The 80,971-nt window shown below is 72.2% G+C and carries 59 protein-coding genes (1 of these 59 running past the window's edge); 39 read left to right on the top strand and 20 right to left on the bottom strand.

Annotated elements, in window-relative coordinates:
• Positions 1 to 291 precede the first annotated feature (291 nt).
• The gene (locus V1L54_RS17500; protein ID WP_330118951.1) at positions 292 to 684 is read left to right on the top strand and encodes a DUF2267 domain-containing protein; all 393 of its coding nucleotides are present in this window, start codon (positions 292 to 294) and stop codon (positions 682 to 684) included.
• Positions 685 to 1,004: 320 nt separating this feature from the next.
• Here V1L54_RS17500 and V1L54_RS17495 read toward each other — a convergent pair whose 3' ends face one another.
• Positions 1,005 to 2,039, bottom strand: a complete 1,035-nt coding sequence (locus V1L54_RS17495) for a sodium:calcium antiporter (RefSeq protein WP_330118950.1) — start codon at positions 2,037 to 2,039, stop codon at positions 1,005 to 1,007.
• Between the two features lie 357 nt (positions 2,040 to 2,396).
• Here V1L54_RS17495 and V1L54_RS17490 point away from each other — a divergent pair, with 357 nt between their 5' ends.
• The 15 genes from V1L54_RS17490 (at position 2,397) to V1L54_RS17420 (ending at position 18,973) form a co-directional block, all read left to right on the top strand.
• A complete protein-coding gene (locus V1L54_RS17490; RefSeq protein WP_330118949.1) occupies positions 2,397 to 3,035 on the top strand; it encodes a hypothetical protein in 639 nt (212 codons plus the stop codon).
• Between the two features lie 234 nt (positions 3,036 to 3,269).
• On the top strand, positions 3,270 to 3,695 hold the full coding sequence (locus V1L54_RS17485) for a hypothetical protein (protein ID WP_330118948.1): 426 nt from the start codon (positions 3,270 to 3,272) through the stop codon (positions 3,693 to 3,695).
• Positions 3,696 to 3,744: 49 nt separating this feature from the next.
• Complete coding sequence (locus V1L54_RS17480) at positions 3,745 to 4,242, top strand: nucleotide pyrophosphohydrolase (RefSeq protein ID WP_443076668.1); 498 nt, start codon at positions 3,745 to 3,747, stop codon at positions 4,240 to 4,242.
• Between the two features lie 106 nt (positions 4,243 to 4,348).
• Positions 4,349 to 4,840, top strand: a complete 492-nt coding sequence (locus tag V1L54_RS17475) for a DUF6099 family protein (protein ID WP_330118947.1) — start codon at positions 4,349 to 4,351, stop codon at positions 4,838 to 4,840.
• A gap of 82 nt (positions 4,841 to 4,922) precedes the next feature.
• Entirely contained in the window at positions 4,923 to 5,846 is a 924-nt protein-coding gene (locus tag V1L54_RS17470) for an LLM class F420-dependent oxidoreductase (protein ID WP_330118946.1), read from the top strand.
• Positions 5,843 to 6,802: a homocysteine S-methyltransferase gene (gene mmuM / locus V1L54_RS17465; protein WP_330118945.1), complete on the top strand. Its 960-nt coding sequence runs from the start codon at positions 5,843 to 5,845 to the stop codon at positions 6,800 to 6,802. The genes V1L54_RS17470 and mmuM overlap by 4 nt, the downstream gene beginning before the upstream one ends.
• A gap of 101 nt (positions 6,803 to 6,903) precedes the next feature.
• The gene (locus V1L54_RS17460) at positions 6,904 to 8,409 is read left to right on the top strand and encodes a 3' terminal RNA ribose 2'-O-methyltransferase Hen1 (RefSeq protein ID WP_330118944.1); all 1,506 of its coding nucleotides are present in this window, start codon (positions 6,904 to 6,906) and stop codon (positions 8,407 to 8,409) included.
• Positions 8,406 to 11,036: a polynucleotide kinase-phosphatase gene (locus tag V1L54_RS17455; protein WP_330118943.1), complete on the top strand. Its 2,631-nt coding sequence runs from the start codon at positions 8,406 to 8,408 to the stop codon at positions 11,034 to 11,036. Before V1L54_RS17460 ends, V1L54_RS17455 begins: the two co-directional genes overlap by 4 nt.
• Positions 11,037 to 11,204: 168 nt before the next feature.
• Positions 11,205 to 12,479 (top strand): arginine deiminase, encoded by a 1,275-nt coding sequence (locus tag V1L54_RS17450; protein ID WP_330118942.1) that lies wholly within the window; start codon positions 11,205 to 11,207, stop codon positions 12,477 to 12,479.
• Positions 12,480 to 12,620: 141 nt separating this feature from the next.
• The gene (gene argF / locus V1L54_RS17445) at positions 12,621 to 13,625 is read left to right on the top strand and encodes an ornithine carbamoyltransferase (protein WP_330118941.1); all 1,005 of its coding nucleotides are present in this window, start codon (positions 12,621 to 12,623) and stop codon (positions 13,623 to 13,625) included.
• A gap of 219 nt (positions 13,626 to 13,844) precedes the next feature.
• Positions 13,845 to 14,504: a pentapeptide repeat-containing protein gene (locus tag V1L54_RS17440; RefSeq protein WP_330118940.1), complete on the top strand. Its 660-nt coding sequence runs from the start codon at positions 13,845 to 13,847 to the stop codon at positions 14,502 to 14,504.
• Between the two features lie 65 nt (positions 14,505 to 14,569).
• The gene (locus tag V1L54_RS17435) at positions 14,570 to 16,102 is read left to right on the top strand and encodes an HD domain-containing phosphohydrolase (RefSeq protein ID WP_330118939.1); all 1,533 of its coding nucleotides are present in this window, start codon (positions 14,570 to 14,572) and stop codon (positions 16,100 to 16,102) included.
• Between the two features lie 223 nt (positions 16,103 to 16,325).
• Complete coding sequence (locus V1L54_RS17430) at positions 16,326 to 16,769, top strand: nuclear transport factor 2 family protein (protein WP_330118938.1); 444 nt, start codon at positions 16,326 to 16,328, stop codon at positions 16,767 to 16,769.
• A 273-nt stretch (positions 16,770 to 17,042) separates the two neighbouring features.
• Entirely contained in the window at positions 17,043 to 18,122 is a 1,080-nt protein-coding gene (locus tag V1L54_RS17425) for an ATP-binding cassette domain-containing protein (protein ID WP_330118937.1), read from the top strand.
• Positions 18,119 to 18,973 (top strand): ABC transporter permease, encoded by an 855-nt coding sequence (locus V1L54_RS17420; RefSeq protein ID WP_330118936.1) that lies wholly within the window; start codon positions 18,119 to 18,121, stop codon positions 18,971 to 18,973. The genes V1L54_RS17425 and V1L54_RS17420 overlap by 4 nt, the downstream gene beginning before the upstream one ends.
• A gap of 48 nt (positions 18,974 to 19,021) precedes the next feature.
• On the opposite strand, the gene V1L54_RS17415 is transcribed toward V1L54_RS17420, so the two are convergent.
• The 4 genes from V1L54_RS17415 to V1L54_RS17400 all read right to left on the bottom strand — a co-directional run bounded on the left by V1L54_RS17415 (position 19,022) and on the right by V1L54_RS17400 (position 24,800).
• Positions 19,022 to 22,402: an AAA family ATPase gene (locus V1L54_RS17415; protein WP_330118935.1), complete on the bottom strand. Its 3,381-nt coding sequence runs from the start codon at positions 22,400 to 22,402 to the stop codon at positions 19,022 to 19,024.
• Positions 22,403 to 22,513: 111 nt separating this feature from the next.
• On the bottom strand, positions 22,514 to 23,302 hold the full coding sequence (locus tag V1L54_RS17410; protein ID WP_330118934.1) for an isocitrate lyase/phosphoenolpyruvate mutase family protein: 789 nt from the start codon (positions 23,300 to 23,302) through the stop codon (positions 22,514 to 22,516).
• 43 nt (positions 23,303 to 23,345) lie between these two features.
• Entirely contained in the window at positions 23,346 to 23,903 is a 558-nt protein-coding gene (locus V1L54_RS17405) for a Uma2 family endonuclease (RefSeq protein WP_330118933.1), read from the bottom strand.
• A gap of 123 nt (positions 23,904 to 24,026) precedes the next feature.
• Complete coding sequence (locus V1L54_RS17400) at positions 24,027 to 24,800, bottom strand: ArsR/SmtB family transcription factor (RefSeq protein WP_330118932.1); 774 nt, start codon at positions 24,798 to 24,800, stop codon at positions 24,027 to 24,029.
• 229 nt (positions 24,801 to 25,029) lie between these two features.
• Between V1L54_RS17400 and V1L54_RS17395 the strand changes: the two genes are divergently transcribed.
• From V1L54_RS17395 to V1L54_RS17370, 6 genes are all read left to right on the top strand, one after another.
• Positions 25,030 to 25,848 carry a hypothetical protein gene (locus tag V1L54_RS17395; RefSeq protein ID WP_330118931.1) on the top strand — a complete coding sequence of 273 codons (819 nt, stop codon included), beginning with the start codon at positions 25,030 to 25,032 and terminating at the stop codon, positions 25,846 to 25,848.
• Positions 25,849 to 26,017: 169 nt separating this feature from the next.
• Positions 26,018 to 26,767, top strand: a complete 750-nt coding sequence (locus V1L54_RS17390) for a DUF4328 domain-containing protein (protein ID WP_330118930.1) — start codon at positions 26,018 to 26,020, stop codon at positions 26,765 to 26,767.
• Between the two features lie 274 nt (positions 26,768 to 27,041).
• Complete coding sequence (locus tag V1L54_RS17385) at positions 27,042 to 30,638, top strand: laminin G domain-containing protein (protein WP_330118929.1); 3,597 nt, start codon at positions 27,042 to 27,044, stop codon at positions 30,636 to 30,638.
• 115 nt (positions 30,639 to 30,753) lie between these two features.
• Positions 30,754 to 37,617, top strand: coding sequence for a polymorphic toxin-type HINT domain-containing protein (locus V1L54_RS17380; RefSeq protein ID WP_330118928.1), 6,864 nt, complete (start codon positions 30,754 to 30,756; stop codon positions 37,615 to 37,617).
• Positions 37,618 to 37,626: 9 nt separating this feature from the next.
• A complete protein-coding gene (locus V1L54_RS17375; RefSeq protein ID WP_330118927.1) occupies positions 37,627 to 37,986 on the top strand; it encodes a hypothetical protein in 360 nt (119 codons plus the stop codon).
• A gap of 452 nt (positions 37,987 to 38,438) precedes the next feature.
• Positions 38,439 to 39,023 (top strand): hypothetical protein, encoded by a 585-nt coding sequence (locus V1L54_RS17370; RefSeq protein ID WP_330118926.1) that lies wholly within the window; start codon positions 38,439 to 38,441, stop codon positions 39,021 to 39,023.
• A 127-nt stretch (positions 39,024 to 39,150) separates the two neighbouring features.
• Here V1L54_RS17370 and V1L54_RS17365 read toward each other — a convergent pair whose 3' ends face one another.
• From V1L54_RS17365 to V1L54_RS17355, 3 genes are all read right to left on the bottom strand, one after another.
• Positions 39,151 to 39,495 carry a DUF3140 domain-containing protein gene (locus V1L54_RS17365; protein ID WP_330118925.1) on the bottom strand — a complete coding sequence of 115 codons (345 nt, stop codon included), beginning with the start codon at positions 39,493 to 39,495 and terminating at the stop codon, positions 39,151 to 39,153.
• Complete coding sequence (locus V1L54_RS17360; protein ID WP_330118924.1) at positions 39,488 to 39,721, bottom strand: hypervirulence associated TUDOR domain-containing protein; 234 nt, start codon at positions 39,719 to 39,721, stop codon at positions 39,488 to 39,490. The genes V1L54_RS17365 and V1L54_RS17360 overlap by 8 nt, the downstream gene beginning before the upstream one ends.
• Before the next feature lie 213 nt (positions 39,722 to 39,934).
• On the bottom strand, positions 39,935 to 41,464 hold the full coding sequence (locus V1L54_RS17355) for a helix-turn-helix domain-containing protein (protein ID WP_330118923.1): 1,530 nt from the start codon (positions 41,462 to 41,464) through the stop codon (positions 39,935 to 39,937).
• 380 nt (positions 41,465 to 41,844) lie between these two features.
• Here V1L54_RS17355 and V1L54_RS17350 point away from each other — a divergent pair, with 380 nt between their 5' ends.
• From V1L54_RS17350 to dxs, 9 genes are all read left to right on the top strand, one after another.
• Positions 41,845 to 44,703 (top strand): aconitate hydratase, encoded by a 2,859-nt coding sequence (locus tag V1L54_RS17350; protein ID WP_443076667.1) that lies wholly within the window; start codon positions 41,845 to 41,847, stop codon positions 44,701 to 44,703.
• Positions 44,704 to 45,082: 379 nt separating this feature from the next.
• Positions 45,083 to 46,507, top strand: coding sequence for an N-acetylglucosamine/diacetylchitobiose ABC transporter substrate-binding protein (gene ngcE, locus V1L54_RS17345; protein WP_330118921.1), 1,425 nt, complete (start codon positions 45,083 to 45,085; stop codon positions 46,505 to 46,507).
• 55 nt (positions 46,508 to 46,562) lie between these two features.
• A complete protein-coding gene (locus V1L54_RS17340; RefSeq protein ID WP_330118920.1) occupies positions 46,563 to 47,600 on the top strand; it encodes a carbohydrate ABC transporter permease in 1,038 nt (345 codons plus the stop codon).
• A gap of 26 nt (positions 47,601 to 47,626) precedes the next feature.
• On the top strand, positions 47,627 to 48,628 hold the full coding sequence (locus tag V1L54_RS17335; RefSeq protein WP_330118919.1) for a carbohydrate ABC transporter permease: 1,002 nt from the start codon (positions 47,627 to 47,629) through the stop codon (positions 48,626 to 48,628).
• 317 nt (positions 48,629 to 48,945) lie between these two features.
• Positions 48,946 to 50,166, top strand: coding sequence for an ROK family transcriptional regulator (locus tag V1L54_RS17330; RefSeq protein ID WP_330118918.1), 1,221 nt, complete (start codon positions 48,946 to 48,948; stop codon positions 50,164 to 50,166).
• Between the two features lie 312 nt (positions 50,167 to 50,478).
• Positions 50,479 to 51,585 (top strand): ABC transporter substrate-binding protein, encoded by a 1,107-nt coding sequence (locus V1L54_RS17325; protein WP_330118917.1) that lies wholly within the window; start codon positions 50,479 to 50,481, stop codon positions 51,583 to 51,585.
• Between the two features lie 98 nt (positions 51,586 to 51,683).
• A complete protein-coding gene (locus V1L54_RS17320; protein WP_330118916.1) occupies positions 51,684 to 52,472 on the top strand; it encodes an ATP-binding cassette domain-containing protein in 789 nt (262 codons plus the stop codon).
• The gene (locus V1L54_RS17315; protein ID WP_330118915.1) at positions 52,469 to 53,806 is read left to right on the top strand and encodes a sugar ABC transporter permease; all 1,338 of its coding nucleotides are present in this window, start codon (positions 52,469 to 52,471) and stop codon (positions 53,804 to 53,806) included. The genes V1L54_RS17320 and V1L54_RS17315 overlap by 4 nt, the downstream gene beginning before the upstream one ends.
• A gap of 240 nt (positions 53,807 to 54,046) precedes the next feature.
• Positions 54,047 to 55,984 carry a 1-deoxy-D-xylulose-5-phosphate synthase gene (gene dxs, locus V1L54_RS17310; protein WP_330118914.1) on the top strand — a complete coding sequence of 646 codons (1,938 nt, stop codon included), beginning with the start codon at positions 54,047 to 54,049 and terminating at the stop codon, positions 55,982 to 55,984.
• Positions 55,985 to 56,559: 575 nt separating this feature from the next.
• On the opposite strand, the gene V1L54_RS17305 is transcribed toward dxs, so the two are convergent.
• The 6 genes from V1L54_RS17305 to V1L54_RS17280 form a co-directional block, all read right to left on the bottom strand.
• Positions 56,560 to 56,916: an NYN domain-containing protein gene (locus tag V1L54_RS17305; RefSeq protein WP_330118913.1), complete on the bottom strand. Its 357-nt coding sequence runs from the start codon at positions 56,914 to 56,916 to the stop codon at positions 56,560 to 56,562.
• A 129-nt stretch (positions 56,917 to 57,045) separates the two neighbouring features.
• Positions 57,046 to 59,178 carry a 3-hydroxyacyl-CoA dehydrogenase NAD-binding domain-containing protein gene (locus tag V1L54_RS17300; RefSeq protein WP_330118912.1) on the bottom strand — a complete coding sequence of 711 codons (2,133 nt, stop codon included), beginning with the start codon at positions 59,176 to 59,178 and terminating at the stop codon, positions 57,046 to 57,048.
• On the bottom strand, positions 59,175 to 60,395 hold the full coding sequence (locus V1L54_RS17295; protein WP_330118911.1) for a thiolase family protein: 1,221 nt from the start codon (positions 60,393 to 60,395) through the stop codon (positions 59,175 to 59,177). Before V1L54_RS17295 ends, V1L54_RS17300 begins: the two co-directional genes overlap by 4 nt.
• A 254-nt stretch (positions 60,396 to 60,649) precedes the next feature.
• Positions 60,650 to 61,927 (bottom strand): HRDC domain-containing protein, encoded by a 1,278-nt coding sequence (locus V1L54_RS17290; RefSeq protein ID WP_330118910.1) that lies wholly within the window; start codon positions 61,925 to 61,927, stop codon positions 60,650 to 60,652.
• 232 nt (positions 61,928 to 62,159) lie between these two features.
• Entirely contained in the window at positions 62,160 to 62,852 is a 693-nt protein-coding gene (locus V1L54_RS17285) for a LuxR C-terminal-related transcriptional regulator (RefSeq protein ID WP_330118909.1), read from the bottom strand.
• A 176-nt stretch (positions 62,853 to 63,028) separates the two neighbouring features.
• The gene (locus V1L54_RS17280; protein ID WP_330118908.1) at positions 63,029 to 63,709 is read right to left on the bottom strand and encodes a DUF3000 domain-containing protein; all 681 of its coding nucleotides are present in this window, start codon (positions 63,707 to 63,709) and stop codon (positions 63,029 to 63,031) included.
• Positions 63,710 to 63,772: 63 nt separating this feature from the next.
• Between V1L54_RS17280 and hemE the strand changes: the two genes are divergently transcribed.
• A complete protein-coding gene (gene hemE, locus V1L54_RS17275) occupies positions 63,773 to 64,849 on the top strand; it encodes a uroporphyrinogen decarboxylase (RefSeq protein ID WP_330118907.1) in 1,077 nt (358 codons plus the stop codon).
• Positions 64,850 to 65,143: 294 nt separating this feature from the next.
• On the opposite strand, the gene V1L54_RS17270 is transcribed toward hemE, so the two are convergent.
• Positions 65,144 to 66,085: a DUF4349 domain-containing protein gene (locus tag V1L54_RS17270; RefSeq protein WP_330118906.1), complete on the bottom strand. Its 942-nt coding sequence runs from the start codon at positions 66,083 to 66,085 to the stop codon at positions 65,144 to 65,146.
• Between the two features lie 182 nt (positions 66,086 to 66,267).
• Here V1L54_RS17270 and hemG point away from each other — a divergent pair, with 182 nt between their 5' ends.
• From hemG to V1L54_RS17250, 4 genes are all read left to right on the top strand, one after another.
• Positions 66,268 to 67,671 (top strand): protoporphyrinogen oxidase, encoded by a 1,404-nt coding sequence (gene hemG / locus V1L54_RS17265; protein ID WP_330118905.1) that lies wholly within the window; start codon positions 66,268 to 66,270, stop codon positions 67,669 to 67,671.
• Between the two features lie 4 nt (positions 67,672 to 67,675).
• Positions 67,676 to 68,392, top strand: coding sequence for a hydrogen peroxide-dependent heme synthase (hemQ, locus tag V1L54_RS17260; RefSeq protein WP_330118904.1), 717 nt, complete (start codon positions 67,676 to 67,678; stop codon positions 68,390 to 68,392).
• A gap of 113 nt (positions 68,393 to 68,505) precedes the next feature.
• A complete protein-coding gene (locus tag V1L54_RS17255; protein ID WP_330118903.1) occupies positions 68,506 to 68,931 on the top strand; it encodes a helix-turn-helix domain-containing protein in 426 nt (141 codons plus the stop codon).
• 5 nt (positions 68,932 to 68,936) lie between these two features.
• Positions 68,937 to 69,353 (top strand): VOC family protein, encoded by a 417-nt coding sequence (locus V1L54_RS17250; RefSeq protein ID WP_330118902.1) that lies wholly within the window; start codon positions 68,937 to 68,939, stop codon positions 69,351 to 69,353.
• A gap of 80 nt (positions 69,354 to 69,433) precedes the next feature.
• On the opposite strand, the gene V1L54_RS17245 is transcribed toward V1L54_RS17250, so the two are convergent.
• A complete protein-coding gene (locus tag V1L54_RS17245) occupies positions 69,434 to 69,859 on the bottom strand; it encodes a hypothetical protein (protein WP_330118901.1) in 426 nt (141 codons plus the stop codon).
• Positions 69,860 to 70,250: 391 nt separating this feature from the next.
• On the opposite strand from V1L54_RS17245, the gene V1L54_RS17240 reads away from it, so the two are divergent.
• The 3 genes from V1L54_RS17240 to V1L54_RS17230 all read left to right on the top strand — a co-directional run bounded on the left by V1L54_RS17240 (position 70,251) and on the right by V1L54_RS17230 (position 75,319).
• On the top strand, positions 70,251 to 70,418 hold the full coding sequence (locus V1L54_RS17240) for a hypothetical protein (RefSeq protein WP_330118900.1): 168 nt from the start codon (positions 70,251 to 70,253) through the stop codon (positions 70,416 to 70,418).
• A 118-nt stretch (positions 70,419 to 70,536) separates the two neighbouring features.
• A complete protein-coding gene (locus tag V1L54_RS17235) occupies positions 70,537 to 73,083 on the top strand; it encodes a GmrSD restriction endonuclease domain-containing protein (protein WP_330118899.1) in 2,547 nt (848 codons plus the stop codon).
• 163 nt (positions 73,084 to 73,246) lie between these two features.
• Positions 73,247 to 75,319 (top strand): serine/threonine protein kinase, encoded by a 2,073-nt coding sequence (locus V1L54_RS17230; protein WP_330118898.1) that lies wholly within the window; start codon positions 73,247 to 73,249, stop codon positions 75,317 to 75,319.
• A 42-nt stretch (positions 75,320 to 75,361) separates the two neighbouring features.
• On the opposite strand, the gene V1L54_RS17225 is transcribed toward V1L54_RS17230, so the two are convergent.
• From V1L54_RS17225 to V1L54_RS17210, 4 genes are all read right to left on the bottom strand, one after another.
• Positions 75,362 to 75,529 carry a hypothetical protein gene (locus V1L54_RS17225; RefSeq protein WP_330118897.1) on the bottom strand — a complete coding sequence of 56 codons (168 nt, stop codon included), beginning with the start codon at positions 75,527 to 75,529 and terminating at the stop codon, positions 75,362 to 75,364.
• Between the two features lie 98 nt (positions 75,530 to 75,627).
• Positions 75,628 to 76,119: a hypothetical protein gene (locus tag V1L54_RS17220; protein WP_330118896.1), complete on the bottom strand. Its 492-nt coding sequence runs from the start codon at positions 76,117 to 76,119 to the stop codon at positions 75,628 to 75,630.
• A gap of 337 nt (positions 76,120 to 76,456) precedes the next feature.
• On the bottom strand, positions 76,457 to 76,951 hold the full coding sequence (locus tag V1L54_RS17215; RefSeq protein WP_330118895.1) for a hypothetical protein: 495 nt from the start codon (positions 76,949 to 76,951) through the stop codon (positions 76,457 to 76,459).
• Positions 76,951 to 80,971, bottom strand: the 3' portion of a protein-coding gene (locus V1L54_RS17210) for a putative T7SS-secreted protein (protein ID WP_330118894.1). 620 nt of this gene lie beyond the right edge of the window; the window shows 4,021 of its 4,641 coding nt (coding positions 621–4,641); the start codon falls outside the window, past its right edge; it ends in the stop codon at positions 76,951 to 76,953. The genes V1L54_RS17215 and V1L54_RS17210 overlap by 1 nt, the downstream gene beginning before the upstream one ends.

Here is an 80,971-nt window from a genome sequence, read left to right as displayed (position 1 = left end):
GGGCCCAGCAGCAGCCCGCGGGCGGCGCGCAGTCCGGCGGTGGTGCGCAGGCCGGCGGCGCCGAGGACGACGTGGTCGACGCGGAGATCGTCGACGAGGACAGGGGGAGCGGCGGGAAGGCCGCCTGAGCACACCCGCCCGGGCCCGCCGACCGGAGTGGAGGCGGCATCCGGACACTTTGTACGGCGGTTCGGGGGCATTTTCACCGGTTGTCCGGGAACTCAGGAAGGGCTGTGCCGGACAGCGGGCCGAAAAGAGGCCGGTCGGTCAGCCGGGAAGGAGATGTCGGCGATGAGGTATGACGAGTTCCTCGCCCGGGTCCGTGAGCTCGGCGAGTACAAGAGCAGTCAGGAGGCCGAGCAGATCACCACCTCGGTGCTGGAAGTGCTCGCCACCCGGATCACCCCCGACGAGAGCGAGGACCTGGCCGCCCAGCTGCCGGGTCCGCTGGGCGACTTCCTCCTGGAGAGCCGCCCGGAGCGGCCCGAGACCTATGGGACGCAGGAGTTCCTCCGCCGGGTCGCCGACCGCACCGGCGCCCGCCCCAGGACCGCGGAGTGGGACGCCAGCGCCGTGCTCGCCACCCTGGCCGGATCGGTCTCCGGCGGAGAGCTCAACCAGGTGCTGAGCCAGCTGCCCTCCGGGTACGCGGTGCTGTTCGGCAAGCCCGAGCTGAGCGGCTGACGGGCGGGCCGGCGGCCGGACGCACCGGGGGCCGGAGCGGAGACGCGCCGAACCGCGCGGACCCGTACAGACCCGTACGGCGCGGTGCCGGATCCGTACGACAACTGTGTTTCGGTGCGTCACCGCTTGTCACGCTGCGCGACTGCCGTCATTGTTGGAGGTGCGACGCAGCCGTCGCCCAGGCCCCGCCCCGGTCACGAACAGTTGCGCCCGTCTGTGCTCCGCACGGCTCCGGCAGACCGTTCCTCCCACCCCTGTGACCGGGGCGGGGCCCACGGACGTTCCGGGCGCCTCCCGGCGCGGGCGGCGTGCCGCGGGACTCAGAAAGCCAGCACCGCCACGCTGCACAGGTAGACGGTCGTCAGCAGCACCCCGTCGAATCCCAGCTTCCACCAGCCCCGCTTCTGCCGCACCAGCAGCCCGCCGAGCAGCACGGTGGTCATCACCAGGGCCGTGCTGGTGAGGAAGAGCTCGCTGGTGCCGGCCGCGTGGAAGAGGGAGCCCCCGCGGAAGACCAGGTCGCCGACCGCGAGGTTGAGGACGTCCAGGCAGTTTCCGCCGATGATCGCCGCGATGGCCAGGGTCAGTGCGCCGCGCCGTACGGCCGCGACGGCCGCCACCGTCTCGGGCAGGGCGTTGACGACGCCCATCAGGACGGCCCCCACGAACCCCGCGTTCATCCCGGTCAGGTCCAACAGGTGCTCCGCCGCCCGGGCCACCGCCCAGCCGCCCGCCGTGACCAGGGCGGCTATCAGTGCGAACTCGGTCCACAGCGCGCCGGTCCCGCGCCCGGTGGAGGGCTGCTCGTCGGGTACGTCCGGCAGCGTCTCCCGGGTGCGGACCGCGCGCCACATCGGCTCGCCGTGCTCCCGGATGAGCCGGACGCCGCCCCAGTACAGGGCGATCAGCACGACCGAGGCCGGATGCACACCCAGCAGGGTCGCCTCGGGGCTGAAGGAGGCCATCAGGCTGACCCCCAGCAACCCGGTGAGGAGGCAGCCGAACAGCAGGTTCGAGGGGGAGGCGGCGGCGTGCTCCAGATTGACCCGCCGGTGGAAGGCGTCCGCGACCACCACGGCCAGGGACTGCGCCGCGATGCCGCCCACCGCGTTGCTGTACGCGAGGGTGGGCCGGTCGGCCGCCGCGCTGACCGCCGTCATGACGATGCCCGACAGGGAGGTGATCAGACCGAAGAACACCGCGCCGAACAGCGCCTCGCCCCAGCCCGTGCGGTCGGCGAGGATGTCGCCGAGGGTGGCGAGCCGGACGCTGCACACCACCGTGACGGCGGCGGCCACGAGGAAGACCCCCGTGCTCCACTCCAGGCTCCACGCTCCGGTCAGTGGTGAGAGCACCTGTCCGTTCCTCCTGTGTGGCTGTGTGGCTGTGCGGGTCGAGCGCCGTACGGCACGCCGCACGGGGCCGGGGTGCGGCCGGGAGCCCGCATACCCGGTCGGGCGGAGGTCAGACGGAGGGAAAATCCGACGGGGTGTGCAGGAGGGCGGAGGGAGGCGGCGGCGGGCGGCGCCCGCCTTACCCCGTGGAGATGAATGGCAAAGGTGCTCCGGACGTCCTCTCCGGTTGTGCCACCCGCGTCCGGAAGCCCGCAACGGCGCATGGTGCACACGGAGCCACCCGGAGTGCGTACAGGAACCCTGTTGGCTGTGTGTAACCACTTGTAACGGAGAGCGACGGGCGTCACTGTGGAGGACGTGACGAACGACCTCGATACCGCATCCGGCCCCGATCGTCTCCCCGGCCCCGCCCCCCACCTCCTCCCGCGGCCCGGCGCGCACCTGCCCGTGCCGTACCCGGCGCGGCCGGTGTGCCGTTCGGCCCGCAGGGGCGCGCGGGCCCACGCCTACCGGGCCGAGGTGACCGCCGAAGGGCCGGTGAACGGCGCGACGGTCGCGGTGCTGCTCGGCAGCCGGACACTGCCCAACCGCCGCCTCGCGCTGCGCTGGCTGTGCGGGCAGGCCCGCCGTGTCGCCGACGGCCTCGACCCCGACCCGGCGGTGTCCGCCTGGGCCGCGGACGGTGTGCTCGCCTCCGTACCGGACCAGTGGACCGACGCCCCCACGGAGTTGCGGCTGTGGTGCGGGAGCGAGGCGCGGCAGGAGGAGGCCGCCGACCGGCTCGCCGAGGGGCTGCCGTTCCAGCTCACCGTCGCCGACCACACCGGGGCGTACACGCTGCGGGCCTGGCCCGCCCGCGTCGTCGCCCCCCGTGCAGGCACGCTGCCGCCCGTGCAGTTGCGGTGGGCCCACGGGCACCCGTCCTGGTCCTCGGAGCACCATCCCGCTCCGGCCGCCCCGCACCGGGCGCCGGGCCCGCCGGCCCGCCTGAGGTGACCGGGGCGGGCCCGGCCCGCACTCTGCCGCCAAGGGTGCGGGCCGCCGTCGCTGCGTGGGGCCGCCGGGGGACCGGAGTGCCGGCGAGGAGGCAGCCGCCGCGACGTCCGCAACGCCCCGGGGAGTGGTGCCGGTCCGGGCCGGACGCCGCGCGGCTCCCGTCCCGCCGCTCGCCCGGAGGCGCCGACGGCACCGATACGGTGGTCCGGAAGGCGCGGCGACCAGTGTTTCGGGGTGAGAAGCGAAGTGGGGCGGGCGTTACGGAGGTTCGCGGTGGCGGCGGCCTGTGCGGTGGGGGCCGCGGGCTGGGTGGCCACGGAGGTGCTGGAGAGCGGCACCCGGTACGACGGCCCGGCGGAGTGGGTGCCGGCCGGTGAGCCCGGGCACCCCGGGCCGGGCGGTGACCCGGGCGCCGAGCCGCAGTCCGTCCGGGAGACCGCCTGGGGGGACGGGGCGGTCGAGGTGTGCGAGCGGGAACCTGGCCCGGCGCCGAGTCCGGTCCCGGTTCCGACCCTGGATCCGGGGCCGTCCCCGGCTCCGGATCCGCTCGGCACCGCGGTGGTGGACACGGCGGTGCTGTGCGTCGTGGCGGCGGAGGAATCCACCGACTACCGGAAGTGGGGGCTGGTGGCGCCACCGCCTAGGACGCCGGACCGGTGAGCGGGACGCGCGGCGTCGGCGGCCGGGCCCGGCTGGTAGACCTGGACACATGAACCGCACAGGGCACGGCGCGCGGCACGGCGCAGGCGAGGACGGACGGCACGGTGTGCTGGGCGGCGCACCGGGGGAGCGCCGCCCGGCGGGGCGGGCCGGGGAGCTCCAGGCCAGGCTGGCCCGTTTCGCCGCCGAGCGGGACTGGGGGCCGTACCACACCCCGAAGAACCTGGCGGCGGCGCTGAGCGTGGAGGCCGGTGAGCTGCTGGAGATCTTCCAGTGGCTGACGCCGGAGCAGTCGGCGCGGGTGATGGACGATCCGGTCACGGCGCACCGGGTGACCGACGAGGTCGCCGACGTGCTGGCCTATCTGCTCCAGTTCTGCGAGGTGCTGGGCGTCGACGTCCTGGAGGCGCTGGCCGCGAAGATCGACCGGAACGAGCTGCGCTTCCCGGCGCCGGAGCGCGCCCCTTGCACGGAGAGTGACGGACGGGGTGAGACGGACGGCTTCGAGAATGGCGGTAAACAGACCAATCGTCACTCTTCGGAGTGACATCATTCCCCACAGTGTCGATATTGTCCACAGTTTCCCCAGAAGCTCTAGCCGACAAGAGGGGCGGGTATCACGCTGAGTAGCGATTACTCAGCGGAGGGAAAAGGTGGATGCGTTATCACTCATCAAGGACACGCGCGACGCCCTGGCGCACAGTACGGAAGCGCCTGACGTCGTCACCGAAGCGTGGCAGGCGCAGGCGCTCGCCGAGGCGGTCGGGGAACACCTGGTCGTGACGGGCCCGCCGGAGGTACGGGTCCAGGCCGGCCGGCTGTGCGAGGCCGGCGGCCGTGCCTGCGGATCGCTGCGCGCCCCCGGGCAGCGATCCGACGGGGCGCGCGCCGCCCGGCTGACGGAGATCCGCGACCCGCTCTCCGCCCTGCACTGCCTGGGCGGACTGCTGGACGCGTCGGGCGGCGCGCTGGTGCGGGCCGCGGTCGAGGCGGAGGAGGAAGGGCTCTACTGGCGGTGCATCGAGGGCATCGACGCCGCCGACGAGTGCGGGGACCGGGTGGTGGCGATCCTCCGGCGGTTCGACCGGCGGAGGGCCTCCCTGGCCCGGGACGACCCGGCACGCGGCGATCCGGTGCGCGGCTGACCGCCGTCCGGCGGGCCGGGCGGGCCGGGGAAACGGACGGGCCGGACGCGGAGAGGCGCGGTGACCGTGCAGGATGGAAGGCATGGACCTGCGCATCTTCACCGAGCCCCAGCAGGGTGCCGACTACGACACCCTGCTCACCGTCGCCAAGGCCGCCGAGGAGCTGGACTTCGACGCCTTCTTCCGCTCCGACCACTACCTGAGGATGGGAGACGGCGACGGGCTGCCCGGCCCGACGGACGCCTGGATCACCCTGGCCGGGCTCGCCCGGGAGACCAGCCGCATCCGGCTCGGCACCCTGATGACCGCGGCCACCTTCCGGCTGCCGGGCGTCCTGGCGATCCAGGTGGCTCAGGTCGACGCCATGTCGGGCGGCCGGGTCGAGCTCGGTCTGGGCGCGGGCTGGTTCGAGGCCGAGCACACCGCCTACGGCATCCCCTTCCCGAAGGAGAAGTTCGCCCGGCTGGAGGAGCAGCTGGAGATCGTCACCGGGCTGTGGGCCACCGAGCCCGGCAGGACGTTCTCCTACGAGGGCGCCCACTACCGGCTGACCGACTCGCCCGCCCTGCCCAAGCCCGTCCAGGCGAAGGTGCCGGTGCTCATCGGCGGCATGGGCGCCAAGCGCACCCCGGCCCTGGCCGCGCGCTTCGCCGACGAGTTCAACATCCCCTTCGCCTCCGTCGAGGACAGCGAGCGGCAGTTCGGCCGGGTGCGGGCCGCCGCCGAGGAGCACGGCCGCGCGCCCGGCGACCTGGTCTGCTCCAACGCTCTGGTCGCCTGTGTGGGCCGCGACGACGCCGAGGTGGCGCGCCGCGCCGCGGCCATCGGCCGCGAGGTGGACGAGCTGAAGGAGAACGGGCTGGCCGGCTCCCCGGCCGAGGTGGTCGACAAGATCGGCCGCTACGCCGAGACCGGCTCCACCCGGATCTACCTGCAGATCCTCGACCTGCACGACCTGGACCACCTGGAGCTGATCGCCTCCGAGGTGCAGAGCCGGCTGCCGTGAGCGCACAGCCCCCGCCCGTATCCCCGCCCGTACCGCCGCTCCCGCTCGCCGACGCCCTGGCCTGCGGCCCGCTCGTCCTCGACGGCGGGCTGTCCAACCAGCTCGCCGCGCAGGGCTGCGACCTGTCCGGCGAGCTGTGGTCGGCCCGGCTGCTCGCCGACGACCCGGCGCAGATCGAGGCGGCCCACGCCGCGTACGCGCGGGCGGGGGCGCGGGTCCTCATCACCGGCAGCTACCAGGCCTCCCGCGCCGGCTTCGCCCGGCGCGGGCTCGGTCCGGCCGGGGCCGACGCCCTGCTGTGCCGCAGCGTGGCGCTGGCCCGCGCGGCGGCGGCCCGCGCGACGGAAGGAGCGGCGGACCGGCCCGTGTGGGTGGCCGCCTCGGTCGGCCCGTACGGCGCGGTGCTGGCGGACGGCGGCGAGTACCGCGGCCGGTACGGGCTGACCACCGCCGAGCTGGAGCGCTTCCACCGCCCCCGGATCGAGGCGCTGGCGGCGGCCGGGCCGGACGTCCTGGCGCTGGAGACCGTGCCCGACACCGCCGAGGCCGAGGCGCTGCTGCGGGCGGCGAAGGGCTGCGGCGTCCCGGTGTGGCTGTCGTACACCGTCGCCGGCGGCCGCACCCGTGCCGGGCAGCCCCTGGCGGACGCCTTCGCCCTGGCCGCCGACGACGACCAGGTGATCGCGGCCGGCGTCAACTGCTGCGACCCGCGCGAGGCCGGGCTGGCGGTACGGCTGGCGGCGCGGACCACCGGCAAGCCGGTGGTCGCCTACCCCAACAGCGGCGAGGGCTGGGACGCGGCACACGGCACCTGGACGGGCGAGGCCGCCTTCGACCCGGCCGCCGCACGCGCGTGGGTGGGGGACGGCGCCCGGCTGGTGGGCGGCTGCTGCCGGGTGGGCCCGGCGGAGATCGCCCGGCTGGCGCGGGTGCTGGAAGGGGAACGGGGGACGTAGGCCGGGGGGCGCAGGACCGGCGGGGGACCGCGCGGACCGGAGGGCCGGACCGCGGGAAAACCGCTGGGCCCGGCCGTGCCCAGCGGGCCATACTCGCTCGGGTGTTCCTGACGACGACCACCACCGGCAGCGCCGCGCACCCCGCCACCGACCTGGGCTTCCTGCTGCACAAGCACCCCGACCGGGCGCAGGGGTTCACCACCTCCCACGGCACCGCGCACGTCTTCTACCCCGAGGCCACCGAGGAGCGGTGCACGGCGGCACTGCTGCTGGAGGTCGATCCGGTGGCGCTGGTCCGCCGCGGCCGCGGCAAGGGGCGCGGCGGCGCGCCCGACGCGGCGCTGGCGCAGTACGTCAACGACCGCCCGTACGCCGCCTCCTCGCTGCTGGCGGTGGCGCTGGGCGCGGTGTTCTCCAGCGCGCTCAAGGGCCAGTGCCGGGCCCGGCCCGACCTGCCCGGCCGTGTGCTGCCGCTGCGGATCGAGGTGCCCGCACTGCCCGCCCGCGGCGGCCCCGAGCTGGTGCGGAGCCTGTTCGCCCCGCTGGGCTGGGAGGTGTCGGCCGAGCCGGTGCCGCTGGACGCCCGCTTCCCCGGCTGGGGCGACTCCCGCTACGTGCGCCTGGTCCTGACCGGCGAGGCGCGGCTGGCCGAGGCGCTGCGCCACCTGTACGTGCTGCTGCCGGTGCTGGACGACGCCAAGCACTACTGGGTCGCCCCCGACGAGGTGGACAAGCTGCTGCGCGCCGGCGAGGGCTGGCTGGAGCACCACCCCGAGCAGCAGCTCATCGCCGGCCGCTACCTCGCCCGCCGCCGGCGGCTCACCCGCGAGGCACTGGAGCGGCTGGAGCTCGCCCGGCTCGCCGAGGCCGACGGCAGCGAGGCCGAGGAACTGGACAACGCCGTGGACGAGGACGCCGACACCGAGGAGCGGCCCGCCCCGCTGGCCGTCCTGCGCCGCGAGGCGATCCTCGCCGCGCTGCGCGAGACCGGCGCCGCCCGGATCCTGGACCTGGGCTGCGGTCAGGGGCAGCTGGTGCAGGCACTGCTGAAGGACGCCCGCTTCACCGAGGTGGTGGGCATGGACGTGTCGGTGCGGGCGCTGCACGCGGCCCGGCGCAGGCTGCGGATCGAGCGGATGCCCGAGCGGCAGGCGGCGCGCGTCACCCTCACCCAGGGCTCCCTGGCGTACACCGACCCCCGGCTGGGCGGCTACGACGCGGCGGTGCTCAGCGAGGTGATCGAGCACATCGATCCGCCCCGGCTGCCGGCTGCCGAGTACGCCGTCTTCGGCGCGGCCCGGCCGAAAGCGGTGGTCGTCACCACCCCCAACGCCGAGTACAACGTGCGCTGGGAGACCCTGCCCGCGGGCGAGGTGCGCCACCACGACCACCGCTTCGAGTGGACGCGGCGGGAGTTCCGCGCCTGGGCCGGAGCCGTGGCCGAACGGCACGGCTACACCGTGGAGTTCCGGCCCGTGGGGGAGGACGACCCCGAGGTCGGCCCGCCCACCCAGCTCGCCCTGTTCCGCGTCACCGACCGGACCGGCCCGTCCGGCCGGTCCGCGGCGAACACATCCGCGACGAGTACGGAGGAGGCGGTCGCATGACGGACCGCACGACGGCGCCCACGGCAGGGTCCGCGACGGCGCCCGCGACGGTGCTCGGCGTGCCCGACCTGTCCCTCGTCGTCCTGGTCGGCACCACCGGTGCGGGCAAGACCACCTTCGCCCGGCGCCACTTCGGAGCCACCGAGGTCGTCTCCTCCGACTTCTGCCGCGGCCTGGTCGCCGACGACGAGAACGACCAGAGCGCCAGCGCCGACGCCTTCGACGTGCTGCACTACATCACCGGCAAGCGGCTGGCCGCCGGGCGGCTGACCGTCGTCGACGCCACCAACGTGCAGACCGAGGCCCGCCGGCAGCTCGTGAGGCTGGCCCGCGAGCACGACGTGCTGCCCGTGGCGATCGTCCTCGACGTGCCCGAGAGCGTCTGCGCCGAGCGCAACGCCGCCCGCCCCGACCGCGCGGACATGCCCGCCCACGTCATCCCGCGCCAGCGGCGCGAGCTGCGCCGCTCGCTGCGCTCGCTGGAGCGCGAGGGCTTCCGCAAGGTGCACGTCCTGCGCGGAACGGAGCAGGTGGACGCCGCCCGCGTCGTGCGGGAGCGGCGCTACAACGACCTGCGGCACCTGACCGGCCCGTTCGACATCGTCGGCGACGTCCACGGCTGCCGCGCCGAACTGGAGGCCCTGCTGGGGAGGCTGGGCTACGCCCTCGTACGGGACGCGGCCGGCCGCGCGGTGGACGCCCGCCACCCCGACGGCCGCACGGCCGTCTTCGTCGGCGACCTCGTCGACCGCGGTCCGGACAGCCCCGGGGTGCTGCGGCTGGTGATGGGCATGGTCTCCGCCGGGCACGCCCTGTGCGTCCCGGGCAACCACGAGAACAAGCTCGGCCGGTACCTCGGGAGGCGCGACGTCCGGCACACCCACGGGCTGGCCGAGACGGTCGAACAGCTGAAGAAGGAGGCCGAGGCCGACCCGGACTTCGCCGCCCGGGTGGGGGAGTTCATCTCCTCCCTGGTCAGCCACTACGTGCTCGACGGCGGCGCGCTGGTGGTCTGCCACGCCGGTCTGCCCGAGAAGTACCACGGCCGCACCTCCGGCCGGGTCCGCTCGCACGCCCTGTACGGCGACACCACCGGCGAGACCGACGAGTTCGGGCTGCCCGTGCGTTACCCGTGGGCCGAGGACTACCGGGGCCGGGCCGCCGTGGTCTACGGCCACACCCCGACCCCGCGCGCCACCTGGCTGAACAACACCATCTGCCTGGACACCGGCTGCGTCTTCGGCGGCTCCCTCACCGCACTGCGCTGGCCCGAGCGGGAACTGGTCGACGTCCCCGCCGAGCGGGTCTGGTACGAGCCGGTGAAACCGCTGAGGAGCGAGGCGCCCGGCGGGCACGAGGGCCGCCCCCTGGCGCTGGCCGACGTGCACGGGCGGCGCGTGGTGGAGACCCGCCACGCGGGCCGGATCGCCGTGCGGGAGGAGAACGCCGCCGCCGCGCTGGAGGTGATGAGCCGCTTCGCGGTCGACCCGCGGCTGCTGCCGTACCTGCCGCCGACGATGGCGCCCTGCGCCACCTCGAAGCTGGACGGTTACCTGGAGCACCCGGCCGAGGCGTTCGCCGAGTACCGGGCCGCCGGGGTGGCGCGGGTGGTGTGCGAGGAGAAGCACATGGGTTCCCGCGCCGTCGTCCTGGTCTGCCGGGACGCGGAGACGGCCGCAGAGCGGTTCGGCGTGAGGGGTAGCGGAGCGGGAGCCGTGACGGGTGCGCTCCACACCCGTACCGGGCGGCCGTTCTTCACCGAGCGGGCCGTCACCGAGGAGGTACTGGCCCGGGTCCGGGCCGCCGCCGACGGTGCCGGGCTGTGGACGGAACTGGACACCGACTGGCTGCTGCTGGACGCCGAGCTGCTGCCCTGGTCGCTGAAGTCGGCCGGGCTGCTGCGCAGGCAGTACGCCGCGGTCGGCGCCGCCTCCGGAGCCGTCTTCCCCGGTGCGCTCGGGGCCCTCCGGGCCGCCGCGGGCCGGGGGGTACCGGTGGACGGGCTGCTGGCGCGGCAGCGGGAGCGGGCGGCGGACGCGGCGGCGTTCACCGAGGCGTACGGCCGGTACTGCCGGCCGGTGGCGGAGGGTTCACTGGACGGGGTGCACCTGGCGCCGTTCCAGCTCCTGGCGGTACGCGGCCGCAGCCTGGCCGCCGTACCGCACGGCGACCAGCTGGCCTGGCTGGACCGGCTGGCCGCCGCCGACCCCACCGGGCTGCTGCGGCGCACCGGCCGGATCACCGTGGACACCGGCGACGCGGCGTCCGTCGCGGCGGGCACCGACTGGTGGCTGGAGCTGACCGCGGCCGGGGGCGAGGGCATGGTCGTCAAGCCGGCGGACGCGCTGGTGCACGGACCGGACGGGCGGCTGGTCCAGCCGGGCGTGAAGTGCCGGGGCCGGGAGTACCTGCGGATCGTCTACGGCCCGGAGTACACCCGGGAGGAGAACCTCCGGCGGCTGCGGGTGCGCCATCTGGGGCACAAGCGCTCCCTGGCGCTGCGCGAGTACGCGCTCGGTCTGGAGGCGCTGGACCGGCTGGCCGAGGGGGAGCCGCTGTGGCGCGTGCACGAGGCGGTCTTCGCCGTCCTGGCGCTGGAATCGGAGCCGGTCGACCCCCGGCTGTGAGGGCGTCCGGCGGGGAGGGGAGGGCCGGGCACCGGCCCGTTGCCGCTCCGGTGGGCCGGTTCCCGTACGGCACCGGCCTCCGCCCGGGGGCCTGCTGTCCCGTGCCGCCGGGCGCGGGGCACCGGGCCGCGGGGTGTAGCCGACCGGCTCGCGGTCAGGTATGAGGGCATGGGATTCCAAGTGAACTCCGAGGTCGGGCGGCTGCGGCGCGTCATCCTGCACCGGCCCGGCCTGGAGCTGAAGCGGCTCACCCCGACCAACCGGGAGGACCTGCTCTTCGACGACGTGCTGTGGGTGCGGCGGGCGCGCGAGGAGCACGACGGCTTCGCCGCCGTGCTGCGCGAGCGCGGTGTGGAGGTCCACCTCTTCGGTGAGCTGCTGGCCGAGACGCTGGACGTCCCCGCCGCCCGCGCCCACGTGCTGGAGCGGACCTTCGACGAGCGGGAGTACGGCCCGCTGGCCACCGACCACCTGCGGGCCGTCTTCGACGAGCTGCCCGCTGCCGAACTGGCCGAGGCGCTGGTGGGCGGCATGACCAAGCGGGAGTACCTGGAGCGGCACGCAGAGCCGGTCTCCGTCCGCTTCCATGTGATGGACCTGGACGACTTCCTCCTCGCCCCGCTGCCCAACCACCTGTTCACCCGGGACACCTCCGCCTGGGTCTACGACGGGGTGTCCATCAACGCCATGCGCTGGCCCGCCCGCCAGCGCGAGACCGTCCACTTCGAGGCGATCTACCACCACCACCCGCTGTTCGCGGACGGCTACGGCAGGGCCGCCCCCGCGGACGGGGGCGCCGGTGGGGAGCGGGGGGACGGCTTCCACCTGTGGTGCGAGGGGCAGGGCACCCACCCGTCCACCATCGAGGGCGGTGACGTGCTGGTCCTCGGCGGCGGCGCGGTACTGGTCGGGATGAGTGAACGCACCACCCCGCAGGCCGTGGAGACGCTGGCCCACAACCTGTTCGAGGCGGGCTCGGCCCGCACGATCGTGGCACTGGACATGCCCAAGCGCCGTGCCTTCATGCACCTGGACACCGTGATGACGATGGTGGACGGGGACACCTTCACCCAGTACGCGGGGCTGGGCATGCTGCGCTCCTACACCATCGAGCCGGGTTCGGGCGGCCGCGAGCTGAAGGTCACCGACCATCCGCCCGAGCACATGCACCGGGCCGTCGCCGCGGCGCTGGGGCTGGACTCGATCCGGGTGCTGACCGCCACCCAGGACGTGCACGCCGCCGAGCGCGAGCAGTGGGACGACGGCTGCAACGTCCTGGCCGTGGAGCCGGGCGTCGTCATCGCCTACGAGCGCAACGCCACCACCAACACCCATCTGCGCGAGCACGGCATCGAGGTCATCACCGTTCCCGGCAGCGAGCTGGGCCGGGGCCGGGGCGGGCCGCGCTGCATGAGCTGCCCGGTGGAGCGGGACCCGGCGTAGGCGCGGTACGGTCCGCGGGACCGCCGGCCGCCGTCACCGGCCGGCGGCCGGGGGGACCGCACCCCGGCCGCATAGCGATGCGGTGTCTCGTATAGACTTCCGGTCTTCCTGCCGCATCCGACCGTTCTCTTAGGAGCCCCCATGGCGATCGATCTCACGGGCCGCCACTTCCTCAAGGAGCTGGACTTCACCCCCGAGGAGTTCCGGTACCTGGTCGAGCTGGCCGCCGAACTGAAGGCGGCCCGGCGGGCGGGCACCGAGGAGCGGCGGCTGCGCGGCCGGAACATCGCGCTGATCTTCGAGAAGACCTCCACCCGCACCCGCTGCGCCTTCGAGGTCGCCGCCGCCCAGCAGGGCGCCCACACCACCTTCCTGGACCCGTCCGCCTCCCAGATCGGCCACAAGGAGTCGGTGAAGGACACCGCCCGGGTGCTGGGCCGGATGTACGACGCGATCGAGTACCGGGGCAGCGCCCAGGAGACCGTCGAGGAACTGGCCGCCCACGCCGGGGTGCCCGTCTACAACGGGCTCACCGACTCCTGGCACCCCACCCAGATGCTCGCCGACGTCCTCACCATGACCGAGCACAGCGACAAGCCGCTGGAGGAGCTCGCCTACGCCTACCTCGGCGACGCCCGCAACAACATGGGCGACTCCTACCTCGTCACCGGCGCACTGCTGGGCATGGACGTGCGTGTCGTCGCGCCGAGGAGCCTGTGGCCGGAGGAGTCCGTGATCGCCGCCGCCCGCTCGCTGGCCGGGCGCACCGGTGCCCGGATCACCCTCACCGAGAAGGTCGAGGAGGGGGTGCGCGGCGCGGACTTCGTCGCCACCGACGTGTGGGTGTCGATGGGGGAGCCCAAGGAGGTCTGGGAGGAGCGCATCGAGCTGCTGCGGCCGTACGCCGTCACCATGGACGTCCTGCGCGCCACCGGCAATCCGGACGTCCGGTTCCTGCACTGCCTGCCCGCCTTCCACGACCTGGGCACGGCGCTGGGCCGGGAGATCCACGAGCGGTACGGCCTGGAGTCGCTGGAGGTGACGGACGAGGTGTTCGAGTCGGCGCACTCGGTCGTCTTCGACGAGGCCGAGAACCGGATGCACACCATCAAGGCCGTCCTGGTCGCCACCCTCGCGGGCGCCTGAACCCGCGCGGCCGCGCCTGCGCCCGCTTGCCCGCCCCGCGCACGGGCCGCCGGACTCCGCGGCGCTCCCGGCGGACCGTCCGCCCCGGCGGGGCCCCGCGGCGGCGGGCACCGGCCGGTGAGCGCCGCACGACGGCCGGCACCGGCGCACTCCTCCGGTCCGCTCCCCGCCGAGGAGCTAGAGTGCGCGCGACACCGCCCTCGCCGAGAAAGGTCCGCCGTGCCCGCTCCCCGCGAGATCGACGACCTGCCCTACGCCGAGTACCTCGAACCGTTCGACGGCCGCCTGGAGCCGGAACGGCGCCACGACACCGCCCACTTCGACGGAACCGGTTTCGAGGACGCCGACTGCGGCGGAGCCGTCTTCACCGAGTGCGCGTTCACCTCGGTGGGCTTCACCGGCGGACGCGCGGACCGGGCGCGCTTCAACGACGTGTGGCTGCACACCGTCCGGTGGGTGGGGACCGAACTGGCCGAGACCGAGTGGCTGGACACCGAGACCGTCTCCGGGGTGTTCGCCGGGGTGGAGATGTTCGGCGCGCGGCTGCGCCGGGCCACCTTCCACAACTGCAAGTTCGACTCGGTCAACCTGCGCACCGCGGCGCTGCGGGAGGTGCGCTTCACGGACTGCCTGCTGCGCGACGTGGACCTCGGGGAGGCCGCCCTGACCGACGTCGCGTTCCCCGGCACGGTGCTGGAGGGGGTGCGCCTGGACCGGGCGCGGCTGGACCGGGTCGATCTGCGGGACGCCGCCGTGCTGGGGATCGCCTCCGGCTACGAGGCGCTGCGGGGCGCGGTCATCGGCAGCGCCCAACTGCTGGAGCTCGCCCCGGCGTTCGCCCGGGTGCTCGGCGTCACCGTCAGGGACCGGGACCGCTGACGCGACCGCCGGCGACCCCGGGAGGCCCGCCGGGACGGGTGCGGGCGGACCGTTAGCATGAGCCGGTGCAGCGGATCCGGGTGGCGGAGGTACTGGCGGCGCTCTCCCTGACCACCGATGTCGCCGCCGGGATGTCCTTCGAGAAGGGCCTGCGCACCTGCGCGGTCGCCACCACCCTCGCCGAGCGGGTGCTCGGCGCCGATCCGGTGACGTGCCGGGCGGTGTTCGAGACGGCGCTGCTGCGCTCGGTCGGATGCACCTCCTTCGCTCCCGAGCTCTCGGCGGTCTTCGGCGACGACGTCGCGCTGCAGGCGGTCCTGAAGTCGCTGGACCCCGGCGACGAGACGGTGTTCGCCGCCCAGCTCCGCGCCTACGCGGAGCGGTCCGGCGCCGCCGGACCGCGGCTGGCCCGCACCCTGGCGGAGACCCTGCCCACCCTCGGGGCGGAGGCCATGCGCAGCGGCTGCGAGACCAGCCGGGCCCTGGGCGACGGCCTGGGACTGCTGCCCCGGTCGCTGGCGGCCCTGGACGACGTGTACGAGCGGTGGGACGGCCGCGGCCTGCCCGACGGCCGCGCCGGGGAGGAACTGTCGCGGGTCGCGCGGATCGTGCACGTCGCGGAGCAGGCGGTCCTCGCGCACGCCCGGGGCGGGACGCCCGGCGCGGTGGCCGAGACCGCCCGGCGCTCCGGCGGCCAGCTGGACCCGGAACTGGCCGGGGCGTTCACCGCGCGGGCGGCGGACGCCCTCGCGCCGCTGGCGGAGCCGGACGCGGTCGCCGCCGTGCTCGGCCTGGAGCCGGAGCCGTACGCCACCGTGCCGTTCGGCTCGCTGCCCGGTCTGTGCGCGGTACTCGCCCGGGTGGTGGACCTCAAGAGCCGGTGGCTGCTGGGGCACAGCGAGCATGTCGCGGCACTGGCCGCGGGCGCCGGCGCGCTCGCCGGACTGGACGCGGCCGCGGTGGACGCGCTGCGCTGCGCCGGACTGCTGCACGACCTGGGCCGGGCCGGGGTGCCGGCCCAGGTGTGGGACCGGCCCGGCCCGCTGGGGACGGCCGAGCTGGAGCGGGTCCGCATGCACACCTACTGGACGCAGCGGATACTGGAGCGGGTGCCCGCGCTCGCGGCGCTGGCCCCGGTCGCGTCCGCCCACCACGAGCGCCTCGACGGCGGCGGCTACCACCGCGGCACCCCCTCCGGGAGCCTGCCGCAGGCCGCGCGGATCCTGGCGGCGGCCGACACCTTCGCCGCCCTCACCGAGCCGCGCCCGCACCGCGCCGCCCTCGGCGCGGACGAGGCCGCCGCCCTGCTGCTGCGGGAGGCCGGCGCCGGCGGACCGGACCGGCACGCCTGCGCGCTGGTGATCGAGGCGGCGGGCCTGCCCCGCCCCGGCCGGACGCTGCCCGCCGGGCTGACCGGGCGGGAGGTGGAGGTGCTGCGGCTGGCGGCCCGGGGGCTGAGCAACCGGGAGATCGGCGAGCGGCTGCACATCTCGGCGCGGACCGTGGGGCACCATCTGGCGCACGTCTACGACAAGACCGGCCGCCGCACCCGGGCCGGGGTGGCGGTGTTCGCCATGGAGCACCGGCTGCTGCCCTGACGCCCGCGAGGCGGGCCGGGAGAGGGCGGCCCGGATAGGCCGATCGACCGATGCCGTCCCGGCGGAGGGCGCCGATCATGGGTGCCGCGGCCCGGGACCGGCCGCGTCCCGTCCGACCGGGGCGCCCGCCCGTACCGCCGCGTCCCACCGCGCGTCACCGCGCACCACCACCACCGCCCGGCCGCCCGGCGCGGCCAGGGCCCCACGGATGATCGGAGCGAGGATGAACCCCGCCCAGCCCTTCACGCACAAGGCTCATGACCAGGACTCCCGGATGCTGCGGAACCAGGAGACGGTGTCCGGGATATACGCCGCCGTCGCCGCCGGCGACATCACGGCGGCCCTGGGCGCGATGAGCGAGCGGATCGAGTGGGTCGTGACCGACGGGCTGCCGTACGGCGGTACCTACCGCGGCCGAACGGAGGTGCTGACCAACGTCTTCGCCCGTTTCGAGACCGAGTGGGACGGTCTGGAGGTGGTGCCGGAGGAACTCCTGGCCGTCCGGGACGCGGTGGTCGCCCTCGGCCGCTACCGGGGGAGGCACCGCGGGACCGGGACCTTGATGACGGCGCGCTTCGCGCATGTGTGGCGCTTCGCTGAGGACACCGCCCCGACCGCCTTCGAGACGATCGCGGACACCCACACTATGGTCGCCGCCATGCGCTGACCGGCCACCGCGCCGGGTTCCCCGGCCGCCGACTCCCCGTCCGGCGGGCCGCCAGATCCGATCTGGCGGCCCGCCGGACGGCATCTGGCGCCTCCGGGGCGGGGACGCGGCCCGTATGGTGCGTCCGCCGGTCCGTGCGGGCCGGGGCGGGTTTTCCCGGCCGGGAGCGATGAGTCCGGCGGCGGCGCGGAGTCTGCACCACGAGACGGCCGCCGCACTCCGCGGCGCGCGGGAGCAGCACGGAAGACGGATCAGGGATGAGGGCGGCAGACGATGAGTGACAGCACGACCGGCCCGGCGATCGAAGCGTCGGGGATGGTGAAGGTGTTCGGGGAGACCCGCGCGGTGGACGGCGTCGACCTGACGGTGCCCGCGGGCACCGTCTACGGGGTGCTCGGCCCCAACGGGGCGGGGAAGACGACCGTCGTCAAGATGCTGGCCACCCTGCTGCGCCCCGACGGCGGCGAGGCCCGCGTCTTCGGCCACGACGTGCGCCACGAGGCCGACGCCGTACGCAGCCGGGTGAGCCTGACCGGGCAGTACGCGTCGGTGGACGAGGACCTGACCGGCATGGAGAACCTGATCCTGCTGGGCAGGCTGCTGGGGCACCACAAGTCCGCCGCCCGGCGGCGGGCCGGACAGCTGCTGGAGGCCTTCGGACTGGCCGAAGCCGCCCACAAGCAGGTCAAGAACTACTCCGGCGGCATGCGGCGCCGTATCGACATCGCCGCGTCCATCCTCAACACGCCCGACCTGCTCTTCCTGGACGAGCCGACGACCGGTCTGGACCCGCGCAGCCGCAACCAGGTCTGGGACATCGTGCGGGCCGTGGTCTCCCGGGGCACCACGGTGCTGCTGACCACCCAGTACCTGGACGAGGCCGACCAGCTGGCCTCCCGGATCGCCGTCATCGACCGGGGGAAGGTCATAGCCGAGGGCACCAAGGGCGAGCTGAAGGCCTCGGTGGGCGCCGGCTCGGTGCACCTGCGGGTACGGGACGCCGCGCAGCGGCCGGCGGCCGAGCGGCTGCTCGCCCGGGCGCTGGACGCGCGCGTCCAGCTCGAACCCGACCCGGTGGCCCTGACCGTCCGCGTCGGTGTGCGCGATGAGCGCGACGAGGGGCACGGAGGAGGACACGGCGGACACGGAGAAGGGAGCGGCGAGGAGGGGAGCGCGGCCGAGCAGGCGTCCCGGGCGCTGGCGGAACTGGCCCGCGCCGGGATCACCGTCGACAGCTTCGCACTGGGCCAGCCCAGCCTGGACGAGGTCTTCCTCGCCCTCACCGACCGCCCCGCGGTCCACACCACCGCCCCCGCCGCCGGCAGGGAGAACACGGAAGGAATCCCGGCATGACCACCGTCACCGCACGAGAGCCGAAGACCGGGGAACCGGCCCCCGTCGCCACCGAGACCCTCGCCGGCCTGCTGGTGGCCGGGGAGCGGCCGCCGCGCCCCAGCGCCTGGTCCGCGTCGGCCACCTTCGGCTGGCGGGCGATGCTGAAGATCAAGCACGTCCCCGAGCAGCTCTTCGACGTCACCGTCTTCCCGATCATGATGGTGCTGATGTTCACCTACCTGTTCGGGGGCGCGCTGGCCGGCTCGACCACGGAGTACGTGCAGTTCGTGCTCCCGGGCATCCTGGTGATGAACATCGTGATGATCACCATGTACACCGGGGTGGCGGTCAACACCGACATCGACAAGGGCGTCTTCGACCGGTTCCGCACCCTGCCGATCTGGCGGCCCGCGGCGATGGTCGGCTACCTGCTGGGCGACATGCTGCGCTACGCCCTCGCCTCGGCGGTGATGCTGACCCTCGGCCTGATCATGGGCTTCCGGCCCGGGGGCGGGATCACCGGGGTGCTGGCCGGGGTGGCCCTGCTGATCGTCTTCTCCTTCGCCTTCTCCTGGATCTGGACGATGTTCGGCCTGATGCTGCGCACCGAGAAGTCGGTGATGGGCGTCAGCATGATGGTGATCTTCCCGCTGACGTTCCTCAGCAACGTCTTCGTCGACCCGGGCACGATGCCGGGCTGGCTCCAGGCGTTCGTGAACAACAGCCCGGTCACCCATGTGGCCTCGGCCGTACGGGGGCTGATGGAGGGCGGCTGGCCCGGCGCCGACATCGCCTGGTCGCTGGGGTGGAGCGCGGTGCTGCTGGCCGTCTTCGGGCCGGTCACCATGCGGCTGTACAACCGCAAGTGACGCACCGCTGCCCCCGGGCCCGCGGCGGGGCCACCCCGCCGCGGGCCGTCACAGGCGCCAGGCGGGCCCGTCCCCGTCGGGCGGCAGATAGCGGCAGGCGGCACCGGTGGAGACGGCGGCCCGCAGATGGGCGGCCAGCTCCGGGTGGCGCCGGTCCAGTCTGCGCAGGGTGTCGCGGATGCGCGCGGTGACGGCCTTGCGGGCCCGCTCGGCCTCGTCGCCCAGCCGCCGGGTGCGCCCGGCGAGCCCGGCAGCGGCCCGCAGTTCCCCCAGCAGCGCCTCCCGCTCCCGGTCGAACGCGGCGGCCCGGTCGTCGTGGCCCAGCGCGGCGGCCCGGTCGATCTCCTCGTCCAGCCGGACCAGCCGCTCCCGGTAGCGGGCCCTGGCCTCCTCGTCGAGCACCGGATCGCCCCCCAGCCGCCGCGCGGCCACCGCGGTCGCGCCGCCGGCCGGGTTCAGCAGCCGTACCGCCGGTACGTCCTCGCCCGGGCGGCCCAGCAGCAGGCGCAGGTCCCGCAGCCCCTTGGCGTCGGGCAGGTGGACCGTGCGCCCCCGGTACGTCAGGGTCCACACCTCCCCGTCGAAGCGGAAGACGCTCTCCGGGGCCTTCCGGGCTTCCCGGGTCCCCCCGGCCTCCGGGCCCTCCGGGGCCTGCGCCACCGGGAGCGGGACGGGACCGTGGCCCGTGCGGCCCACACCGGTACGGCGCGCCCGCTCGGCGAGGTGCCGCATGCCCAGCCCGTCCGCCTCCCGGACCACCCCGGGCAGCAGGACCGCGGCGGCCCGCCCGTCCTCCGGCGCGCCCCCGGCGAGCAGTGCCCGGGCCAGCTCCAGACGGGCCCGGACCGACCAGGGCCGGGCCCCGAGGAGGTCGGCCGACCGGTGGGCGGCGGTGAGGTGCTCCACCGCCTCGTCCCAGTGCCCCCGCGCGGCCTCCACCACCCCCAGCCACAGGTCCATCGGGCCGCTGACGTCGCACCCGTACAGCGACACCGCCCACTGGCCGGAGAACGGCAGCAGGTCCGCGCGGACCCGCTCGCACAGCCCCGGATCATCCGCGACCGCCGCGGTCTGCGCCCGCAGCCGCAGCCACAGCGGCACGAAGAACGGGGAGACCGGCCCCGCGGCGTCGATCTCCGCCGCCAGGGCCGGCGCCGCCGCGGCGTCCCCGGGGCCGTCGCGTTCCAGCGCGGTGATGCCCTCCAGGATCCGGCGCTGGGGGTGCCCGTGCCCGGCGAGCGAGCGGTGCAGGTCCGTCAGTTCGTCGAACCGGCCCTGCTGCAGCCGCAGCGCCCAGCGCAGATGGTCGATCATGTAACCGATGTGGGGGTGCCGCCGCTGCGTGAAGTACTCCTCGGCCCGGTCGAGCAGCGGCTCCACGGCCTCGAAGCGGCCCGTCAGCGTGGCGATGATGCTCCGGTCGACGCACGAGGAGAAACCGGCGTGGGGCAGCCCGGCCCGTTCGGCCAGGACGGTGAACGCGCGGTACTGGTCCAGGAAGCCGGGGTCGCCCTGCTCCAGCAGGGCCACCCAGCGGAACGACGCCGCGAGGTACTCCGTCTCCAGGTCCGCCCGGCGGCGCGCCACGGACATCAGCTCGGTGGTGAGCGCCACCCGCTCCGGCGCGCTGCCCGGGCCCCAGACGGCGTTGTGGCGGGCCCACAGCCCGAAGAGCAGCGCCTCGTCGTCCCCGCCGCGCCGGGCCCGCACGGCGAGGCCGACGGTCAGCTCCCGGGCGAGCCGGTCGAGCGTGGCCGGCCTCCCGGACGCCGTACCGGCGGCCGGTGCCGACGCGCCGGAACCATCGGCGCCACCGGAGGAGCCCGCGCCGGGGGCCCGGCCGCCCACCAGCCGGTCGTACGCCTCGTGCATCAGGTCGGTGGCCGGCGGCCCCCCGGCCCCGCCGGGGGAGAGCCGTTGTGTCTCCTCCCGGTACAGGGTGAGCGCCACCCGGGCCAGCAGCCCGGGGTCACCGGTCTCGCGGGCGGCACCGACGGCCTCGGTGAACGCCCGCCGGGCGGCCTCCCGTTCACCGAGATACTCCAGCTCGCCCCCCAGGTCCAGGGCGATCAGCACCTGCCTGCGCCGGTCGCCGCGGGCGGCGGCCAGCTCCAGCGCGCGGCGGTGGTGCCCGGCCGCCTCCTCGACGGCCAGCCTGCCGCCCGCGTCCCGGGCCGCGGCCAGCAGGATCTCCAGCGCCCGCGGCGCCTCGATCTCGTTCCCGGCCAGCCGGGCGTGCCGGGCCAGGTCGGCGGGGAGCACCTCACCGGCCGGCGCGGTGGCGGACCGGAGCGCGCCGACCGCCGAGGCGTGCAGGCGGCGCCGCTCGGCCTCGCCGAGCGACTCGTACAGCGTCTCGCGGACCAGGTCGTGGGCGAAGGCGAACCGTCCCGCGCCGAGTGCCGTCACCAGCCGGTTGGTCAGGGCCCGCGCCAGCAACCGGTCCACCCGGGAGGCGGGCTCGCCCGCGACGGCCGCCAGGACCGCGCGGTGGAACTCCCGCCCGAGCACGGCGGCGCAGCCCAGCAGCCGCACGACCGCCTCGGGCAGCAGCGACAGCCGGTGCCGCAGGGTGTCGCGGACACCGGGGGCGACGGCGGCGGCCGTACCGCCGCCGTGCCACAGCCGGGCGGTCTGCTCGACGAAGAACGGATTGCCGCCGGTGCGGCGGTGCACCTCGCCGACCAGCTCCTCCGTCGGCCGCCGCCCGGCGGTGCGGGCGATCAGGGCGCCCGTGCCGGCGCGGTCCAGCCCCGTCAGCGTCACCGTCACCGCCCGCGTCAGCAGGGGCAGGACCAGCGGCCGCAGCGGATGGCCGTCCGCCTCCAGTTCGTCGTCGCGGTAGGTGCCCACCAGCAGCAGCCGCTCGAACCAGGTGTGCCCGGCCGCGAACCGCAGCAGCCGCAGCGACGCCGGGTCCGCCCAGTGCAGGTCCTCCAGGACGAGCACCAGCGGACGGTACTGGGAGACCGCCACCAGGGCACGGGTGACCGCGTCGTGCAGATGGAACTCCCCCTCCGCCCCGCCGGCCGCCGAGTCGGCCGCGCCGGGCGCCTCGCCCAGCAGCACCGCCAGACCGCCGTCCGCCGTCTTCTCGGCCTCCGCCCACTGGTGGGCGGTGGTGCCGCGGCGCAGGGCGCGCAGGACCTGTGTCCACGGCCAGTGGCCGGGCGCGTCGCAGGAATCCCAGCACGCCCCGCTCAGCACCAGGGCGCCCTGCCGCCGTGCCCGGTCGGCGGCGTCCGTCACCAGCGCCGTCTTGCCGATGCCCGCCTCGCCGGTGACCAGGACCAGGCCGCCGTGGCTCCGGGTCGTCCGGGCGACCTCCGCCCGCAGCACGGCGGCGGGATGGTCGCGCCCGATGAGCGGTGACGCCCCGCCGTCGACGGCGGGATTCCCGGCGGGCTCGAAAGGCGATGGACGGTCCACGGTCCGAGCCTGGCACATCGCACCGACAGCCGCCTTGGAGATTCGGGCGGCGGGCCCCGGGACGGGGAACCGGCTCCCCGGTGCCCGCCCCCGGGCCCGTGCCCGTGGGGGTCAGTCCCAGAAGGCGGCCAGCGCCCGGGCCCGCCCGTAGTCGGGCACCTCCGGCGCCCCGGCTGCCGGGTCGGCGATCCGGACGGCCAGCTCCACCGCGCGCCCGAGGGCGGCACGGAACAGCAGCGACCCCAGACTGATCCGGCGCACCCCCAGTCCGGCCAGCCGTTCACAGGTGTGCCGCCCGGGCGTGAACAGGACGTTCAGCGGCGCGTCCAGCTCGCCGACCAGTGCGCGGATGCCGTCCTCGTCGGCCAGCCCGGGGACGAAGACACCGTCCGCCCCGGCCGCCAGATAGCGGCGCGCCCGGCGCAGCGCGGCCGCCGCGGTCGGCTCGGCGGCGAGCCAGTGGGTGTCGGTGCGGGCGTTGACGAACAGGGCGGGGGCGGCCTCCTTCACCGCTGTGATCCGCTCCGCCTGCCGCGCCGGGTCGGCCAGGGTCCCGTCGGGCCGGCCGTCCTCGATGTTCACCCCGGCCACCCCCGCGGCGGCCAGCTCGGCGGCGAACGCCGCGACTTCGGCGGGATCGTCGGCGAAGCCGCCCTCGATGTCGACGCTGACCGGCACCGGCAGCCGGGCCAGCCGGCGCCCCAGCTCCAGGGTCCGCTCCCGGGCGGCCCCGGTGGCGTCGGCCAGCCCCGCGGCGGCGGCCACCCCGAGGCTGGTGGTGCCGACCGCGGCGAAGCCCTGGGCGGCCAGGGCGGCGGCCGAGGCGTGGTCCCAGGCGCACGGCAGCAGCAGCGGTCGCCCGGCGCGGTGCAGCGCGCGGAAGGTCTCGGACATGCTCATCGGGTACGACCCCTTTCGGACGCGGTGCCGCCCCCGGTACGGCTCACCCCAGGCCGGAGGTGTCCAGTTCCATGGCGAGCGGCTCGGGAAGCGGCACGGGCACCCCGAAGGGGTGCGGCCCCGTCACCCGGGTGTAGCCGGGCTCGCCGGGCTCGGCGAACAGTGTGCAGGTGCGCTCCTGCCGGTCCACCAGCAGGTACAGCGGCGCGCCGTACTCGGCGTACCGGCGGCGCTTGACGGTGCGGTCGGTGTCGGCGTTCGAGTCGGAGGTGACCTCGACCACCAGCAGTGTCTGCTCCGGGAGCAGTGCCCCCGCCCCCTTGGCCAGATCCCGGGGGACGACGGCCAGATCGGGCACGAACCAGTTGCTGCTTCCCGGCAGGTCCAGATCACCCGACCCGGTCACGCAGCCGAGCCGCCGTACGACCGGGCCGATCTGCTCGCGGATCACATCCGCCGCCGTCTCGTGATCCCAACTCGGTGACACCGGCTCGATGACCCCCTCCACGATCTGTACCCGGTCCCCCCGGACGTGCTGGATCGCGTACTTCAGCGCTGTTTCCGGGTCGACGGCTGCGTACGAGTGCGGCTGGGCGCTCATCGGTCCTCCACGGACGGTTCAAGTGCAGCATGACGACATACCCGGGTCTACCGCAATCGGGGCCGCTCCACCGCCCGCCGCCCCCGCCGTCACCCGGAGGAGTGGCCCACCGGGCCCCGGCCCTCATGGCGCCCCGTCCGCGGCCCCGGCGGCGGACCCGGCGGCGGACCGGACGGCGAGGTCGGCGTCCGTGACGCCCAGCAGTTCGTACAGCGCCCGCCGCCCGGCGCCGGTCACCCGCAGCGCCCGCCGGGTGCCGATCCGCTCGCACCAGCCGGCCTCCAGGGCGTGGCGGCACAGCTCGGCCCCCGCCATCCCGGCCAGATGGGGACGGCGCTCGGTCCAGTCCAGACAGGTACGGGCCAGCGGGCGCCGGCCGCGCGGACGGGCCGCCAGCTCGATGCCCAGCCGCCCGAACCAGCGCAGTCCCTCCCCGGTCACCGCGAACCCGGTGTCCCGCTGCACCAGCCCGCGCGCCAGCAGCGCGTCGGTGACCGCCACCCCCAGCCGTCCGGCCAGATGGTCGTAGCAGGTGCGGGCCCGGGCCATCGCCGCGTCCGCGGAGGCCGCCCGCAGCGAGCGCGGTGCGGGCGGCGGACCGGCGTGCGCGGCCAGGTCCTCGATCAGCTGGGCCAGTTGAGGGTCGGCCAGCCGTACGTAGCGGTGCCGCCCCTGCCGTTCCTCGGCCAGCAGGCCGCCGGCCACCAGCCGGTCCAGGTGGCCGCTGGCCGTGGCCGGGGCGACCCGGGCCAGCCGGGCCAGCTCACCCGCCGTCCAGGCCCGGCCGTCCAGCAGTGCCAGGCAGAAACGGGCGCGGGTGGTGTCGGCGAGCAGTCCGGCCAGCCGGGCGAGGGCGGGGCCGGTGCGGTCGGGGGCACGGTCGGCGGTGCGGTCCATGGGGACAGCATGCGGGCGGATCGTTTCGGCGGACACCGAAAGGTGTACTGGGCAAGTGATCACACGAACATCACAATCACACACTGGTTCGTCATCGGCATGTGCCGGTCACCTCCGCACCTCTAAAGTGACCTGGTCACACGGGTCTGAAGACGACCGGAGTGCGCTTCTCGCGCCGCCGACCGGCTCCGCGCCCCCTCAACTCCTCCGAAGCAGAAGGCCCATGCCCATGCCCATGCGTCCTGCCCTCGTGCGCCGTACCGCCCTTGCCGCCTCCGCGGTCTGTCTGGCCCTGCTGGCCACCGCCTGCGGCGGCTCGGACCCGGACGGCGGGAGCGACAAGGGCGGCGACGGGGCGAAGGCGGACAAGAAGGCCGCCGCCCGGCCGGCGGTCAAGGCGAAGACCGCCGCCGAGCTGGAGAAGCTCGCGCTCGCCGAGGGCGACGTCAAGGACCACGAGATCCGGAAGGTCGGCGCCGGGGAGGCTCCCGACTCCGGTGGCATCACCGTCGACAAGGCCGACTGCGAGCCGCTGGCGCACGCGATGATGGGCGTACAGGTCGGTGAGCCCGCGGCGACCGCCCGGCGCGGGGTGAGCCAGAAGGCGAAGAAGCCGGCGGAGCCCTCGCTCGACGAGCTCGCCGAGATGACCGAGGAGGAGATCGAGGAGGCGTTCACCGCGGCCCTCGACATGACGATGACGATGGTCTCCCTCTCCTCCTACGACGGAGCAGGCGCCGAGCGGACCCTCGCGGACCTGCGCACCGCCGCCACCGACTGCGGCGGCGGCTTCACCTCGACCGCACCGGAGGACAAGCGGAAGGTCACCGGGATCACCGGGGAGAAGGTCACCGGCGGCGAGGAGTCGGCCGCCTGGACGCTGACGACCGACATGGAGGGCGACGTGGTGCCGGTCAAGCTGGTGGTCGTGCGCCAGGGCGGCACGCTCGCCTCCTTCGTCTCCTTCAACCTGGCCTCGGCCGGCGGCAAGAAGGACTACCCGCTGCCGACCGCGGTCATCGACGCCCAGCTGGCCAAGCTCGGCTGAGCGGTACACCGCGCTCCGGCCGCGCCCCGGCCCCGGCGATCCGCACGACGGTCACGCCCGGGGCCGGTGCGGCCGGGACCCGGGAGCGGTGCCGTGCGCCGGTCCCGGGCCCGTCACCCACAGCCGTCCGCCGGCCGGCGGACACACGACGCCCAGGGGGCCGCCTTCCATGAACCCCGATCATCCGGACCACGTCGAACACCTGGACGGTTCCAAGGGTCCGGCTCGTTCCGGCCTTCCTGTCCCCGTCCCGCCGACAGGGCTGTCGAAGGCCGTCACCGTCCTGCTGGGGGCGGTGATCGCCGCGGACGTGTTCTCGCTCCACGGCGGTCTGGCCGTGCACGGACTGGTGGGCGACCTCATCGCCGGACGACCCGTCACCGAGGCGGAGTTCGGCCAGGCCGACCGGCTGTACGGGCTCACGGGTGTCGCACAGGTCGCGACGATGCTGGCAGCCGGCGTCGTCTTCCTGGTCTGGTTCCACCGGGTGCGGGTCAACGCCGAGGTGTTCGTCCCCGACGGCCACCGCAAGAGCCGCGGCTGGGTGGTCTGGGGCTGGTTCGTGCCCGTCGTCAACCTGTGGTTCCCGCGCCGGATCACCCTCGACGTCTGGAACGCGAGCTCCCCGGTGCCCCTGAGCGACCCGGACCCGGAGCGTCCTTCCCGGCCCCTGGTCAACGCCTGGTGGACGCTGTGGCTGCTGTCGATGTCCGTCGGGAACGGCGCCGGCAGGATGTACGACCGGGCCGAGTACGCCGAGGCGATCCAGTCGGCGCTCGTCATGCTGATCCTGTCCGACATCCTGAGCATCGCCGCCGCCGTGCTGGCGATCCTGGTGGTACGCGCCCTGACCCGGATGCAGCAGGCCCGGATCCTCCAGGGCCCGGGGCCACTGCACCCGGCGTCCCCCGCCTCCTGACCCGGCGGCCGGCCGCCGTACCGCCAATGACGCTGTTCGTAATCCCGCCTGGCGAGAACGCTTTCCGGCCAAAGATGATCGCAACCGACCTGTCGTGGCCACATCTCCCTTGACCGGGCCGGTGACCGGTCGATTGGATACCCAGGTTTTGAAGATCATGTGAAGCCTGGGGGGAAGCGTGAACTTACGGTGGGGGAGTGGCGCTTCGGAGGTGACCCCCGGACGACCACGGAAGAGGGCACTCGGCTTCGTCGGCATCACCCTCGTGACAGGGATGACGGCGGGGCTACTGTCGGCGCCGTCGGCACAGGCCGATGCCAGGACCGAGGAACCCCCGGCCCCGACCGAGGGGCAACGGGCCCTGGCCGAGGCGGAGAAGACCGGGGAGCGGGTCGAGGTGACCGGCGAACGGTCGGAGCACTCGACGGTGTTCGCCAATCCCGACGGCCACACCTTCACCCTGGAGGAGTCCTCGGTCCCGGTACGGGTGGCCGGACCGGGCGGTGGCTGGCAGACGCCCGACCCCACCCTGGAGGTCAGGCCGGACGGCTCGGTGGGGCCGAAGGCCACCGCGGCGGAGATGACCTTCTCCGGCGGGGGAGACGACCCGCTGGTGCGGATCGCCGAGCAGGGACGCTCCCTGGAACTGGACTGGCCGGACAGCCTGCCGGAGCCGGAACTGAACGGGACGAGCGCCCTGTACCGCGAAGTGCTGCCGGACGTCGACCTGCGGGTGACCGCCTCCACCGAGGGTTTCCGGCACGTACTGGTGGTCAAGACGCCCCAGGCGGCGGCCGGCCCCGAACTGAAACGGATCGACTACCGGCTCAAGGCCGCGGGACTGAGCCTCCGCGAAGGAGCCGCCGGAAGCCTGACGGCGGTCGACGGGGACGGGAGAACGGTCTTCCGCGCCCCGCCCGCGCAGATGTGGGACTCGGCCGGCGAGGACGCCGAACAGCAGGCCACCGTCCAGCAGGCACCGCGCCTCACCACCGGTACGGCGAAAACTTCGGAGCGGACCGAGACCGGTGACTCCCCCGGTGCCGAGGCCGAGCCGGAACCGGAGCCGGGCGACACGGTGACCCGGATGGAGGTGGAGGTCACCGAGGACACCCTCACGGTGGTCCCCGACGCCGGGATGCTGACGGACACCGACGCCTCCGCGTACCCGCTGCACATCGACCCGTCGGTCACGTTGAACGAGTCCGAGCGGACCCTGCTACGCAGTGACGGCTACGAGTCCTACGGCTGGGGCAACGGCAGCGACGGCCGCGGCAAGGGGGCCGGCAAGTGCGGCACCTGGAGCGGCTACTACTGCGGGCCGGGCTATGTGCAGCGCCTGTACTTCGAGTTCTCGCCCGCCAAGCTGAAGGGCAAGAACATCCTGGACGTCACCTTCCGCGTCACCGAGCCGTGGGCGTTCCAGTGCGACCCGCGGTGGGTGAACCTGGTGCGCACCAACAACATCTCCTCCGCCACCACCTGGTCCTCCCGTCCCAAGGAGCTGGACCTGATGGTCGACCGGCATGTGTCGGCGGGCCGCGGCTCGCTGTGCGACCCGGACTCGCCGGACGCACCGATCGAGTTCCGGGACAACCAGGAGGAGTCCAACGAGAACCTCACCCCCACCGTGCGGAACTTCGCGGCGGGCAAGTTCTCCCGGCTCACCCTGCAGATCCGGGCGAAGGACGAGTCCGACACCTCCGCCTGGAAACGCTTCAAGAACGACGCGGTCCTGGCGGTGAAGTACGTGGCGCGGCCGGCGCTGCCGAAGAACGTCGGCCTGCTGTCGGGCAACGGCACGGTCTGCTCGACCAGCGAGGCCGACCCCGACGTGATCAGCGATCCCACCCCGGCGGTGACCGGCAGGCCGCGGACCGCCGCGGGCGGTGAGGCGGGGGCGAACCTGCGCATCCGCTGGCGCACCGACCACTGGGACGGCTCCTCCTGGGTACGCGCGCACACCGATGTCGACAGCCCGACCTCCGGGTACGCCGGGAACCTGGCGGTACAGACCAGAAGCCTGCCCGCCCTGTCGGAGGGGGTGAAGTACCGGCTGCGTGCCCTGACCATGTCGTACTACGAGAACGGGTCGAATCGGCTGAACACCGGTTACACCACTGCGTGCCACTTCAAGGTCGACCCCACCGCGCCGAAGGCGCCCGAGGTCACGATCGGCAGCCCGTACACCGAGTGCACGGTCAACGAGTGCGGGAGTGGAGGCGGCCCGGGGAAGAAGGGGACGTTCACCTTTGCACCAGCCGACGGCGACACCAACAACGTGTCCTACGACTACCGGCTCTCCTCGCAGACGACCTGGAGTACCGCGAGTGGTTCGAAGGCATCCGTAGCCGTCACCCCCCAGAAAGCCGGGACGCACAGGCTGTATGTGCGGGCCAGGGACACCATCGGCCGTCTGGGCGCGCAGAACGTCGTGGACTTCCTGGTCGCCGCGGGCGAGGGGCCGGTCGGCCGATGGCACTTCGACGAGGCCGACGGCGTCGCGAAGGACTCGGCGGCCGAAGGCGGAGCCCGCCACGACGCCGCCCTCCACGGCGGCGCCGTGCGCGACGACCGCGGACGGCGCGGTCTCGTCACCCACGATGGCGACGGCGCACCACTGGACACCCCGGTCACGGACAAGGGGCTGGCACTGGACGGCAGCGGCGGCTACGCGGCGACCGGCGGTCCGGTGCTGGAGACGCGCTCGGCCTACACCGTGTCTGCGTGGGTGCGGCTTCAGAACACCGACTCGTCGGCCATCGTCGCCTCGCAGGACGGCGCCCGGTACTCGCCTTTCGTCCTCAATTATTCCAAGGACTCCGACCGCTGGTTCTTCGGGGTGAAGGAGAAGGACGAGGCGACAGGGACCGCCTACTACGGCATCAGGTCCAAGCAGAAACCGAGCACCGGAGTCTGGACCCATCTGGCGGGCACCTACGACCCGACATCCCAGGACCTCTCCCTGTACGTGAACGGAAAACGGCAGGGCACCACTTCGGCTCCGGGTTCCTGGTCGTCGACGGGCGCGTTCCAGATCGGCCGCTACAAGTGGGCCAACGTCCACCAGTACTACTTCCCCGGCTCGATCGACGAGGTCACGGCGTGGCAGCGGGCGCTGACGCCCGAGGAGATTGCCGACGAGGCGCGGCTGAAGATCAGTGAGGGTCATGCGGCGGTGGAACTCGTGGCGCACTGGGACCCGTCCACCGGCAGCGGCACCACCGTGGCGGACACCGTCTCCGGCTACGGGAGGGAGCTGAAACTGACCGGTGGGGCCTCACTGGACGGTGAGGCGATCGTCCTGGACGGCGTCGACGGCGCCGCCACGGCCACTGGCCCGCTGGTGGACGACACCGGCTCGTTCACCGTGACGACCGCGGTGGAAGTGGACAGCGCCAAGATCCTGGCCAAGGACGCCGGGTACACCGGCCAGGTGCTCGGCCAGCGCACCTCCGACGGCTCGGCATGGGGTCTGTGGTACGAGCTGACCGGCAAGAGGACCGTCTACGACCCCGAGACGGACACGGACCGGACCGAGGCATCGGGCCGGTGGCACTTCGGGCGGATGAACGCGGACGGCACGTTCTCCTCGGTGGTGTCGGAGGAAACCGCGGAACTCGACAGCGCGGTCCGCCTGACCGGGGTGTTCGACGCCCAGGCCGGAACGATCAGCCTGTACGTGGGCCATCTGCAGAACGGTGACGCGCAGATGTTCACGGCCCAGACGGGATCGGGTGACTTCGCCGTGGGCCGGGGCTTCACCTCGGGGCAGTGGAAGCACCACCTGCCCGCCCGGGTGGCGGAGGTGCGGCTGTGGGCCGGGGCGATGACCGGTTCCGAGCAGATCGAAGACCGCGTGGGCGGCTGACGGAACGGCACGACAACGGTGCGGGCGGCGTCCGGTCGAGCCGCCCGCACCCGCCCCGCTCGGGGCTTCGACGGTGACTTGGCGATCTCCTGTGTGACATGGGTGGGGCATTCTCATGAACTCTGGTACGGGCACCTCAAGGCAGGGCAGAGGCAAGGAAAGACGCCGGGGAGCGCGGCTGCTGGCGCAGTCGTTGATCCTGGCGGTGGTGGTATCGGGCGGCATCACGCCCGTGGCACGGGCCGAGAACGGGAAGCTGCCCGCGCTGCCGGAACCGCCGGAACCGCGCGTGGCCAAGGTCAGAGAGATCACCGGACAAGGCGCGGCGGAAGCCCGTGAGCGGGTTGCCAAGACCCAGGCCGCCAACGCCGAGCAGGCCCGGCGCGCGAAGGCCGAGCAGCGGGCCGCCTGGCCGGAGCCTGGCGAGGCGGAGGTGAAGCTCGCCGCCGGGAAGACGGCCAAGGCGTCACCGGGCGACCTGCCGGTGACCCTGAGCCCGCAGACCGAGGTGCCCGACGCGGCCGCAGGCGAGACCCGGGTCGCGGTGCTGGGCCAGAAAGCGGCGCGAGAGGCCGGAGTCACCGGTGTGCTGCTGACTGCCGAGGCGGACACCGCAGGCCGAGCAGCGGTGCGCGTCGACTACGGCGACTTCGCCGGAGTCGTCGGCGGCGGCTGGTCCCAGCGGCTGCGCCTGGTACGGCTCCCGGCCTGCGCGCTGACCACACCGCAGAAGACCGAATGCCGCAAGCAGACCCCACTCGCGTCGAGCAACGACATCACCGGTCAGACCGTCTCGGCGCAGGTCCCGTTGGCCGGGACCGAGAGCGGCCTCTCCACGCAGACCGCCGACGACACATCGGCGGCGACCGTGCTCGCGCTTACGGCGACATCCGCGGGAACGGGCCAGTCACCCACGGGAACGGGCGACTACTCCGCCACGGAGCTGTCCGAGTCGTCCTCCTGGCAGGCGGGCGGCAGCTCGGGGTCCTTCACCTGGTCCTACGACTTCATCCTGCCCCCCGCGGCGGCCGGCCCGTCCCCCGAACTGTCGCTGTCCTACGACTCCGGAAGCGTCGACGGCCGCACCGCCACCACCAACAACCAGGGCACCCCGGTGGGCGAAGGCTTCTCGCTTACCGAGTCCTACATCGAGCGCTCCTACGGAAGCTGCGACGACGACGGCCACAAGGACGTCTTCGACCGCTGCTGGAAGTACGACAACGCCCGCTTGGTGCTCAACGGCAAGGCCACCCGGCTGGTGAAGGTGGATTCCGACACCTGGCGGCTGCAGAACGACGACGACTCCAAGGTGACCCGCTCCACCGGTGCGGACAACGGTGACGACAACGGCGAGTACTGGACCGTGGTCACCGGTGACGGCACCAGATACGTCTTCGGCCGGGACAAGCTCGACGGCGCCGGCGACCAGCGCACCAACTCCACCTGGACCGTCCCGGTCTTCGGTGACGACTCCGGCGAGCCCGGCTACTCCCGGGACGATTCCTTCGCCGGACGCTCACTGACCCAGGCATGGCGGTGGAACCTGGACCACGTCGAGGACACCCACGGCAACGCCACCACCTACTGGTACGCCAAGGAGACCAACCACTACCGCAAGAACAAGGCCGACAAGGCCAACGCCTCCTACACCCGAGGCGGTTACCTGAAGGAGATCAAGTACGGACTGCGCAAGGGCGCGCTGTTCACCGACGACGCCGACGCCAAGGTCACTTTCACCCATGCCGAGCGGTGCACCGCGACCGACTGCTCGAAGCTGACCGAGGACACCGCCGACAACTGGCCGGACGTCCCCTACGACGCCATCTGCTCCGACGGAGACGATGACTGCGACTCCGCCGGACCGGCCTTCTTCACCCGCAAACGGCTGACCGGTGTTCACACCTGGTCCTGGTCGGCCGCTTCCTCCGCCCATGAGCCGGTGGACTCCTGGACGCTGGCACAGCAATACCTCGACGGCGGCGACATCGGAGACACCTCCGACCACGTCCTGACATTGAAGTCGATCAAGCGCACCGGCAAGGCCGCCACCGACCACATCGCGGTGAACCCGGTTGCCTTCACCTACCAGATGCGCCCGAACCGGGTGGATGGCACCGACGACATCCTGCCTCTGACCCGGCCGCGCATCTCCACCATCACCTCCGAGACCGGTGCGATCACCGATGTGACCCTCTCGGGTGAGGAGTGCCGCCGCAGCGAGGTCATGAAGGCGGCCGAGGACACCAACACACGCTCCTGCTACCCGCAGTACTGGCACGTCAACGGCGCCCGGGAGGCGTCGGTGGACTGGTTCCACAAGTACCGCGTCCTGGCCGTTGTCAACGCCGACCCCACCGGGAAGAACGGATCGGTCGAGCACGAGTACGTCTACTCGGGCGCCGCCTGGCACTACAGCGACGACCCGCTCACCCCGAAGAGCGAGCGGACCTGGTCGGACTGGCGCGGCTACCGCCAGGTGACCGCTTACACCGGCGCCAAGGACGTCACCCGTTCCAAAACCGTGTCCCACTACATGCAGGGCATGGACGGCGACAGGAGGAAGGACGGCAGCACCCGCTCGGTTGACGTCACCCCACCGGCCTCGCCCGACATCGGCGTCGCCGCGATCACCGACAGCGACCAGTACGCCGGCCAGCTGCGGCAGGAGGTCGTCTACGACGGTGCCACCGCCATCAGCGCCACCGTCAACGACCCATGGTCCAAGGAGACCGCCCGCCAGGACGCACCCGACGCCGGTGACCACATCGCCCGCTACGTGCGCACCAAGAAGAGCACCGACTACACCTATCTGACCGCCTCCCGGACCTGGCGGGCCAGGGCGGTCGCCACGACATACGACGACCACGGCATGCCCGCCACCGTCGACGACTCCGGCGAGGTCGGCAGGAGCGGCGACGAGACCTGCACCCGCACCTGGTACGCCCGCAACACCGCCGCCGGCCTGACCAGCCTGGTCTCCCGCACCCGCACCGTCGGCCGCTCCTGCTCGGTCACCGACGCCCAGCTGAACCTGCCGACCACCCCGGCCACTCGCGGCGACGCGCTCTCCGATGTCGCCACCGTCTACGACAACCCGCAGGCCACCGGCTGGACGGCGGCACAGAAGCCCACCAAGGGCGCGGCCACCTGGAACGGCCGCGCCACCGGCTACGCCGTCGCCACCACGGCGGACGGTGACCGTCTCCCCACCGGCTGGCAGACGGTCACCACCACGACCCACGACGCCCTCGGCCGCCTGCTGAGCGTCACCAACGCCGACGGCAAGGCGGTCACCACCGCCTACACGCCCGCCACGGCGGGCCCGCTGACCAAGACCAGGACCGCCGACCCCAAGGGGCACAAGGCCACCGAGTTCCTGGATCCGCGCCGCGGAATGGTCCAGCGAAGTTACGACCCGAACGGCGGGGAGACCCAGCTCGCCCATGACGCGCTCGGCCGGCTGACCGAGGTCTGGCTGCCCAACCGCGTCCGCGGCGAGGACCTTCCCAACACCAAGCTGGCCTACCACCTGTCCGACACCAGGCCCTCATGGGTGTCGACCTCGACGGTGCGGAAGGACGGCAAAACCTACAACACCGCCTACACTCTCTACGACGCGCTGCTGCGCCCCCTGCAGACCCAGTCCCCGACTCCGCGGGGCGGTCGGCTGCTGACCGACACCCGCTACGACACCCGCGGCCTGGCCCACGAGACCTACGCGGACATCTTCGACAACGCCAGTACCCCGAACGGGACCTACACCCGCGCCGAGCACGGCGAGGCACCCAAGCAGGTCCAGACCGTCTTCGACGGTGCCGAACGGGCCGTCTCCAGCAGCCTGCTCGTCCTCGGTGTGAAGAAGTGGAGCACCACCACCAGCTACACCGGAGACTCCACCGCCACCACCGCCCTCGACGGCGGCTCGGCTCAGCGGACCATCACCGACGTCCGGGACCGCACCGTCGAGACCCGCGAGTACGCCGGGGAGAGCCCGGCCGACGCCTCCTACGGCACCGGCCCGGGCACGCCATACACCGCGGTGAAGACCACCTACACCCTGGACGACCAGCAGCGGACCGTCACCGGTCCGGACGGCGCGAAATGGACCTACGGCTACGACCTGTTCGGCCGCCAGGTGAGCGCCGACGACCCGGACAAGGGTGAGACCACCACCGCGTACGACATCCTCGACCGCGCGGTCAAGAGCACCGACGCCCGCGGCAGGACCATCCTGACCGCCTACGACGAGCTCGACCGCGTCACCGGCACCTGGGCCGGGGAGAAGACCGACGCCGCACAACTGACCGCCCGCACCTACGACACTGTCCTCAAGGGGCAGCCGGCCACCTCCACCCGCTACGTGGGCGGCAAGGGTGGACAGGCGTACACCAAGGCCGTCACCGCCTACGACAGTCTGAACCGGCCTGTCGGCACCGCACTGCGGCTACCGGCGGACGACCCGTTCGTCCAGGCCGGGACACCCGCCGAGCTGACGTACGTCAGCGACTACAACATCGACGGCACCCTCGGTCTCGTCCGGGAACCCGCCCTCGGCGGCCTGCCGTCGGAGAACATCACGTACGGCCACAACGCGCTGGGCCAGGTCACCTCCGTCAGCGGCTCCACCGGCTACCTCCTGAACACCGACTACTCGGCCCTCGGACAGGCCCAGCAACTCGTCCTCGGCACCTCCAGCGAATCCGGAACCGCCAAGGCGTTCGTCAGCAACACCTATGAAGAGGGTACCGGTCGACTCACCCGCAGCCGTGTCACGGACCTGGACGGTGTACTGCAGGACCTCACCTACCGTTTCGACGACGCGGGCAATGTCACCTCCATCGCCGATCCCACCACTCTCGGCGGCATCGGCAAGGCCGAGACCCAGTGCTTCGACTACGACGGCCACCGCCGCCTGACCGAAGCATGGACTCCCGCCTCCCAGAATTGCTCCGACTCCCGCAGCGCGGGCCGCCTTTCCGGCCCGGCGCCGTACTGGAACAGCTACACCTACAACGACGCCGGACAGCGCACCAGCGAAACCGTTCACAAGACCGACGGCGCCGACACCACCACCTACTGTTACACCGGCGACAAGCCTCACACCCTCACCGGCACCAGCACAGACGCCGACTGCGCCAACCCCGACCGCACCTACGCCTACGACCCCTCGGGCAACACCACCCGCCGCCCCGGTGAGAGCGGCCCCCAGGAACTTGACTGGTCCGAGGAGGGGCACCTCACAGAACTCACGGAGAGCGACACCTCAACCGGCTACCTCTATGACGCCGACGGCACCTTGCTGATCCGCACCACCGAGGACGGCGAGCGGGTTCTGTACGCCGGAGCCACCGAACTCCACCTCAGAGCCGACGGCACCGCCTGGGCCCAGCGCTACTACTCTGCCGGAGACCTCACGGTCGCCCTCCGCACCAACGCCTCCGGCACCAACACACTCCGATACCTGGCCGGAGACCACCACGGCACCTCCACCCTGGCCATCAGCTCCGACACCCAGAAGGTCACCAAGCGCTACACCACCCCCTTCGGTGCCGAACGGGGCACACCTGTCGCGGGTCCCTGGCCCGACGACAAGCAGTTCCTGGGCAAGACCCACGACACCACCACCGGCCTCACCCACATCGGTGTCCGCCAATACGACTCGGGCACCGGCCAGTTCATCAGCGTCGACCCGCTTCTCAACCCCCGACAGCACCAGTCGGTCAACGGCTACAGCTACGCCGGGAACAACCCGGTCACCTTCGCCGATCCCACCGGCAAGGCGTACCCGGAGTGCGCCAGCGGGCAGTACGACTGCACCAACGGGTCCGGCGGAACCGGCGACATCAAGAAGATCAAGCGTGGTAAGAACTACCACAAGGAGACGGCGGCCCAGGGCGGAACAGGCGGTGGCCGCCAGTACGGCAACAGGGGAGGGGGAGGCGGGACCCACCGCAGCAGCAACAAGGTCGTCAAGATCCAGGTTGCGCCGCCGTCCTGCGCGTGGCGGGCCAACACCTGCTCCCAGCCTCCTACCGGTGAACCGGACTGGAAGTTCTTCTGGGACACGGGAACGGCTCTGCTGCTGCCCGATGTCGATGCCTGGGACCGGTGCTTCACCGAAGCGGACCTGGCCGGCTGCGGCTGGGCCGCCACAGACCTTCCCTGGCTGAAGGTCGTCAAGGGCGGCAAGATCCTGGCCAAGCCGCTGAAGGGGTGCAAGTGCTTCCTGGCCGGCACTGATGTCCTCATGGCCGACGGGACGACCAAGGACATCGAGGACGTCGAACTCGGTGACAAGGTGCTGGCCACCGACCCCGAGACGGGCGAGACAGGGCCCAGAGAGGTCACCCGTCTGATCGTCACCGAGGACGACAAGCACTTCAACAAGCTGTCCATCGCCACCGGTGATGGCGTCGAGACCCTCACGGCGACCCATGAGCACCCCTTCTGGTCCCCGTCGGAGAAGCGCTGGGTCGAGGCCGAGGATCTGCGCCCCGGCATGACGCTGCTGACGGACGAGAACGAGACCGTCATCGTCACCGCCAACCGCCCCTTCACCAAGCGGGCGACGACCTACAACCTCACCGTCGACGACCTCCACACGTACTATGCGCTGGCAGGCGAGACGCCGGTACTCGTCCACAACAGCAACTGTGACGCCCCTTCTGGTTCACTGCAGGGGCAGAAACTTGCCGACCGGTTGCGCAAGGAGTCGGCTGGATCCCCCTTCACGCCAGGTGGATTCTTGGAACCGGAAGCTATCGAAAATTCCCGGCTGATCATGCCTGGAAGTGATATGAATAATAAGGCGCTTAGGGCTAGGCTTGAGGAGCGTGGAGGCGTCTCCCAGTGGGGTAAGTACAGCACGGAGACTCATCAAAGCTCCTATGGCGACTATCAGGTTCACTATTACATGAACAGCACCACTGGTGAGGTAATGTATGGCTTTGACTACAAAGTGGTGATGAATCGTCGATAGGAGCCTGGTGTGAAGGTAAAGTTCGTAGGTGCTGATGGGCATGAGCAGCGTATCCGCCAAGGTTCACAGGTCTTGCGTGTCGACAGGGTGTACGTCGTTTTGGAGGTCTACTGCCAGTCGGACGGTCAGAATTACCTCAGAATCGAACACCGGTCGGACGACCTTCCGCCGCTATTCGACTCATGCCTCTTCGAGGTTGTTGATGCGAAAATTTCTCCGGTATGGAGAGTCTCGACAGGTTGGGATGGTTCGTTGAGGATGGCACCGGAAGAATGGCATGCCGAAGGTTTCTGGGATGATTTCATGAATCACGACCCCTGCGCCATCGAGAAGTACGAGCGTTGCAGAGATGCCATTTTGCGGAGCTGAGACTCGAACAGACCAGGCCGTGAGTTGATCGCAGTCGCGTTTCACTCTGGAAGGTCGCGACTGCAGATTGGAAGCCCCGCCAGGTGCGTCCTGACGGGGCTTCTGTGTGGTGTGACGGCAGTAGTTGACGGCAACGTCAGCGGACGAGGACGGTGCAGGGTGGCGGTTCGTCGCCGTCGGAGCTGAGCGTCTTGGTGGTTTCCCGGCCGCCGAATGCGGGAGTGCTGGAGGCGGAGTTGGACGTGGAGCAGAAGGTGGCGGTGACGCCAGTAAGCGGGGCGGCCGAGGAGTTCCCATGGCGAGGTCGATGCCCTGTTCCGGAGGTGAGGCGCGTGCGGTTGCCGGAAGTCCGCCGCAACCAAACACCCTCCCCGGATGTCTCACCTCCGCCGACACCGGCGGGCGGTGACGGCTGTGAACCCGGGCCCGGGCCCGAGGGGGGACGGAACGAGTTGAGAACCATCACACGAGCCGCGCTGACCTGTCTGGCGGGTGCCGGTGTACTCGCCTCCGTCTCCGGGACGGCGCAGGCCGTCCCGGAGGCCGGGGGCGGCTCCCGGCCGGTGCCGAGGGTGGAGCGGACGGTGGAGCAGGGGTACGCGCTGAACTGCTCCGGCAGTTCCGGCGGTGTCTCCGTCACCGTGGACCTGTACCAGAACTCCGCGTTCGGCTCGCACACCGGCGTCTCCGTCGAGACCCCGGAGGGCGAGTACGGCGGCGGCCGCGGTCCGGTGGAGGCCCCGCTGTTCTCCGACGGAGCCGTCAGCGCCGACATCCCGCTCCGGCGGCTGGACGACACCGGGGAGCCGGCCGGCGAGGCGGTCGTCACCGGCACCTACGGGGCCGCCGGGAAGCCCACCCGGGTGCACGAGGTGATCGAGGACCCGGCGAACCACTACGTGATCACCCGGGGCACCAACACACCGCTGACGGCCTCCGTCACCGCGGAGGTACTCGGCGAGCGCGTGCCGCTGGCCTGCTCCACCGCCTTCGCCTTCGACCTCACGGTCACCCGGGTGACCGCGGGCCGGGGCTGACGCGCGCCGCCGTCCCGGCGCACCGGAAGGGGTGCCGGGACGGCGGCGGGGGTGCGGCCGCATGCCCGGCCCGCGGCCCAGGGGCGGATGCCGCGCTCCCGCTCCCCGGTGCGCCGGAAGACGGGTGTCAGGAGTCCTTGAGCGGGTCGTGTCCCCAGTTCATCAGCGAGTGGCGCCAGGTGGTGTCGGCGATGTCGCCGGAGGGGCGCTGGGCCAGGTGCCGTTTGATGTAGCCGGTCACCTTGCGCATGTGCGCGAGGTCGTCGTCGCTCAGGCCGGACTTCGAGGTGCGCAGCAGGTCGAGGATGCGGCGGCCGGAGGCGTGGCCGGTGCTCTCCCCACCGTCCTTGTGCTGTCCGGCGGCCTTGGACTCCTCGCTCCCCAGCCACTCCTCGAGCTGTTCGGGGGTGAGGTTGACCAGCTCGTGGAACTCACCGATGATCTCGTCGCGGTCGCCCCGGTGCTCAGTCATCCCCGGAGTCCTTCTCGTGCAGGGCGTCGGGGCGGTGGACCGCTTCGCCGCCGGACTTCTCGCTGCGCACCCGGTACTGCGGATCGTCGGGGGAGGCGTTCACCGTACGGCCGGCGGCCTCGGTGCGGGAGGTGATCTCCTCCTCGACCCGGCCGACGGCCTCGCCACCGTGGCTCTTCCAGGAGACCTTGTCTCCCTTGCGCGGTTTCCCGCTCTTCTTCGCCATGGTTCCTCCCGCAGAGAAGACAGCAGAACCAGAAAGCAGCATTATTGTAACTTTTCGCCCGTGTTGCGGCTTTTGGAAGTCCTGTCGGGTGGAGGGCCCCGCGAGGGACCTCGGGACCGGAGCCCTGGGGGAGGCGTGCGGACGCCGCACCCCTGTCCGGCCTGCGGAAACGCAGACCGGACAGGGGTGCGGCGGCGTTCCGGAAACCGGCACTCAGATGTCGCGGAACGTCTCGATCTGCGCGCCCACCGAGTTCAGCCGTTCGGCCAGCTCCTCGTAGCCGCGGTTGATCACGTAGACGTTGCGCAGCACCGAGGTGCCCTCGGCCGCCATCATCGCCAGCAGCACCACCACCGCCGGGCGCAGCGCGGGCGGGCACATCATCTCGGCGGCACGCCAGCGGGTGGGGCCCTCGACCAGCACGCGGTGCGGGTCCAGCAGCTGCAGGCGCCCGCCGAGCCGGTTGAGGTCGGTCAGGTAGATCGCCCGGTTGTCGTACACCCAGTCGTGGATGAGGGTCTTGCCCTGGGCGGTGGCGGCGATGGCCGCGAAGAAGGGCACGTTGTCGATGTTGATGCCGGGGAACGGCATCGGGTGGATCTTGTCGATCGGCGCCTCCAGCTTGGAGGGCCGCACGGTGAGGTCCACCAGCCGGGTGCGGCCGTTGTCGGCGTGGTACTCGGCGCCGCGGTCGTGGTCCAGGCCCATCTCCTCCAGCACGGCCAGCTCGATCTCCAGGAACTCGATCGGCACCCGGCGGATCGTCAGCTCCGACTCGGTGACCACGGCGGCGGCCAGCAGGCTCATCGCCTCGACCGGGTCCTCGGAGGGGGAGTAGTCCACGTCCCGGTCGATGTGCGGCACGCCGTGCACGGTCAGCGTCGTGGTGCCCACGCCCTCGATCCGCACGCCCAGCTCCTCCAGGAAGAAGCACAGGTCCTGGACCATGTAGTTGGGGGAGGCGTTGCGGATGACGGTGACCCCGTCGTGGCGGGCGGCGGCCAGCAGGGCGTTCTCGGTGACGGTGTCCCCGCGCTCGGTCAGCACGATCGGGCGGGTGGGGCGCACCGAGCGGTCCACCACCGAGTGGTACGTGCCCTCGGTGGCGGTGACCTCCAGGCCGAAGTGCCGCAGCGCGCTCATGTGCGGCTGGACGGTGCGGGTGCCCAGGTCGCAGCCGCCGGCGTAGGGGATGCGGAAGCGGTCCATCCGGTGCAGCAGCGGGCCGAGGAACATGATGATGCTGCGGGTGCGGCGGGCGGCCTCGGCGTCGATGGCGTCCAGGTCCAGCTCGGCCGGGGGCACGATCTCCAGGTCGGCGCCGTCGTTGACCCAGCGGCTCCGTACCCCGATGGAGCCCAGCACCTCCAGGATGCGGTAGACCTCCTCGATCCGGGCGACCCTGCGCAGCAGGGTGCGCCCGCTGTTCAGCAGGGCGGCGCACAGCAGCGCGACACCGGCGTTCTTGCTGGTCTTGACGTCGATGGCGCCCGACAGCCGGCGGCCTCCGACGACCCGCAGATGCATCGGGCCCGAGTAGCCCAGTGAGACGATCTCACTGTCGAGGGCCTCGCCGATGCGGGCGATCATCTCAAGGCTGATGTTCTGGTTGCCGCGCTCGATGCGGTTGATCGCGCTCTGGCTGGTGGCCAGCGCCTCCGCCAACTGCGTCTGGGTCCAGCCACGATGCTGCCGGGCGTCACGGATGAGCTTGCCGATGCGCACGAGGTAGTCGTCGGTCATGAGGCCGATGTTATCTCAGATATGAGATGTCAACTTCTGAGAGGAAGGGTGTGTTCCGCTCTTCCTCGCGTCTTCCCCGTGACGTCCTCGCGTTCTTCTCCGTGTTTCCACTTCCCGGCGGAGCAAGGGGGCCGGCCGGGTGAAACCGCCGGGCCCGGCCCGCCCGGTTGGGACGGGGTGTGCGGGTACCCGGAAAGCGGGCCGGGGCATGACCGCGGGGCGGTCATGTACTAGAGTTATCTCGACATCGAGATATCTACCGAGGGACGTACCGCCGTCGCGTCCGCCGACAGAACCGGTGGGATGAGCCGAACTTAGGCGAACCTTACCGGAGGAGTCGGGGTCCGGGACGGCAGGATCGCGGTGGTACGCGCGAACTCATGCAATTGAAGGAGACTGTCGTGTCGGCGAACAGCTTCGACGCCCGCAGCACGCTGCAGGTGGGCGACGAGTCGTACGAGATCTTCCGGCTGGACAAGGTGGAGGGTTCCGCCCGGCTGCCGTACAGCCTGAAGGTGCTGCTGGAGAACCTCCTGCGGACCGAGGACGGCGCGAACATCACCGCCGACCACATCCGTGCCCTGGGTGGCTGGGATCCCGAGGCCCAGCCCAGCCAGGAGATCCAGTTCACGCCGGCCCGCGTGATCATGCAGGACTTCACCGGTGTGCCCTGTGTGGTCGACCTCGCCACCATGCGAGAGGCCGTCAAGGAGCTGGGCGGCGACCCGGCGCGCATCAACCCGCTGGCCCCCGCCGAGCTGGTCATCGACCACTCGGTGATCGCCGACGTCTTCGGCGCCCCGGACTCGTTCAAGCGCAACGTGGAGCTGGAGTACGGCCGCAACCGGGAGCGCTACCAGTTCCTGCGCTGGGGCCAGACCGCCTTCGACGAGTTCAAGGTCGTACCGCCGGGCACCGGCATCGTCCACCAGGTCAACATCGAGCACCTGGCCCGCGTGGTCATGGTCCGCGACGGCCGGGCCTACCCCGACACCCTGGTGGGCACCGACTCGCACACCACCATGGTCAACGGCCTGGGCGTGCTCGGCTGGGGCGTCGGCGGCATCGAGGCCGAGGCCGCGATGCTCGGCCAGCCCGTCTCCATGCTCATCCCGCGGGTGGTCGGCTTCAAGCTGACCGGCGAGCTGCCCACCGGCACCACCGCCACCGACCTGGTGCTGACCATCACCGAGATGCTGCGCGAGCACGGCGTCGTCGGCAAGTTCGTCGAGTTCTACGGCGAGGGCGTCTCCGCGGTGCCGCTGGCCAACCGCGCCACCATCGGCAACATGTCGCCGGAGTTCGGCTCCACCGCCGCGATCTTCCCCATCGACGGCGAGACCATCACCTACCTCAAGCTCACCGGTCGCACCGAGCAGCAGCTCGCCCTGGTCGAGGCGTACGCCAAGGAGCAGGGACTGTGGCTCGACCCGGCCGCCGAGCCGGCGTTCTCCGAGCACCTGGAGCTGGACCTGTCCACGGTGGTCCCCTCCATCGCCGGCCCCAAGCGCCCGCAGGACCGCATCGCGCTGTCCGAGGCCAAGCGGCAGTTCCGCGCCGACCTGCCCAACTACGTCGCCGCCGGCGTCACCGGCGGCGAGGACCGCAGGGCGGGCGTGCCGCAGCAGGAGCAGCCGCACGGCGTGACCTCCCCGGTGGACGAGGCGAGCGCCGAGTCCTTCCCGGCCAGCGACCCGCCCGCCTACGGCACCGGGGAGAACGGCGGCGGCGCCCCGCAGCACTCCGCCGCCGCCACCGCCGACGGCCGCCCGAGCAACCCCGCGCGGGTGACGGCCCCCGACGGGAGCGAGTACGAGCTCGACCACGGCGCGGTGGCCATCGCGGCCATCACCTCCTGCACCAACACCTCCAACCCGTACGTCATGGTCGGCGCCGCGCTGCTGGCCAAGAAGGCCGTCGAGCGGGGCCTGACCCGCCGGCCGTGGGTGAAGACCACCCTGGCCCCCGGTTCCAAGGTCGTCATGGACTACTACGACCGGGCCGGTCTGACCCCGTACCTGGACAAGCTGGGCTTCAACCTGGTCGGCTACGGCTGCACCACCTGCATCGGCAACTCCGGCCCGCTGCCGGAGGAGGTCTCCCAGGCCGTCAACGACAACGACCTGGCGGTGACGGCGGTGCTGTCCGGCAACCGCAACTTCGAGGGCCGGATCAACCCCGACGTCAAGATGAACTACCTGGCGTCCCCGCCGCTGGTCGTCGCCTACGCCATCGCCGGCTCGATGGACGTCGACATCACCAGCGAGCCGCTGGCCACCGACTCCGACGGCAACCCGGTGTACCTGCGGGACATCTGGCCGTCCGAGCAGGAGGTCGAGGAGGTCGTCGCCTCCACCATCGGCCAGGAGATGTTCAACACCAGCTACTCCGACGTCTTCGCGGGCGACGCCCAGTGGCAGGCGCTGCCGGTCCCCACCGGCGACACCTTCGAGTGGGACCCGGAGTCCACCTACGTCCGCAAGCCCCCGTACTTCGAGGGCATGGGCACCGAGCCGGAGCCGGTCCAGGACATCTCCGGCGCCCGGGTGCTGGCCAAGCTGGGCGACTCGGTCACCACCGACCACATCTCCCCGGCCGGCGCCATCAAGGCCGACACCCCGGCGGGGAAGTACCTCACCGAGCACGGGGTGGCGCGCCGCGACTTCAACTCCTACGGCTCGCGCCGCGGCAACCACGAGGTCATGATCCGCGGCACCTTCGCCAACATCCGGCTGCGCAACCAGATCGCGCCCGGCACCGAGGGCGGCTACACCCGCGACTTCACGCAGGAGGGCGGGCCGGTCTCCTTCATCTACGACGCCTCCCAGAACTACCAGGCCGCCGGCATCCCGCTGGTCGTCCTGGCGGGCAAGGAGTACGGCTCGGGCTCCTCGCGCGACTGGGCCGCCAAGGGCACCGCGCTGCTGGGCGTGCGGGCCGTCATCGCCGAGAGCTACGAGCGCATCCACCGCTCGAACCTGATCGGCATGGGCGTGCTGCCGCTGCAGTTCCCGGAGGGGCAGACCGCGGAGTCGCTGGGCCTGGCGGGTGAGGAGACCTTCTCCATCAGCGGCATCACCGCGCTCAACGAGGGCGGCGTACCGCGGACGGTGAAGGTGACCACCGACACCGGCGTGGAGTTCGACGCCGTGGTCCGCATCGACACGCCCGGTGAGGCGGACTACTACCGCAACGGCGGAATCATGCAGTACGTCCTCCGTTCGCTGCTGCGCAAGTGACCGGGCGCCCCGCCGCCACCGGCTGAGAAGACGCCCGGCCGGCGGGGTCCCGAGTACCGGTGGAGCCGTACCTCCCTTGGTGGGAGGTACGGCTCCACCGCGTTTCCCGGAGGTCTCAACTCGGGAAAGTCTGACAGCCGACCACGCATCGATCTTGCCCACCGGAAGGGAAGTGGACTATACCTGTCGGCGTCCGAGCGGTCGTATGAGAAGACCGCGGGCCCGGGAGAGAGCGGTCATCGGCACGGCCCCGCACGGCCCCCGTACGGTTCTGCGCAGCCCCGGCACACATCCCGACAACCCAGCTTCATCAACTCACCGGCGGTGCCCGGAGACCCCGGCACACCACCCGAGTCCCGGAGAAGGCGAGGACCTGAGCATGGGATCCACCGATGTCAACCGTCGTGATCTGATCAAGCGGGCCACCGCGGCGGGCCTGGTCGCCGTCCCCGCCATGGGTGTGCTGTCCTCCTGCGCCACCGGTGGCGACGGCGACAACGGCGACAAGGGGGTCGCCGGGGGGAAGAAGACCGACGACAACCCCCTGGGCGTCAACAAGGACGCGGGCCTGGACTTCGTCATCTTCGACGGCGGCTTCGGCACCCAGTACGGCAAGGACGCCGCGAAGATCTACGAGCAGAACTACGGCAAGGTCAAGCTCACCGCCACCCAGAAGATCCGCTCGCTCCTCCAGCCCAGGATGGTCGGCGGCAACCCGCCGGACCTCATCGACAACTCCGGCGCCGAGCAGATGGACAACCCCACCCTGGCGGCCAAGGACCAGCTCACCGAGCTGAGCCCGCTGCTGGACGCCCCCTCGGTCGACGACCCGGACACCAAGGTCCGCGACACCCTCTTCCCCGGCACCATCGAGATGGGCCAGTACGGTGACGAGAAGGTCTGGTGCCTGAACTACGCCTTCACCGTCTACGGCCAGTGGTACTCGAAGAAGCTGCTCGCGGACAACGACTGGGAGTACCCGAAGACCTGGGACGAGATGCTCGCCCTGTGCGCCAAGGCCAAGAAGAAGGGCATCGCGGGCTGGACGTACGCCGGCCAGCACCCGTACTACATCCCCTTCACCCTCTACCCGTTCATCGGGAAGATCGGCGGCCCCGAGGCGCTGAAGAACATCGACAACCTGGAGCCCAACGCCTGGAAGCAGGACGCGGTCAAGAGCGCCTTCGAGGCCTACTACGAACTGGCCGCCAAGGGCTACGTCCTCAAGGGCACCCCGGGCCTGGACCACATCCAGTCCCAGACTCAGTGGACCAAGGGCAAGTGCCTGTTCATCCCCAACGGCTCCTGGGTGGAGAACGAGGCCGCCGACACCACGCCGAAGGACTTCGAGATGGCCGTCGGCCCGGTCACCGGTCTGGACGCCTCCGACAAGCTGCCCTTCGGCACCCTGTGGGCACAGGCGGGTGAGCCGTTCATCGTGCCCAGGGACGCCCGGAACGCGGCCGGCGGCATGGAGTTCCTGCGGATCATGCTGAGCAAGCAGTCCGCGCAGAACTTCTCCAAGCTGGTGAAGTCGCTGAGCTGTGTCGCCGGGGCCACCGACGGCCTGGACATGTCCTCCGGCCTCGCCTCGGCCAGCAAGGCGCTGGAGGACGCCGGGGACAACGTGCTCAACCCCCGGCTCTTCGACTGGTACCCGACCCTCCACAAGCAGCAGGTCGGCTCGGTGCTCGCCGAGCTGATGGCCGGCCGGACGAAGCCGGCCGACGCCATGAACAAGTGTCAGGAGTACGCCGACCGGACGGCGAAGGACGACTCCGTGAAGAAGTACAAGCACGCCTGAACGGCCGGGGGACGCCGGGGAACAGCCGACGACACGCAGACGGGACGAGGGCGGCATGGCCAGTGACAGCCGTACGGCGGCCGGGGCCACCGGGGCGCCGGCACCACCGGCGGGGACCGGTGCGAAGCGGGGTGCCGGGAAGCGGGGAGGACCGCGCAACTCCCCGCACTACCGGACCTATCTGAAGTACCGCTTCATCGCGGGCTTCCTCGCGGTGCCGCTGGTGCTCTACGGCATCCTGGTCGTGTCGCCCTTCTTCCAGACGTTCTGGTACTCGCTGACCGACTGGACGGGGCTGAGCAGCGACTTCGCCTTCGTCGGGCTGGACAACTTCGAGCGGCTGCTGGACGACGAGATCTTCCGCAAGGCGCTGTGGCACAACGTCCTGCTGCTGCTGGTCCTGCCGGTCCTCACCCTGGGCCTGGGCGTCTTCTTCGCCTTCATGCTCAACGTCGGGGGCCGGCACCGGCGGGGCGAGGCGGTCGCCGGGGTCCGCGGCTCGCACTTCTACAAGATCGTCTACTTCTTCCCGCAGGCCCTGTCCATCGCGATCGTCGTGGTGCTGTGGAAGTACATCTTCAACCCGGCCGGCGGCCTGCTCAACGGCGTGCTGACGGTCCTCGGCCTGGAGGAGTGGCACCAGAGCTGGCTGGGCGACCCGCGGCTGGCCTTCTGGTGCGTCGTGGTCGTGATGGTGTGGGCGAACGTCGGGTTCTACGTGGTGCTGTTCTCCGCCGCGATGGGCTCGATCCCCCGGGAGATCTACGAGGCGGCGCTGCTGGACGGCGCGGGCCGGGTCGCCACGTTCTTCCGCGTCACCCTGCCGCTGATGCGCGACACCGTGCAGACCGGCTGGGTGTACATGGGCATCATGGCGCTCGACGCCTTCGCCGTGGTGCACATCCTGACGGTGAACCAGGGCGGCCCCGCCTACTCGACCATCGTCACGCCGGTCTACCTCTACAACAAGGCGTTCCAGGACGGACAGGCCGGTTACGCGACCGCCGTGGCCGTGGCCCTGCTGATCGTCACCATGATCTTCGCCGTGGTGGCGATGACGCTCGGGCGGAGCAAGGACCGGATCGAGTTCTGACCAGGACGCGTGGGGAGAGCAACACCATGACCGCAGCAGGACCGTCCCCCTCCATCCGCCCGGGGGACCCCGAGGAGACCGCCGCGGCCCTCACCAGGGGCACCGGCGAGGACACCGGGGGCGCGGACACCACGGACACCCCCGGCGGCGCCGGGGCCGGGAAGCCGCCGCGGAAGCCGGAGCGACCAGAGCCCGGCGGCGAGGGCCGCACCCTCAACGCCTTCTCGCACGCCTTCCTGGTGCTGTGGGCCGTGCTGGCCGCGGGCCCCCTGCTGTGGGCGGTGATGAACTCCTTCAAGTCCTCCGGCGCCATCCTGGAGGACCCCTGGTCACTGCCGTCGAAGCTGCACTGGGACAACTGGTCCTTCGCCTGGAACGAGGCCAACATCGGCCAGTACACGGTCAACTCGCTGATCGTGGTGGCCGGTTCGGTGTTCGGCACCATGCTGCTGGGCTCGATGGTGGCGTACGTCCTGGCCCGCTACGACTTCCCCGGCAACCGGCTGGTCTACTTCCTGTTCGTCGGCGGCATGGCCTTCCCGATCATCGTCGCCCTGGTACCGCTGTTCTTCGTGATGAAGAACTTCGCGCTGCTGGACACCTACCACGGCCTGATCCTGGTCTACATCGCCTACTCGCTGCCGTTCACCGTCTTCTTCATGGCGGCCTTCTTCCGGACGCTGCCCGCCTCCATCGCGGAGGCGGCGGAGATCGACGGCGCCTCGCACAGCCGGATCTTCTTCCAGGTGATGCTGCCGATGGCCAAGCCCGGCCTGATAAGCGTGGGGATCTTCAACTTCCTGGGCCAGTGGAACCAGTACCTGATCCCCCAGGTGGTGCACGTGGGGGACCCCGACAAGTACGTCCTCACCCAGGGCCTGGCCAACCTGGCGGCCCAGACGGGCTACCGGGGCAACTGGGGCGGCCTCTTCGCGGGCCTCACCCTGGCGGTGCTGCCCATCCTGGTGGTCTACGTGGTCTTCCAGCGCCAGGTGCAGGCCGGGCTGACGGCCGGCGCCCTGAAGTAGCGCTTCTTGCCCGCCGTCTCCGGCATGCCGGGCATGTCCGGCCCGGGTGGTCTCCCGCGTTCGACTTCTTGACGGGCTCCCCGGCGGCCGCCCCCGGGGAGCCCGTCCTCCCGCGGCGAACGCCCCGGACGCACGGCTCGTCACCCTCCGTGACTGTTCGACGGGTGAACGTCCACCCCGCTCAAGGTCTTGACGGGAGACAGCGCTTCAAGCTGTCCTTGGAGTTCACGTGTTGGAGACAAGCCGCACCCCCGTCGGCGAGGTGCGGCGGACGGGCCGGCGGTCGGGCCGCCCGTCGAGGCGGGAGTGGATGAGTCGTGGAGACTCCGGGGTCGCAGTCCTCGCTGCACCGGGCCAATCTGGAACGGGTGGTACGGGCGGTGCGCATGGCGGGCTCGCTGACGCAGGCGGAGATCGCCAGGACCACCGGACTGTCGGCCGCGACGGTCTCCAACATCGTCCGGGAGCTGAAGGACAACGGCACCGTCGAGGTCACGCCCACCTCCGCCGGCGGCCGCCGGGCCCGCAGCGTCTCGCTGTCGGGGGACGCCGGGATCGTCGTGGGCGTCGATTTCGGCCACTCCCATCTGCGGGTGGCCGTCGGCAACCTGGCCCACCAGGTGCTCGCCGAGGAGTCCGAGCCGATCGACGTGGACGCCTCCGCCTCCCAGGGCTTCGACCGGGCCGAACGACTGGTCGAGCGGCTGATCGCCGCCACCGGCTTCCGGCGCGAGAAGGTCATCGGGATCGGCCTGGGCGTTCCCGGCCCGATCGACGTGGAGACCGGGGCGCTGGGCTCCACCGCCATCCTGCCGGGCTGGGTCGGCGCCAACCCCCGCGAGGAGATGTCCGCCCGGCTCGGCGTGACGGTCCACGTCGACAACGACGCCAACCTGGGCGCGCTCGGCGAGCTGGTGTGGGGCAGCGGGCGCGGCGCACGGGACCTGGCGTACATCAAGGTGGCCAGCGGGGTCGGCGCGGGGCTGGTGATCGACGGCCGGATCTACCGGGGCCCGGGCGGTACGGCGGGGGAGATCGGCCACATCACCCTGGACGAGTCCGGGCCGGTGTGCCGCTGCGGCAACCGCGGCTGCCTGGAGACGTTCACCGCCGCCCGCTACGTACTGCCCCTGCTGTACTCCAGCCACGGCTCCGACCTGACCATGACCGAGGTGGTCAGGCTCGCCCGCCGCGGTGACCTGGGCTGCCGCCGGGTGGTGGCCGACATCGGGCGCCATGTCGGCAGCGGGGTGGCCAATCTGTGCAACGTGCTGAACCCCAGCCGGATCGTGCTCGGCGGCGACCTGGCGGAGGCCGGCGAGCTGGTGCTCGACCCGATCCGCGACTCCGTCTCCCGGTACGCCATCCCCAGCGCCGCCCGGCGGCTGACGGTGGTGCCGGGCGCCCTGGGCGGCCGTGCCGAGGTGCTCGGCGCGCTGGCGCTGGTGCTGAGCGAGATGGGCGACTCCACGCTGCTGGACGGCTCACCGGGCACCCTGAGCGCCGTGCCCGCGGTCGCGGCGTCCGCCGGGGCCTGAGCGGGCGCTCCCCTCCCCGGCGCGCGCCGGGGCACCGGGGCACGTCCCGCCGGAGCCGTGTCCGGGGCGGCCCGTGCGGTCGCCGCCGGCCCGGCATGAGGCCGAAACGGCCGAAAACCGATGAACCCGAGCGGGTGGGAAGCCGCTCTTCGACGGAAGAGAGCGCTCCCTTGGACACTCTGCGTTCACCTTGTTCACGCATGGCATTGTTGTGGTCTCGTTAAAGATTTACTTCTTGACGGCGGACACTCGTGCGAGTTGACTTCCAGCCACCTCGGCCGCAGTGACGCGGCCTCGTCAGGGAGGTTCTGGATGAACACGCAACTGCGCCGTGCTGCCGTGGCAGTGGCCGCCGCCGCCATGGCCGTCTCGCTCGCCGCCTGCGGCAGCGCCAAGGAGGCCAGTGACAACGGCTCGGGCGGCGACGACAAGAAGAAGGACGGCCCGCTGACCATCGGCCTGCTGATGCCGGACGACCAGACGGCCCGTTACGAGAACTTCGACCGGCCGCTGATCGAGGAGCGGGTCAAGGAACTCTGCGCCGACTGCGAGATCAGCTACGTCAACGCCAAGCAGGACGCCTCGGTCCAGCAGCAGCAGATGAACTCGATGGTCACCAAGAAGGTGGACGTGATCATCCTGGACGCGGTGGACTCCAAGTCCATCGCCAACTCGGTCAAGAAGGCCGACGACGCCGGCATCCCCGTCGTCGCCTACGACCGGCTGGCCGAGGGCCCGATCTCCGCCTACACCTCCTTCGACAACGAGGAGGTCGGCAAGGTCCAGGGCCAGGCGCTGCTGGACGCGCTGGGCGACAAGGCGGACGACGGCCAGATCGTGATGATGAACGGGTCGCCGACCGACCCCAACGCGGCGCTGTTCAAGAAGGGCGCCAAGTCCGTCCTCGACGGCAAGGTCAAGGTGGGCAAGTCCTACGACACCACCAACTGGGAGCCGGGCGAGGCCAACAAGAACATGAACGGCGCCATCGCCTCCCTGGGCAAGGAGAACATCGTCGGCGTCTACTCCGCCAACGACGGTCTGGCGGGCGGCATCATCACCGCGCTCAAGAGCGCCGGGGTCAGCCCGCTGCCCCCGGTCACCGGCCAGGACGCCGAACTGGCGGGTGTCCAGCGCATCGTCGCGGGCGAGCAGTACATGACGGTCTACAAGCCGTTCAAGCCCGAGGCCTACGCCGCCGCCGAGATGGCCGTCGCCCTCGGCCGCGGTGAGGAGCCCGACACCGACGCCACCGTGGACAGCCCGACCCACAAGGGCATCCCCGCGACGCTGATCCAGCCGATCTCGGTGACCGCCGACAAGGTCGAGGAGACCATCGTCAAGGACGGCCTCTACAAGGTCGAGGAGATCTGCACCTCCAAGTACGCCGCGGCGTGCAAGAAGGTCGGCCTGCAGTAAGCGGTACGGCCAGTCCCTTCGATCCCGCCGGTGCCCGCGCCCCCTCCACCCACCGGGGGCGCGGGCACCGGGCGGCTGGTTCCCACCCGTTCTAGGAGTTGGTTCACGTGTCCGCTACGCCCGTGCTGGCGTTGCGCGGAATCTCCAAGCGCTTCGGTGCCGTACAGGCACTCACCGATGTCGAACTGGAGGTCCACGCCGGCGAGGTGGTCGCCCTGGTGGGCGACAACGGTGCCGGAAAGTCCACCCTCGTCAAGGCCATCGCCGGCGTCGGCCCCGCCGACGAGGGCGTCTTCGAGTGGCAGGGTGCCCCCGTCGAGGTCAACAGGCCGCACGACGCCCAGGACCTGGGCATCGCGACCGTCTACCAGGACCTCGCGCTGTGCGACAACCTCGATGTCGTCGCCAACCTGTTCCTCGGCCGCGAGATCATGCACGGCAGGGTTCTCGACGAGATCGAGATGGAGCGCCGCAGCCGCGAGCTGCTCGACACCCTGTCGATCCGCATCCCCAGCGTCCGCATCCCCATCGCCTCGCTCTCCGGCGGCCAGCGGCAGACTGTCGCGATCGCCCGTTCCATGCTGGGCGAGCCCAAACTGGTCATCCTCGACGAGCCCACCGCAGCCCTCGGCGTCGAGCAGACCGCACAGGTGCTCGACCTGGTCGACCGGCTCCGCGAACGCGGTCTCGCCGTCATCCTCATCAGCCACAACATGGCGGACGTCAAGGCGGTCGCCGACCGGGTGGCGGTGCTCCGCCTCGGTCGCAACAACGGTGTCTTCGACGTCGCGACCACATCGCAGGAAGAGATCATCTCCGCCATCACCGGCGCCACGGACAACGCCGTGACCCGCCGCAAGGCGCGTACCGCGGGGAGCCGACCGTGAGTGAGACCAACCTTTCCAAGAACCCCTCCGACGCCGCCGCGGACGGCACCGCGGACGGTGCCGGGAAGGACGCCCCGGCCAACGGCAACGGCACCGGTGTCGCCAAGGGGGCCACCGCCGCCCTCGACCCGCGGCTGCTGGTGCGCGAGCAGGGCCTCGCCGGCTACTGGACCGACTTCAAGCGGAAGATGCGCACCGGCGAACTGGGCTCCGTCCCGGTCGTGGTCGGGCTGATCGTCATCTGGGCCATCTTCCAGTCGATGGACTCGGCCTTCCTGTCCGCGGAGAACCTCTCCAACCTGTCGGTCTACATCGTCGGCACCGGCCTGATCTCCGTCGGCATCGTCTTCGTACTGCTGCTGGGGGAGATCGACCTGTCGGTCGGCTCGGTCAGCGGTCTGGCCTCCGCCGTCTTCGCCGTACTGGCCGTCAACAACGGGATGAACGAGTGGCTGGCGCTGGTGCTGGCCCTGCTCACCGGCGCGGCGGTCGGCGCGTTCCACGGCTTCTTCTTCGCGAAGATCGGCGTGCCGGCCTTCGTGGTCACCCTCGCCGGCCTGCTGGCCTGGAACGGTCTGATGCTGAAGGTGCTGGGCACCACCGGCACCATCAACCTGGACAGCGAGGGCCTGGTCGCCAACTTCTCCAACCACTACTTCAACGACGTCGCCGTCGCCTACGGCACCGCGCTGGTGGCGGTCGCCGTCTTCTTCGCCGCCCAGTACTCCGGCGCCCGGCGCCGGGCGGCGGCCGGCATCCCCTTCCGCCCGATGACCGAGATCGTGGTCCGCACCGCCGTGCTGGCCGTGCTGGCCTTCGGTGCCGCCTACATGCTCAACCAGTACCGCGGCATGCCGCTGGCGCTGCTGCTCTTCCTGGTGGTGCTGGTGTCGATGGACTTCGTCGTGCGGCGCACCTCCTACGGCCGCAAGGTCTTCGCCCTGGGCGGCAACACCGAGGCGGCCCGCCGGGCCGGCATCAACGTCGAGTTCGTCCGCATCACGGTGTTCTCCATCGCGGGCACCATGGCCGCCTTCGGTGGACTGGTCATCGCCTCCCGCATCATGGCCGCCAACCAGGGCGCGGGCAGCGGCAACCTGCTCATGGAGGCCATCGCCGCGGCGGTCATCGGCGGCACCAGCCTCTTCGGCGGCCGCGGCTCGGTGTGGTCCGCCCTGCTGGGCATGCTGGTGATCGGGTCGATCGCCAACGGCATGGCGCTGCTGGGCATCGCCGCCTCCGTGCAGTACATGATCACCGGAGCCGTGCTGCTGGCCGCGGTCGTCATCGACTCGGTCTCCCGGCGCACCCAGCGCTCCGCCGGACGGACCTGAGCCGCGTCCGAGCCGCACCGTCCGTGGCCCGCTCCGCCGGGCCAGCACCGTCCGGTGTGCTCCATCCGGTGCCGGGCCCCGCGCGGGGCCCGGCACCGGCCGTTTGGGCCCGGGGGCCCCGGGTACGTCCGGGCCGGGTGTGACGGGCATCGCGGTGGCCGACGCACACCCGGCCGACCGGAACATTAGACTCATCGGATCGGCACAGGCCCGTACGGCTCGACCAGCAAGGAGGCACGGGTGGCTCTGCTGACCCGCATCACGGGACCGCGCGATCTGGACCGGCTCGGCCCCGAGCAGCTCGATCAGCTCGCCGGGGAGATCCGGACCTTCCTTGTCGACGCCGTCTCGAAGACCGGCGGCCACCTGGGACCCAACCTGGGGGTGGTGGAGCTGACCATCGCCCTGCACCGCGTCTTCGACTCGCCCAGGGACAAGGTCCTCTTCGACACCGGGCACCAGAGTTACGTCCACAAGCTGCTCACCGGCCGGCAGGACTTCGCGGCGCTGCGCGCGAAGGGCGGCCTGTCCGGGTACCCCTCACGGGCTGAGTCCGAGCACGACGTCATCGAGAACAGCCACGCCTCCACCGTCCTGGGCTGGGCCGACGGCCTGGCCAAGGCCAACCAGCTGCTGGGCCGCGGCGACCAGGTGGTCGCGGTCATCGGCGACGGCGCGCTCACCGGCGGCATGGCCTGGGAGGCGCTGAACAACATCGCCGCCGCCAAGGACCGCCCCCTGGTGATCGTCGTCAACGACAACGAGCGCTCCTACGCGCCGACCATCGGCGGTCTGGCCAGCCATCTGGCCACCCTGCGCACCACCGACGGCTACGAGCGCTTCCTGGCCCGCAGCAAGGAACTGCTCAACCGCACCCCGGTCGTCGGTAAACCGCTGTACGAGACCCTGCACGGCGCCAAGAAGGGCATCAAGGACGTCATCGCCCCGCAGGGCATGTTCGAGGACCTGGGCCTGAAGTACGTCGGCCCCATCGACGGCCACGACATAGCGGCCCTGGAGTCCGCCCTGACGCGCGCCAGGCGCTTCGGCGGCCCGGTCATCGTGCACTGCCTGACCGAGAAGGGCCGCGGCTACCAGCCCGCCGTCCAGCACGAGGCCGACCGCTTCCACGCCGTCGGCGTCATCCACCCCGACACCGGCCTGCCGGTGTCCGCCTCCGGCGCCGACTGGACCTCGGTCTTCGGCGACGAGATGGTCCGCCTCGGCCGCGAGCGCCCCGATGTCGTCGCCATCACCGCGGCGATGCTCCAGCCGGTGGGCCTGGGAAGGTTCGCCGAGGAGTTCCCCGACCGGGTGTACGACGTGGGCATCGCCGAGCAGCACGGCGCGGTCTCGGCGGCCGGACTGGCCACCGGCGGGCTGCACCCGGTCTTCGCCGTCTACGCCACCTTCCTCAACCGGGCCTTCGACCAGGTGCTGATGGACGTCGCCCTGCACCGCTGCGGGGTGACCTTCGTCCTGGACCGGGCCGGGATCACCGGGACGGACGGCGCCTCCCACAACGGCATGTGGGACATGTCGATCCTCCAGGTCGTCCCCGGACTGCGGATCGCCGCGCCGCGCGACGCCGACCAGCTCCGCGCGCAACTGCGCGAGGCCGTCGAGGTCGACGACGCCCCCACCGTCGTCCGCTTCTCCAAGGGCGCGGTGGGTCCCGCGGTCCCGGCGGTCGGCGTGGTCGGCGGCATGGACGTGCTGCGCGAGCCGGGGCTGGAGGAGGGCGAGCGGCCCGACGTGCTGCTGGTCTCCGTCGGCGCGCTGGCCCCGATGTGCCTGGAGGTCGCCGATCTGCTCGACAAGCAGGGCATCTCCGCCACCGTGGTGGACCCGCGCTGGGTCAAGCCGGTCGACGAGGCGCTGCCGTCGCTGGCCGACCGGCACCGGGTCGTGGTCACCGTGGAGGACAACGTCCGGGCGGGCGGGGTCGGCTCGGCGATCGCCCAGGCGCTGCGCGACGCGGGCGTGGACGTGCCGCTGCGCGACTTCGGCATCCCGCCGAGGTTCCTGGAGCACGCCTCCCGCAAGGAGGTGCTCGCCGAGATCGGGCTGACCGCGCCCGACATCGCCCGCCAGGTCACCGGGCTGGTGGCCAAGCTCGACGGGCGCTACCCCGACGAGCGCGGTGCCGAGCACACCACCGAGCCGGCCGGGGACTGAGTCACCGGGCGCTGAGCCACCGGGGAGTCCCGGCACCGCGGTGCCGCGCCGCCCCCTCCGCTCCGCCGGAGCGGAGGGGGCGGCGGGCTGTCCGGGCCCCGCCCGCGTCCTTCCGCCGCGCCCGGACGTCCGCGGGCCCGGGCGCGCCCCGCCGCCGCTCCGGCCGCACCGGGACGCGGCGCGCCCGTACCCGGTGCGGTACTCCGGCCCGTCCCGCCGCGGCTCGCCGGGGCGGCTCCGCTCCGCATGCGGCCTCGGACCGCCCGCCGGACGGCGCGCTCCGGGCCCGGGACTCGCGGGGCCCGGGGCCGCCATGGCCCGGCCGAGCTCTCCGGCGTGCCGGCGCGGTGCGCCGCCGTGTCTCCGCGCCGGGGACGGTCGGCCGGTTTCCCGGCCGGGGAACCGGCCGGCGACCGTCTGCGGCGGAGCGGCGGCCGTACGGACACGGCGGGCGCGCCCGGGCCGCGCCGCGTCCTCGCGGCGCACCGCGAGCCTGCGGTGCGGGCGGGTGCCGCGAGCCGCGGTGGTCCGGGTTCCACTCCTCGGTGCGGTGCGGTGCGGCGCGGTGCTGAGGTTCAGCGGACCGAGTGGGGTCCGGTCACCTCGGCGCCCAGTGCCGTCACCCGGGCGCGCAGTCCGCGGTCGGCGGTGACCACCACACAGCGCCGCCCCGGCCCCTCGGCCGCCACCAACGCCACGATCGCGTCGTCCCCGCTGCCGGGGGCGGACACCACCCGTACGCCCGGCACGGAGGCCACCCCGCGCGCCGCGCCCTCCACGACCAGCACGATCTCCTCCTCCCCGTGCTCCGCCCGGGACACGAGGCGGTCCCGCAGCCGCTCGGCCGCGCCGTGCCGGTCCCGCCACCAGCCGTCGGGTACCGATCCGACGACGTTGGCGGCGTCCACGACCAGGAGAGTGCGCTCGGGCATGCGCCCAGGGTGGCACGGGAGTGCGCGGAAGTTCCCGTACACCCCGTCATACGGGAACGGGGGCGCCCGTCCGCACGGTGTCGTGCGGACGGGCGCCCCCGGGAGCGAGCGGGACGCGGCCGGTACGGCTCAGCGCGGCACGCTGGCCGCCCCGGGCTCCAGGAACCGCCTGCCGGTGACGCGCTCGGAGACGCCCTCGCGGTCCAGGTACGGCGTGATGCCGCCCAGGTGGAAGGGCCAGCCCGCACCGGTGATCAGGCACAGGTCGACGTCCTGGGCCTCGGCGACCACGCCCTCGTCCAGCATCAGCCGGATCTCCTGGGCGATCGCGTTCAGGGCGCGCTCGCGGACCTGCTCCTCGGTCGAGGCGGTGTCCCCGGTCTCGAAGAGGGCGGCGACCTCCGGGTCCAGCTCCGGCTTGCCGGAGTCGTGGACGTACAGGTTGCGCTTGCCCGCCTCGACGACCCGGCCCAGGTTCTCCGAGACGGCGAAGCGGTCCGGGAACGCGGCGTGCAGGGTGCCCGCCACGTGGTGGGCGACCGCCGGGCCGACCAGCTCCAGCAGGACGATCGGCGACATGGGCAGACCGAGGGGGGCCAGCGCCCGGTCGGCGACCTCGACGGGGGTGCCCTCGTCGATGGAGCGCAGCACCTCGCCCAGGAAGCGGGTGAGGACGCGGTTGACGACGAACGCCGGGGCGTCCTTCACCAGGACGGCCGTCTTCTTCAGCGACTTGGCGACCGCGAAGGCCGTCGCCAGTGAGGCGTCGTCGGTCCGCTCGGCGCGGACGATCTCCAGCAGCGGCAGCACGGCCACGGGGTTGAAGAAGTGGAAGCCCACCACCCGCTCGGGGTGCTTCAGTCCGCTCGCCATCTCGGTGACCGACAGCGAGGAGGTGTTGGTGGCCAGGACGGCGTGCTCCGGCACGACCTCCTCCACCTCGGCGAACACCTGCTGCTTGACGCCCATCTCCTCGAAGACGGCCTCGATGACGAAGTCGGCGTCGGAGAAGGCCTCGGCCTTGTCCGCGGCGCCGGTCACCAGGGCCTTGAGGCGGTTGGCCTTGTCCTGGTTGACCCGGCCCTTCAGCAGCAGCTTGTCGATCTCCTCGTGGACGTAGCCGACGCCCTTGTCGATCCGCGCCTGGTCGATGTCGGTCAGCACGACCGGCACCTCCAGACGGCGGGCGAACAGCAGGGCGAGCTGGGAGGCCATCAGGCCGGCGCCGACGACGCCGACCTTGGTGACCGGGCGGGCCAGCGATTTGTCGGGGGCGCCGGCCGGCCGCTTGGCGCGCTTGTTCACCAGGTTGAAGGCGTACAGGCCGCTGCGCAGCTCGTCGCCCATGATCAGGTCGGCCAGGGCCTCGTCCTCGGCGTCGAAGCCCTGGCCCAGGTCGCCGTTCTTCGCGGCCGCGATGATGTCCAGGGCCCGGTACGCGGCCGGGGCCGCGCCGTGCACCTTGGCGTCGGCGATGCCGCGGCCGCGGGCGACGGCCTGGTCCCAGGCCTCGCCGCGGTCCACGTCCGGCCGGACGACCTCGAGCTCGCCGCGGAGCACCGCGGAGGTCCACAGCAGGGACTGCTCCAGGAAGTCCGCGCCGTCGAAGACCGCGTCGGCGATGCCCAGCTCGTGGACCTGCTCGCCCTTGAGCTGCCGGTTCTGGTTGAGCGAGTTCTCGATGATCACCGAGACCGCGCGGTCCGCGCCGACCAGGTTCGGCAGCAGGGTGCAGCCGCCCCAGCCGGGCACCAGCCCGAGGAAGACCTCCGGCAGGGAGAAGGCGGGGATGGCCCGGGAGACGGTGCGGTAGGTGCAGTGCAGGCCGACCTCGACGCCGCCGCCCATCGCCGCGCCGTTGTAGTACGCGAAGGTGGGCACGGCCAGGGACGACAGCCGCCGGAAGATGTCGTGGCCGCCCTTGCCGATGGCCAGCGCGTCCTCGCGGCGCCGGATGACCTCGACGCCCTTGAGGTCGGCGCCGACGGCGAAGACGAACGGCTTGCCGGTGATCCCGACGCCGGTGATCTCGCCCTTCGCCGCCTCCGCCTCGACCTGGTCGATCGCCCGGTCCAGGTTGCCCAGCGACTGCGGGCCCAGGGTGGTGGGCTTGGTGTGGTCGAAGCCGTTGTCCAGGGTGATCAGCGCGAAGCGGCCGCCCCCGGCGGGGAGGTCGAGGTGGCGGACGTGGGCGCTGGTGACGACCTCGTCGGGGAAGAGCTCGGCGGCGCCCTTCAGCAGTTCGGCGGTGGTGGTACTCACTTGTCGGCCCCCTCGAAGTGCGGGTTCTCCCAGATCACGGTGCCGCCCATGCCGAAGCCGACGCACATGGTGGTCAGGCCGTAGCGGACGTGCGGCTGCTCCTCGAACTGCCGGGCCAGCTGGGTCATCAGCCGGACGCCGGAGGAGGCCAGCGGGTGACCGTAGGCGATGGCGCCGCCGTACTGGTTGACGCGCGGGTCGTCGTCGGCGATGCCGTAGTGGTCCAGGAAGGCCAGCACCTGGACGGCGAAGGCCTCGTTGATCTCGAACAGGCCGATGTCGCCGATCGACAGCCCGGCCTTGGCCAGCGCCTTCTCGGTGGACGGCACCGGGCCGATGCCCATGACCTCCGGCTCCACGCCCGCGAAGGCGTAGGAGACCAGGCGCATCTTCACCGGCAGGTCCAGCTCCCGCGCCACGTCCTCGGCGGCGATCAGGGAGGCGGTGGCGCCGTCGTTGAGACCGGCGGCGTTGCCCGCGGTGACCCGGCCGTGGGTGCGGAAGGGTGTCTTCAGACCGGCCAGCTGCTCCAGGGTGGTGCCCGGGCGCATCGGCTCGTCGGCCGTGGCCAGGCCCCAGCCCGTCTCCCCGCCCTCGGGGCTGGTGCGGCGGACCGAGATGGGCACCAGGTCGGCCTGGATCTTGCCGTCGGCGTACGCCTTGGCGGCCTTCTCCTGGCTGCGCACCGCGTACTCGTCGGCACGCCGCCTGGTCAGGTGCGGGAAGCGGTCGTGGAGGTTCTCCGCCGTCATGCCCATGAACAGGGCGGACTGGTCGACCAGCTTCTCGGAGACGAAGCGCGGGTTGGGGTCCACGCCCTCGCCCATCGGGTGGCGGCCCATGTGCTCGACCCCGCCCGCGACGACGACGTCGTACGCGCCGAAGGCGATCGACCCGGAGGTGGTCGTCACGGCGGTCATGGCGCCGGCGCACATGCGGTCGATGGAGTACCCGGGCACCGTGGCGGGCAGGCCGGCCAGGATGCCGGCGGTGCGGCCGAGGGTGAGGCCCTGGTCGCCGATCTGGGTCGTCGCGGCGACGGCGACCTCGTCGATGCGCTCCGGGGGCAGGCCCGGGTTGCGGCGCAGCAGCTCACGGATGCACTTGACGACCAGGTCGTCGGCGCGGGTCTCGTGGTAGATGCCCTTGGGGCCCGCCTTGCCGAACGGGGTGCGGACGCCGTCGACGAAGACGACGTCCCTAGCGGTACGAGGCACGTTGGCTCTCCTCCAGATGCGGCCAGGGGTCCGGGGGCCACAGCCCCCGGGGAAGCGTGCGGTCGCCGTGCGGCGTCTTCCCGCCCCCAATGCTACCGGTGGGTAACCATTTGCGGGCAAGGGGCTCTCCGAAGGGAGGGGCACACGTCACACGAGGGTCGGCCGCCCGGCCGCCGCGGGCCGTGCGAAAGCCCTGGCCCCGGCGGTGTGTCCCGGACGGTGTGCCCGCGCGGGCGCGCCCCCGGACGGCGGGCTCAGCCCGGCTGGGCGGTCGCCGCCAGCGCCGTGGTGAGCAGCTCCGCGGTCTGTTCGATCTGCCACTCGCGCGCCCCGTACCCGCGCAGCGCCCGCGCCACTCCCTCGGCGGTCGGCTCGGCGGGCGGCTCCCAGCACAGCCGGCGGACCGTGTCGGGGGCGAGCAGGTTCTCCTGGGGCAGGTCCAGTTCCTCCGCCCGCGCCGTCACGGCCGCGCGCGCCGCGGCGAGCCGGGCGGCGGCGACCGGATCCTTGTCGGCCCAGGCGCGCGGCGGCGGCGGACCGTTCGGCGCCAGGGTGGGCTGGGGCAGCTCGGACTCGGGCAGGGCCCGGGCCCGCTGGATCGCGGTGTGCCACTGCTCCAGCTGCCGCCGCCCCATGCGGTGCCCGTACCCCGGCAGCGCGGCCAGCGCGGGCACACTGGAGGGCAGGGCGAGGGCGGCCTCCACGATGGCCGCGTCGGTGAGCACCTTGCCCGGGGAGACGTCGCGCCGCCGCGCCACCTGGTCGCGGGCGTTCCACAGCTCCCGCACGACCGCCAGCTGCCGCCTTCTGCGGATCTTGTGCATGCCCGAGGTGCGGCGCCAGGGGTCCTTGCGGGGAGCGGGCGGCGGGGCCGCGGCGATGGCGGCGAACTCCTGGTGCGCCCAGTCCAGCTTCCCCTGGCGGTCCAGCTCCTCCTCCAGGGCGTCGCGCAGCTCGACCAGCAGCTCCACGTCCAGCGCCGCGTACCGCAGCCAGGGTTCGGGCAGCGGGCGGGTGGACCAGTCCACCGCGGAGTGCCCCTTCTCCAGGGAGCGGCCCAGGACGTTCTCCACCATCGCGCCGAGGCCGACCCGGGCGAAGCCCGCGAGCCGCCCGGCCAGCTCGGTGTCGAACAGCCGGGTCGGGCTCATCCCCGTCTCGCGCAGACAGGGAAGGTCCTGGGTGGCGGCGTGCAGGACCCACTCGGTGTCCTGGAGCGCCTCTCCGAGCGCGGACAGGTCGGGGCAGCCGACCGGGTCGACCAGGGCGGTCCCCGCGCCCTCGCGGCGCAGCTGGACGAGGTAGGCACGCTGCCCGTAGCGGTATCCGGACGCCCGTTCGGCGTCCACCGCCACAGGGCCCCGGCCCGCGGCGAAGGCGGCCACGACCTCGGCGAGAGCCTCGGGGGTGGCGGTCACGGGCGGAATGCCCTCGCGTGGTTCCAGCAGGGGGACCGGCGCCGGGCCCGCGTCCGCGCCCTTCGGGAGGGGCTGGGCTGCGCTGCTTATGGCGGTTTCTCGGGCGTCGGTCACGCGTCAAGGGTATCTGTGAGCACGCAGTGCGCAGCGCCCGCCGACGGAACGTCACGTCGGCGGGCGGCTCGCACGGCGGGTCCGGTGGGACCGGGGGTGGGGGGTGAGGTGGGGGTGGGGGTGGTTTCTCGGGTGTGTGACTCAGGTGCGGGGGCCGGAAGGCCGGCTCGGAAGGCGGGGGATCGATGGGTGTGGGGTGGGTGGCGGGAGAAGGGAGTGGGGGAGCGGGTGCTCAGTGGATGATGCCGGTGCGCAGGGCGACCGCCACCATGCCCGCCCGGTCGCCGGTGCCCAGCTTGCGGGCGATCCTGGCGAGATGGCTCTTGACGGTCAGGGCGGACAGGCCCATGGACACGCCGATCGCCTTGTTGGACTGCCCCTCCGCCACCAGCCGCAGCACCTCGATCTCCCGGCCGGACAGCTCGCGGTAACCGCTGTGCTGGCCCGGTGCGCCCGGCGGGCGGCGGTGCATGCGGGCGGCCGCGGTGGCGCCGATGGGGGTGGAGCCGGGGCGGCCGGGGTGACCGGGATGGCCGGGGTGGCCGGGGTGGCCATGGGCACCGCGGGTGCCGGTGACGACGTATCCCTTGACGCCGCCGGCGAGGGCGTTGCGGACCGCGCCGATGTCGTCGGCGGCGGACAGGGCGAGACCGTTGGGCCAGCCCGCGGCCCGGGTCTCGGAGAGCAGGGTCAGGCCGGAGCCGTCGGGAAGGTGGACCTCGGCCACGCAGATGTCGCGCGGGTTGGTCACACGGGGGCGGGCCTCCGCGATCGAAGACGCCTCGATCACGTCCCTGACACCGAGCGCCCACAGGTGGCGGGTGACAGTGGAACGGACCCGGGGGTCGGCGACGACGACCATGGCCGTCGGCTTGTTCGGGCGGTAGGCGACCAGGCTTGTGGGGTGCTCAAGAAGAACGGACACCGGGCCTCCTGGGGAGTGGAGAGCGGACGGAAGCCGACTATGGGGGGAGTCGGGATGGACCCCGGGAGGGGTCACAGAATCCTTCGGCAGCTCTCCGGTCCGGCTTTAGGGAATGATCACGAATGAGTGAGTGGAAATTTCCGGCAAACCGGACGTAAACCCGTTCCGGGGAACCGTCAGAGTGGCTGCGGGCCACGGCGCTGCGGCAGTGGTACGACGGCCGCGCCCGCCCCGTCCTCGGGCGGCAGCCCCGCGCACTGGGACAGCAGGTCGCACCAGGCGTGCAGATGCCCGCCCGCCGTGTTCCCGGGCAGCTCCCCGAGCTTCCGGGTGGCCCTGGGACCCCCCGGGTCCCGCGGGTCCCGGGGGGTCCAGGAGGCGCGGATCTCGATCTCCGAGTGCGGCGCCCGTCCCGCCAGCTCCCCGAAGGAGTGGGAACTCGCCCGCGTCACCGTGCCGCCCGGCTCGGCGCACGCCGCGCCCCGGGCCTGGAGGGCACCGGTCAGCCATGCCCAGGTGACCTCCGGCAGCAGCGGGTCCGCGGCGATCTCCGGCTCCAGCTCCGCGCGGGCCAGGGTCACCACCCGGAAGGTGCCCTGCCAGGCGTCCTGGCCGGCCGGGTCGTGCAGCAGCACGAACCGCCCGTCGGCCAGCTCCTCGCCGTCCACCTCGACCGCCGCCTCCAGGGCGTACGCGAACGGGGCCAGCCGGCGGGGCGCCGGCAGCGGGCCGAGCCGTACTTCCGGCCGCGGCCGCACCTCCGCCAGGGCCGCCACGGCCTGCCGGAAGGGGCGCGGGGCCTCCTCACCGCCGGAACCCTCCATGCCGTCCGCCAGGTGTGCTCGCGCCGCTGCCATGGGCCGCAGCGTAGGCGGAGCGGGGGCGCCGGGCGGGTAGGGACACGTGCGAGACTTCTGGTTGTGACCGCCGACGACCACAGCCCCGTCCTGACGCCCGCTCCCGTCCCCGCCGCCGCCGACTCCGCGTTCCTGCGCGCGTGCCGCCGCGAGCCCGTGCCGCACACCCCCGTGTGGTTCATGCGGCAGGCCGGCCGCTCCCTGCCGGAGTACCGCAGGGTGCGGGAGGGCATCGGGATGCTCGACTCCTGCATGCGCCCCGATCTCGTCACCGAGATCACCCTCCAGCCCGTCCGCCGGCACCGGGTGGACGCGGCGATCTACTTCAGCGACATCGTCGTCCCGCTCAAGGCCATCGGCGTCGACCTGGACATCAAGCCGGGGGTCGGCCCGGTCGTCGGCCGCCCCTTCCGCACCCGCGAGGACCTGCGGCGGCTGCGGCCGCTGGAGCCGGACGACGTGGCGTACGTGACCGAGGCCGTCGGCATGCTGACCGGGGAGCTGGGCGCGACCCCGCTGATCGGCTTCGCCGGGGCGCCCTTCACCCTCGCCAGCTACCTGGTGGAGGGCGGGCCGTCGCGCAACCACGAGCACACCAAGGCGATGATGTACGGCGCCCCCGAGCTGTGGGCGGACCTGCTGGACCGGCTCGCGGACATCACCGCGGCCTTCCTGAAGGTGCAGATCGAGGCGGGCGCCTCGGCCGTCCAGCTCTTCGACTCCTGGGCCGGCGCCCTGGCCCCCGAGGACTACCGGCGCTCGGTGCTGCCCGCCTCCGCGAAGGTCTTCGAGGCGGTCGCGGGGTACGGGGTGCCCCGGATCCACTTCGGGGTCGGCACGGGGGAGCTGCTGGGGGCGATGGGCGAGGCGGGCGCGGACGTCGTCGGCGCCGACTGGCGGGTGCCGCTGGACGAGGCCGCCCGGCGGATCGGGCCGGGCCGGGCGGTGCAGGGCAACCTCGACCCGGCGGTGCTGTTCGCGCCGCGCGAGGCGGTGGAGGCCCAGGCGCTGCGGGTGCTGGAGGCGGCGCGGGGGCTGCCGGGGCATGTGTTCAACCTCGGCCACGGGGTGCTGCCGGACACCGATCCGGACGCGCTCACCCGGCTGGTGGAGTTCGTGCACGAGCGGACGGTGCGGTAGGGGGCGCGGGGCGCCCGTGGTGCGGGTTCGGTGCGTGGTGAGGGCGGGGCCGGTCCGGGGCGACCATTCCGAACGGTACGATTTACGGCCGTGATCATGCCACGTTTTCTGAGCCGCTCATTGGCCGCAAATCGTACTTGAGTGTCCGGAACGGCCGCCCCTCCCCGTCCCCTCCCCGCCGTCGCCGAGTGCACCCCGTCGTGGCTGCGGCAGTCCCGGGCCCGTGCACACGCGGACGGGTACGCCTGCCGCGCTACGGCACGTCGTTTCTGGGCGGACGCGTGGCCGGGTGTCCTACTCGGTGTCGCCGACCGGGGGCGGGGGCGTCACCGGGGCCGGGGGTGCGGGGCGGGTCCGCAGGCGGGGAGTGGAGGGGAGGCGGTGGCGGACCGTCCGCCACAGCAGCCACAGCAGCAGGGCCGTCGCGGCGAACGGCAGGGCCGCGCCGAGGACGATGACGATCCAGCGCAGGGTCGCGGTGAAGGCGTTCCAGCCGCCGGCCAGGGCGTCGCCGATGGTGGTCTCGTCGTTCTCGGGGGCGGGTTTCGCGTCCGGCTCGTGCAGGGCCAGGGTGACGGTCGCCATTCCGGTGCGGGACTCGAGGGACTCCAGCCGGGCCTGGAGGGCCTCCAGGTCGGCCTGCCGGTCGCTCAGCTCGGACTCCAGGGACACCACGTCGGACAGGTCCGTGGCCTGGTCCATCAGCTCGCGGATCCGGCTGACGCTGGCCCGCTGGGTCCTGATCCGGCTCTCCACGTCCACGACCTGGTCGGTGACGTCCTTCGCCGAGACCTTCCGCTCCACCGGCTTCCCGAGCCCGGCCAGGTCGTCGAGGACGGCGTCGTACTCCTGCGGCGGCACCCGCAGTGTGAGGCGGGAGCGCTCGTTGCCGTCGGCGTCCCGGTCGGTGGTCTCGTCGGCGACGTAGCCGCCTGCGCTCTCCACCGTGGTGCGGGCCTCGGCCAGCGCGCCGGAGACGTCGTCGGTCGTCACGGTCAGGGAAGCGGTGCGGATGATGTGGGTGGGGGCGGGGACGGGGGCCTCGGTGGTGTCCTCCGCTTCCGCGGTGTCCTGCTGCTGGACGCTGCCGGCCTCCCGGTCCGCGGCCTCGGGGGCCGCGGCGTTCCGGTCGCTCTGGGCCGCCTTGCCGCTGTCACCGCCGGAGCCGCAGCCGGTGAGGGCGAGGGCGGCGGCCAGCAGGGCGGTGGCCAGGAGCGTTGGGTGTTTCGCGGTCATCGTGGGTCCCCCCGACACGATCGTGGATGTCGGGGGTTGGACGGACGGTGCGGCGGGCCGGTTGCCGGTTCCGGTAGCGAGGAGATCACGGTCCGGACTCGGCCGGGTCACCGCCGGAGGGATCCGGGTGGGGGGTGGCGGAGTACGGCCGGGGAGCGCCGGCGGTCTGGAAGAGTGGGGGCATGCACGTCATCGTCGTCGGCGGCGGTATCTCCGGGCTCGCCGCCGCTCACCAGTTGTTGTCGGACGGCGCGCGCGTGACCGTCCTGGAGTCCTCGGAGCGGCTGGGGGGCAAGCTGCACTCGGGGCGGATCGCCGGTGTGGCGGTGGACCTGGGGGCCGAGTCGATGCTCGCCCGCCGCCCCGAGGCCGTGGACCTGGCCCGTGCGGCCGGGCTCGGTGACGTCCTCCAGCCACCCGCGACGGGGACGGCCGCGGTCTGGACCCGCGGCGAGGTGCGTCCGATGCCCACCGGGCACCTGATGGGAGTGCCGGGTGATCCCGCCGTGCTGGCGGGAGTGGTCTCCCCGGAGGGCGTCGCCCGGGCGGCCGAGGACGAGCGGCTGCCGCGCACCGAGGTCGGCGAGGACGCGGCCGTCGGCGCGTATGTCGCCGAGCGGCTCGGCCACGAGGTCGTGGACCGGCTCGTGGAGCCGCTGCTGGGCGGCGTCTACGCCGGGGACGTCTACCGGATCTCGATGCGCGCCGCCGTGCCCGCGCTGTACGAGGCGGCCGGGGCGGAGCGCTCGCTGCTCGCCGGGGTGCGGGGCGTGCTGGAGCGGTCCGCCGCCGCGGGACGGCGGGACGGTCCGCTGTTCCTGGGGATCGAGGGCGGTATGGGGCGGCTGCCCGAGGCCGTCGCGGACACCTGCCGGGCGGCGGGTGGGCGGGTTCTCACCGGCGTTCCGGTGACGGGACTGCGCCGTACCGGGCGGGGCTGGACCGTGACCGCGGGCGGGCGGGTCCGGGAGGCGGACGCGGTGGTGCTCGCCGTACCGGCGCCGGTCGCCGCGCGGCTGCTGGCGGAGGAGTCCCCGGCCGCCGCGGCCGGGCTGGCGGAGGTGGAGTACGCCTCGATGGCCCTGGTGACCATGGCGTTCCGCCGCCGCGACCTGGCGCGGGTGCCGGAGGGGCGGGGCTTCCTCGTCCCGTCGGTGGACGGGCGGAGCATCAAGGCGTCCACCTTCTCGTCCGCCAAGTGGGACTGGTGCGGCGCGCAGGACCCCGACCTGTTCGTCCTGCGCACCTCGCTCGGCCGGTACGGGGAGGAGGAGGTGCTCTGGCGGGAGGACGCCGACCTGGTGGAGCTGTCCCTGAAGGATCTGGGGGCGGCGGTCGGACTCACCGCCCGGCCGGTGGACGCCGTGGTCACCCGCTGGGAGGACGGGCTGCCGCAGTACCCGGTCGGCCATCTGGAGCGCGTCGCCCGTGTCCGGCGGGAACTGGGGGCACTGGCGGGGCTGGCACTGTGCGGGGCCGCGTACGACGGGGTGGGCGTTCCGGCCTGTGTCGCGAGCGGGCGGGCGGCGGCGGAGGCGGTGTTGGGAGCCCGGGGGCGGGGAGCGGTGGAAGGCGAGCGAGAATAGCCCCATGACTGCTGAACCCCGCAAGACGCCCAACGCGGGCAAGAAGGCCAGGGACCTCAACGAGGTCATCCGCTACACGCTGTGGTCGGTCTTCCGGCTGCGCGAGGCGCTCCCCGAGGACCGGGCCGGTCACGCGGAGGAGGTCCAGGAGCTGTTCGACCAGCTCGCCGCCAAGGACGTCACCGTGCGCGGCACCTACGACGTCTCCGGGCTCCGCGCCGACGCCGACGTGATGATCTGGTGGCACGCGGAGACCGCCGACGCGCTGCAGGAGGCGTACAACCTCTTCCGGCGCACGAGGCTGGGCCGCGCCCTGGAGCCGGTGTGGTCCAACATGGCGCTGCACCGCCCCGCCGAGTTCAACCGCTCGCACGTCCCGGCCTTCCTGGCGGACGAGGAGCCGCGCGCGTACGTGTGCGTCTACCCCTTCGTGCGCTCCTACGAGTGGTACGTGCTGCCGGACGAGGAGCGCCGCGAGCTGCTCGCCGAGCACGGGAAGATGGCCCGCGGCTTCCCGGACGTGCGCGCCAACACCGTCGCCTCCTTCGCGCTGGGCGACTACGAGTGGCTGCTGGCCTTCGAGGCCGACGAACTGCACCGCGTCGTCGACCTGATGCGCCACCTGCGCGGCTCCCGGGCCCGGCTGCACGTCCGCGAGGAGATCCCGTTCTACACCGGGCGCCGCAAGCCGGTGGCCGAGCTGGTGGCCGGGCTGGCGTAGGGGGCTGCGCGGGGGAGGCCGTCCGGCGCCGGGACCGCGGGTCTTTCGGGCGGGCCGGACGGCCGACTGCGGCTCGGCGCGGCGGTGTCAGAGGGCCGTGGGAGGGTGGCCGTGTGACGTTGGAGGACCTCGTCCGGCTGCGCCGGGCCCGTGACCTGATGGACCGCGACTACGCGGAGCCGCTCGACGTCCCGGCGCTGGCGCGCTCCGCCCTCATGTCGCCGGGCCACTTCTCCCGCAGCTTCCGGGCGGCCTTCGGGGAGACGCCGTACGGCTATCTGATGACACGCCGGATCGAGCGGGCCAAGGCGCTGCTGCGACGGGGCGACCTGACGGTGACGGAGGTGTGCTTCGCCGTGGGGTGTACGTCGCTGGGGTCGTTCAGCTCGCGGTTCACCGAGCTGGTCGGCGAGAGCCCGAGCGCGTACCGGGCCCGGAGGCACGAGCAGGGCGCGGCCATCCCGGCCTGCGTCGCCAAGGTCTACACCCGACCGGTCAGGAACGGAGAAGCCGGGGCCGTCTCCCGGCCCGTAGCGTGAGGCGCATGGACATCAAGCTCTCACAGTGCTTCATCGCCGTCGACGACCACGACAAGGCGCTCGCCTTCTACCGGGACGTGCTCGGTCTGGAGGTGCGCAACGACGTCGGGTTCGAGGGAATGCGCTGGGTGACGGTCGGCTCGCCCTCGCAGCCCGATGTGGAGATCGTGCTGGAACCGCCGCTGGCGGACCCGAACGCCTCGCCGGCCGACCGGCAGGCCATGGCTGAACTGCTGGCCAAGGGCATGCTGCGCGGCGTGATCTTCTCGACCGAGGACTGCGACGCCACCTTCGAACGCATCCGCGCGGCGGGGGGCGAGGTGCTGCAGGAACCGGTCGACCAGCCGTACGGCGTCCGCGACTGCGCCTTCCGCGACCCGGCCGGCAACATGCTGCGCTTCACCCAGCCCCGGGGGCGGTGAGCCGGGCCGTACGCCCGGGGGAGCCCGGACGTGGGCGGGGGCGTTCCCGCCGGGCGCCGCCACCGCCCGCGTCCGCCGCGTCAGCGCCGCAGAGGTCTGAGCACGCCCAGGCGCTGCAGTTCGACGATGTGTTCCGCCGCGGTGCCGGCGGGGGTGCTGTAGGCCCAGGTCACCGATACCCTGCGGCCCGAGCGCAGGGCGCCCGTGAGCTCGTCGTCGAGCATGTCGCCGCCGTGGTTGTGGATCTGACGGGCCGTCTTCCCGTACGGGCCGCCCCGGACGAGCAGGGAGACGCCCTCGACGTCGACGGGCCGTCCGGTGCCGTTGCCCAGGCACAGGGTGCACCGCACCAGGTCGTCGCCCTGCCGGCGGCCGGAGATCTGCCCGGGACCGGTCGGCTCGTACGGCACGACGTCGGCCACGCGCACGTGCAGGCCGCCGTCGTACTCGTAGACCGAACCGACCGGCCGTACACCACCGTTCAGGCCGCTCTCATGCCGGCTCACACGCCCACCCCCACTGTTGCCGGGGACCACCTGGTGGCCCCGCCTCGCGAAGTCCCACTCCCGCCCACCCCAAGCCCGGAAGCGACGCGCCACCATACGTCAAATCATCTGTGAGCTTAGTGCACAAAAGGAGGGTATCAGGCCCTGCCTGGTTCAGCGCACTGCGTAGTACAGTCGCTACACAAGGCCGCCGCGGATTCCTGTTCTGTCGATGAACCCCCATCTTGCCGCTGTCGACCACTTGTTGGGACCTCGCTCGCTCGCCGTGCTCCCTCTCTTTTCGGCTCGACGAGTGAGGTTGTCTATTGACAGAGTTCACGCTGCAAGAGCAGGCTTGGTGCGGCTTCGCCCGTATGAGCTCCCAACGCTCCCGGAGAAAGGCGCACGCGCCATGCACACGGAAGTCCTCGACGTCTTGCCCCGGCCGGCGGCCGAGTGGCTCACCCGGAACACCGACAACCGCTCGTTCGGCAAGAGCGCGGCGCAGCAGACGATGCCCCGGATCTCCCCGCATCCGGCCCCCGCGTCGGTGGGCAGGGAAGCCGAAGACCAGGAGTAACGGAAATCTGCCTCACGGTGACCGAATTCGCGTTAGGTTCGGGTGGCCGCCGACTCCGGGGGGACGAATCGCCGGACGGGTCGGCGGGACCTGTGCACCCGGCAGGGGAAGGAAGCGCATGCGCGCCCAGGAGATCACTTTTCTCAAGCTCGTCCAGGGGGACAAGCAGTTCCAGGTACCGCTCTACCAGCGCACCTACAGCTGGGGCAGGGAGCAGCTGAAACGCCTCTGGGAGGACGTCTGCGAGCTCGTCGACCAACACCTGTCCGGCGAGTCCACGGCGCCGCACTTCCTCGGCTCGGTGGTGCTGGCGCCCGGCCAGATTCAGGCCGGCGGTGTACAGCGGTGGCTGGTGGTGGACGGCCAGCAGCGGCTGACGACGCTGATGCTGGCGTTCGCCGCGCTGCGCGACCACCTCAGGGAGGCCGGTGACGCGCGCGGTGCGGACCGGGTGCACCGCCAGCTGCTCGTCAACGAGTTCCACGAGGGCCTCGACCACTACCGCCTGCTGCCCACCCAGGCCGACCGGGAGGCGTACACCGCCTGCGTCCAGTCACGGGCCGAGGCGGGCGGGAGCGACAACATCGGTGCGGCCTACCGGTTCTTCCGGGGCGCGATCGCCGAGGGCCAGGAGAACGGCGACGAGCGGTGGACCACGACCGTCGAGACCGTCCTGAAGGACCTGCTCTCCATCGTGGAGATCACCGCCGAGCCCGGCGACAACGTCTACCGCATCTTCGAGTCGATCAACAACACGGGCGTCGGACTCAGCCAGAGCGACCTGCTGCGCAACTACGTGTTCATGCTCCTGCCCAAGCGGGGCGAACGGGTCTACCAGGAGCTGTGGCTGCCCATGCAGCAGAGCCTCGGCCCGAAGAACCTCGAACTCCTCGTCTGGCTCGACCTCGTGGTGCGCGGCCACCACAAGACGAAGCAGAGCGAGATCTACCGGGAGCAGCAGAAACGGCTCCAGCCGCTGGCCGGCGACGAGGAGGCGCTGCAACGGGAGATCGCCGGACTCGCCGAGCGCGGCCGGCGGTTCCTCCGCATCATCGAACCGCGCCGCGAGCCGTCGCCCGCGCTCCGCGCGGTGCTGGAGCGCCTCGCGGACTGGGGCGGGCAGACCCACTACCCGCTGGCACTCCACCTGCTGGACCTGGTCGACGCCGGGCGCACCACGTCCGACGACGCGGCCGAGGCCCTGCTGTACGTCGAGTCCTACCTGGTGCGGCGGTTGATCTGCCAGACCCCGACCACCGGCCTCAACCGCATCTTCATGGAGGCCCCGAAGGAGCTGGAGACCGACCGCTCGGCGGCCGAGGCCGTCCGACGGTTCCTGTCCGGTCGCCGCCGCCGGTGGCCGAGCGACGAGGAGCTGCGCGAGGCGATCCGCAGCAAGCCGTTCTACTGGAGCGGCCGCCCTCCGCAGCGCGGTTACATCCTGCGCCGACTGGAGGAGAGCCACCGCCCCACCGAGCCGGTCGACTTCGCCAAGGCGTCCCTCAGCGTGGAGCACGTCCTCCCGCAGCGTCCGGCCCCGGCGTGGCTCGAGCTGCTCGCCGACGAGACCGAGCCGGACCAGACCCCCCAGGAACTGCACGACCTGCTGGTGCACACCCTCGGCAACCTCACGCTGAGCGGCGACAACACCAAGCTCTCCAACCACCCCTTCGAGCGCAAGCAGCAGATCCTGGAGTCGAGTGCCCTGCGCATGAACCAGGAGATCGCCTCGGCGCAGCGCTGGGGGAAGGCGGAGATCCTGGCGCGCGCCGACCGCCTGACCGAGCGGGCGGTCCGGCTGTGGCCCGGCCCGGTCGGCGGGGTCAAGCCGACCGGTGAGGAGTGGCCGGGCTGGGCCGAACTGCGGGCGGCCCTGGTGGCGATGCCGAGCGGCACCTGGACCACGTACGGCGACATCGCCGAGCTGATCGGCAGCCATCCGGTGCCCGTCGGCGCGTATCTGAGCTCCAACCCGACGGTGATCGGCGCCTACCGGGTCCTCACCGCGGAGGGCAGGATCTCCGCCTCCTTCCACTGGGCGGACGACGGCGACCGGCAGCCGCCGCAGGAGCTGCTGGAGAGCGAGGGGGTCGGGTTCGACGCCTCCGGGCGGGCCCACCGCGCGCAGCGTCTGACCGCCGCGGAGCTGGCGACCCTGCTGGGCAAGGACGTCACGCAGCCGGTCTCACACGACCCGCTCCCCGACGAGGAGGACGCCGCGGCGGCCGAGCGGTTCCGCACCCAGTTGCGGGAGAACTGCCCGGAGGCGTTCGACGGAGTCATGACGGCGCTCGGCTTCTGGCGCCGCCAGGGCGGCCACGTCACCTACGGCCGGCACGAGGAGACCAGCTGCTTCCCGATGCTGGACACCGGAACGAGCCGGCGGCCCCAGCAGCTGTGGCCGTTCGGGATCTACCCCGTGAGCGGAACGGTCGAGGTCGTCTTCCAGCACCTCAGGAGCCGCAGCCCCTTCGACGACACCGAGCAGCGCCGTGAGCTCCTGCACCGCCTCAACGAGATCGACGGCATCGAGCTGCCCGAGGCGAAACTGGAGCTGCGCCCGTCCTTCCCGGTGCGGGTCTTCGCGGAGCACGGTGACGAGATCTGCGGGGTACTGGACTGGTTCGTCCACACGGCGGCGCTGGACCTGGCCCGGCGGGACTGAAGCAGACCGCGAAGCCACCGCCCGCCCCGGCCCGCACCCACAGTGGAGCGGGCCGGGGCGGGCGGCCCTCGCCGCCCGGAACAGGACGGTTCACGGGAACCGGACAGAGGATCACCGAAGGGCTCGCCGAGCCCGGATTCCGAACCCCCGCCGCGTATCACCCATGCCTGCTCAGGCCACTCGGCCATACGTAAAGGAACCACTCGTGAGCGAAAACGGCCCCGGCGGAAGAGTCCGGCCGGCTCGTCCCGGTGACCCCTCCCGCATAGGCTCCTACCGGATCGTCGGCCGTCTCGGCGTGGGAGGCATGGGAACCGTCCACGCCGGAGTCGCCCCCGACGGAACGCGCGTGGCCGTGAAGGTGATCCACCCCCAGCTGGCCCAGGAGCCGGAGTTCAGGGGGCGTTTCAAACGCGAGGTGGACCTGTCCTCCCGTGTCACCGGCCCGTACCTGGTCCCGCTGCTCGCCGCCGACACCGACGCGGACACCCCGTGGCTGGCCACCGCCTACGTCCCCGGCCCCACCCTGAACGAGCACATGCTCGCGCACGGACCGCTCGCCGGAGGGAACCTGTACGCCCTCGCGGCGGCCACCGCGCAGGCACTGGCCGCCGTCCACGCCGCCGGAGTGGTGCATCGTGACGTAAAACCGCAGAACGTCGTCCTCACGCCTTCCGGCCCCCGCCTGCTGGACCTCGGGATCGCGCACGCCGCCGACGGCACCAGCGTCACCCGCACCGGAGTCATGACCGGCACCCCGGGCTGGATCAGCCCCGAGCAGTACCGCACAGGGGCCACCGGCCCCGCGGGCGACATGTTCGCCTGGGGAGCGCTCGCGGCCTGCGCGGCCACCGGAAGGCTGCCTTTCGGAACCGGCGCTCCTGACGTGGTCGCGTTCCGCGTGATGTCGGGGGAACCGGACCTGGACGGTGTCCCCGCACCGCTGCGCCGGATCGTGGAGAAGGCGCTGGCCAAGGAACCCGAGGACCGCCCTTCCGCGACCGAGGCCGCCCAGGAGTGCCTGGGACCGCTGGCCTCCCAGGTCACCCAGGTCACCCAGGCGGTGAGCGCCGACACGGCGCCGACCTGGGCCGGGGGAGCGGTCACAGCCGTCTGGGACATGCCCGCCGGAGACGACCCGGCCTGGCACGTGCCCCCGGGCCGGAGCCGCTCACGAGGATGGCTGGTGGGCGCGGCGGCCGTCGCGGTGGCGGTCATCGGCGGTCTGGCCGGCGGGGTGGGGGCCCTGGCGTCCGGCGGTGGGGAGGAAAGCGGGCACGCGGCCTCGGCCCGCGCTTCCTCCTCCGCCCCGGTCGACTCCGGACAGCCGGCCGGCGGGATTCCGGCCACCCCGGCTCCCCCCACCGACAGCCCTCCGGGGGAGAGCACGACGGCGGACCGGCGACAGGCCGTGGACGACGGTCCGGCGAGCGCGGGGAGCTGGGCACAGGCGCGCACGGCGCAGGGTCAGGGCGAGCACGACGTGGCCCGCGCGGTCCTGCACGACCTGGGAATTCTCGTCGGGGACCTGGGTGTCACCGGGTTCTCCCCCGGGGCGGTGAGGTTCCGTGCGTCGCGCGGGGAGGTCTACTTCTCGTACCGCCTGACCTCCGACGAGCAGAGCATGATGATCGTGGAGACGGAGATCGCCAGGTCGATGTGCCTGACACTGCGGGACGTCGTGCTCCGCCTCCATCCGGATCTGCCGTACCGCACCTACGTCACGGTGCGGGAGGCGGCTGACGGCGGCCCGCAGGTGACATGGCGGGAGGACTTCGTCGCCGACACACAGTGCCGCTCGGCGTTCGAGGACGGCACCGGACAGGACTGGGAGCCGGACGAGAACGGCCTCGGGGAGGCGATGGTTCCCAGCACCGACAGCGACGAGATCCGGGCCGCGGACCGCACCGCCAGGCGGATCATCGAGCGGACCAACGGGATGCGCCGGTCGGTCGGCACCGACCGGCAACTCGGGCACGAGGACATCAAGGTCGGCTTCGACCCCGCGAACTCGGTGATGTACGTGTGGTCGGACTACCTGATGTGGAACCAGGGACAGGTGGAGACGTGGGCGACCACGGCCGCGGGTGAGGCGTGCAGGGCCCTGGTGGACCAGAAGCAGAGCATGGGCGACGGCTGGCCGTACACGCGCTACGCCGTGGCGGAGATAGGCGGCTCGGGCTACCTGATGATCCGCTGGGGCACGGCCACCACACGGGAGGACTGCCCCGCCTGATCGTGGAGCGACCGGCGGCACCGCGGACGGCGGCGATGCCTGTCACCAGCTCTCATAGTCCTCGATCAGGCGGGTGACGAGCCGGTGCAGGATCCCGGCTCTGTGCCGGTCCTCCCGCTGGTTTTGCAGTGCTCGTTCGGTCGTGCGCAGCCGGTGCCAGGCGTCCGGTTCCTTGTCCATCACCTCGTCGACCAGGGGCCGGGTGATCAAGACCAGGCACTCGTCGGCCGGGCGCCGCCGGGTGTCCGGGGACGGCGAGGCAGGGTCAGGGGACGTGTATCCGTTGGTGAGGTGGCGCGCCGGATCGGTCAGGCTCCACCCCACGGCAGCGCCGCTCTGGACGAGCAGTGCCAGGCCGGGGCGATGCCGATACGTGCCTCCAGCGGCGTGTCCAGGACCGTCGGGTCCGGCAGGCAGACTAGCTCGGCTGCCTCGGTGCCGCAGTGCAGCACCGTGGCCCGCGGCATGCCGAAGTCGCGTACCCCGCCCGCGCGGAGCCCGCCCCGGCGGGTCAGAAGACCGATGGAGGTGTGGACTTCGGCCTCCGCGGGAACGGTCTCGTTCGGCACATGCAGTCTGATGCCCACCAACTCGCGACTCTGCTTGCCGAACCGGAGGTCGTCCTCCTCCGACCACAGCCACTGCAGGCCACCGAAGGTGGTGCGTGTCTGTTGCTCGAACTCCGCCCTGTCCGTGAACCCACCGACGATTACCTGTGGCATATCCAAAGCCAGGCGCGGGGCGAAGGACAACGGGAGATCGGTCACCACGGCATCCACGGTGTTCAGGGCGATGTTCACAAGTATGTCACCTAGGTCGTTCGCGACGCTTCAGGTCCTCGGCACGCTGTCTGAGACCGTCGGTGACATCGTCCCAGTCCGGTCCGGAGTGCAGAAAATCCACTGAGCCTCTTTCTGTCTTTTCTTCTTCATCGCGCATAGTTAGTTTCGTGAACTTTTCGAGACAGGTAAGGGAAGCGGGGCCTACCGGTGGGTGATGGGCTCAAGTAAGCCGTTGAGCCTGTTCAGGGGATTACTGGTTGCTTGTCTTTCTTCAACAGATGAGAAGGTGCCGACCATGGCAGGCGGTCGATCTGCCCAGTCAGGGTGGTCTCATCTCAGTCGTACCCTGAGGTGGTCAGGTGGAGCGTCCGATCGTGATGGACCACAGGATCTCCCGCAGTTCATGGCCGTCCTCCTCCCCTCTCGATGAGATTACCTCGGCGCGGAAGGAAGAAGAACGTGCGCGATGACGTACGAATCCTCCCATCGAAGGACTTCCCAACTCTTCGATATGCAGTCCTTCGCGATCGAGGCGGTCGGCGAGTTCCGCGAAAAGAGGAGAAAGCTCAAATCTTCCGTACGCCCTTTCCAGGGCACCGGGAACGATCCCGCTCTTCTCTGGTCTCAGCCTGTGCACTTGAGCCGAGAAGCCAAAACACTCCCACTTCTTCTCTCTCTTTTGGAAGGAAACTTCAATGAGCCCATAGTCGCGCCTCCACTGTCCTTTTCTCTGATCGTCCAGGTAGTCGTCGCCAAGGCGCGACTCCCATTCTTCGGGAGAGCTTCCCAATCCGACTCCGAGGACTTCCCCGTTCTTGATGAGGTCGACATAGAGATCGATATCGGTCATCAATCCATCTTCTCCAGCGCTTTGATCAAAAAGTGAATTTCGAGCGCCCTGTTTTTCTGCATGCCGTATCCACCGGCGTTCATCTCATCCCTGGCAGACTTGGCCTTGTCTATGAAGTCGTTTCTGAAATCTGGGTTCGATCGCAACTCGTTCAAAGCGCGCTCGACGTCGCGTTCGCTTGCGGTGCCGTTCCTGAGGCGGATGGGCTCACCGCCGACCCCCCCTTGATCGTCGGGGAATACGCGTACTTCCCTGTCGCCCACATGCACATGTGCCCCCTTCGTTCCCCAGTCTTGATAGGCCACTGAGGTACGGATGTACGGGGCCAATCCGAGGGGGTCGGCCCAGGTGTGGGGGTTGTGGGGGTAGGTGGTGGGGTTGGGGGCGGGTGTGAGGCCGAGGGGGTCGGGGGTGAGGTAGCGGGCTGTGGTGGGGTCGTAGTAGCGGAAGTAGTTGTAGTGGAGGCCGGTTTCGGGGTCGTGGTACTGGCCGGGGAAGCGCAGGGGGGTGTAGGTGGTGGCGTCGCGGTTCCAGGTGGTGGTGCCCCACAGGGTGGTGCGGGTGTGCCAGGCGAGGTGGCCGGTCTCGTCGACGAGTTCGGTGGGGGTGCCGACCAGGTCGGTGACGATGGCGAAGAACCGGGCGTCGATTTCGGCCTGGGTGGCGGTGTCGGTGAGGCGTTCGGTCTGGGCGACGGGGTGCAGGCCGTTGTGGTCCCAGGTGAGGGTGACCGGGTGGGGGAGGCCGGGGTCGGTGGTGGTCTGTTCGATGAGGACCGGGCCGTCCCAGGTGAAGTCCACCTGTTCGGCCACGGTTTCGCCGTCCGGGGCGAGGCGCTGTTTGGCGATGCGGCGGCCCAGCGGGTCGTACAGGTAGCGCCAGCGGGTGCCGTCCGGGGTGACCACTGAGGTGAGGCGGTCTTCGGTGTCCCAGGTGTAGTGCCAGGTGTCGGGCTTGCGGGAGAGGCGGGTGCGTTGGCGCAGGGTGAGGCGGCCGGCGTCGTCGTGTTCGTAGCGGATGCGGCCGGCGCGGGTGAGGCGGGTGCCGGTGTAGGCGCGCTCTCCGGCAGCGTCCGCGGCGGCGTGGGTGGTGGGCCAGGCTGCGGAGGTCTGGTTGCCGGCGGTGTCGTAGGCGTAGGTTTCGGTCCAGTTGGCGGCGTGGACGGCGGTGACGCGGCCGGTGGCGTCCAGGTCGAAGGTGCGGTGCCCGGCCAGCAGGTCGTCGACGGCGGTGAGGTAGCCGTCGGCGCGGTAGTGGTAGCTGCGGTGCTGGACCGGGGCGGTGGGGTCGGGGCCGGTGAGGGTCTGGTCGGTGATGCGGCCCGCGGGATCCCAGATCTGGGTCAGGGTGACCTCGCCGACGCGGCGGGTGGTCTCGCGGCCGGTGGCGTCGTGGGTGAAGTCCAGGGTGCGGCCGCCGGTGGTGAGTGCGGTGCGGTTGCCCGCCGCGTCGTAGGCGTAGGTGGCGACCTGGCCGGTGGGGGTGACCCGGCGGGTGCGGCGGCCCAGTGCGTCGTAGGAGAACGTCAGGACCCGGCCGCCCGCCATCTCGGTCTTGACGCGGCCCAGGCGGTCGCGTTGCCAGCGCACCTCCGCGTCCGGGCCGATGGCCTCCACCGGGCGGCCCGCGAGGTCGTAGGCGTAGGTGGTGACCCGGCCTGCGGCGTCCTTGCGGACTCTGCGGCCCAGCTCGTCGTAGGCGAAGGCGATCGTCTCGCCGAGTGGGGTGGTGCGGGCGGTGAGCTGCCCGGCGGCGTCGTGGGAGTAGGTGACGGTGCGGTCGTCGAAGTCGGTCTCGGCGGTCAGGCGTCCGGCCGGGTCGTAGGTGTAGGACCAGGTCAGGCCCTGGGGGTTGGTGACCTGAGTGAGGCGCAGTTCGGCGTCGTGGTCGAAGGTGTAGCGCACCCCGTCCGGGCCGGTCCTCGCGGCGAGCAGGTCGAAATGGGTGTACTCGTAGACGGTGGTTCCGCCCGCCGCGTCGGTGTGGCGGACGCAGTTGCCCTCGCCGTCGTACTCCCAGCTCTCCTGTGCCCCGTCCGGGCCGGTGCGGTGGAGGAGCTTGCCCTCGGTGCTCCAGGCCAGACGGGTGACGGCGCCCAGCGGGTCGGTGAGGGCGGTCGGGCGGCCGAAGGCGTCGCGGGTGTAACGGGTGACCGCGCCGAGGGGGTCGGTGATCTCGACGGGCAGGCCGGCCGCGTCGCAGCGGACGGACGTGGTCTCGCCCAGGGCGTTGGTGACCGAGGCCAGATGGCCGCGCTCGTCGTAGGTGTAGCGGGTCGTCGCGCCTGCCGGGTCGGACGTGGACAACCGGTTGCCGCGTTCGTCGTAGGTGTGGCGCCACACCGCGCCGTCCGCCTCGCGGACCTCGACCGGCAGGCCCAGCTCGTTGCGGGTGACGGTGATCTCCCGGCCGTCCGGGCGGGAGACGGAGACGGTGCGGCCGTGCTCGTCGTGGGCGTAGGCGGTGGTGCGGCCCAGCGGATCGGTGTGGGAGACCGGCCGGTCGCGCTCGTCGTAGGCGAAGCGGGTGGTGTGCCCCAGCGGGTCGGTGGTGGCGACCGTGCGGCAGCGGTCGTCGATCACATGGCGGGTGGCGTGGCCCTGGGGGGTGGTCAGCGTGGTGACCTTGTGGCCGGTGGCCGGGTCGGTGCCGTCGTAGGTGATGCGCACCTGCATGTGGCCCTCGGTGCCGCCCTCGCCGATGCACCGGTGCAGGTTGTCGTAGACGTAGTCGTAGCGCCGGCCGTTGGAGTCGGTCCAGGCGGTCACCCGCGCCTCGTCGTCGTACTCGAAGCGCAGCGGCCGGCCCGCGGAGTCGGCCACCTCGGTCAGATGGCCGTCGGTGTAGCCGTAGCGCTTGATCACCTGGCCGGCCAGGGACAGGGCGGTGACCCGGCCGTCCTCGACGGTCAGGTGGAGGGTGTAGCCGCCGCTGTGCTCGACGCGGACCGGGGCGCCGGTGGCCTCGTCGTGTACGAAGACGATCTGGTGACCGGCCCGGTCGGTGAGCTGCTCCAGCAGCGCGGTGCCGTCCCCGCCGGGCTCCGCCCCGGCCGGCGGGGCGAAGTGCCGTACGTGGCCGGTCTCCGGGTCGGTGAGGGTGTAGCCGCCGTCCGGGGTGCGCTCCAGCGGCATCCGCGCCGACCCGGCCGACGGCAGGGTCGGCAGCCCCGGCGCGGGGTGCGGGTAGGCCAGCAGCCGCCCGTCCTCGGCGACGAACACCACGCCCTCGGCGTCGATCTCCAGCCGCTGGTCGACGGTGGAGGCCCAGGACGGCCCGAACCACCGCCCGGCGGTGTAGCCGGACTCCACGTGCCGCCGGAAGACCAGCGGCAGGGCGCCCGGCAGGGAGACGTCCGTCTGCGGCAGGAACATCCGGCCCGTCGCCAGGTCCACCGGGTCCGTGCCGCCGGAGTTGCGGTCCCCGGGCTTGGTGCCGTGCTGCTCGGGGCCGTCGCTGTCGAGGGCGCGGCGGCCCCGGTTGGCGTCACTGGCCAGGTCCGCGGCCTCCGCCGCGATCCGGGCGCCTCTGACGCCCGCTCCGGCGCCGCCGGTCAGGGCGGTCAGTGCCGCGTCGGGTGCCAGCCGCCCCAGCCCCTCGGCCGGGTCCTTCATGAAGTCGCTGACCATCTGCCGGCCCGTGCCCCACGGGTCGTTGGCGACCTGGACCAGTCCGGCGGTCGTGCTGTTGAGGGTGGTGAGGTACTCGGCCGGGTGCGTGATGTTGTACGGGTCGGTGGGATTGATGCTGCGGGCGAAGGAGACCAGCCCGGTCGTGCCCTTGATGACCCCGCCGTAGAAGTGGGTGACGTCCATCCCCACCCCGATCACGCCGTACTTGGCCTGGTCGGCGTAGGACGGCTTGGCGGGCGCCGCGTCCCTCGCCGCCCGCACCGCCGTACGGGCCTTCTCCGCGGCCTCGTTGCGCTGCTTGCGGGCCTCGGCCAGGATCTCCTCGGCCGCCTCGGCCCTGGCCGGGCCGGGGTCCTTGAACTCTCCCGGCGGGGTCGGCTTCGGGCCC

The organism is Streptomyces rubellus (assembly GCF_036323805.1).
Classification (GTDB): Bacteria; Actinomycetota; Actinomycetes; order Streptomycetales; family Streptomycetaceae; genus Streptomyces.
The sequence above is the reverse complement of the archived record's forward strand: the minus strand, read 5'-3'. Positions and strand labels throughout refer to the sequence as shown.

Excerpts from the sequence above, each read along its gene's own strand:
- V1L54_RS17500 (WP_330118951.1), top strand. The coding sequence starts at position 292 with ATGAGGTATGACGAGTTCCTCGCCCGGGTCCGTGAGCTCGGCGAGTAC.
- V1L54_RS17385 (WP_330118929.1), top strand. The coding sequence starts at position 27,042 with ATGACGGCGGGGCTACTGTCGGCGCCGTCGGCACAGGCCGATGCCAGG.
- V1L54_RS17340 (WP_330118920.1), top strand. The coding sequence starts at position 46,563 with ATGGCCAGTGACAGCCGTACGGCGGCCGGGGCCACCGGGGCGCCGGCA.
- V1L54_RS17405 (WP_330118933.1), bottom strand. The coding sequence starts at position 23,903 with ATGAGCGCCCAGCCGCACTCGTACGCAGCCGTCGACCCGGAAACAGCG.
- V1L54_RS17450 (WP_330118942.1), top strand. The coding sequence starts at position 11,205 with ATGGGATTCCAAGTGAACTCCGAGGTCGGGCGGCTGCGGCGCGTCATC.
- V1L54_RS17240 (WP_330118900.1), top strand. The coding sequence starts at position 70,251 with ATGCACACGGAAGTCCTCGACGTCTTGCCCCGGCCGGCGGCCGAGTGG.
- V1L54_RS17360 (WP_330118924.1), bottom strand. The coding sequence starts at position 39,721 with ATGGCGAAGAAGAGCGGGAAACCGCGCAAGGGAGACAAGGTCTCCTGG.
- V1L54_RS17400 (WP_330118932.1), bottom strand. The coding sequence starts at position 24,800 with ATGGACCGCACCGCCGACCGTGCCCCCGACCGCACCGGCCCCGCCCTC.
- V1L54_RS17410 (WP_330118934.1), bottom strand. The coding sequence starts at position 23,302 with ATGAGCATGTCCGAGACCTTCCGCGCGCTGCACCGCGCCGGGCGACCG.
- V1L54_RS17395 (WP_330118931.1), top strand. The coding sequence starts at position 25,030 with ATGCCCATGCGTCCTGCCCTCGTGCGCCGTACCGCCCTTGCCGCCTCC.
- V1L54_RS17325 (WP_330118917.1), top strand. The coding sequence starts at position 50,479 with ATGAACACGCAACTGCGCCGTGCTGCCGTGGCAGTGGCCGCCGCCGCC.
- hemQ (WP_330118904.1), top strand. The coding sequence starts at position 67,676 with ATGACTGCTGAACCCCGCAAGACGCCCAACGCGGGCAAGAAGGCCAGG.
- hemG (WP_330118905.1), top strand. The coding sequence starts at position 66,268 with ATGCACGTCATCGTCGTCGGCGGCGGTATCTCCGGGCTCGCCGCCGCT.
- argF (WP_330118941.1), top strand. The coding sequence starts at position 12,621 with ATGGCGATCGATCTCACGGGCCGCCACTTCCTCAAGGAGCTGGACTTC.
- V1L54_RS17350 (WP_443076667.1), top strand. The coding sequence starts at position 41,845 with ATGCAATTGAAGGAGACTGTCGTGTCGGCGAACAGCTTCGACGCCCGC.
- V1L54_RS17455 (WP_330118943.1), top strand. The coding sequence starts at position 8,406 with ATGACGGACCGCACGACGGCGCCCACGGCAGGGTCCGCGACGGCGCCC.
- V1L54_RS17425 (WP_330118937.1), top strand. The coding sequence starts at position 17,043 with ATGAGTGACAGCACGACCGGCCCGGCGATCGAAGCGTCGGGGATGGTG.
- V1L54_RS17280 (WP_330118908.1), bottom strand. The coding sequence starts at position 63,709 with ATGGCAGCGGCGCGAGCACACCTGGCGGACGGCATGGAGGGTTCCGGC.
- V1L54_RS17390 (WP_330118930.1), top strand. The coding sequence starts at position 26,018 with ATGAACCCCGATCATCCGGACCACGTCGAACACCTGGACGGTTCCAAG.
- V1L54_RS17380 (WP_330118928.1), top strand. The coding sequence starts at position 30,754 with ATGAACTCTGGTACGGGCACCTCAAGGCAGGGCAGAGGCAAGGAAAGA.
- V1L54_RS17355 (WP_330118923.1), bottom strand. The coding sequence starts at position 41,464 with ATGACCGACGACTACCTCGTGCGCATCGGCAAGCTCATCCGTGACGCC.
- V1L54_RS17335 (WP_330118919.1), top strand. The coding sequence starts at position 47,627 with ATGACCGCAGCAGGACCGTCCCCCTCCATCCGCCCGGGGGACCCCGAG.
- V1L54_RS17305 (WP_330118913.1), bottom strand. The coding sequence starts at position 56,916 with ATGCCCGAGCGCACTCTCCTGGTCGTGGACGCCGCCAACGTCGTCGGA.
- V1L54_RS17470 (WP_330118946.1), top strand. The coding sequence starts at position 4,923 with ATGGACCTGCGCATCTTCACCGAGCCCCAGCAGGGTGCCGACTACGAC.
- ngcE (WP_330118921.1), top strand. The coding sequence starts at position 45,083 with ATGGGATCCACCGATGTCAACCGTCGTGATCTGATCAAGCGGGCCACC.
- V1L54_RS17420 (WP_330118936.1), top strand. The coding sequence starts at position 18,119 with ATGACCACCGTCACCGCACGAGAGCCGAAGACCGGGGAACCGGCCCCC.
- V1L54_RS17235 (WP_330118899.1), top strand. The coding sequence starts at position 70,537 with ATGCGCGCCCAGGAGATCACTTTTCTCAAGCTCGTCCAGGGGGACAAG.
- V1L54_RS17365 (WP_330118925.1), bottom strand. The coding sequence starts at position 39,495 with ATGACTGAGCACCGGGGCGACCGCGACGAGATCATCGGTGAGTTCCAC.
- V1L54_RS17480 (WP_443076668.1), top strand. The coding sequence starts at position 3,745 with ATGAACCGCACAGGGCACGGCGCGCGGCACGGCGCAGGCGAGGACGGA.
- V1L54_RS17215 (WP_330118895.1), bottom strand. The coding sequence starts at position 76,951 with ATGACCGATATCGATCTCTATGTCGACCTCATCAAGAACGGGGAAGTC.
- V1L54_RS17430 (WP_330118938.1), top strand. The coding sequence starts at position 16,326 with ATGAACCCCGCCCAGCCCTTCACGCACAAGGCTCATGACCAGGACTCC.
- V1L54_RS17270 (WP_330118906.1), bottom strand. The coding sequence starts at position 66,085 with ATGACCGCGAAACACCCAACGCTCCTGGCCACCGCCCTGCTGGCCGCC.
- V1L54_RS17250 (WP_330118902.1), top strand. The coding sequence starts at position 68,937 with ATGGACATCAAGCTCTCACAGTGCTTCATCGCCGTCGACGACCACGAC.
- V1L54_RS17230 (WP_330118898.1), top strand. The coding sequence starts at position 73,247 with ATGCCTGCTCAGGCCACTCGGCCATACGTAAAGGAACCACTCGTGAGC.